107 protein-coding genes and 2 tRNA genes (2 of these 109 only partly in view) are annotated in these 115,343 nt (G+C 61.1%); 94 read left to right on the top strand and 15 right to left on the bottom strand.

The window, feature by feature from the left end:
- The 3 genes from GXM19_RS03480 to GXM19_RS03470 all read left to right on the top strand — a co-directional run.
- Positions 1 to 400: the end of a hypothetical protein gene (locus tag GXM19_RS03480; RefSeq protein ID WP_006236235.1), read on the top strand. The gene continues 575 nt to the left of window position 1, outside the view; 400 of the gene's 975 nt are visible here — the last part of the coding sequence; its start codon lies beyond the left edge, outside the window; its stop codon occupies positions 398 to 400.
- Between the two features lie 75 nt (positions 401 to 475).
- A complete protein-coding gene (gene rfbB / locus GXM19_RS03475) occupies positions 476 to 1,495 on the top strand; it encodes a dTDP-glucose 4,6-dehydratase (protein WP_006236236.1) in 1,020 nt (339 codons plus the stop codon).
- 12 nt (positions 1,496 to 1,507) lie between these two features.
- Positions 1,508 to 2,962: a sugar nucleotide-binding protein gene (locus GXM19_RS03470; protein ID WP_006236237.1), complete on the top strand. Its 1,455-nt coding sequence runs from the start codon at positions 1,508 to 1,510 to the stop codon at positions 2,960 to 2,962.
- 279 nt (positions 2,963 to 3,241) lie between these two features.
- Here the strand turns inward: GXM19_RS03470 and GXM19_RS03465 are convergent, their stop codons facing one another.
- Positions 3,242 to 4,069: an ATP-binding protein gene (locus GXM19_RS03465; protein ID WP_006234068.1), complete on the bottom strand. Its 828-nt coding sequence runs from the start codon at positions 4,067 to 4,069 to the stop codon at positions 3,242 to 3,244.
- On the bottom strand, positions 4,066 to 5,319 hold the full coding sequence (gene istA / locus GXM19_RS03460; RefSeq protein WP_006235233.1) for an IS21 family transposase: 1,254 nt from the start codon (positions 5,317 to 5,319) through the stop codon (positions 4,066 to 4,068). Before istA ends, GXM19_RS03465 begins: the two co-directional genes overlap by 4 nt.
- A 249-nt stretch (positions 5,320 to 5,568) precedes the next feature.
- Between istA and GXM19_RS03455 the strand changes: the two genes are divergently transcribed.
- The gene (locus GXM19_RS03455; RefSeq protein WP_006234240.1) at positions 5,569 to 6,849 is read left to right on the top strand and encodes an IS256 family transposase; all 1,281 of its coding nucleotides are present in this window, start codon (positions 5,569 to 5,571) and stop codon (positions 6,847 to 6,849) included.
- A 90-nt stretch (positions 6,850 to 6,939) separates the two neighbouring features.
- Here the strand turns inward: GXM19_RS03455 and GXM19_RS03450 are convergent, their stop codons facing one another.
- Entirely contained in the window at positions 6,940 to 7,908 is a 969-nt protein-coding gene (locus tag GXM19_RS03450; protein ID WP_040359934.1) for a glycosyltransferase family 2 protein, read from the bottom strand.
- A 160-nt stretch (positions 7,909 to 8,068) separates the two neighbouring features.
- Between GXM19_RS03450 and GXM19_RS03445 the strand changes: the two genes are divergently transcribed.
- The 3 genes from GXM19_RS03445 (at position 8,069) to GXM19_RS03435 (ending at position 9,824) form a co-directional block, all read left to right on the top strand.
- Positions 8,069 to 8,914, top strand: a complete 846-nt coding sequence (locus GXM19_RS03445; protein WP_239057650.1) for an ABC transporter permease — start codon at positions 8,069 to 8,071, stop codon at positions 8,912 to 8,914.
- An 11-nt stretch (positions 8,915 to 8,925) separates the two neighbouring features.
- Positions 8,926 to 9,693 (top strand): ABC transporter ATP-binding protein, encoded by a 768-nt coding sequence (locus tag GXM19_RS03440; protein ID WP_006236046.1) that lies wholly within the window; start codon positions 8,926 to 8,928, stop codon positions 9,691 to 9,693.
- A gap of 54 nt (positions 9,694 to 9,747) precedes the next feature.
- Positions 9,748 to 9,824, top strand: a tRNA-Arg gene (locus tag GXM19_RS03435).
- Positions 9,825 to 9,928: 104 nt separating this feature from the next.
- Here GXM19_RS03435 and aroQ read toward each other — a convergent pair.
- From aroQ to aroF, 8 genes are all read right to left on the bottom strand, one after another.
- Positions 9,929 to 10,366: a type II 3-dehydroquinate dehydratase gene (gene aroQ / locus GXM19_RS03430; protein ID WP_006236047.1), complete on the bottom strand. Its 438-nt coding sequence runs from the start codon at positions 10,364 to 10,366 to the stop codon at positions 9,929 to 9,931.
- Between the two features lie 64 nt (positions 10,367 to 10,430).
- Positions 10,431 to 11,681, bottom strand: coding sequence for a shikimate kinase (locus GXM19_RS03425; protein WP_006236048.1), 1,251 nt, complete (start codon positions 11,679 to 11,681; stop codon positions 10,431 to 10,433).
- Positions 11,682 to 12,827, bottom strand: coding sequence for a prephenate dehydratase (gene pheA / locus GXM19_RS03420; protein ID WP_006236049.1), 1,146 nt, complete (start codon positions 12,825 to 12,827; stop codon positions 11,682 to 11,684).
- A gap of 53 nt (positions 12,828 to 12,880) precedes the next feature.
- A complete protein-coding gene (gene aroC / locus GXM19_RS03415) occupies positions 12,881 to 13,978 on the bottom strand; it encodes a chorismate synthase (protein ID WP_006236050.1) in 1,098 nt (365 codons plus the stop codon).
- Position 13,979: 1 nt separating this feature from the next.
- The gene (gene aroA, locus GXM19_RS03410) at positions 13,980 to 15,299 is read right to left on the bottom strand and encodes a 3-phosphoshikimate 1-carboxyvinyltransferase (RefSeq protein ID WP_006236051.1); all 1,320 of its coding nucleotides are present in this window, start codon (positions 15,297 to 15,299) and stop codon (positions 13,980 to 13,982) included.
- Positions 15,293 to 16,399, bottom strand: coding sequence for a 3-dehydroquinate synthase (aroB, locus tag GXM19_RS03405; RefSeq protein ID WP_006236052.1), 1,107 nt, complete (start codon positions 16,397 to 16,399; stop codon positions 15,293 to 15,295). Before aroB ends, aroA begins: the two co-directional genes overlap by 7 nt.
- 36 nt (positions 16,400 to 16,435) lie before the next feature.
- Positions 16,436 to 17,350, bottom strand: coding sequence for a prephenate dehydrogenase (locus GXM19_RS03400; protein WP_006236053.1), 915 nt, complete (start codon positions 17,348 to 17,350; stop codon positions 16,436 to 16,438).
- A 3-nt stretch (positions 17,351 to 17,353) separates the two neighbouring features.
- Positions 17,354 to 18,379: a 3-deoxy-7-phosphoheptulonate synthase gene (gene aroF, locus GXM19_RS03395; RefSeq protein ID WP_040359938.1), complete on the bottom strand. Its 1,026-nt coding sequence runs from the start codon at positions 18,377 to 18,379 to the stop codon at positions 17,354 to 17,356.
- Between the two features lie 204 nt (positions 18,380 to 18,583).
- Here aroF and GXM19_RS03390 point away from each other — a divergent pair.
- The 20 genes from GXM19_RS03390 to GXM19_RS03295 all read left to right on the top strand — a co-directional run bounded on the left by GXM19_RS03390 (position 18,584) and on the right by GXM19_RS03295 (position 39,424).
- Positions 18,584 to 18,660: transfer RNA gene (locus GXM19_RS03390), tRNA-Arg, on the top strand.
- Positions 18,661 to 18,735: 75 nt separating this feature from the next.
- Complete coding sequence (locus GXM19_RS03385) at positions 18,736 to 21,474, top strand: HAD-IC family P-type ATPase (protein ID WP_115596197.1); 2,739 nt, start codon at positions 18,736 to 18,738, stop codon at positions 21,472 to 21,474.
- A 161-nt stretch (positions 21,475 to 21,635) separates the two neighbouring features.
- A complete protein-coding gene (locus GXM19_RS03380) occupies positions 21,636 to 22,790 on the top strand; it encodes a zinc ribbon domain-containing protein (protein WP_040359941.1) in 1,155 nt (384 codons plus the stop codon).
- Between the two features lie 107 nt (positions 22,791 to 22,897).
- Positions 22,898 to 23,440, top strand: coding sequence for a peptidylprolyl isomerase (locus GXM19_RS03375; RefSeq protein ID WP_006236059.1), 543 nt, complete (start codon positions 22,898 to 22,900; stop codon positions 23,438 to 23,440).
- Between the two features lie 11 nt (positions 23,441 to 23,451).
- Entirely contained in the window at positions 23,452 to 24,756 is a 1,305-nt protein-coding gene (locus tag GXM19_RS03370; RefSeq protein WP_050766182.1) for a tetratricopeptide repeat protein, read from the top strand.
- 127 nt (positions 24,757 to 24,883) lie between these two features.
- Positions 24,884 to 25,915 (top strand): rod shape-determining protein, encoded by a 1,032-nt coding sequence (gene mreB, locus GXM19_RS03365; protein ID WP_006236061.1) that lies wholly within the window; start codon positions 24,884 to 24,886, stop codon positions 25,913 to 25,915.
- A 78-nt stretch (positions 25,916 to 25,993) separates the two neighbouring features.
- Positions 25,994 to 26,935 (top strand): rod shape-determining protein MreC, encoded by a 942-nt coding sequence (mreC, locus tag GXM19_RS03360; RefSeq protein WP_006236063.1) that lies wholly within the window; start codon positions 25,994 to 25,996, stop codon positions 26,933 to 26,935.
- Positions 26,936 to 26,946: 11 nt separating this feature from the next.
- Positions 26,947 to 27,513: a rod shape-determining protein MreD gene (locus GXM19_RS03355; protein ID WP_040359971.1), complete on the top strand. Its 567-nt coding sequence runs from the start codon at positions 26,947 to 26,949 to the stop codon at positions 27,511 to 27,513.
- A gap of 13 nt (positions 27,514 to 27,526) precedes the next feature.
- Positions 27,527 to 29,596 (top strand): penicillin-binding protein 2, encoded by a 2,070-nt coding sequence (gene mrdA, locus GXM19_RS03350; protein ID WP_006236067.1) that lies wholly within the window; start codon positions 27,527 to 27,529, stop codon positions 29,594 to 29,596.
- A 9-nt stretch (positions 29,597 to 29,605) separates the two neighbouring features.
- Positions 29,606 to 30,832 carry an FtsW/RodA/SpoVE family cell cycle protein gene (locus GXM19_RS03345; RefSeq protein WP_006236069.1) on the top strand — a complete coding sequence of 409 codons (1,227 nt, stop codon included), beginning with the start codon at positions 29,606 to 29,608 and terminating at the stop codon, positions 30,830 to 30,832.
- A gap of 18 nt (positions 30,833 to 30,850) precedes the next feature.
- Entirely contained in the window at positions 30,851 to 31,780 is a 930-nt protein-coding gene (locus tag GXM19_RS03340; RefSeq protein ID WP_006236071.1) for a YcjF family protein, read from the top strand.
- Positions 31,781 to 31,790: 10 nt separating this feature from the next.
- Positions 31,791 to 33,668, top strand: coding sequence for a TIGR03960 family B12-binding radical SAM protein (locus tag GXM19_RS03335; RefSeq protein ID WP_040359943.1), 1,878 nt, complete (start codon positions 31,791 to 31,793; stop codon positions 33,666 to 33,668).
- The gene (locus tag GXM19_RS03330; RefSeq protein ID WP_006236073.1) at positions 33,665 to 34,477 is read left to right on the top strand and encodes a TIGR03936 family radical SAM-associated protein; all 813 of its coding nucleotides are present in this window, start codon (positions 33,665 to 33,667) and stop codon (positions 34,475 to 34,477) included. The genes GXM19_RS03335 and GXM19_RS03330 overlap by 4 nt, the downstream gene beginning before the upstream one ends.
- Positions 34,478 to 34,544: 67 nt before the next feature.
- Complete coding sequence (gene rplU, locus GXM19_RS03325; protein ID WP_035138585.1) at positions 34,545 to 34,919, top strand: 50S ribosomal protein L21; 375 nt, start codon at positions 34,545 to 34,547, stop codon at positions 34,917 to 34,919.
- A 33-nt stretch (positions 34,920 to 34,952) separates the two neighbouring features.
- Positions 34,953 to 35,210, top strand: a complete 258-nt coding sequence (gene rpmA, locus GXM19_RS03320) for a 50S ribosomal protein L27 (RefSeq protein WP_006236075.1) — start codon at positions 34,953 to 34,955, stop codon at positions 35,208 to 35,210.
- A gap of 84 nt (positions 35,211 to 35,294) precedes the next feature.
- Positions 35,295 to 36,761, top strand: a complete 1,467-nt coding sequence (gene obgE / locus GXM19_RS03315) for a GTPase ObgE (protein ID WP_172544921.1) — start codon at positions 35,295 to 35,297, stop codon at positions 36,759 to 36,761.
- Between the two features lie 3 nt (positions 36,762 to 36,764).
- On the top strand, positions 36,765 to 37,442 hold the full coding sequence (nadD, locus tag GXM19_RS03310; RefSeq protein ID WP_089573445.1) for a nicotinate-nucleotide adenylyltransferase: 678 nt from the start codon (positions 36,765 to 36,767) through the stop codon (positions 37,440 to 37,442).
- Positions 37,443 to 37,529: 87 nt separating this feature from the next.
- Positions 37,530 to 38,063 (top strand): bis(5'-nucleosyl)-tetraphosphatase (symmetrical) YqeK, encoded by a 534-nt coding sequence (yqeK, locus tag GXM19_RS03305; RefSeq protein WP_006236080.1) that lies wholly within the window; start codon positions 37,530 to 37,532, stop codon positions 38,061 to 38,063.
- A 27-nt stretch (positions 38,064 to 38,090) separates the two neighbouring features.
- Positions 38,091 to 38,546, top strand: coding sequence for a ribosome silencing factor (gene rsfS / locus GXM19_RS03300; protein ID WP_006236081.1), 456 nt, complete (start codon positions 38,091 to 38,093; stop codon positions 38,544 to 38,546).
- Positions 38,547 to 38,683: 137 nt separating this feature from the next.
- A complete protein-coding gene (locus GXM19_RS03295; protein ID WP_040359946.1) occupies positions 38,684 to 39,424 on the top strand; it encodes a transposase in 741 nt (246 codons plus the stop codon).
- Positions 39,425 to 39,499: 75 nt separating this feature from the next.
- Here the strand turns inward: GXM19_RS03295 and dinB are convergent, their stop codons facing one another.
- Positions 39,500 to 40,753 carry a DNA polymerase IV gene (gene dinB / locus GXM19_RS03290; RefSeq protein ID WP_006236083.1) on the bottom strand — a complete coding sequence of 418 codons (1,254 nt, stop codon included), beginning with the start codon at positions 40,751 to 40,753 and terminating at the stop codon, positions 39,500 to 39,502.
- Between the two features lie 201 nt (positions 40,754 to 40,954).
- Between dinB and rpsP the strand changes: the two genes are divergently transcribed.
- The 26 genes from rpsP (at position 40,955) to GXM19_RS03160 (ending at position 67,586) form a co-directional block, all read left to right on the top strand.
- Entirely contained in the window at positions 40,955 to 41,296 is a 342-nt protein-coding gene (gene rpsP, locus GXM19_RS03285) for a 30S ribosomal protein S16 (RefSeq protein WP_022094749.1), read from the top strand.
- Between the two features lie 42 nt (positions 41,297 to 41,338).
- The gene (locus GXM19_RS03280) at positions 41,339 to 41,584 is read left to right on the top strand and encodes a KH domain-containing protein (RefSeq protein ID WP_171021534.1); all 246 of its coding nucleotides are present in this window, start codon (positions 41,339 to 41,341) and stop codon (positions 41,582 to 41,584) included.
- A 4-nt stretch (positions 41,585 to 41,588) separates the two neighbouring features.
- The gene (rimM, locus tag GXM19_RS03275; RefSeq protein WP_050766183.1) at positions 41,589 to 42,110 is read left to right on the top strand and encodes a ribosome maturation factor RimM; all 522 of its coding nucleotides are present in this window, start codon (positions 41,589 to 41,591) and stop codon (positions 42,108 to 42,110) included.
- 10 nt (positions 42,111 to 42,120) lie between these two features.
- Positions 42,121 to 42,879 carry a tRNA (guanosine(37)-N1)-methyltransferase TrmD gene (gene trmD / locus GXM19_RS03270; RefSeq protein WP_006236088.1) on the top strand — a complete coding sequence of 253 codons (759 nt, stop codon included), beginning with the start codon at positions 42,121 to 42,123 and terminating at the stop codon, positions 42,877 to 42,879.
- 2 nt (positions 42,880 to 42,881) lie between these two features.
- Positions 42,882 to 43,445, top strand: a complete 564-nt coding sequence (gene lepB / locus GXM19_RS03265; protein ID WP_006236090.1) for a signal peptidase I — start codon at positions 42,882 to 42,884, stop codon at positions 43,443 to 43,445.
- Positions 43,446 to 43,504: 59 nt separating this feature from the next.
- Positions 43,505 to 44,416, top strand: coding sequence for a glycine--tRNA ligase subunit alpha (locus GXM19_RS03260; RefSeq protein WP_006236091.1), 912 nt, complete (start codon positions 43,505 to 43,507; stop codon positions 44,414 to 44,416).
- A gap of 3 nt (positions 44,417 to 44,419) precedes the next feature.
- The gene (gene glyS, locus GXM19_RS03255; RefSeq protein ID WP_006236092.1) at positions 44,420 to 46,516 is read left to right on the top strand and encodes a glycine--tRNA ligase subunit beta; all 2,097 of its coding nucleotides are present in this window, start codon (positions 44,420 to 44,422) and stop codon (positions 46,514 to 46,516) included.
- A gap of 34 nt (positions 46,517 to 46,550) precedes the next feature.
- Entirely contained in the window at positions 46,551 to 47,426 is an 876-nt protein-coding gene (locus GXM19_RS03250) for a pyruvate, water dikinase regulatory protein (protein ID WP_115596195.1), read from the top strand.
- Positions 47,427 to 47,669: 243 nt separating this feature from the next.
- Complete coding sequence (ppdK, locus tag GXM19_RS03245; RefSeq protein ID WP_040359949.1) at positions 47,670 to 50,420, top strand: pyruvate, phosphate dikinase; 2,751 nt, start codon at positions 47,670 to 47,672, stop codon at positions 50,418 to 50,420.
- A gap of 210 nt (positions 50,421 to 50,630) precedes the next feature.
- Positions 50,631 to 50,972 carry a 50S ribosomal protein L19 gene (gene rplS, locus GXM19_RS03240; RefSeq protein WP_006236098.1) on the top strand — a complete coding sequence of 114 codons (342 nt, stop codon included), beginning with the start codon at positions 50,631 to 50,633 and terminating at the stop codon, positions 50,970 to 50,972.
- A gap of 93 nt (positions 50,973 to 51,065) precedes the next feature.
- Positions 51,066 to 51,854, top strand: coding sequence for a ribonuclease HII (locus GXM19_RS03235; RefSeq protein WP_006236099.1), 789 nt, complete (start codon positions 51,066 to 51,068; stop codon positions 51,852 to 51,854).
- Between the two features lie 189 nt (positions 51,855 to 52,043).
- Complete coding sequence (locus GXM19_RS03230) at positions 52,044 to 52,529, top strand: YraN family protein (protein ID WP_006236100.1); 486 nt, start codon at positions 52,044 to 52,046, stop codon at positions 52,527 to 52,529.
- Entirely contained in the window at positions 52,529 to 54,052 is a 1,524-nt protein-coding gene (locus GXM19_RS03225) for a YifB family Mg chelatase-like AAA ATPase (protein ID WP_006236101.1), read from the top strand. Before GXM19_RS03230 ends, GXM19_RS03225 begins: the two co-directional genes overlap by 1 nt.
- On the top strand, positions 54,049 to 54,984 hold the full coding sequence (locus GXM19_RS03220) for a DNA-processing protein DprA (RefSeq protein ID WP_305954494.1): 936 nt from the start codon (positions 54,049 to 54,051) through the stop codon (positions 54,982 to 54,984). Before GXM19_RS03225 ends, GXM19_RS03220 begins: the two co-directional genes overlap by 4 nt.
- Before the next feature lie 14 nt (positions 54,985 to 54,998).
- On the top strand, positions 54,999 to 56,336 hold the full coding sequence (trmFO, locus tag GXM19_RS03215) for a methylenetetrahydrofolate--tRNA-(uracil(54)-C(5))-methyltransferase (FADH(2)-oxidizing) TrmFO (protein ID WP_006236105.1): 1,338 nt from the start codon (positions 54,999 to 55,001) through the stop codon (positions 56,334 to 56,336).
- Entirely contained in the window at positions 56,333 to 57,253 is a 921-nt protein-coding gene (locus tag GXM19_RS03210) for a tyrosine recombinase XerC (protein ID WP_040359952.1), read from the top strand. The genes trmFO and GXM19_RS03210 overlap by 4 nt, the downstream gene beginning before the upstream one ends.
- A 219-nt stretch (positions 57,254 to 57,472) precedes the next feature.
- A complete protein-coding gene (gene rpsB, locus GXM19_RS03205; protein ID WP_006236109.1) occupies positions 57,473 to 58,201 on the top strand; it encodes a 30S ribosomal protein S2 in 729 nt (242 codons plus the stop codon).
- Between the two features lie 45 nt (positions 58,202 to 58,246).
- A complete protein-coding gene (tsf, locus tag GXM19_RS03200; RefSeq protein ID WP_006236110.1) occupies positions 58,247 to 59,116 on the top strand; it encodes a translation elongation factor Ts in 870 nt (289 codons plus the stop codon).
- Positions 59,117 to 59,234: 118 nt separating this feature from the next.
- Positions 59,235 to 59,957 (top strand): UMP kinase, encoded by a 723-nt coding sequence (gene pyrH / locus GXM19_RS03195; protein ID WP_040359955.1) that lies wholly within the window; start codon positions 59,235 to 59,237, stop codon positions 59,955 to 59,957.
- 2 nt (positions 59,958 to 59,959) lie between these two features.
- On the top strand, positions 59,960 to 60,496 hold the full coding sequence (gene frr, locus GXM19_RS03190; protein ID WP_006236112.1) for a ribosome recycling factor: 537 nt from the start codon (positions 59,960 to 59,962) through the stop codon (positions 60,494 to 60,496).
- A gap of 1 nt (position 60,497) precedes the next feature.
- On the top strand, positions 60,498 to 61,292 hold the full coding sequence (locus GXM19_RS03185; protein WP_040359958.1) for an undecaprenyl pyrophosphate synthase: 795 nt from the start codon (positions 60,498 to 60,500) through the stop codon (positions 61,290 to 61,292).
- 2 nt (positions 61,293 to 61,294) lie between these two features.
- Entirely contained in the window at positions 61,295 to 62,194 is a 900-nt protein-coding gene (locus GXM19_RS03180) for a phosphatidate cytidylyltransferase (protein ID WP_227790438.1), read from the top strand.
- Positions 62,194 to 63,381, top strand: a complete 1,188-nt coding sequence (dxr, locus tag GXM19_RS03175; RefSeq protein ID WP_006236115.1) for a 1-deoxy-D-xylulose-5-phosphate reductoisomerase — start codon at positions 62,194 to 62,196, stop codon at positions 63,379 to 63,381. Before GXM19_RS03180 ends, dxr begins: the two co-directional genes overlap by 1 nt.
- Positions 63,382 to 63,406: 25 nt before the next feature.
- Positions 63,407 to 64,768 (top strand): M50 family metallopeptidase, encoded by a 1,362-nt coding sequence (locus GXM19_RS03170; RefSeq protein WP_006236116.1) that lies wholly within the window; start codon positions 63,407 to 63,409, stop codon positions 64,766 to 64,768.
- A 13-nt stretch (positions 64,769 to 64,781) separates the two neighbouring features.
- The gene (ispG, locus tag GXM19_RS03165) at positions 64,782 to 65,864 is read left to right on the top strand and encodes a flavodoxin-dependent (E)-4-hydroxy-3-methylbut-2-enyl-diphosphate synthase (RefSeq protein ID WP_229026295.1); all 1,083 of its coding nucleotides are present in this window, start codon (positions 64,782 to 64,784) and stop codon (positions 65,862 to 65,864) included.
- Positions 65,865 to 67,586: a proline--tRNA ligase gene (locus tag GXM19_RS03160; protein WP_006236118.1), complete on the top strand. Its 1,722-nt coding sequence runs from the start codon at positions 65,865 to 65,867 to the stop codon at positions 67,584 to 67,586.
- Between the two features lie 178 nt (positions 67,587 to 67,764).
- Here GXM19_RS03160 and GXM19_RS03155 read toward each other — a convergent pair whose 3' ends face one another.
- Both GXM19_RS03155 and adhE read right to left on the bottom strand, forming a co-directional pair.
- Positions 67,765 to 68,529, bottom strand: a complete 765-nt coding sequence (locus GXM19_RS03155; protein WP_006236119.1) for an aminoglycoside phosphotransferase family protein — start codon at positions 68,527 to 68,529, stop codon at positions 67,765 to 67,767.
- A gap of 89 nt (positions 68,530 to 68,618) precedes the next feature.
- Positions 68,619 to 71,267 carry a bifunctional acetaldehyde-CoA/alcohol dehydrogenase gene (gene adhE / locus GXM19_RS03150; protein WP_006236120.1) on the bottom strand — a complete coding sequence of 883 codons (2,649 nt, stop codon included), beginning with the start codon at positions 71,265 to 71,267 and terminating at the stop codon, positions 68,619 to 68,621.
- Between the two features lie 332 nt (positions 71,268 to 71,599).
- Here adhE and GXM19_RS03145 point away from each other — a divergent pair, with 332 nt between their 5' ends.
- Positions 71,600 to 72,376 (top strand): transposase, encoded by a 777-nt coding sequence (locus tag GXM19_RS03145; RefSeq protein WP_006236121.1) that lies wholly within the window; start codon positions 71,600 to 71,602, stop codon positions 72,374 to 72,376.
- Positions 72,377 to 72,561: 185 nt separating this feature from the next.
- On the opposite strand, the gene rpmB is transcribed toward GXM19_RS03145, so the two are convergent.
- Positions 72,562 to 72,750, bottom strand: coding sequence for a 50S ribosomal protein L28 (gene rpmB, locus GXM19_RS03140; RefSeq protein WP_022094725.1), 189 nt, complete (start codon positions 72,748 to 72,750; stop codon positions 72,562 to 72,564).
- A 452-nt stretch (positions 72,751 to 73,202) separates the two neighbouring features.
- Here rpmB and pyrR point away from each other — a divergent pair, with 452 nt between their 5' ends.
- The 40 genes from pyrR to miaB form a co-directional block, all read left to right on the top strand.
- Positions 73,203 to 73,787, top strand: coding sequence for a bifunctional pyr operon transcriptional regulator/uracil phosphoribosyltransferase PyrR (pyrR, locus tag GXM19_RS03135; protein ID WP_006236123.1), 585 nt, complete (start codon positions 73,203 to 73,205; stop codon positions 73,785 to 73,787).
- A gap of 4 nt (positions 73,788 to 73,791) precedes the next feature.
- On the top strand, positions 73,792 to 74,736 hold the full coding sequence (locus GXM19_RS03130; protein WP_035138537.1) for an aspartate carbamoyltransferase catalytic subunit: 945 nt from the start codon (positions 73,792 to 73,794) through the stop codon (positions 74,734 to 74,736).
- Positions 74,720 to 76,009, top strand: coding sequence for a dihydroorotase (locus GXM19_RS03125; RefSeq protein ID WP_006236125.1), 1,290 nt, complete (start codon positions 74,720 to 74,722; stop codon positions 76,007 to 76,009). The genes GXM19_RS03130 and GXM19_RS03125 overlap by 17 nt, the downstream gene beginning before the upstream one ends.
- A gap of 116 nt (positions 76,010 to 76,125) precedes the next feature.
- Positions 76,126 to 76,893 (top strand): dihydroorotate dehydrogenase electron transfer subunit, encoded by a 768-nt coding sequence (locus GXM19_RS03120; protein WP_006236127.1) that lies wholly within the window; start codon positions 76,126 to 76,128, stop codon positions 76,891 to 76,893.
- Between the two features lie 14 nt (positions 76,894 to 76,907).
- The gene (locus GXM19_RS03115; RefSeq protein ID WP_006236128.1) at positions 76,908 to 77,816 is read left to right on the top strand and encodes a dihydroorotate dehydrogenase; all 909 of its coding nucleotides are present in this window, start codon (positions 76,908 to 76,910) and stop codon (positions 77,814 to 77,816) included.
- Positions 77,810 to 78,526 (top strand): orotidine-5'-phosphate decarboxylase, encoded by a 717-nt coding sequence (gene pyrF, locus GXM19_RS03110; protein ID WP_006236129.1) that lies wholly within the window; start codon positions 77,810 to 77,812, stop codon positions 78,524 to 78,526. Before GXM19_RS03115 ends, pyrF begins: the two co-directional genes overlap by 7 nt.
- A gap of 239 nt (positions 78,527 to 78,765) precedes the next feature.
- Positions 78,766 to 79,074 carry an integration host factor, actinobacterial type gene (gene mihF / locus GXM19_RS03105; protein ID WP_006236130.1) on the top strand — a complete coding sequence of 103 codons (309 nt, stop codon included), beginning with the start codon at positions 78,766 to 78,768 and terminating at the stop codon, positions 79,072 to 79,074.
- Complete coding sequence (gene gmk / locus GXM19_RS03100; RefSeq protein WP_006236131.1) at positions 79,075 to 79,644, top strand: guanylate kinase; 570 nt, start codon at positions 79,075 to 79,077, stop codon at positions 79,642 to 79,644. It abuts the gene before it with no gap.
- Between the two features lie 5 nt (positions 79,645 to 79,649).
- Complete coding sequence (locus GXM19_RS03095) at positions 79,650 to 79,931, top strand: DNA-directed RNA polymerase subunit omega (RefSeq protein ID WP_035138532.1); 282 nt, start codon at positions 79,650 to 79,652, stop codon at positions 79,929 to 79,931.
- A complete protein-coding gene (gene thiI, locus GXM19_RS03090; RefSeq protein WP_006235944.1) occupies positions 79,932 to 81,176 on the top strand; it encodes a tRNA uracil 4-sulfurtransferase ThiI in 1,245 nt (414 codons plus the stop codon).
- A gap of 214 nt (positions 81,177 to 81,390) precedes the next feature.
- Positions 81,391 to 82,104, top strand: coding sequence for a helix-hairpin-helix domain-containing protein (locus GXM19_RS03085; protein ID WP_040359835.1), 714 nt, complete (start codon positions 81,391 to 81,393; stop codon positions 82,102 to 82,104).
- The gene (locus GXM19_RS03080) at positions 82,101 to 84,404 is read left to right on the top strand and encodes a DNA internalization-related competence protein ComEC/Rec2 (RefSeq protein WP_115596194.1); all 2,304 of its coding nucleotides are present in this window, start codon (positions 82,101 to 82,103) and stop codon (positions 84,402 to 84,404) included. Before GXM19_RS03085 ends, GXM19_RS03080 begins: the two co-directional genes overlap by 4 nt.
- 78 nt (positions 84,405 to 84,482) lie before the next feature.
- The gene (gene holA, locus GXM19_RS03075; protein ID WP_040359839.1) at positions 84,483 to 85,445 is read left to right on the top strand and encodes a DNA polymerase III subunit delta; all 963 of its coding nucleotides are present in this window, start codon (positions 84,483 to 84,485) and stop codon (positions 85,443 to 85,445) included.
- Between the two features lie 133 nt (positions 85,446 to 85,578).
- Complete coding sequence (rpsT, locus tag GXM19_RS03070; protein ID WP_022094714.1) at positions 85,579 to 85,845, top strand: 30S ribosomal protein S20; 267 nt, start codon at positions 85,579 to 85,581, stop codon at positions 85,843 to 85,845.
- Between the two features lie 96 nt (positions 85,846 to 85,941).
- Complete coding sequence (gene lepA, locus GXM19_RS03065; protein ID WP_040359843.1) at positions 85,942 to 87,753, top strand: translation elongation factor 4; 1,812 nt, start codon at positions 85,942 to 85,944, stop codon at positions 87,751 to 87,753.
- A gap of 4 nt (positions 87,754 to 87,757) precedes the next feature.
- On the top strand, positions 87,758 to 88,801 hold the full coding sequence (dusB, locus tag GXM19_RS03060) for a tRNA dihydrouridine synthase DusB (protein ID WP_006235952.1): 1,044 nt from the start codon (positions 87,758 to 87,760) through the stop codon (positions 88,799 to 88,801).
- Positions 88,802 to 88,803: 2 nt separating this feature from the next.
- On the top strand, positions 88,804 to 90,036 hold the full coding sequence (gene hemW / locus GXM19_RS03055; RefSeq protein WP_040359844.1) for a radical SAM family heme chaperone HemW: 1,233 nt from the start codon (positions 88,804 to 88,806) through the stop codon (positions 90,034 to 90,036).
- Positions 90,037 to 90,094: 58 nt separating this feature from the next.
- On the top strand, positions 90,095 to 91,198 hold the full coding sequence (locus GXM19_RS03050) for a DnaJ domain-containing protein (protein ID WP_006235956.1): 1,104 nt from the start codon (positions 90,095 to 90,097) through the stop codon (positions 91,196 to 91,198).
- A gap of 81 nt (positions 91,199 to 91,279) precedes the next feature.
- A complete protein-coding gene (gene dnaJ / locus GXM19_RS03045) occupies positions 91,280 to 92,428 on the top strand; it encodes a molecular chaperone DnaJ (protein ID WP_040359846.1) in 1,149 nt (382 codons plus the stop codon).
- 9 nt (positions 92,429 to 92,437) lie between these two features.
- The gene (locus GXM19_RS03040) at positions 92,438 to 93,730 is read left to right on the top strand and encodes a MiaB/RimO family radical SAM methylthiotransferase (protein ID WP_040359849.1); all 1,293 of its coding nucleotides are present in this window, start codon (positions 92,438 to 92,440) and stop codon (positions 93,728 to 93,730) included.
- Positions 93,711 to 94,697, top strand: coding sequence for a PhoH family protein (locus tag GXM19_RS03035; RefSeq protein ID WP_040359852.1), 987 nt, complete (start codon positions 93,711 to 93,713; stop codon positions 94,695 to 94,697). The genes GXM19_RS03040 and GXM19_RS03035 overlap by 20 nt, the downstream gene beginning before the upstream one ends.
- The gene (gene ybeY / locus GXM19_RS03030) at positions 94,694 to 95,203 is read left to right on the top strand and encodes an rRNA maturation RNase YbeY (protein ID WP_040359855.1); all 510 of its coding nucleotides are present in this window, start codon (positions 94,694 to 94,696) and stop codon (positions 95,201 to 95,203) included. The genes GXM19_RS03035 and ybeY overlap by 4 nt, the downstream gene beginning before the upstream one ends.
- Before the next feature lie 9 nt (positions 95,204 to 95,212).
- On the top strand, positions 95,213 to 95,590 hold the full coding sequence (locus tag GXM19_RS03025) for a diacylglycerol kinase family protein (protein ID WP_006235960.1): 378 nt from the start codon (positions 95,213 to 95,215) through the stop codon (positions 95,588 to 95,590).
- A gap of 12 nt (positions 95,591 to 95,602) precedes the next feature.
- On the top strand, positions 95,603 to 96,673 hold the full coding sequence (era, locus tag GXM19_RS03020) for a GTPase Era (protein ID WP_006235961.1): 1,071 nt from the start codon (positions 95,603 to 95,605) through the stop codon (positions 96,671 to 96,673).
- Positions 96,674 to 96,685: 12 nt separating this feature from the next.
- Complete coding sequence (gene recO, locus GXM19_RS03015; RefSeq protein ID WP_006235962.1) at positions 96,686 to 97,435, top strand: DNA repair protein RecO; 750 nt, start codon at positions 96,686 to 96,688, stop codon at positions 97,433 to 97,435.
- Between the two features lie 138 nt (positions 97,436 to 97,573).
- A complete protein-coding gene (gene rpsO, locus GXM19_RS03010) occupies positions 97,574 to 97,852 on the top strand; it encodes a 30S ribosomal protein S15 (protein WP_006235963.1) in 279 nt (92 codons plus the stop codon).
- 150 nt (positions 97,853 to 98,002) lie between these two features.
- A complete protein-coding gene (locus GXM19_RS03005) occupies positions 98,003 to 100,249 on the top strand; it encodes a polyribonucleotide nucleotidyltransferase (protein ID WP_006235964.1) in 2,247 nt (748 codons plus the stop codon).
- Positions 100,250 to 100,500: 251 nt separating this feature from the next.
- Complete coding sequence (locus tag GXM19_RS03000) at positions 100,501 to 102,171, top strand: ribonuclease J (RefSeq protein WP_006235967.1); 1,671 nt, start codon at positions 100,501 to 100,503, stop codon at positions 102,169 to 102,171.
- 1 nt (position 102,172) lies between these two features.
- Complete coding sequence (locus GXM19_RS02995) at positions 102,173 to 104,953, top strand: FtsK/SpoIIIE family DNA translocase (protein WP_239057647.1); 2,781 nt, start codon at positions 102,173 to 102,175, stop codon at positions 104,951 to 104,953.
- Positions 104,953 to 106,464, top strand: a complete 1,512-nt coding sequence (locus tag GXM19_RS02990; RefSeq protein WP_006235970.1) for a helix-turn-helix domain-containing protein — start codon at positions 104,953 to 104,955, stop codon at positions 106,462 to 106,464. Before GXM19_RS02995 ends, GXM19_RS02990 begins: the two co-directional genes overlap by 1 nt.
- A 26-nt stretch (positions 106,465 to 106,490) precedes the next feature.
- Entirely contained in the window at positions 106,491 to 106,988 is a 498-nt protein-coding gene (locus GXM19_RS02985) for a YajQ family cyclic di-GMP-binding protein (protein WP_006235971.1), read from the top strand.
- 27 nt (positions 106,989 to 107,015) lie between these two features.
- Complete coding sequence (rimO, locus tag GXM19_RS02980) at positions 107,016 to 108,365, top strand: 30S ribosomal protein S12 methylthiotransferase RimO (RefSeq protein WP_006235972.1); 1,350 nt, start codon at positions 107,016 to 107,018, stop codon at positions 108,363 to 108,365.
- Between the two features lie 99 nt (positions 108,366 to 108,464).
- Positions 108,465 to 109,013, top strand: coding sequence for a CDP-diacylglycerol--glycerol-3-phosphate 3-phosphatidyltransferase (gene pgsA, locus GXM19_RS02975; RefSeq protein ID WP_006235973.1), 549 nt, complete (start codon positions 108,465 to 108,467; stop codon positions 109,011 to 109,013).
- Between the two features lie 12 nt (positions 109,014 to 109,025).
- Positions 109,026 to 109,556 (top strand): CinA family protein, encoded by a 531-nt coding sequence (locus GXM19_RS02970; RefSeq protein WP_006235974.1) that lies wholly within the window; start codon positions 109,026 to 109,028, stop codon positions 109,554 to 109,556.
- A 257-nt stretch (positions 109,557 to 109,813) separates the two neighbouring features.
- Positions 109,814 to 110,962 (top strand): recombinase RecA, encoded by a 1,149-nt coding sequence (gene recA / locus GXM19_RS02965; RefSeq protein ID WP_022094695.1) that lies wholly within the window; start codon positions 109,814 to 109,816, stop codon positions 110,960 to 110,962.
- Positions 110,963 to 110,973: 11 nt separating this feature from the next.
- The gene (locus tag GXM19_RS02960; protein ID WP_006235978.1) at positions 110,974 to 111,666 is read left to right on the top strand and encodes a regulatory protein RecX; all 693 of its coding nucleotides are present in this window, start codon (positions 110,974 to 110,976) and stop codon (positions 111,664 to 111,666) included.
- A gap of 257 nt (positions 111,667 to 111,923) precedes the next feature.
- Complete coding sequence (rny, locus tag GXM19_RS02955) at positions 111,924 to 113,474, top strand: ribonuclease Y (protein WP_115596193.1); 1,551 nt, start codon at positions 111,924 to 111,926, stop codon at positions 113,472 to 113,474.
- 1 nt (position 113,475) lies between these two features.
- Positions 113,476 to 114,561, top strand: coding sequence for an ATP-binding protein (locus GXM19_RS02950; RefSeq protein ID WP_006235981.1), 1,086 nt, complete (start codon positions 113,476 to 113,478; stop codon positions 114,559 to 114,561).
- A 74-nt stretch (positions 114,562 to 114,635) separates the two neighbouring features.
- Positions 114,636 to 114,953, top strand: coding sequence for a stage V sporulation protein S (locus GXM19_RS02945; RefSeq protein ID WP_006235982.1), 318 nt, complete (start codon positions 114,636 to 114,638; stop codon positions 114,951 to 114,953).
- Between the two features lie 45 nt (positions 114,954 to 114,998).
- Positions 114,999 to 115,343, top strand: the start of a protein-coding gene (miaB, locus tag GXM19_RS02940; protein ID WP_022094691.1) for a tRNA (N6-isopentenyl adenosine(37)-C2)-methylthiotransferase MiaB. 1,026 nt of this gene lie beyond the right edge of the window; 345 of the gene's 1,371 nt are visible here — the first part of the coding sequence; its start codon is at positions 114,999 to 115,001; its stop codon lies off the right edge, out of view.

Raw genomic sequence — 115,343 nt, 5'->3', positions numbered from 1 at the left:
GAACAGCGCGATTTTGGGCTGGTTGGATCAGCATTTCGACGATCGCGTGTTTGTTGTCGCGGACGGAGCGGCATTTGGGTGCTATGCGGACCGCGTCCTTAAGCTGCAAGACATTCATCGCGATACTGTTACGGTTTGTCTTCCCGAGTCATTCGAGTGGCTTCTGCTGAGCTCTGGCGTAATTTCAGGGTTAGATGTTAAGGCGGTTTTGGAAACCCCAGAAGCCTTTGTAAACAGTGAGAAGTTTAAAAGCTGGGAAGACTTCTTCTATAAGTACTTACGCGATAAAACTGGGAATTCGGTCTTCCGGTACGACAAAGACTGCATTCCGGAGGCGTTTTGTAGGGGAAGTAATTCTGCGAAGGTTATGGCTCTTATCGCATGCCGAAATGTCCGATAGTTTTGTTGAATAGTGTCGCGGCGTCACTTCCTGCGGCATACTAAAGAAGCTGTACTTGCTTCAGATTGGATTTTTATGTCTGGGTTTTTCGAACCGAAGAATATCATCGTCACCGGCGGCTGCGGCTTCATCGGCAGCAACTTCGTGCACTACGTGGTCAACAACCACCCCGACGTGCACGTGACCGTCCTGGACAAGCTGACCTATGCCGGCAACCCCGAGAACATCGCGGGCCTGCCCGAGGATAGGGTCGAGCTCGTCGTCGGCGACATCTGCGACGCCGGGCTGCTGGACCGCATCGTCCCGGGCCACGACGCCATCGTGCACTACGCCGCAGAGAGCCACAACGACAACTCCATCGCCGACCCGGAGCCCTTCCTGCGCACCAACGTGGAGGGCACCTTCCGCCTGCTGGAGGCCGTCCGTAAGTACGGCATCCGCTACCACCACGTCTCCACCGACGAGGTCTACGGCGACCTGGCGCTCGACGACCCCGCCAAGTTCACCGAGGAGACGCCCTACAAGCCGTCCTCGCCGTACAGCTCGACCAAGGCCAGCTCCGACATGCTCGTGCGCGCCTGGACGCGCACCTACGGCCTGCGCACCACGATCTCCAACTGCTCCAACAACTACGGCCCCTACCAGCACGTGGAGAAGTTCATCCCCAGGCAGATCACGAACATCGTCGACGGCGTCCGCCCCAAGCTCTACGGCCGCGGCGAGAACGTCCGAGACTGGATCCACACCGAGGACCACTCCAGCGCCGTCTGGGACATCCTCACCAAGGGCCGCATGGGGGAGACCTACCTCATCGGTGCCGACGGCGAGAGGAACAACATCACGGTCCTGCGCATGATCCTCGAGGCGATGGGGAAGGACCCCGAGGACTTCGACTGGGTCGCCGACCGCCCCGGCCACGACCGCCGCTACGCCATCGACTCGACCAAGCTCCAGCGCGAGCTGGGATGGAGGCCGGCGCACACCGACTTCGCCGAGGGCCTGAAGGCCACCATCGACTGGTACGTGGCCAACGAGTCTTGGTGGCGCCCGGCCAAGGAGGCCACCGAGGCCCGTTACCGCGCACAGGGCCAGTAGGAGGGGAGAGACATGGCAGACATCGCATTCGAGAAGGACCTCGCCGTCGCCGAGACCGGCATCGTGGGCCTCAAGGTCGTCGACCTCGCCGTCCACGGCGACTCGCGCGGCTGGTTCAAGGAGAACTGGCAGCGCGCCAAGATGACCGCGCTGGGCATCCCGGACCTCAGGGTCGTCCAGAACAACGTCTCCTACAACGACAGCCGCGGCGTCACCCGCGGCATCCACGCGGAGCCCTGGGACAAGTTCATCTCCGTGGCCCGCGGTTCCGTCTTCGGCGCCTGGGTGGACCTGCGCGAGGGCAGCGAGACCTTCGGCAAGGTGTTCACGACCGTTTTGGATCCCAGCAAGGCCATCTACGTCCCGCGCGGCGTGGGCAACTCCTTCCAGGCCCTGGAGGACGGCACCGCCTACACCTACCTGGTGGACGCCCACTGGTCGCTCGAGCTGAAGAGGACCTACACCTTCGTGAACCTCGCCGACCCCGAGCTTAACATCCAGTGGCCGATCCCGCTCGACCAGGCCACCGTCTCCGAGGCGGACCTCAACCACCCGATGCTGAGGGACGTCGTCCCCATGGCGCCGAAGCGCACCCTCGTCACCGGCTGCAACGGCCAGCTGGGCCATGCGGTGCGCGCGCTCGCCGAGGAGCGCGGCGTCGCCAAGGACTTCGACTTCTGCGACATCGACACCTTCGACATGTCCGACCCGGACGCCTACGCGCAGTACGACTGGTCGCTCTACGGCACCGTGATCAACTGCGGTGCCTACACGGCGGTCGATAAAGCGGAGGCCCCCGAGGGCCGCGTGACCGCCTGGAAGGCCAACGCCACCGGCCCGGCCCTGCTCGCCCGCACCTGCGCCGGGCACGGGATCACCCTCGTGCACGTGTCCTCCGACTACGTCTTCGACGGCACGGCCGAGGTCCATACCGAGGACGAGCCCCTCAGCCCGCTGTCCGTCTACGGCCAGACCAAGGCCGCGGGCGACATTGCCGTGGCCGGCTGCCCCCGCCACTACATCATGCGCAGCTCCTGGGTCATCGGCGAAGGGCACAACTTCGTCAAGACGATGAAGGCGCTCTCCGACCGCGTCGCCGACCCCGAGGACGGGCTCACGCAGGTCACCGTCGTGGACGACCAGCTGGGCCGCCTGACCTTCACGCGCGACATGGCGCGGGCCATCTTCCATGTGCTGGGGACGCACGCCCCCTACGGCACCTACGACTGCACCGGCTCCGGCGCCGTGAAGTCCTGGGCCGACATCGCCCGCGCCGTCTTCGAGGCCGCCAACGGCAACGGGGACAAGGTCGTGCCGGTCAGCACCGCCGACTACTACGGCGGCGCCGAGGGACCCGTCGCCCCGCGCCCGGTCCACTCCGCGCTCGACCTTTCCAGGCTCGAGTCGGTCGGGTTCCACATGCCCGACTGGGAGGAAGAGCTTGGGGAGTACCTCAAGACGCTCTAGCCGCTATCAACTTTTCGAGAGTAAAAGCCGCCGTTCTTTAACGGCGGCTTTTCTTGTTGATGGCTATCTGCGCAGTGGTGCCAATAGTATTTTGCGGAAGATCTTGATCGCGTCGAAAATGTTGGTGTAAGGGTGACGCCCCAGCGGCCGCTTAACGAAGAGCGGCCCTCGTTGTTAGCGTCGGAATAATTTAGCCAAATATAGTCGGCCGAGATTGACCAATCCCGGCCGACCCATTTTAGCCAACACGCCCGCATCTATGACTTTCCTATCGCATTCCTACATCCCCTCGGGCTGGATCCCCCTCACCTTCACCGCCTGGGGGACGGCCTCCACCGAGTAGGTGTCAAGCCCCCTGCCGCGGTAGCTCGGGCCCCGCATCACGAACACCGACGCCTTGTCGAACAGCCTGTCGAGGGCGCAGAGGAGCGTGTCGTCGCCCGTGAAGAACTCATCCCACCCGCTCGGGGCGATGTTGCTCGTGAGGACCATCGCGTTCGGCCCCTCCTTCTCGTAGCGCCTGTCGACGACATCGAAGAACAGGTCGGTGCACGGCCTGTCGTAGACGCATCTCCCCACCTCGTCAACGATGAGGCACGACGGCTTGACGAGCGAGGAGACGACCCGCGAGGTGTTTCCCCGCTGGACGGCCTTCTGGAACCTGTCCCTGAGCTCGGTCGCCTTTATGTAGTAGGTCTTGAGCCCCCGCATGCAGCACTCGCGCCCGTAGGCCTGCGCGAGGTGCGTCTTCCCTATGCCGCCGGGCCCGACGAAGGCGACGTTGCGGTGCGCGTAGAGGTCGGCCAGCGACGGGAGCTTGCCCAGCGCGGCCGCGTCCCGGCCCTGGATCCTGGAGAAGTCGAAGCCCTCGAAGGTCTTGGGCTCGCGCCTGGGCAGCCTGCTCAGCCTCAGCAGCGTCTCGATGGAGGCGAGCCTCCTCTTCTCCGCAAGGTAGGAGAAGGTGGCTGCCACGGCGGCCATCTCCCCGTCGCCGAGGTCGAGGTCCGAGGCGAGGGTCGCGAGCTCCTCCGCCCCGACGGCGATCCCGAGCCTCGACGCGGCGTCGCTCGCGAGCTCGTAGGGGCTCGCCCCCGCGCCCGCCATCATTCGGCCCTCCCGAAGTCGAACCTCTCGAAACCGGGTTTCGTCCTGGGCGGGGCGATTTGCTCGACCACGGTCCCCACCGGCTGGGTCGGCAGCTCCTCGGGCTGCGCCGGCGATGTCTCCCACTGCCCCTCGCACCAGCTGTCGGCGCCGGTGCCGACGGCGTGGGCGACGAGCTCGCGGGAGAGGTCGTCGCTGTATATGTGCACCACGCGCCCCTCCCGGTTCACCCTGCACTCGCGGCGGACGTACCAGTAGGGCACGCCGTAGCGGTGCCCCTCGAAGCTCACGAAGCCGTCGAAGGAGATCTTCCGGCGCGGGCACAGGTACCGCTCGACCTCGGCCGTGACCTCGAGCGGCCTGGTGTTCGCCGAGCACGCCGCCTCGTGCTCGCGCATCGGGACGCATGCCGCCGCGCGCCGCCAGCGGCCTCCCTGCTCGGCGCACCAGAGGGCGGCCTCCCGGTTGAGGGCGTCAAGGTCGGTAAAGGACCTTCCCGCGAGGAAGTTCCCCTTCACGAAGCGGACGAGCCTCTCCACCTTGCCCTTCGTATAGGGGTGGCGCGGCCTGCACAGCCTGGTGCGGAAGCCGACGACGCCCATGAACTCGGCGTAGTCGGCCTGCCAGACGGGCCGGCCGTCGGCATCGCGGCGGACGACCACGCTCTTCATGTTGTCGGTGAGCACGGTCGCGGGCACGCCCAGCGCCGAGAACGCGTGCAGCATCCCGATGAGGAGGTTCTCCTGGCGCGCGTTCGGGAAGAACTCGACGTGGGCGCCCCCGCAATGGTGGCAGACCATGGCGAAGCAGGCGATCCGCGCCCGCTCCCCGCCGGGGCGCTCGACCGCGACGAAGCCCCAGTCCATCTGGTAGGCCTCTCCGGGCGCCGTCCTGAAGCGCTGGCCGCGGCAGCCCTGCGGGGCCGCCTGCCGCCTCTTCGCGGGCACGAGGTCCCGGTGCGCGGCGATATAGGTCTTCACCGTGGTGAGGCCGCCGGCGTAGCCCTGGCCGAGCAGCCGCTCGAATATCACCTGCGAGTTGGTGACGCCCTTCCGCAGGAGGTCGTCCACCAGGCCGGTGTGGCCGGCGAGCACGCCCGGCGCGGCCCTCCTCCCGCTGTTCCCGTGGGGCAGGGCCCTGAACCCGTGTGCCCTGACCGTCCTCGCGCGGGAGCGGGTGAGCCCCGTCCTCCTGCAGAACTCCGCGAGGTTGCATGCCTGCGGGTCGAACCCGTCGCCCTCCTCCGCGGCCATCTCCCGGAGCGCCGCGTCTATAATCTCCTGTAGGTCATCGTGTCTCTCGTTCACCTCAATGGTCCTCCTAACGCCGGCGTGTTGGCACCACCAGCGTAGTGGCGGCGGGGAGGCACGGTGGCCATTATTCGGTGACCGGGATTGGTCAAAATAGTTTGACTATTAGCGGCTAAAATCGCCCGGCGCTAACATCGTCCTAGAATCTGAAATCACCACAACAACAGGTTCTAGGAAAGGACGAAGACCGCTATGGAAATCTTATCAGACCCGACGCCGGACATGCTCGCCATGCCCCGTTTCGACGACGGCGCCATCGACATGCAGGAGCTGCTCAGGCGTCTCGCCGAGCAGGTCGTGAACGCCGTGATGGACGCCGAGGCCGACCAGCTCTGCGGTGGCGGGGGGAACAGCCGAAACGGCTACCGCGAGAGGTCGCTCGCCACCTGCGTCGGCACGCTGACGCTGCGCATCCCCAAGCTGCGCTCCGGCAGCTTCTTCCCCGAGGACGTGCTCGAGCGCTACCAGCGCGTCGACCGCGCCCTCGTGGCCGCCGTGGCCGAGATGTACGCCACGGGCACCAGCACCCGCAAGGTGCAGAGGGTGGCCGAGAAGATGGGCGTCTCCAGACTCTCGAAGGACCAGGTGAGCGCCATCGCCTCGAGCCTGGACGCAGACATCGAGGACCTGTGCGCAAGGCCGCTCGGCGGCTCGCCGGTGCCCTACGTCTGGCTCGACGCGACCTACGTCAAGTGCCGCCGCGAGGGGCGCGTCGCCTCCACCGCCGTGGTCACCGCCATCGGCTGCGATGCGGGCGGCTGGAGGCGCGTCCTGGGCGTCGACGTGGTCGACACCGAGTCCTACGACTCGTGGCTCGCCTTCCTGCGGGCTATCCGCTCGCGCGGGGCGGCGGGCGTGCGGCTCGTCGTCTCGGACGCCCACCCGGGGCTCGTCCGGGCGCTCGGCGAGGTCTTCCAGGGCGCCGCGTGGCAGCGCTGCGCGGTCCACCTCATGCGCGACTGCATGCGCGAGGCCGGCTCCTGGCAGCTCAGGCGCCGCGTGGGCAGGATCGTGTCGCAGGTGTTCCGCGGGCGCGACGCCGCCACCGTGACGGCCATGTACCACGCGGCGTGCGACATGCTGGAGGGGTGCTGCCCCAGGGCGGCGGCGGTGCTGGAGGAGGCCGAGCCCGACGCGCTGGCCTACCTCGACTTCCCGCCGACCCACTGGAAGCGCCTGCGCACCAACAACGTGCAGGAGAGGACCAACCGGGAGATAAAGCGCAGGTCGCGCGTCGTGCAGGTGTTCCCCTCCACGGGCTCGCTGGTGCGGCTCGCGGGCGCGGTCATGTGCGAGCAGGACGAGATATGGCAGGAGTCCAGGTACTTCTCGGAGGTGAGGATGAACGAGCTCTACGATGACGGTCGCACTCGGGGAATCGACGGTCCCGTCGATTGGGCGCGGCTTGAGGCGGAGGCCAGGAAGATGCTCGAGTCCGGCCTCGAGCTTGCGGACAGGGTCGAGGCGGCATAGGATATCAACCGTATTCCAGATTCCAGGACGCCGGGCCGACTCGCTTCGGATGGGGCTCTACACCAACTTTCTCGACACTACCAAGATCTTTCACTCGCTTGGCGTGGTGGCGGACCTGCCGGGCTGGTCATCGTAGGCGTATTTGCTGTACACGTTGACCTCCCACTGCTTTTTTTCGACCTTTGCCACGGAATCGAGGATGAAGCCGGTCGCAAGGCTCAGACCGCACAGGAACATAAACGACGCGGCGAGCATGGCGGTGGGGAAGCGCGGAACGAGGCCGGTCTGGAAATACTCGACAACGATGGGCGTGCCCAAGGCGAGGCCGATCATCGCAAACAGAAGCGCGACGAGGCTGAAGAACTTCAGAGGGCGGTAGTCCTTGAACAGCGTGCCAATCATCGCAACGACTTTAATGCCGTCGCTTACGGTATTGAGCTTGGACTCGGAACCTTCCGGACGGTCGCGGTACTCGATGGGCACATCCTTGATGCGCCAGCGGTGGTCGACGGCGTGGATCGAGAGCTCGGTTTCGATCTGGAAGCCCTCGGAAAGCACAGGGAAGGTTTTAACGAACGGGCGGCTCATGGCACGGTAGCCGGTCATGACATCATCGAAGCTGTAGCCATAGATCCACTTGATCATGGCACGGACCAGATTGTTGCCAAAGCCGTGGAAGGCACGCTTGTTCTCCTCGGCATAGGTGCCGTTGGAAAGGCGATCGCCTACGGTCATGTCGGCCGTGCCGCTGAGGATAGGCTCGCAGAGGGCTTTGGCCGCCTCGGCGGGGTAGGTGTCGTCGCCGTCGACCATCAGGTAGCAATCGGCGTCGATGTCGCGAAACATCTGGCGGCACACGTTGCCCTTTCCCTGACGGGGCTCAAAGCGGACCGTGGCGCCGTGCTCGGTGGCGATGCGTGAGGTATCGTCCGACGAGTTGTTGTCATAGACATAGACCGTCGCTTGCGGAAGCTCGCGGTGAAAGTCGTCGATGACTTTGCCGATCGTGAGCGCTTCGTTGTAGCAGGGGATGATGACGGCGATGGATTCAGAATTCACTCAATGCTCCTTATACATTCAATCCTTGAAAGTATAGCCGTTTGGTCATGGCATCCTAAGATGTGGGTTAGTTCTCCAGTTTTGTTGCGTGAATCGTTTGCATGGTCGTCGGGTCTATACTGTTCGTTTGTCAACGATTACGAGTAAAGGAGTTGCATCCGTGTCGGATCAGACAAAGCAACAAGAAACTCGCAGTCTGCCTGCGACGTTTGCTAAGAACGAATTTGAGAAGGATGCGTTTATCCTTCGTCAGCTGGTTACCAAGGATTTTAAGATCAAGTATCGCCGTAGCGTTCTGGGCGTCGCATGGTCGGTGCTCAACCCGCTGCTGATGATGATCGTCATGGCCATCGTGTTCTCGACGATTTTCGCCCAGGGCCGCAATGGCTCAATTACGCCCGAGATGTACCCGCTGTACTTGATCGTGGGTAACGTCACCTTTGCCGTCATGTCCGAGTCTACGAACCAGGCCCTGACGTCGATCGTGGGCGCGGCTCCGCTGCTCAAGAAGGTTAAAGTGCACCGCTGGGTCTTCCCGGTGCAGAAGGTGCTCTTCTCGTTGGTCAACTTTGCCTTCTCGCTGGTCGCCGTTGCCATCGTTATGCTGTGGTTCCACGTTATGCCTTCTTGGCACCTGATTCTGCTGCCGGTCTGCCTACTGCTGCTTATGTGCTTCTGCATGGGCCTGGGCATGATGCTCTCCGCTCTCACGGTCTTCTTCCGTGATGTCATGCATCTGTGGAGCGTTGTCATCACGGCGTGGACCTATATCACGCCCATCTTTTGGACGACCGATTTTGTTGCGCAGATGCCCCATATTGTCCGTATCTTGGTATATGCGAACCCCATGTACAACTATCTGCAGTTTATGCGCGATATCTTCCTGTTCCAGACCACGCCTTCGCTTATGACGTTTGGCATGTGCGTTGCTTGGGCGGTTCTTGCGCTTGCCATTGGCTATACCGTGTTCCATAAGTCCGAGCGTAAGTTCATCCTCTACATCTAAGGAGTGCTGTGATGACTGAATCTGTTGTTGATTACAGCGAGCAGCCTCTGGCTGTCGAGGTCGACGACGTCACCATGATCTTTAACATGGCGTCCGAGTCGCTGACCAACCTCAAGGAGTACTTCATTAAGCTTGCCAAGCACGAGCTGTTCTTTGAGGAGTTTCGGGCGCTTAAGCACATCTCGTTCGATATTCATCGCGGCGAAGTTGTGGGTCTGGTCGGCACCAATGGTTCCGGCAAGTCTACGATGCTCAAGATCATCGCTGGCGTGCTTGAGCCCAGTGAGGGCAGCGTTAAGGTGCACGGTAACATCGCGCCGCTGATTGAGCTTGGTGCCGGCTTTGACCCCGAGCTGACCGCCCGCGAGAACATCTATCTGAACGGTGCCCTGCTCGGCTACACCAAGGAGTTCATCGACGCCAACTTTGACGGCATTATCGAGTTCGCTGAGCTGCAGAACTTTGTCGACATGCCGCTTAAGAACTTCTCCTCGGGCATGGTGGCGCGTATTGCCTTTGCAATCGCGACGATCACCGAGCCCGATATTCTGATCGTTGACGAGACGCTGTCCGTCGGCGATGTGTTCTTCCAGCAAAAGTGCGAGGCGCGTATTCAGCACTTTATCCAGAGCGGCGACGTGACGGTTCTGTTCGTTTCGCACTCCATGGAGCAGGTTGAGCGCATCTGCCAGCGCGCCGTTTGGATTGAGAAGGGCGACCTTCGCATGGACGGCCCGGTTGATGAGGTCTGCAAGGCGTACCGCGAGCAGTTCAACTAGGTTATAATTACTAGCGCCTGGCACGCGTGCGCGTGCTTGGGCGTGCGGTTATTTGCTCCATTAGCTCAGTTGGATAGAGCAGGGGACTTCTAATCCCAAGGTCGACGGTTCGAATCCGCCATGGAGCACCATCGTTTATTAAGCCCGGACCGCTTGGTGGTCTGGGCTTTTTTCATCTTGTGTGTTGCTGGAGCCGAGCGCGAGCAAGCCGCTGCTGTTTGTTGGGGTTGGCATTTTACTTTTCGAGATGCTCTTTCAGCAGCTCCAACGCGTGGGCGTAGCCTTGGAGGCCCTCTCCGGTGATGGTGGCGAAGCAGGCCAGACGGGCGTAGCTCACCTGGCGGAAGTCTTCGCGGGTCTCGACTGCGCTAATGTGGACCTCCACGGCCGGGATGGCGACGGCTTTGAGCGCATCGAGGATCGCCACGCTCGTATGTGTGTAGGCGGCCGGGTTGATGACGATGCCGTCGACCTTGCCGTAGGCCTCCTGAATCTTGTCGACGATGTTGCCCTCGTGGTTGGACTGGAAAACCTCGACCTCGTCGAAGCCCTGTGCAGTGCCCGCTTCCTGGCAGATCTGCACTAAGCGGTCGTAGTTGTCGCTGCCATAGATGCCTGGCTCGCGAATGCCGAGCATGTTGAGGTTGGGGCCGTTAATGACGAGTGCTTTCATGGTTGCTTCCTTTGCGGTTGAAAAACCACCACAAAGGTGCCTGTCCCCTTTGTGGTGGTTTTGGTTAGAGAGCGGGTGGGAGGGTGTCGAGGAGGGCATGGGCGGTGTTGGCGGCGCAGTCGCGTGAGTCGATGATGTAGTCGGCCCAGGTGCGGTAGCGCGGCATACGCTGCTCGGCCAGCTTGTCGATGCCGTCGCGGGCGGTGATAGGGCGTCCCTTGTGGGCGAGTTCGTCGAGCTTGCGGTTGAGCAACACGATCTGGCTGTTCTGGTGCAGCAGCGGATAGTTCTCATCGCGCGTTACCACGCCGCCGCCGGTGGAGAGCACCAGGCCACTGCGCTTGGAGATGTCGGCCAGCGCTGCCGTCTCCTGCTCGCGGAAGGCCGCCTCGCCGCGCTCGACGATAAAGTCGGCGCAGGGCATGTCTAGGCGCTCTTCGAGGGCTCGGTCCAAGTCAATGTGCTCGCGGCCTGTGAGCTGGGCGATCTGCTCGCCCACGCGGGTTTTGCCCGAGCCCGGCATGCCGATGAGCGCGATGTTCTGCTCGCGGCGGGACAGGCGCTCCGTTACGTCCAGGATGCGCTCGCGCGGGGTGGCTTGGCCGGTGTAACGCTCGACAGCCTGTGCCGCCTGTGCCACAAGCATGAGCAGGCCGCCGATGTAGGGGATGCCGCGGCGCTCGGCCTCGAGCATCAGACCCGTGCGGGCGGGGTTGTAGACAATGTCGATGACGCCCTCGAGCGCATCGAGGCCTTCGAGCGTGCAGGGAGCGTCGGGGCAGTGGGGGAACATGCCGGCGGGCGTGCAGTTGACGAGCAGTGCCGCATCGGATTGCTGCGCGATGTTGCCGTAATTGATCTCGCTCGTGCGACCCACGGGTACGACGATGGCGCCCAGGTCGCCGAGCACCATGCTGGCCGTGGTACCGGCACCGCCGGTGGCACCGAGCACGAGGACTTTCTTGCCGGCAACCTCTACGCCCAACTCTTCGACCAGGCACCGAAAACCAAAGTAGTCGGTATTGTCGCCACGCAGGCGACCGTCAGGTAGGCGTGTGATGGTGTTGACGTTGCCCATGCGCTCGGCCAAGGGACTCAGCTCGTCCAGATATTCCATGACGGCGCGCTTGTAGGGGATGGTCACGTTGGTACCTTCCCACTCGTCGCCCGTCATAAAGGCTTCAAGATCCTCGGGCTCGCGTTCAAAACGCACGTATTCGAGCCCCGCGAGCTCCTTGTAGATGGTCGGGGTGTAGCTGTGGCCTAGCACACGGCCCAGGACGCCGTAGGGGCGGGTTGCGGCGGTATCGGTCATCTAGAGCGCCTCCGTGTAGCTGCCAAAGTAGGTGAAGCTCTCGCACACGTCGTCGATCGAGTCGAGCAAGTCGTCGAGGGCCTTGCTGCCAAAGGGGCAGTCCAGGTCAAAGTAGAACATAAACTCGAAGTCGCGCCCGGGGATGGGGCGGCTCTCGAGCTTGATGAGGTTGATGTTGAGCGCGTAGAAGCGCTCGAGTACGCGATAGAGCGCGCCCGGCTCGTTGGCCGTGGTGATCATGAGCGAGGTGCGGTTGGCACCGGGATAGACGCGCGGTTCGCGGCTGATGACGACAAAGCGCGTGTAGTTGTTGTCCGAGTCCTGGATGTTGGGCTCCAGCACCTCCAGACCATACAGCGCGGCACAGCTGCGCGAGGCGATAGCGGCGACGTCGGTGCGTTCGGAGTTGGCGACCATCTCGGCCGACATGGCGGTGTTGGGGTACTTGGTGGCATGCAGGCCGTGGCCCTCGATAAAGCCGGCGCACTGGGCGATGGCCTGGCCGTGGCTGTAGACCTCGCGTACGCTCTGGAGTTTGGTGCCGGGTTTGACGAGCAGGTTGTGGTCGATCTTGAGGCGCAGCGAGCGCACGATATGGAAGTCGAACTGTGCGAGCAGGTCGTAGACGGCGTTGACAGAGCCAGCGGTTGAGTTTTCGATGGGCAGCACGCCAAACTCGCAAAAGCCGTCGCGTACGGCGCGCATGACGCCCTCAAAGGTCTCAAAGAACGCGATATCGGGCACGTCGAAGAGCTTGCATGCGGCGATCTGGCTGTAGGCGCCCTCAACGCCCTGACAGGCGACGGTGGCCGTCTGGGGGAAGGGTGTGTTAAAGGCTGCGGCCGTGGCATGGGCCTTTTGCGACACCGTGATGCCTTCGAGCTCGTTGATGTAGCGCTGCTGCTCGGCCTTGCTCATGCTCATGAGGAGGCGGAACAGAGCGATGGTCTGAGCCTCGTAGCGCTCGGGTGCGCGGCCGGCGAGGTTGTTGAGTTTGGAGCGCTCACGGGCGGGGTCAAAGACGGCCTTGCCCATCTCGATCTTGGATTTGGCGACTTCGGTGGCAATGTCCATGCGCTCGACGAAGCTGTTGAGCAGGGTGGTGTCAATGCCATCGATGGCCTGGCGAATATCGGCAAGGTCCATGGAGGCCCCTTTCACGTAACGGCTGAGTTGGCAGGCAACCCAGGTGAGTCGGGTTAGCGCTGGGCGGCGTCCTCGAGGAGGGCGTCCCAAATCGCGAGGGCGGCGGCTGCTTCGGCTACGGGGACGGCGCGCGGGACGATGCAGGGATCATGGCGGCCGTGGACCGAGAGCTCGGCATTTTCCATGGCGTCCATGTCCACGGTCTGTTGCTCGCGACCGATGGAGGGCGTCGGCTTTACGGCCATACGCCACATGACGGGTGCGCCTGTGGAAATACCGCCCAGGATGCCGCCGGCGTTGTTGGACTCGACCGCAATCTCGCCGGTCTCGGCATCTACGCGGTACGGATCGTTGTTCTCGCTGCCGCGCATAGCGGCCACGGCAAAGCCCATGCCAAACTCCACACCCTTTACGGCGGGAATGCCAAACGCGATTTGTGCGATGCGGTTCTCGATGCCGTCGAACATGGGGTCGCCGATGCCCGCGGGAAGCCCGTAGATGCCGCACTCCACGATGCCACCGATGCTGTCGAGCTCGTCGCGTGCGGCCAGAATCTCCTCGCGCATGCGACCGGCAGCTGCGGCGTCAATGCAGGGCAGGTCGTTTGTAAGGGTCGCCTTGCGGTCGGCCTCGCGATAGACCATGTCGTCCATGGGCAGGTCGGAGATACCGCCGATTTGCGCGACGTGCGCCATGACCTTGATGCCACGGGCCTCGAGTGCCTGCAGCGCGATGCCGCCGGCGATGCATAGGGGGGCCGTCAGACGACCGGAGAAGTGTCCGCCGCCGGCGACGTCGTGCATGTTGTGGTACTTCACGCGCGCCGGAAAGTCTGCGTGCCCGGGGCGGGGCTTGCGGCGCAGCTCGGAATAGTCCTTGGAGCGCGTGTTGGTGTTCTCGATGATCGCTGCGATGGGTGCGCCGGTGGTGTGCCCATCGACCACACCGGCAATGATATGCGCGGCGTCGGCCTCACGGCGCTTGGTTGCGGTCTCGTCGCGACCGGGGGCGCGACGGTCCAAAAAGGCCTGCAGCTGCTCCTGGTCAACGGCGATACCAGCAGGAATGCCGTCGAGTGAGCAGCCGATAGCAGGGGAGTGCGACTGGCCAAAGATGCTCAGATGCAAAACGTTGCCAAAGGTCGAGGACATGCTATTCCTCCTCGAGCGTGACCTTGCCGCCCAGCAGGCGGTAGTGGTCAAAGAAATCGGGATAGGACTTGTTGACGGCCTCGGCGCCGTGGATCACGACATCGCCGGTAGCACGGCTCGCGGCGATGGCGGCCATCATGGCGATGCGGTGGTCGTTGTGCGAATCGACCTCGCCGCCGGTAAAGGCGTCGACACCCTTGATGATGAGGTCGTCACCGGCAATGCGTACCTGCGCCCCCAGTGCGGTGAGCTCGCGGGTGGTAGTGGCCAGACGGTCGGATTCCTTGATGCGCAGGCGGGCGCAATCGCGGATAAACGTGCGGCCCTGCGCCAACGATGCCACGGCAGAGATAACGGGCACCAAGTCGGGGATGTCGTGCGCGCTCATCTCAAAGCCGGCGAGCTTGTCGGACTGCACGGTGGCGGCGTTAGTGGAGCGCACGATGCGAGCGCCAAAGCGCGAAAGCGCGGCGAGCACGTTGCGGTCGCCCTGCGCGGAGCTGAGCGACACACCCTCGACGGTGATGGGGTCGGAGCCGATGGCGCCGGCACACAGCCAAAAGGCGGCGTTGGACCAGTCGCCTTCGACGGCCACGCTGCCAGGCGTGCGGTAGGAGCCGCTGTTCACGCGGAAGTTCGTGACCTCGGGCTGGCCGTCCTTGGCCGGAATACGCTCGACGTTGACCTCGACTCCGAAGGCCTTCATGGCCTGGATGGTCAGGTTGATATAGGGGCGGCTCTCGATAAGGCCGGTCACCTGCACGCAGGAGGGCTGGGCCAGAAGTGGGGCTGCCAGCAGCAGACCGGAGATGTACTGCGAGCTCACGTTACCCGGCAGGATAAAGGTGCCCGGGCGCATGCGGCCGCTTGTCTTGAGCGGAAAGCCGCCCAGCCCCTGCAGGTCGCAGCCGGCGGCAATGATCTCGTCGGAGAGCGGGGAGAGGGGGCGTGCGCCCAGACGACCCCGGCCCACAAAGGTGGCCTCTGCTCCCAGCGCGCAGGCGACGGGCAGCATAAAGCGGAGCGTGGAGCCGCTCTCGCCGCAGTCGAGCGTGCCGCCGGCAAGTGCCTTGAGCAGGCCGAACTCAATACTCTTCATAGTGGGATGGACTTGGAAGCCGTCCTCGACGGTCTCGATACGGGCGCCCAGGGCCGTGAGGCAGTGCACTGTGGCCTCGATATCGGCGCAGGTGGTGTTGCAAGTGACGTGCGTCTCACCGTTGGCGAGCGCAGCGCAGATGATGAGACGATGCGCCATCGACTTGGATGCGATAGCGGGAACGGTGCCCTTGAGCGGGGAGGGGGTGATGCGGGCTAGCATGCTGATGCGTCTCCCTTCTGGCCGAGGCCCTCGGCAATTAAATCATGGAAGGTTGAAAGCGGCGTGCGGTCGATGCTGCAGCGGCCAATGCCGTGCGGAATCACCAGGTCGATGGTGTCACCAGCGCGTTTTTTGTCGTGCAGCGCCTCGGCAAAGATGGCGTCGGCGGATAGCTCGCAGCGGGTCTTGAGGCCATGACGGGCGCAGAGCTCTTCGATGCGCGCGGGCAGTGCAGCGTCGCAAATGCCGTGCAGGGCCGCGGCACGCGTGATGATACCCATGCCGATCGACACGCAGTTGCCGTGTCCTAGCTCAAAGTGCTCGCAGGCCTCGACGGCATGTCCGGCGCTGTGTCCAAAGTTGAGGAGCTTGCGCTGGTTGGTCTCGCGTTCGTCGGCAACGACCACGGCGCGCTTGATGTCGATATTGCGGGCGATGATGAGCGCCACGCGGGCCACGTCCTGGTTAAGCAACTCCAGCGTGAGCGGGGTCTTCTCGAGCTCATCGAAGAGCTCCGGATCGGCAATCACGGCGTGCTTGACGACCTCGCCGCAGCCGTCGGCGAACTGCTCGGGCGTGAGGGTGGCCAGGCACCCTACGTCGGCGATAACCACGCTCGGCTGCCAAAAGGCTCCGGCGAGATTTTTGCCGGCGGCCAGGTCGATGGCCGTCTTGCCGCCCACCGACGAGTCCACCATGGCGAGCAGACTCGTGGGGATCTGCACAAACTTGCAGCCGCGCATGTAGGTGGCGGCCACAAAGCCGGCCACGTCGCCCACGACGCCGCCGCCGAGCGCCACGATCACGTCGGAGCGCGAAAGCTCATGCTCGGCAACAAACTCAAGAATGGTAACGTAGGTCTCGGCGCGCTTGTGTGCCTCGCCGGCCTCGAAGGTGCAAATGCTTACCTCATAGCCTGACGCCTCCAGACTCTGCTTGACGGGCATCTGGTAGAGCGGACCCACGTTGGTGTCTGTCACAATGACGGCGCGTGATCCGCCAGCGGTGGCGCGAACGAGCGGCCCTGCCTGCTCCAGCAAAAAGGTGCCCACGTGTACCTGGTAGGGGCGTGCGGTGTCGATATCGATGGTAATCGCCATAAGCTATGGTCCTTTCGACCTGGCGTGATAGGTGGTCTAGTGGGCGCTCTCGTCGTCGAGTGCGCGCTTGATGCGATCGCCCTCGGCTAGGAGATTTTCCAGATAGCGCTGGTCGCGATCCTTGAGCGCGTGGCTGTAGGCGCCGAGCGCATCGATCAGGTGGTCGATCTCGAAGGCAAGCGCGTCGGCGTCGTCAATCATGAGTTCGGACCACATCTGCGGGTTGAGGTGGGCCACGCGGGTGAGATCGCGGTAGCTACCGGCCGAAAAGCCGTGGTGGACCTGGGCGGTGGGGCTCTTTACGTAGGCGTTAGACACCACGTGCGCGAGCTGGCTCGTAAAGGCGATCACGCGGTCGTGCTCGGCGGCGGTGGTCACGCTGAACTTGCCAAACCCCAAGGGACGCACCATCTCGCGCACCTGGCCCAAGAGCTCCAGCTTAAGGGCATCGTCTACCGCGGGCGGAACGAGCACGAGCGGTGCGCCCTGGAACAGGTCGGCGCGGGAGTGCGCGTAGCCCGAGAACTGGGTGCCCGCCATGGGGTGGGCGCCCACAAAGTAAAAGCCGTGCTCGCGTGCGAGCTCAAAGGCCCGCTCACACACAATGCCCTTGACGCCCACGGTGTCGATCACCACGGGACCCATGATGGCCTCGGTGTCGGTAGCGTCGGCGAGCGCCTGGGCGTGCTCCTCGAGCCACTCGATGCATCCTTTAGGATAGCAGGCAAGGACGATGATGTCGCACTCACCGAGCGTCTCGTCGTTGAGCTCGCCGGCGACGGTACCCATGCTGGCGGCCGTCATCACGTCATCGTCGGGGTCCCAGGCCAGCACGCGGACGCCCGCCTGCGCATAGCCGCGGGCAAAGCTGCCGCCGATGAGGCCCAGGCCCACGATACCGGCACACTTGGGGCCGCCCTGGTTGACGCGTGCGTTTCTCACCGTACCCATGGGCTACTCCTGAACGGTCTCTTGGCAGACGACCTCGCGGATGGCACGGATGCGGTGCATGGTGTCGTCGAACTGGTCGGGCGTGAGGGCCTGGGCGCCGTCAGACCAGGCGTGGCTCGGGTCGTCGTGGACCTCGATCTCCAGGCCGTTGGCGCCACAGGCGGTCGCAGCGAGCGCCATGGGCTCGACATAGCGGGTGTAGCCGGTGGCGTGGCTGGGGTCGGCGACGACGGGCAGGTGCGACAGGTGGTGCAGCACCGGCACGGCGTTGAGGTCGAAGGTATTGCGGGTGCGGGTCTCGAAGGTGCGAATGCCGCGCTCACACAGGATGACGTTGTCGTTGCCCTCGCTCATGATGTACTCGGCAGCCATGAGCAGCTCGTCGACGGTGCCGGACATGCCGCGCTTGAGCAGGATCGGGGTCTTGGTCTTGCCGACCTCCTTGAGCAGGGGGAAGTTCTGCGCGTTGCGGGCGCCGATCTGCATGACGTCGATCTTCTTATCCAAGAAGACCTGCACGTCGCGCGGGTCCATGATCTCGGTGACGATCGGCATGTCGAGCTCGGCGGATGCCTCGCATAGCAGGTCCAGGCCGGCGGGGCCCATGCCCTGGTAGGCGTAAGGGGAGGTGCGGGGCTTGTAGGCGCCACCGCGCAGCATCGTGGCGCCGGCGGCCTTTACGCGGCGTGCGATGCGAATGAGGTTCTCGCCCTCGACGGAGCAGGGGCCTGCGATGACCTGGAACTGGTCGCCGCCGATCTTGACGCCGTGGCCGCAGTCGATGACGGAGTCCTCGGGGTGGAACTTGCGGTTGGCACGCTTAAAGGGCTCGGAGACGCGCTGCACGCGCTCGACGACATCCATGGACTCGAGCAGGAACGGGTCGATCTTGGTCGTATCGCCCACCAGGCCGATGATGGTCTCGTTCTCGCCGCGCGAGACGTCGGTCTTGAGACCCTTCTTCTCGATCCAGCTGACGATATGGCCGACGGCCTCGTCGCTGGCGCTCTGCTTTAAAATTGCAATCATGGTGTGCCTCTCACCTCGATGGATAACTTTTGCAAAAACGGCCCGCATCGCGAGCCGTGTATATATGGTGCATGTGAGTTTATACTAATTGTTTCACTTTTGCGTTCTAAAGTGAGCCTCTGCGCCGTGTCTCCCACGTAATTGCAAAGCTTTTTCTATTCTTTTGTTAGCCCGTGGCGCACTTGGGTATAATGCCAACCGTTCGCCCTATTAGCTCAGGGGATTAGAGCGTCTGCCTCCGGAGCAGAAGGCCGTTGGTTCGAATCCAACATGGGGCACCATCGAACGTAAGACCGTCCGAACCTCGCATGGTCCGGGCGGTTTTCTTATACCGACGCGACGTGATGGGACGTGGTATGGCAGCAACGGATATCGAGCGCGGGCTTTCGACCGCCGAGGTCGAGGAGCGCATCGCCGCCGGTAAGATCAACCGCAACATGGAGCTCAAGATTAAATCGGTCCGCGAGCTCATCATCGAGAACCTCTGCACACTGTTTAACTTGATCAACGCTGTCTTGGCGATTCTGGTGTTGCTGACCGGTTCGTTTAAGAACCTGACGTTCCTGTTCGTGGTGTTCCTCAATACCGCCATCGGCGTCATCCAGTCCATGCGCTCCAAGAAGATGGTCGATAAGCTCACGCTTTTGACCTCTAAGAAGGCCATCGCGGTGCGCGACGGTGCCGAGGTGGAGCTCGACTTGGACCAGATCGTGCTCGACGACATCATTCGCCTGGGGCGCGGTGATCAGATTCCTGCCGACGCCGTGGTGGTATCGGGCGAGGCGCTCGTTAACGAGAGCCTGCTGACGGGCGAGAGCGATCTCATTAAAAAGCAGCCCGGCTCCGAGCTCATGAGCGGCAGCTTTATCGACTCGGGTCTGCTGCGCGCCCGCGTGATCCATGTTGGCGCCGATAACTACGTGGCAAAGATCAACAACGAGGCCAAGTACGTCAAAAAGGTCAATTCCGAGATCATGAACGCGCTCAACGCCATCGTGCGCTTCGCGAGCCTCATTATGATTCCGCTCGGCCTGGCGCTCTTTGCCTCGAGCGTGAGCGAGCTGTGGGATGCCGCCGGTACGCCGGGCGACAGCGCACTTTCGTGGTGCTTTTCCGAGCTGCTTGCCGGTCGCGTGCCCTCGTCGGCGCTGCTGTCTACGGTGGGTGCTCTTTTAGGCATGATTCCGCAGGGCCTGGTGCTGCTGACCTCGTCGGTGCTTGCCATCGCCACGGTGCGTCTGGCGCGCCGCAAGGTACTCGCGCAGCAGCTCTACTGCATCGAGACCCTCGCGCGCGTCGACGTGCTGTGCTTGGACAAGACAGGCACCATCACGTCGGGTCGCATGGAGGTTGAGGGCACCTATCCGTTGCCTGTTGAGGGTGTTGGTTTTGGCGCGGATTCGGACGAGGCGGCTGTTCCCGTCGAGACCACAGTCCTCGATTTTGCGCTCGCCAACGTGGCGCGTGCCACCTCGGCAGACGCCAACGAGACCTGTCAAGCGCTGCTTAACTATTACGCCGACCGCCCGGTAGAGGTGTCCGAGCCGCTGGCGGTCATTCCGTTCTCGTCGTCCAAAAAGTGGAGCGGCGCCTCGTTTGCGCAGGGCTCCTATGTGATGGGCGCGGCGCAATTTGTGCTTTCGGAGCGCGCCTTTGCGCAGGTCGAGAACCGTGTGGCCGAGCTCGCCGACACCTGCCGCGTACTTGTTGTGGCGCGCGTGGACGGCTTTACGCCCGACGGCGATATGGTTGGCGAGGCCGAGCCCGTGGGCTTTGTGACTATTCGCGACGAGATCCGTACCTCGGCCGCCGAGACCATCGGCTACTTTAACGAGCAGGGCGTGACCCTCAACGTGATCAGCGGCGACGACCCGCGCACGGTGTCGTCGATCGCGCGCGTGGTGGGCGTTCCGGGGGCCGATGCCTACGTCGACGCCACGACGCTCGATACGCCGTCCAAGATTGATGCCGCGGTGGATCGCTACCACGTCTTTGGCCGCGTGACGCCGCAGCAGAAGCGCGAGCTCGTGCACGCGCTCAAGCGTCGCGACCATACCGTTGCCATGACGGGCGACGGCGTCAACGACGTGTTGGCGCTCAAGGAGGCCGACTGCTCTGTGGCCATGGCCGCCGGTTCCGATGCTGCGCGCAACGTGGCCGAGATCGTGCTGGTCGACAATGATTTTGCCTCGATGCCCGCCGTGGTGGCCGAGGGCCGTCGCTCCATCAACAACTTGCAGCGCTCTGCGGCGCTGTTTCTGACCAAGACGCTGTTCTCGATGGGCTTGGCGGCGCTGTGCATCGCGTTTCCGCCATATCCCTTCGAGCCGATTCAGATGACACTCATCAACTTCTTCTGCATCGGCGCGCCGGGCTTTGTGCTGGGTTTGGAGCCCAATAATGCCCGCGTGAAGGGGTCATTCTTGACCAACGTGCTCAAGCGTGCGCTGCCGGCGTCGCTGGCGGTCATAATGGCTGCGGCGCTCGATATCTTTGTGGCGCGCGTGTTCGGCTTTAACCGGCTCACGCTTTCGACCATGTGCCTGCTTACGTCGTGTGCGGCGAGCGTGAGTCTGATCTGGCGTATCTCGCAGCCGCTTACGCCCTTGCGTGTGGTGCTTTTTGTGTTTGTCGTCGTCGGCATCCTGGCGGGTGTTATCGGATTCCCGCAGCTGCTGTCCATCGCCAACCTGTCGACGGGTGAGGCGGTTATCTTACTGGCGATCATCGTCTTTACCTGCACGGTGTTCTTTAAGCTCGCCACGATGATGGATTCGCTTAAGCCGCGTCGTCGCCATGCTGCCACCGGCTTTGGCCGCGGCGTTCGCGTCCGTCTGGGTCGTGGCGGCGGCAAGGTGAGCTCGACGGGCTCAACTGCCCAGCGTTTTGCCAAGCGCGTCGCCGCCGATATGGCGCAGCGCCGTGAGGAGCGCACCGCTCGCGAGGCCGAGGTTCGCGCGCTCGAGGGTGTGGAAAAGGCCCAGCCCAAGAAAAAGAAGGGCACGGGCGTCACTCGCTCGCGTGTGACCAAGTCCGCCCAGGGCATTAAGGTCTCGATGCCGAGCAAGAAGAAAAAGCCCGCAAATAAAGCCTAGCTTCAGTCGCCTGGGGATGATTTTCTAATCCCCGTCCCAGAATAATCATCCCTCCACAAAGACTATCCTGGCGATGTTGAATTGGTGCCTTGCTTCTGTGGGGGCGTGGCGATGCTATGCTCTAACCTCGACTGTATGAATTGCTCCGAAAAGAGGAAGCCGTGATCTGCCCGCATTGCCTTAAGACTATAGAAGACGGCGCCTCGTTCTGCCCCTACTGCAACGCATACGTTGGTCCAGGCGACGGTCCCGAGCATACCGAGTTCGTGTTCTGCGATGGTTGCGGGGCACGCCTGTCCCCGCACGATCGCACCTGTCCCAAGTGCGGGCGCCCCGCCCCGGGCATCCTTTCTAAAGACGCGGCCGCATCCGATTTGGCGGCAGGCCGCACGGCCGGCTTCCCGCGCTTGACGCAGGAGCAGATCGATACTGAGGTGCCCCATGCGCCGGCCTCTGCCGCCGCGGTGCTCTCGGATGCCGCCGATCCCAACGAGACCTGCGTGCTGCCGGCCTTCGACAAGGATTTTGGCATCCCCAAGGTCGATATCCCCACACCGGTGTCCCTGCGCGATGATGTCCAGCCCAAAAAGCAAAAGGCCAAGCGCAAGGTCCATCCCGACGAGGATGCCTATCACAAGCACAAGCGCCATATCCCCAAACCGCTTATCGTCATCGCGGTGCTCGCCGCCGTGTGCGGTGGTGCGTATTGGTTTGTGACTGCCGATCCTATGGGCGTCATGCCCGGCTTCTACGACCAGTTTGGCCAGGCTGCGCAGACGACCTTCCCCACGCGCCAAAAGGGCGAGGCGACCGAGGACGATACCAAGCAGGACGATTCTGCCGAGGTAGTCCAGGAAGAAACCGTGCTGACCGATGATCAGCTCTATACCAGGCTCGACGGTCTGTATCAGACCATCGTGTCCTACGGTGACGAGGACCAGATTGGCGAGGTCATCGATTCCTTTAACAACGGCTATCTCCGAACGCCGCTGTCCACCCGTCAGGAGCTGTCGCAGAGTGCTTACGCCCTGCGCGACCAGATTAAAAAGACGCAAGATGAGCTCAGCAACCTTAAGTACCAGGACGATACGGTCTATGCGGACGACATTGCCCACTTAAAGCAGCTTGCCGAGTGGATGTATGAGCGCGTCGACGTGATCTGCCAGAGTTGGGACATCTCGCTGGCCATTCCCGATGGCGAGTCGATGAGTTCTCACCAAAGCGAGATCCTGGCGCCCATCGCTCAGAGTGGCAACAGCGCGCTTAATCAGTACGACGCCAACGTGGGCTCCTGGAAGCCGCAGCAGCGTTCCTAAAATTAGTTCGCCATAGTCGGCATAACCTACGTGCGCAATTGATGTAAGCGCATGCTTATTGCTACAATTCGTACAAATATGCTTTAAACGCACGAGGAAGGAACCACATGTTTGGTTTTAAGAAAGAGCTCTACACGCCCGAGTATCAGCTTGCCGGCGACGAGTGCGCCGTTATCGAGACGTCGAAGGGTACCATCAAGGTCAAGTTTGACGGCGAGGGCGCTCCCATTCATGTCGCGAACTTCTGCGAGCTTTCTACGATGGGCTTCTATGATGGCCTTAAGTTCCATCGCTATGTGCCCGGTTTTGTCATCCAGGGCGGCGACCCCAATACCCGCGATATGTCCGGCGCCGACGTCGCCGCTGGTCTTGAGGGCCCCGACGGCATGCCCGGTACCGGTGGCCCCGGCTACTGCATCAAGGGCGAGTTTGCCACTAATCCGCGCAACAGCCATGTCGATGGCGCCCTTGCCATGGCACGCTCCATGGACCCCGATTCCGCGGGTTCGCAGTTCTACTTCTGCCTGGGCGCCCAGCATAACCTCGATTCCGGTTACACCGTCTTTGGTACCACGGTCGAGGGTCTCGATGTGATTTCGCAGCTGCGTGCCGGCGACGAGATCGTCCATGTCGAGATTGTTCACGAGTAAAGGGGACTTCCTTGAATAGCCAGCTGATCCAACAGGGCCGCGCCGCTTACCGCGCGGGTGATTTTTCCGCTGCAGCCCAGATGCTTGGGGCGGCAAAGACTCCCGATGAGATTATGGGCGAGGCCGATCACCTTCGTGGCAACGCCTTGATGCACCTGGGCATGTATGCCGAGGCCGCCGAGGCTTATGCTGCCGCCCTCAACGACGGCACCTACGGCAAGCGCGGCGCGCTGCTCACCAACCGCGGCAAGGCGCTCGCCGCCGTGGGCGACTACACGACGGCCGCCCAGGCGTTCTCTGCTGCTACGCAGGATGCTTCCTATGCCACGCCGTTCAAGGCCTATCTGGGCCTGGGTAACGCGCTGTTCCAGTCGGGCGACTATGCCAACGCAGGTACTGCCTTCCGTCAGGCCGCCATCGACGGCGCCAATCCGGCTCCTGCCGCCGCACTCGGCGAGCTTGGCCGTTGCTTCATTAAGCTCGGCCGTCCGGCGGATGCCGTGGAGACCTACCGCACGGCTATCGACTTTGCCGGCCCCCGCGACGATACGCGTGCGCTCAACGCCGGCATGGGTCAGGCACTTTCTGCCGCCGGCCGTCCCTCCGACGCACTCGACGCCTTTAACGCCGCTACTGCCGATGGCATCTACCAGCTCACCTCCGAGCAGGCCGATGAGCTTGCCCGCGTGCACGATTCGCTTGCCGCGCTGTCTGCCCAGACGGCTATGGCCACGGCTCCGGCGCCCGCGATGGACGCTCCTGCCGTCGATCCGCTCGATCCTACGGGCGCGACCGGTCAGTTTATGCCCGATCCCTCGGACACCGGCTTCTTTACGCTGTCCGAGTCCGAGATGGTCCAGCAGGACCGTCAGGATCGTAAGCAGGCCAAGGTCCGTCGTCGCCATCGCCACACGGGTCTCAAAGTCTTCATCGTGCTGCTTCTGCTCATTTTGATCGCCGCGGGCGGTCTGGGCTTTGTCTACACGCGCGGCTTTGGCTTCCCGTCCCAGGAGTCTGTCGTTACCGATCTGTTCCAGGCTGCCGGCGACGGTGACACCGCAAAGGCCGAGTCTTGCCTGGCATCGAGCCTGTCCGAGGACGCTAAGTCGATGATCATCTCCTCGATTCCGCAGGGTGCCACCGTGTCCGTCGAGGGCATGGATCAGTCCATGACCGAGACGACCGCTAAGGTGAAGGCATCGCTGTCCAAGGGCGGCGAGCAGGAGTACACCGTCAAATTCGTGCGCTCCGACAACCATATCGGCTGGGCCGTTTCCTCGCTCGATATGGATTTCTCGGCTGCTGACAACCAGTAGTGACCTTATGGGATTTAGCTTTGCCCGGCGCTTCACCGCAAGTGAGGTGCCGGGCTTGCGCTAGTATGATGAGCTAGTAGTTTTCCAGCAATCATCCAACACATCAGGAGTTGCGTTGTTTTCTTTGATGGATATGTTCTTCGGTAGCTATGCGGGCGATCTTGCCATCGACCTCGGCACCGCAAATACGCTTGTCTCCGTGCGCGGCAAGGGCATCGTCATTCGCGAGCCCTCTGTAGTCGCCATCGACAAGAACGACGAGCGCATCCTGGCGGTCGGTATCGAGGCAAAGCGCATGCTCGGCCGTACGCCCGGCAACATCGTGGCTGTTCGTCCCCTGAAGGACGGCGTCATCGCCGACTTCGATGTTACCGAGGCCATGCTTCGCTACTTTATCGACAAGGCGTCCGAGAAGCGCTATCCGTGGACCCCGCGCCCGCGCGTTGTCGTCTGCGTTCCCTCCGGCGTCACGTCGGTCGAGAAGCGTGCTGTCTTTGAGGCCACGATCCAGGCTGGCGCTCGCCAGGCCTATCTGATCGAAGAGCCTATGGCCGCCGCTATCGGCGCCGACCTGCCCGTCGAGGAGCCTACCGGCTCCATGGTCATCGACATCGGTGGCGGTACCACCGAGGTTGCCGTTATCGCTATGGGCGGCATCGTCGTCTCGCAGTCCATCCGTATTGCCGGCGACGAGTTCGATCAGGCCATCCTCACGCACGTTCGCGATGCCTACAACTTGGCCATCGGCGAGCGTACGGCAGAGGACATCAAGATCAAGGTCGGCTCCGCCGTGCCGCTCAAGGACGAGCTCGACGTCGAGGTCAACGGCCGCGACGTGATCACCGGTCTGCCCAAGACCGTGCGCATCGAGAGCGAGGAGATTCGTCGCGCACTCAACAAGCCGCTCGACGAGATGGCCAAGGCCGTCAAGGACGCGCTCGACGCTACGCCTCCCGATCTTGCCTCGGACCTTATGTACTACGGCATTTTGCTGACCGGTGGCGGCGCGCTGCTGCGCGGTCTCGACGTGCGCCTGCGCGATGAGACCGGCGTTTCGGTCAACGTCAGCCCCACGGCGCTCGATAACGTTGTTAACGGCTGTGCCCGCGTGCTCGAGGCCAATGCGTTTGATGGCGGCTTCGTCCAGACCAATGCTTAATTTCCAAAAGGTGGATTTCATTTGGCACGATCTTCGGGTTTCTCCACAAATCTGAATACCAAGCGACAATCAACGGGTATGCGCCCGTTGATTGTTTTCAGCCTGATTTCGGTGTTGCTGCTCACGTTTTATATTCGTGAGGGCGAGGCTGGGCCGATTCATGCCGTGCGTTCGGGCGTAACGACGATTACCTCGCCGGTGCGCTTTGTGGGTTCGGCTGTGGCGGCTCCCTTCAATGCCATCGGCAACGTGTTCTCTAACCTTACGGCGTCGCAGGACACGCTCGACGAGCTTAAGAAGCAAAACGAGGAACTGACCTCTAAGGTTGCCGAGCTCTCCGAGTCTCAAAAGACCGCCGAGCGTCTGGAGGGGCTGGTCGGCCTGCAGTCGACCTATAACCTCAAATCGACCGCTGCTCGTATCGTTGGTGCCTCGGGCGATGCCTGGACCTCGACCGTTACCATCGACAAGGGCTCTGCCGACGGCCTTACCATCAACATGCCCGTGACGAGTTCTGCCGGTGTTATCGGCCAGATCATCGAAGTCTCGGCCAAGACGTCCACCGTGCGCCTGATTGGCGACGAGAACTCGGGTGTGTCCGCCATGGTACAGGACACGCGCGCCCAGGGCATGCTGCAGGGTCAGGCTGACGGCACGCTGCGTCTTGAGTACGTGAGCGTCGACTCCGACGTTAAGGTTGGCGACATCATCGTGACCTCGGGCATCGGCGGTGTGTTCCCCAAGGGTCTACCGCTCGGCACCGTCTCGTCGGTTGAGAAATCGGCAAACGACGTGTACTACACCATTGTGGTGCGCGCTCAGACCACGGCCGAGAACAACGAGGAAGTGCTGGTCATTACCTCGCTGACCGATGAACAGTCGTCCTCGGATGAGGACGTGAGCACGGCCAACAGCACGCCGCAGGGAACGTCGCGCGATGCTGCAACCAAGACGAAGGACGAGAGCTCGGATGACAGTTCCGACACGTCCGAGACGACCGATTCTGGCTCGAACGAATAGGGGGCATGTCCATGGATCTACACGAGCAGGGGATGAGCTCCCGCACGTTTGTGATCGCTGCCATCGTGTGCGTGCTGCTGCAGGCAGGCCTGGCACCGCAGATCTCCATTGCGGGTGGTCGCGTCAACTTCATGATTATCCTGGTGTGCCTAAGCGTGTTCTCGGGCGACCCGACCCGTGCCGTCGTGTGCGGTTTTTGCAGCGGCTTGTTTTATGACCTGTCCGCTGCCGTGCCGGTGGGCGTTATGTCGCTCCTGCTGACCGTGGGTTCTTTTGCCCTGGTGCACAGTGCCGTCGGTCAGACGGGCGGTAGCCCGAGTGCGCGCGGCGTCACCGTGGGCGCCTTCGCGCTCGTCATTAATGTGATCTACAGCATCATCTTGCTGTTTATGGGTTTGGAGACGAGCTTTGTCGTGGCGATCTTCGGCCATGCACTGCCGTCCTCGATCCTGACGGGTCTGGTTGCCATTCCGTTTTTGATGTCCGGCGTCGTGCCGCAGTCCGGCTATGGATTCTCCGCGCGTGGCGGACGCCAGACGGGTATGCGCTTTAAGCCCAAGACCCGCAAGCTCAAATAGGGGAGGCCCGTAGATGTCTTCCCAGTTGACGGTTATTATCGCCGGTATCGTGCTGGTTGTGGCCATCGTGGTCGCGCTGGTCATCATGCGTCGTGGCGATTCCCGTTTTACCTACGATACGCAGCATGGAACGGCCCCGCGCGCCACCGAGGGCGAGGGCAATACCGCGGCGACCGCCTTTAAGGGCCGCTTTTCCATCCTCACCACGGGTGTGGGCGCGATGTTTGCGGCGCTTGCCGTCAAGCTGTGGGGCATGCAGATGGTCTCGTCGGAATATTACGAGAAGCAGGCCAATAGTAATCAGACTCGCACCGTTACCACACCCGCTGTGCGCGGTCGCATCCTTGACCGCAATGGCGTGGCGCTTGTCCAGAACCGTCCCTCACTTGCTGTCGTGGCCTACCGCGACCTTGCGGAGGATGAGGTTCTGGTTCGCCATCTTGCCAACGTGCTTGGAATGCCTTACGTGGCGGTCCTTCGCAATATTCAGGACAATACAGAGGGCGCTCAGAGCCTGCATACCATCGCGACGGACGTCCGTCGCTCCACGGTTGCCTATATTCAGGAGCATGCCGGCGAGTTCCCGGGCGTCAAGATTGCCGAGCGTACCGAGCGCCAGTATCCATATGGCGAGACGGCATGCCATATCTTGGGCTATACCGGCACCATTACCTCCGAGCAGCTCGAGGCCCAGAATAAGAAAACCTCTGGCGATGATGATGCTTCTGCTGGCAAGATTACGTACCAGTCGGGCGATATCGTGGGCCAGGCGGGCGTTGAGAGCTACTACGAAAACCTGCTGCAGGGTATTCGTGGCGAGCAGACCGTCAAGGTCGATGCCTCGGGCAATGTGACCGGTCAGGCCGGCGCCGTGCCGGCGAAGGCCGGCTCCGACATTAAGCTCACGCTCGACCTTAAGATCCAACAGGCCTGCGAGACGGCACTGGCGAGCGCTATCGAGCTTGCCAAGACCACTGGCTACAGCAATGCCGGCAACGGCGCTGTGGTGTGTCTCGATCCCAACAATGGCGAGATCCTGGGCATGGCGAGCGAGCCCAAGTTCGATCCGTCCGTCTTTATCGGCGGCGTCTCAAATGACGTGTGGACCGAGCTCAATGATGACAAGGGTTCGCACCCGCTGCTCAACCGCGCCATTAGCGGACAGTACATGTCGGCTTCGACCATCAAGCCGCTCTCGGCACTGGCCGGTCTTGAGTTTGGAACCTACACGTCGGGGCAGACGACCAACTGCACGGGCTATTGGACGGGTCTGGGCAAGTCGTGGGGCAAGTACTGCTGGCTGCATTCCGGCCACGGCACCATGACGCTGCAGTCGGGTATCGCCAACTCGTGCGACCCCGTCTTCTACGACATGGGCAAGGCGTTCTTTTATGACGAGAAACATTCCGAGGGGCTGCAGGAGGTCTTTCGTCGCTGGGGCCTAGGCAAGACCTGCGGTATCGATCTGCCGAGTGAGGGCGCGGGCCGTATTCCCGATGCCGAGTGGAAAGAGTCGTACTTCACCGACGCATCTGCCGAGGACCGCAAGTGGAATGCCGGTGATATGACGAACATTGCCATCGGCCAGGGCGACATCCTGGTGACGCCCCTGCAGATGGCGTGCGCCTATATGGGTCTTGCCAACGGCGGTAAACAGTACGTGCCTCACGTGTTTTTATCTGCCGTGTCGCGCGATGGCGACGGCGATGCCTATAAGTACAACGGCAAGGGCAAGAAGAAGCGCCTGGAGGCCAAGATCAACAGCGATTCGGATTTGGCTCTTGTTCGCAACGGCATGCACGACGTGATATACACGGCATCGACGTCCCTGGCGGCGCACTTTGGTACCCTGACGCCGCAGGTATACGGCAAGTCGGGCACGGGCGAGAAAAGCGGCGAGGACGAATACGCTTGGTTCTGCGCCTATGCACCGGCCGATAATCCCAAGTATGTCATCGCTACTGTCCTGGAGCAGGGCGGCGGCGGCTCAGATACCGCGATGCATGTCGTGCGCGACGTGCTCGGTGTGATTTATGACGAGCCCGATACCTCTTCGGCCTCGGGCGATTCTTCGGTTCGATAGGAGGTTGCGATGGATTTTTCTCCGGCGGATCTGTTCCGTTCAACCAAGACCGGCTCTCGCAGCAGCCTGGACCGCGTCAACAAGCAACTTTCGGCCTCGCGCGGCACGTTTCGCCAAAAGGTCCATATCGGTGTGCTCGTGGCTACAGTGGCGCTCGTCGCCTACGGTGCCATCATTATCTGGTCGGCTTCGCAGTTTAAGGCCGATGCTTCGTTCTCACGCCATCTGCTGGGAATTGGCATCGGCACGGTGCTGGCGGTGCTGGTCTGGCGCTCCGACCTGCGCGGTATTTCCAATTTCTCGACGGCGTTGCTCGTCATCGACCTGATCGTGATCCTCTCGCCCAAGATTCCGGGTCTGTCCTATACGGGCGGTCTGGGCATGACGGGCTGGATCAAGATTCCCGGTATCGGCTTGACATTCCAGCCGGTTGAGCTTGCCAAGCTCATCACCATCTTCTTTATTGCTACGCTTGGCTCGCAGTATAACGGTCGCATCGATACCGTTCGCGACTACGTCAAGCTCTGCGGCATGTTGTCCATTCCGTTTTTGGCCGTCGTCGCCATGGGCGACCTGGGCTCGGGCCTTGTCGTGCTGGTTTCGGGCGCCATCGTCATTTGTATGAGTGGTGCACGCCGCGAATGGGTGCTGTCGACCCTGGCCCTGCTCGTGGGCCTGGTGGCCCTCGTCCTGGCGCTCGATTCGGTCTTTGATTCGTTGCTCGGCCACGATGTGCTTATCAAGCAGTATCAGATGAACCGTCTGACGGTCTTTATCGACCCCGATAATGCCGATTCGGACGATGCCTACAACCTGCAGCAGTCGCTTATCGCCGTTGGCTCGGGTGGCTTCTTTGGTAAGGGTTTGGGCCATGCGACGCAGTCGGCCGGCGGCTTTCTGCCTGAGTTCCACACCGACTTCGTCTTCGCCTTTCTGTCCGAGACCTTTGGCTTTTGCGGCTCCTTTTTGCTGCTGTGCTTGTACGTACTGCTCATCTTCTCGACGATCCGCGTTGCTTTTAAGTGCGAGTCTCTGTTCCTACGCTTATCATGCGTAGGTATCGTCGGCATGTGGGCGTTCCAGACCTTCGAAAACATCGGCATGTGCATCGGCATGATGCCGATTACCGGTATTCCGCTACCGTTTATTAGCTTCGGTTCGTCTTCGATGATGATTCAGCTGCTGACGGTGGGTATCGTACAATCCATATGGCGGCATCGTTCGGGCGCCGCGTAACCGCTGGAGGGGTTTGCTATGAAAATTCCCGTAGATAAGCTGACCCGCGCTTTTAAGATGGGCGCGTCCGTTAAGAAGGATTCCGATACGCCGGTGCGCGTCTCGGTCTATCTGGATTCGTCCGCCTCGCGCTTTCTTGCCGAGACGGTGCGTGACGCCTTTGTGCCGCAGACGACCTCGGGTATTGTGCGCGTCGAGCGTCTGGGGGAGGAGCGAATTGCTCCAAAGACCGATACCGATGTGGTGCTGGTGCTCTCGTGTGGTTCCGACCGCTTGGAGAGTGCCGTGCAGGAGCTCGTGATCGCCGGCGCGCCCGTGTGCGTGCTTGCCGAGTCTGCTGTGGAGGTGCCGTTTATCGAGGAGTCCACGCCCATGCTCGGCGTGGTAGCGGCAACCGATAAGACGTATCTGCTCGAGACGCTTGCCCGCTGGATTCTCGATCGCACCGACAAGGAAACGGCTTTTGCGGCGAACTTTGCCTTCATGCGCATCGCGGCGGCCAATCGTATCATCACCTCGTGCGCGCTCACCAATATGGCGACCGGTGCGCTGGTGTTTTTGCCGGGCGCCGATTATCCCGTTATGGCGCTGGCGCAGGTGGGCATGCTCTTTGAGCTCGCTGCCGTCTTTGGACGCGGTATTAAGCCCGAGCGCGGCTACGAGGTCGCGGGCGTGCTTGCCGGCGGTCTTGTGATCCGCGCGGTCACCCGCGCGCTCGTCAAACAGACGCCGCATATTGGGTTTGCCGTCAAGGCGCTCACTGCTGCCGCGGGCACCTACGGCATGGGCCGTGCGCTTGTTTCGCTCTACGAGCGCGATGTCGACTACAGCCGTGCCAACGAGGTGGTCACTGCCACGTTCTCCCGCGTTCGCGATCTGGTGACCACGGTCGCGGGCGCTACCCGTCCTATGGCGTCCTACCAAGACGCATCCGATCTCGCTGCTTAGGGGTTTTCCGTTGCGCGTTGCATACCAAGACTGTTTTCATTTAATTGAGCCGTTGCTCGCCAAGGTCGAGAAGCCGAGCCGCTATATCGATCACGAGTGGGGCACGCTTTCCAAGGCCGATGCCGACTACCGTTGCTGCCTGATCTATCCGGATGTGTACGAGGTCGGTCTGCCCAACCAGGGCATCGCCATCCTCTACAACATCCTTAACCAGGCCGAGGGCATCTCCTGCGAGCGCGGCTATGTGCCGTGGCCCGATATGGGCGACGCCATGCGCGAGGCGGGTATTCCGCTGCTATCGCTCGAGGGTGCAGCGCCGGTCGCTTCGTTTGATATCGTCGGTCTGCATGTGCCGCACGAGATGGCGGTGACGAACTTCCTCGAGGCTTTGGACCTCGCTGGCATTCCGCTGTTAGCGGCCGACCGAGGTGAAGACGACCCAATCATCATCGCCGGCGGTCCCTCGGTGTACAACCCCGAGCCGTACGCGGCCTTCTTCGATGCCATCCTCATCGGTGAGGGCGAGGAATCGCTGCTCGAGACCTGCCAGCTGCATCGCCGCCTGCGTGACGAAGGGGTCCCGCGCGCGCAGATTGTCGAGCAGCTTGCATCCATTGCCGGCAACTACGTGCCGTCGCTCTATGAGGTTCGTCACGACGAGCCCTGCTCGCCGCATGGCTACACCGTGCCGCGTGAAGGCAAGGATGCGCCGACCGTGGTCTACAAGCGCGTCGTTGAGGATTTCGGCGCCACGAATCCGCTGTCGCAGTCGTGCGTGCCCTATGCGCAGCTGGTTCACGACCGCCTGTCTATCGAGATCCTGCGCGGCTGCGCCCGCGGCTGTCGTTTTTGTCAGGCCGGCATGACGTATCGCCCGGTGCGCGAGCGCTCGGCCGACCAGATCGTCTCGTCGGTGATTCAGGGTCTGGAAAAGACCGGCTATGACGAGGTGTCGCTGACCTCGCTTTCCACGACCGACCACTCCTGCATTCGCGACGTGCTCGGCAGGCTCAACCGTCGCCTGGAGGATACGGGTATACGCGTGTCTATTCCGTCGCAGCGCCTGGATTCGTTTGGCGTGGATATGGCCGAGTCGGTCGCCGGCGAAAAGAAGGGCGGCCTGACGTTCGCGCCCGAGGCCGGCAGCCAGCGCATGCGCGACATCATTAACAAGAACGTGACCGAGGAGGACCTGGACCGTGCGGCCAAGGCGGCCTTCGAGGCCGGCTGGAACCGCATGAAGCTCTACTTTATGATGGGCCTTCCCGGCGAGCGCGATGAGGACATCGTGGCCATCGCCAATCTGGCCGATCACGTGCTGGAGCTCGGTCGTTCCGTGGTGCCCAAGGCTCGTCGCGGCTCGATCTCGGTGTCCATCTCGGTTTCGGTCTTTATCCCCAAGGCTGCCACGCCGTTCCAGTGGTGCCCGCAGCTCGACTACGACGACGTCAAGCGTCGCCAGAAGTTGCTTATCACGAGCGTTCGCAACCGTGCCGTCCGCGTGCATTACCACGATGCCGAGACCTCGCTCATCGAGGCCGCGCTGTCCCGCGCCGGTCGTGACATGACGCCCGTCATCATCGATGCTTGGCGCTCGGGCTCTCGCTTTGACGCCTGGGCAGAGCATTTCTCGCTCGATAACTGGAAGGAAGCTGCTGCCAAAAACGGCATCGACCTCAATGAACTCGTGCACCTGCCCTACGAGTTGGACTGGCGCCTGCCGTGGGAGCACGTGAGCCCCGGCTGCACGCGCGGCTTCCTTGAGCGCGAGTACCGTCGCTCGCTCGAGGGCGTCACGACTCCCGACTGCACCCGCACGTCGTGCACCGGCTGCGGGATCTGCCCCACGCTCCACGCCAAGAATGTATTGATGGGTGATCGCGCATGAGTGAGCGCCTGACCGACAACCCCTCGCTCTTTAGGCTTCGTGTTCGCTATGGCAAGCGCGATCGCCTTAAGTACTTGGGCCATCTCGAAGTAATCCATACCATTGAGCGCATCGTGCGCCGTGCGGGACTTCCCTATGCCGTCACGCAGGGCTTCTCTCCGCACATGCGCGTGGGCTTCTCTTCGGCGCTACCGGTTGGTACGTCGTCGACCTGCGAGTGGTATGACCTGTTTATGACCGAGTTCGTGGCGCTCGACGAGGCGTTTGGGCGCCTGGCCGCGGCGTCTCCGGCCGATCTGGCGCCCATTGAGGCGGCGTACATCGACGTGCGCACGCCGGCCTTGACGGCGCAGCTCACGCGCCTGTCGTATCGCATCGATCTGCACTTGGATCCCGAGGCGCCCGTAAGCGCCGACGAGGTGCGTCGTGCGATCGACACGCTGCGCGCGGACCATGGCATCGACTACGCACGCGGCAAAAAGAGCAAGCGCTTGGATTTGGATCACACGCTCGTGGGCTATGAACTCACGGCGGGGGAGCGCCCGGACCATTTAGTGCTCATGCTCGACACCCATGCCGACAACGAGGGCTCCATGCGTCCGGAAATTTTGCTTTCTGCTGCTGATGTTTTGTTGCAGGGCTTGACCCCGGGCGTGGATGCACCTATTGTTTCCACCGGTATGCAAGACCTCGTGACCATCTGCTCCTACGATGTCGAGCGTCAGAATCAAGCATGCGAGGACGACGAGGGCCGACTCGTCAGCCCCATACCTGTGCGAACTTGTGGATTTGCTCCACATACTCGTTGACGGGGGTATTTTCGCCTGCTACTATATTCGGCTGTTGCACTAACTGATGCATGAAGGGCAAGTAAACATGTACGCAATCGTTAACACGGGCGGCAAGCAGTACAAGGTCGCCACCGACGATGTCATCACCGTCGAGAAGATCGAGGGCAATGAGGGCGACAAGGTCACCCTGCCGGTTATCTTCCTCAACGATGGTAAGAAGATCGTCACCGATCCCGACAAGCTGGCCAAGGCCAAGGTTACCGCTCAGATCGTTGAGCAGTTCAAGGGCGAGAAGCAGCTGGTCTTCAAGTTCCACAAGCGCAAGCGCTATCGTCGTCTGAAGGGTCACCGTCAGCAGCTCACCAAGCTGAAGATCGTGAAGGTTCAGGCTACCTCCCGCGCCAAGAAGGCTGTCAAGGCAGAGGCTGAGGCTGTTGCCGAGGCTCCCGTCGCCGAGTAGATTACACTCGTAACGAAAGAGTAGGTATACACAATGGCACACAAAAAAGGACTCGGTTCCTCCCGTAATGGCCGTGACTCCCGCGGTCAGCGCCTTGGCACGAAGCGCTATGCCGGCCAGACGGTAACCACGGGCACGATTCTCGTCCGTCAGCACGGCACGCACATCCACCCGGGTGAGAACGTTGGCCGTGGTAAGGACGACACGCTGTTCGCGCTGGTCGACGGTACCGTTGAGTTCCACAAGGGTATCAAGCACAGGGTCAGCGTACGCCCGCTCGCGAACGCGTAATTCACCCTTCATAGAGCACATATGTGGGAGGCACTTGAGTTTTAGGATTCAAGGGTCTCCCTCTTTTTGTAGGAGGCGATTCTGTTGTCACAGTTCACCGATATCAGCCGCATTAACGTGTGCGGCGGCGACGGCGGAGCCGGATGCATGTCGTTTAGGCGCGAGGCATTTGTCCCCAAGGGCGGCCCCGATGGCGGCGACGGCGGTCGTGGCGGCAATGTCGTCATCCAGGCCGATGCTCAGCTGTCTTCGCTGATCGATTACCGCTTTAAGCATCACTTCCGCGCCGAGCGTGGCACGCACGGGCAGGGTGCCCGTCGTAACGGTAAGAGCGGCGAGGACCTGATTCTCAAGGTCCCTATGGGTACCGTGGTGCGCGAGCTCGATCCCGAGACGCAGACCCCGATGTTCGAGATTGCCGACCTGGTGCACGACGGCGAGCGCGTCGTCGTGGCGCCCGGCGGTGCCGGCGGTCTGGGCAACACGCACTTTGTGACGTCGGTTCGCCGCGCGCCCGCGTTCGCTCAGCTGGGCGAACCGGCCGAGGAACACTGGATCGAGCTCGAGATGAAGCTTATGGCCGATGCCGCGCTTGTGGGCTTTCCCTCGGTGGGTAAGTCATCGCTCATTGCGCGCATGAGTGCCGCCCGCCCCAAGATTGCCGACTACCCGTTTACCACGCTCGTGCCCAATCTGGGCATGGTGCGTGCCGGCGAGTACTCCTATGTCGTTGCCGACGTCCCCGGCCTCATCGAGGGTGCGAGCGAGGGCAAGGGTCTGGGCCATCAGTTCCTGCGCCACATCGAGCGTACGGCCCTAATCATGCATGTCGTCGACATGACGGGTGGTTTTGAGGATCGCGATCCGGTCGAGGACTATCGCATCATCAACCGCGAGCTCGAGCAGTATGGCGCCGAGCTTTCGGAGCGTCCGCAGATTGTCGTTGCCAACAAGTGCGACGCGCCGGGCACGGCCGATAAGATTGCCGACCTCAAGCGCGCGGCGCTCGACGATGGCCATATGTTCTTTGCCGTGTCTGCTGTTACGGGCGCCGGCCTCAACACGCTGATGCTTGCCGTGGGCGAGCAGGTGGCTAAGCTTCGCGCCGAGCTGGCGGTCTCTGATGAACCGGTCGATCTGCGCGACGAGGAGTGGGAGCGTCGCCGCCTGCAGCGCGAGAAGCGTTTCCGCATTGTCCAGGAAGAGCCCGGTGCCTTCCGCGTGGTCGGTCGTGCCATCGAGCGCATGGTCATCCAGACCGACTGGGAAAACGAGGAAGCCGTCATTTACCTGCAGCATAAGTTTGCGCGTATGGGTGTTGACGACGCGCTCGAGAAGGCCGGTTGCCGTGCGGGCGACGAGGTCCGCATTTGCCAGCGCGCCTTTGACTTTGAGGGCGCCGAGGACTTCTCGGAGTACGAAGAGCTCGAGGATGCTGGCGAGGACGTTGCCGTCGAGGCCATTGACGTGGCCGATGCTGCGGACGAGGGCGTCGAGGTTGTCGATGCGGCGGATGCCGAGGACGATGCCGAGACCTCGGAGGGCGAGTAAGCCATGTCGCTGCGCGGTGGAATCGGTCTGCCCGAGCTTCCTCTAGAGGACGGGCAGGAGTTTAGGCTCGGCATTATGGGTGGCACCTTTGATCCCATCCATTACGGGCACCTGGTGACCGCTGAGCAGGCGCGTGAGTCCCTCGACTTGGATGCCGTGCTCTTTATGCCGGCGGGCACGCCTGCCTTTAAGCTTGACAAGCCGGTGACGCCTGCCGAGGACCGTTATGCCATGACGGTCCTCGCCACCGCTGCGAACCCGGCCTTTTTGGCGAGTCGGTTCGAGATTGACCGTCCGGGTGTAACCTATACGGCCGATACGCTTCATGCCCTTCGCGACTTTTACCCGCCGCAGGTAAAGCTCTACTTTATTACGGGCGCCGACGCGATTATCGATATTGTTACCTGGCATGATGCCGAACGAATCGCTGAGCTTGCTACCTTTATTGCGGCGACACGACCGGGCTTTGATATCGATACGGCGCGTGCCCGAATCAAAGAGTCGGGGCTGCCGTTCGACGTGCGCTATATTCAGATTCCGGCGCTGGCGATCAGCTCGACGAACATTCGTAAGCGAGTTGCCCGCGGTATGAGCGTGCGCTATCTTACGAGCGAGTCCGTGCTCGGCTACATTCGCAAACGCAGGCTATATGCCGATTTGGGCCAAGAAGATTTTGAGTGATGGGGGTCTACGTTGTCGGTAGAGGATCAGTTTGAGGGCGATGAGCGCGCGCTGCTCAAGCGCATTCAAGAGCTGCTCGATGTTCGCATGAAGGATAAGCGCAAGCGCTATGTGCATTCGCTGGGTGTTGCCGAGACCGCACTTCATCTGGCCGAGGTCTACGGCGTTGACCGCTTTGATGCCGCTGCCGCCGGCCTGATCCATGACTGGGACAAAGTGCTCTCCGACGACGAGCTGGTCACGCGCGCTCTGCATTACGGCATTAAGATTGCCGGCTCTCCTTCCGCCGCGACGCCGCTTTTGCATGGCCCTGTTGCCGCCTATGAGCTTCCGCAGCTTTTTCCCGAGCTGTCGCCGGCCGTTTTCCAGGCTGTCGACCGTCACACCGTGGGTGCCTGCGACATGACGCAGCTCGATATGGTGGTCTTTGTGGCCGATGCCATCGAGCCCAACCGCCACGGCGACTATGCACATGCGCTGCGCAAGATGGTGGGGGAGTCGACGCTCGACGAGTTGTTCTTCTCCTGTTTTGCGCAGGGTTTGGTCTATGTGATTCAGTCCGGGCGCTATCTTTATCCCACGGCTATTTCGATTTACAACCATTACGCCCAGCTGCGCTAGCTCGGGCTGTCTAGAAAGAGGTATTCCATGGCCGACGAGACCATGACCGACGAGCAGATTCTTGAAGGTGTGGAGCACAAGAGCTTCGTCGCCACGTCCGACCGCACTGCCGCCTCGCTGTCTGCGAGCGGTGTCGCCGCCGAGGATGTCGCCCGCGCCGCCGCGCAGGCCGCCTACGACAAGAAGGGCGAGGACGTTCAGGTGCTCGACCTGACCGAGCTTTCCGACGTATGCGACTACTTTGTGCTTGCCACCGGTACCAACAACCGCCAGGTCGATTCTATCGTCGACGAGATCGAGGAGAAGGTCGCCGAGGCTTGCGGCGAGCACCCGTTCTCCATCGAGGGTCGCGAGCAGAAGACCTGGATGCTCATGGACTATGGTTCGGTTGTCGTCCACGTCTTCACTCCCGAAGCCCGCGACTTCTACCGCCTCGAGAAACTCTGGGGAGACGCCCCCCAGCTTCCCCTCGACCTCCTCTAAATGATTTTTCTGGGACGGGGATAAAATAATCATTGCTACCGTTTGCCGAACCGCTCACCTTTGTCGGGCGGTTCGGCCTTTTTCTTCCTTTCCTTTTGTATGCTGTGACTACTGCATCCTTGGAAGGGAGGGTTTCGATGACTCGTGTTGCCCGTGCGTTGTCCGAACTCGGCCATTATCACGTCATGCTCAAGGGCTGTGCTGGCCAGCTGATCTTCGAAGACGATGACGATCGCCTTTATTTTCTCAATCTATTGAACAGACGATTTACGTCCGCTCATATTCGCCTTCTTGCCTGGTGCCTCATGGACAATCATGTTCACCTGCTATTTGATGATCTCGATAATCAGATGAGCGTTGCTATGCATGCGATTGATACGGCATATGCGAAACACTTCAATCAAAAAACCGGCCGCCGCGGACCGGTGTTCCAGGAACGATTCAAGAGTGTGATCATTTCTGACGACAAACAGCTGCTCCGTTGCGTCCGATACATACACGACAATCCTGCAAAAGCAGGTATTTCTTCTGCTCCTCTGTATCGCTGGAGCAGCTTCCATGAGTATTTCTCTCATCCCGAAATTTGTGATTGTGAAGGTATTCTCAATCTGTTTGGGGGTACGGAAGCGTTTTATCTTTCGAGTACCGACGGCAAGCCTAATCCCTATTTTATGCCCGAAGGTAAGCATATCTCCGATATGGATGCGCTGGAAGTTGCCCGGGCTCTTTTGGCTCCGCATGAGCCTTATCAGCTTAAAACTTTGCCGAAATCAGAGCGAAATCGTCTTCTGGCAGTGTTGAGGCATCGGGGGTTTACGATTGACCAGATTTCGCGTCTGACGGGAATTGGGACCAATATCATTCAAAGGGCGAAATGACGCTCCAAATGATTAAAAAATCCCCGTCCTAGAATAATCATTCGCAGCTGCCCGGCTTTCTTTTTGCCTAAGGGACTAATCGTTGAAGCGGGATTGACGGCCGAAGGATAGGGCGGTGTCGCCGAACTTGTCTCGGACGGCGTCGATGGCGACCGAGAGGTCGCGACGGTCGCTGGATTGGGCTCCGCGGCCGTCGATTTCGCAGAACAGGTCGGTCTGGATGCCGCCCTGATGGTCGAAGTCGCTCATGCCGACGCCCGCCAAGCGCACGTGCATACCTTTCTGCCAGATCTTGTCGAGCAGCTCGAGCGCCACGGCCACAAAGATATTCTCGTCATCGGTGGGGTGGGGAAGTCGGCGCTGTGCCGTGCGTCCGCTGCCGTAAGAATACTTAAGCTTAAGCGTTACCGTGGCACCCGTTAGTCCCTGACGGCGCAGGCGGCGTCCCACTGACTCTCCCAGCAGCGCAATCGCCGCTTCGATGTCCCCGCGCTCAGTCAAATCTTTCGCAAAGGTGCGTTCATTGCTGACCGACTTGACCTCGCGCTCTTCATCGAGACTCGTAACTTCGGAGATTTCGAGTCCCAGCGCACGCTGGCGCATGCGTTCGCCATTGACGCCAAAAATAGAGGCCAAGGTTGATTCCGGTGCGCGTGATAGCTCGCCGAGCGTGTAGATGCGCATACGACGCAGTCGCTCCTCGGCCGAGCGTCCGATGCCGCTCATGGCAGATACCGGCAGCGCGGCCAAAAAGCGCTGCTCGGTTCCGGGGCGCACGATGGTCAGCCCAAACGGCTTGTCCCGCTCGCTTGCGATCTTTGCGACCGTCTTGTTGCAGCCCACGCCAATGGAGCAGGTCACTCCCAGCGCTGCCACGCGGTCGCTTATGCGCCGTGCAACCTGCAACGGGTCTTCGGGTGCAAAACGACCCGGTGTGATATCGATAAAAGCTTCGTCGATGGATACACGCTCAACGCGCGGGGTCTCGTCGGCGAGGATCGCCATGACCTGCGCGCTGACCTCGCGGTAGCGATCGAAATGCCCATGCGTCCAAATGGCTTGCGGACAGAGGCGCCGTGCCTCGGCCGAGGGCATGGCTGAGTGCACGCCAAAGCGACGTGCCTCGTATGAGCAGGTGGACACGACGCCGCGGGAATCGGCATCGCCGCCCACGATGAGCGGCTTGCCGCGCCACTCGGGATGATCGAGCATCTCCACGCTCGCAAAAAACGCATCGAGATCCATGAGGCCCACCGCCGGACCCGTCCAGGGCGGCGGCGTGACGCCCGCAGCATCCTTATAACCGTATGTATGTTCGCGTCTTTTCATGGCATGAGTATACCGCGCAGCTCATGTGGGGTGCGTGGATGTGCTTGCAAATCGCAAATTCTTGTCTAAGATATGGATTTGCCTTCGACTACACCGAAGAAGTTGGTCTCACGGACTTCACCTGCCCGCGTCGATGGCGTATTATGTTCAACTGTTTGTTTGTAGTTGCAGCCTAAAGCTGCTTGGTTGGAGGAGTTTCCTTTGGCAGTCAAGATTCGCCTTGCTCGTCACGGCGCTAAGAAGCGTCCGTACTACCGTGTCGTCGTCGCCGATTCCCGCGCCCCGCGTGACGGTCGTATCATCGAGGAGGTTGGCCGCTACAACCCGATGACCGCCCCCAAGACCATCAATCTCGATCTCGAGAAGATCGCTGACTGGCAGTCCAAGGGCGCTCAGCTCACCGACGCTGTCGCTGCTCTGGTCAAGGCCGCCAACGAGGGCGAGAAGACCGAGACCGTCGTCAAGAAGTCCAAGAAGCAGCTCGCCAAAGAGGCCGAGGCCGCTAAGGCTGCCGCTGAGGCCGCTGAGGGCGCCGAGGAGTAAATCGTGCCTGAGGTTGACGCTGCACAGCTCGAGGGTGAGGCAATGCTCTCAGATCGCATCGCCGATCTCGTCGAATATCTCGTTGTTCAGATCGTCGACGACCCGGATTCCGTGAGCCTTGAGGTCATCGATGGTGACGACGCCTCCACGATTGAGGTTTCGGTTGCCGAGGATGACGTCGCTAAGGTCATCGGCCGTCGTGGCCGTACCATCAAGGCCATTCGCACGCTCGCCCGTGCACTGGCCGCTCGCCTCGACACTGCAGTCGAGGTAGAGGTTCTGGGCTAGGACCTTGAGGTCCCAGTACAAAAACATCGCCCGTGTGGTCAAGCCGCACGGAAGGAAGGGGGAGGTCCTCGCGCAGCCGCTGCGGGGGCTTCCTTCTGTATTGACGCCGGGTATGCGCGTCGCCTTGACGCCGCCGGCGCTCAAGCGTGACCGTTTTTGCACGGTCACATCCGTCACCGATACGGGCGATGGCGATCTGGTCTCGTTTGAGGGCATTGATGACTTGACGGCCGCCGAGGGCATCACCGGATGCTACGTGCTGGCAAATCGTGACGACTTTGAGCTCGATTCGCTCGACGCCGCCTATACCGATCTGATGGGTCGCGAGGTGGTCGACGAGCGTTTCGGTTCGCTCGGCACGATTGTCGAGATCATGTCGACGCCCGCCAACGATGTTTGGGTTGTCGAGGGCGATCGGTACGGCGAGGTGCTGATTCCCGTGATCGAGCAGGTTGTGCTCGATCTTCCCGATCAGGGGACAATTTCCGTCCACGTTATGGACGGGTTGATTGATATGGACAAGTAGGGAGGACAACATGCTGATTGAGACCCTTTCGGTCTTTCCCGAGATGTTTGAGCCCGTCATGTCCACATCGATCTTGGGCCGCGCCCGCAAGGCCGGCCTTTTTGATTTTAAGGCCTATAACCTGCGCGACTGGACTCACGACCGCCATCGTACCGTCGATGACGAGCCGTACGGCGGCGGGCAGGGCATGCTCATGAAGGTCGAGCCCATCGCCGAGGCCATCGAGGCTATTAGCTCCGAGGGTCCCAAGCCCACCGTGGTGTTCTTTACGCCCTGCGGCGAACCCTTTACGCAGCATGTGGCCGAGCGCCTGCTCAAAAGCGAGCGCCTGCTGTTTGTTTGCAGCCGCTACGAGGGCGTCGACGAGCGCGCTTATGCGTATGCCGACGAGCGCCTGTCGATCGGCGACTACGTGCTTACGGGCGGCGAGCTTCCCGCTATGGTCGTTGCCGATGCCGTCGTACGTTTGATTCCCGGCGCCCTTGGTGACGAGATGAGCAATGTCGATGAGTCGTTCTCGACTGCCGAGGACGGTGGCCTGCTCGAGTACGCGCAGTACACCCGTCCCGCCGAGTTCAACGGCGAGGGCGTGCCGCCGGTGCTCGTGAGCGGTGACCATGCCAAGGTTGACGCCTGGCGCCGTAAGAATGCCATCGAGCGCACCTGCCGCTGGCGTCCCGACCTGATCGAGACGGCGCGGCTTACGCCCGAGGAGCGCGCATACGCGCAGGACATCCTGGACGCATCGTATTCGCAGAGCAAGGAGTGAGAATGGTTCCATCGCAGCATTCCGTGCTAAAGGGTGCGTTTGAGTGGATCGTGGTCGTCGCGATCGCACTGGTCGCCACCTTCCTGATTCGCTCGTTTGTGGCCGAACCCTTTGTGGTGCCCACTGGCTCCATGGAGTCCACGATCGAGATCGGCGACCAGATCCTGGCGCAAAAGGTGAGCCTTGAGCTCGGCCAGCCTGTCAGCCAAGGCGATATCGTGGTGTTCCACAACCCCGATGGCACCTCCGAGCACGATGTTCTCGTCAAGCGTGTTATTGCCACGGCCGGCCAGACGGTCGACCTTCAGGACGGCAAGGTGGTCGTTGACGGCCAGGCGCTCGACGAGGACTACACGACCGGCATGAGCTGGCCGCTTTCGGTCCAGGCTCCCGGCGCTCAGGTAAGCTATCCCTACACCGTTCCCGACGGGTGCGTGTGGGTGATGGGCGACAACCGCGAAAACTCTGCCGACTCACGTTACTTTGGTCCCGTCGATCGCTCTGATTTGATCGCCGTGGCGCTTGTGCGCTACTGGCCGCTCAACCGCATCGGCGCTATCGACTAAAAACCGCTATAGTACAGTACCTAACCGTGTAATCGTTTCGACGAGGGGATATTAGAGGCATGAACGCTTCATCGCTTTCCTTCCAAGACATCATCCTGCGCCTCCAGCAGTACTGGGGCGAGCAGGGCTGCGTCATTATGCAGCCCTATGACTCCGAGGTCGGTGCCGGTACCTTCCACACCGCGACCACGCTGCGCTCGCTCGGTCCCGCCGAGTGGCGCACCTGCTACGCTCAGCCTTGCCGCCGTCCCGCCGACGGCCGCTACGGCGAGAACCCCAACCGCATGCAGCACTACTATCAGTTCCAGGTGCTCATCAAGCCGTCGCCGGTCAACGCCCAGGAGCTCTACCTGGGTTCGCTGGCTGCCATTGGCCTGGACCCCAACGACCATGACGTCCGTTTTGTCGAGGACGACTGGGAGAGCCCGACCCTGGGCGCCTGGGGCCTTGGCTGGGAGGTCTGGCTCAACGGCATGGAGGTCACGCAGTTCACGTACTTCCAGCAGGTGGGCGGCATCGAGGTCGACCCCGTGCCCGTCGAGATCACCTACGGCCTGGAGCGCATCGCCATGTACGCCCAGGGCGTCAACTCCGTCTACGACCTGGTGTGGAGCTATCTGCCCGACGGCACGCCTATGACTTATGGCGACGTGTTCCTGGAGAACGAGCGTGAGTTTAGCGCCTACAACTTTGAGGTCGCCAACGTCGAGATGATGCGTCAGAAGTTTGACGACTACGAGGCCGAGTGTCATTCCTGCCTTGAGCGCAAGCTGCCGCTGCCCGCATACGACTGCGTCATGAAGTGCAGCCATGCCTTCAACCTGCTCGATGCCCGCGGCGCACTATCCGCGGTCGAGCGTGCCAACTACATCCTGCGCGTCCGCGCCGTCGCCAAGGCGTGCTGCGAGGCCTATATGGCCGAGGTCGCCGGAGTCAACGAGAATGCCGACCAGGAAGGCGAGGTGGCGTAAGCCATGGCAGACGCTAAGGATTTCCTGTTTGAGATCGGTACGGAGGAAATGCCCTCCGCACCGCTGAACAATGCCGTCAAGCAGCTTGGCACCATGATTGCCAAGGGTCTCGACGAGGCCGGTCTGGCCCATGGCGAGGTCCGCGTGATTTCGAGCCCGCGTCGTTTGGCTGCGCTCGTGGCCAACGTCGCCACTGCGACCGATGAGGTCCATGAGGTCAAGCGCGGCCCCGCGGCAAACATTGCCTTTGATGCCGACGGTAACGCCACCAAGGCCGCCCAGGGCTTTGCCCGCAAGTGCGGTGTGGCTGCCGAGGACCTGGTCCGTCGCGAGGACACCGACGGCCGCGAGTACGTGTTCGCCGAGAAGAACATTCCCTCCGCTCCGGCTACGCCGATCCTGACGTCTCTGTGCGAGAAGACTATCGCCGGCCTGCAGTGGCCCAACTACCGCAGCCAGCGCTGGGGCCACGAGCACGCTACGTTTGTTCGTCCGGTCCGTTGGATCTGCTGCCTTTTGGGCGAGGACGTCGTGCCCGTGTCGTTTGCCGATGTGACGAGTGGCAATACCACGCGCGGACATCGCGTTCTGGGCCCCGGTGACCATGTGGTCGCCAGCCCCGCCGTCTACGAGCAGGTGCTCGAGGACGCCGGCGTGCTCTCTGCCGAGCGTCGCCGTGAGGCTATCCTTGCCGGTATCGCCGAAGTCGAGGCCGCTCGCCCCGGCTGCCATGTCGACACGCCCAAGAAGGTCTTCGAGGAGGTCATCAACCTCTGCGAGTGGCCGACGGTGCTCGTCGGTACCTTTGACGAGGAGTTCCTCAAGGTCCCGCACGAGATCATCTGCGAGTCCATGCTCACCAACCAGCGCTACTTCCCGATTTATGACGGCGAGGGCAAGCTCACGCGTGAGTTCGTAGTCGTTTCCAACAGCAAGCCCGAGAATGCCGAGCGCGTGATCGACGGCAACGAGCGCGTCGTGCGCGCCCGTCTGGACGACGCCAAGTTCTTCTATGAGGAGGACCTGAAGATCTCCCTTGACGAGTTCCGCGAGCGTCTGGCCAAGGTCGCCTTCCAGGAGAAGCTCGGTAGCGTGCTCGCCAAGTCCGAGCGTATTGAGCAGCTCGCGCTCGCCATCGCCCGCGAGGCTCACCTGGGTGCCCATCTGGCCGCCGATGCGGCTCGCGCCGCTCACCTGTGTAAGGCCGACCTGGTGTCTAACGCCGTCGTCGAGTTCACGAGCCAGCAGGGCGTGATGGGCGGTTACTACGCCATCGCGATGGGGGAGAACGACGGGGTCGCCCATGCCATTCGCGATCATTATCGTCCCCGCTTTGCCGGTGACGAGCTGCCCGAGGGCACCGCTGGCTGCATCGTGGCCTGTGCTGACAAGCTCGATACCATTGCCGGTATTTTTGCCATCGGCGAGCCCCCGACCGGCTCTTCCGACCCGTACGCGCTGCGTCGCGCCGCCATCGGCATCATCAACATCCTGCGCGATCGTCTGCCGATTGACCCCACGTCGCTGATCGACTTCGCCCTTGAGCTCTACAGTGAGCAGGGCATTGAGTTCGACGCCGCCGAGGTCGCCCAGCAGGTTCGTGACTTCTTCCATGGCCGCCTGGTGAGCATGGCCCGCGACGAAAAGGTCCCGGCCGATACCGTTGCCGCCGTCTCCGCGGTGCACATCATCGCTCCGTCCGTCTTCTTCGCCCGCTGCGCCGCCCTCGACGAGGCCCGCAAGAACGACGCTGAGACGTTCGACAACCTTGCGACCGCCTATGCTCGCGCCGCGCATATCTCCAAGCCCGAGCTGGGCGTGGAGTACGACCGCAGCCTGATGGGCGAGGTCGAGCTCGAGCTTGCCGATGCCTCCGAGGCTGCTCAGACCGCTGTAGATGCCGCCCTCGCTGCCGAGGATTACCCGGCCGCATTTGCTGCCCTCGCCGCCCTGCGCGCGCCCATCGACCGTTTCTTCGACGAGGTTATGGTCATGGACAAGGACGAGCAGCTCCGCGATAATCGCCTTAAGCTGCTCAACCGCTTCGAGGCCGTTTTCTCCGGCATCGCCAACATCGGTGAGCTTGCCCGCAAAAAGTAAGCCAGCCTGCGCATAAGCGCAAAAGGAGCCCCGCATGGATTGCCCGGTCACCGCTCGTCCCACCGTTATCGTTATCTCCGACTCGCTCGGTGATACCGCTTGTGAGGTGGTGCTTGCGGCGTCCGGGCAATTTGATGAAGGGGCTTTTCGTGTTTTGCGCCTGCCTAAGGTGACTTCTGTGGAGCAGGTCAAGTCATTTGTGGGGCCGCGCGTCGATGCCGACCATCGCGATATCGCCGTGTTCCATACCATCGTCGACCCGGCGCTACGTGCCCGCGTGCTCGATTACTTGGGTATGTTGCATATCCGTTCGGTCGACTTGATCGGCCCCACGCTCGCCGTGCTGTCGTCGCTCATCGGTGTACCGCCCAAGGGCGTTGCGGGCGTGATTCACAGGACCGATGACCGCTATTTCCATCGTATCGAGGCCATGGAGTATTTCGTTGAGCACGATGACGGGCGCGGTTGCGACGATCTGTCGGGTGCCGATATCGTGCTGCTGGGCGTATCGCGCACGTCCAAGACGCCGCTGTCGATGTATCTGGCCTATCAAGGTTACAAGGTTGCCAATGTTCCTTTGGCCCATGGCATGGAGCCGCCCAAGTCGATTTACGAGGTCGACCCGATGCGCCTGTTCGGCCTGATTTCGACCGTCGATGTGATTTCCGAAATTCGTGATAGCCGCTTGGGCGATGACTACGCTCGTGCCGTTGCCGGCTCCTATGCCGAGCCCGAGAGCGTGCGCAGCGAGCTTGAGGAAGCCCGTGCCCTCATGAAGCGCCTGGGCTGCTTTGTGGTGCGTACCGACGGCAAGGCCATCGAGGAAAGCGCTGCCGAGATCATTAGCCACTTGGAGGAAATCCAAGAAGCCCGTGCCCGCCGAGCCGCCCGTCGAACTCAACAAAAGTAGCTACTTATGGTAAAGCGATTTAGCAAAAACATTGCATCTGACCTGTTTTTTTCTTGTAGTGGTATCTTCATAAGGTAACCACCTTTACCTACCGTTTACCGCCATATTTACCACGTTTACCAACCCCCGCGTCCTCTGCGCAAGCCCGCTCAATGCCCGCCGTATAGTACCCTCACGGCTCGCATCCGGCGGGTCGATTCGTTACCACGGTCGTGCGCGTAAGTGCATGGAAGGGGAAGTATCGTGAGCGATTGCAAGAGGGTTTACCGTTTTGGAACCGACGCCCAGGGCACCCGTGTCACTGAGGGCGACAAGTCCATGAACTTCGTGCTTGGCGGCAAGGGCGCAAACCTTGCCGAGATGAGCCGTATCGGCCTGCCGGTTCCCGGTGGCTTTACCATTACCTGCCAGACCTGTGTCGAGTACTCCGGTGCCGGCAACGTGTGGCCCGAGGGCGCACTCGATGAGATCGTTGCTGCCGAGGCAGACCTCGAGGCCCGTTGCGGCAAAAAGCTCGGCGACGCCTCCGATCCGCTGCTCGTGTCGGTTCGCTCGGGCGCTCCGTTCTCCATGCCCGGTATGATGGACACGGTCCTCAACTTGGGTCTCAACGACGACTCCGTTCAGGGTCTCATTGCCCAGACGCAAAACCCGCGTTTTGCCTGGGATAGCTACCGCCGCTTTATCCAGATGTTCTCAAACGTCGTCATGGGTGTCGATGCCGACCTGTTCGAGAACGCCCTGACCCAGGCCCGCCTGGTCGCCGGCGTTCGCGTCGACTCCGAGCTTTCGGCCGAGGACCTGCAGGAACTCGTCGAGACCTTTAAGGGCATCTTCTCCGAGAACGTCGATGCCGCCCTGTATCCCGAGCTCGAGGTCGCTGACGGCAAGCCCGTCTTCCCGCACGACCCGGAGCTTCAGCTACGCCTTGCCATCCAGGCCGTCTTTGGCAGCTGGATGAACGAGCGTGCCTGCATCTACCGCAAGCAGCATGGCATTTCCGACGACCTCGGCACCGCCGTCAACGTGCAGGCCATGGCCTTTGGCAACAAGGGCGAGACCTCTGCGACCGGCGTCGCCTTTACGCGCAACCCGGCCGACGGCACCAAGGAGTTCTACGGCGATTTTCTGGTTAACGCCCAGGGCGAGGACGTCGTCGCCGGCATCCGCAACACCGAGCCCATTGCCGACCTCAAGACCACCCCGGGCCTCGAGTCCGCAGGTGAGGAGCTCGAGCGCGTGTTCCTGACGCTCGAGGATCATTATCGCGATATGTGCGATATCGAGTTCACCATCGAGCAGGGCAAGCTCTGGATGCTCCAGACCCGCGTGGGCAAGCGCACCGCCACCGCCGCCCTGCGCATCGCTATCGAAATGGTCGAGGAGGGCCTGATCACCCGCGAGGAGGCCGTGAGCCGCATCGATCCCGCGCAGCTCGACCAACTCCTGCACCCGCAGTTTGACGCCTCCAAGAAGTACGAGGCGCTGGCCAGCGGTCTGAACGCCAGCCCCGGTGCCGCCGTGGGCGAGGTCGTGTTCTCGAGCGATGACGCCGTCGCGCGCGCCAACGAGGGCCACAAGGTCATTCTGGTTCGTTGGGAGACCAACCCCGACGACCTGAAGGGCATGGTCGCCGCCGAGGGCATCCTGACCAGCCACGGTGGCAAGACGAGCCATGCCGCCGTTATCGCCCGCGGCATGGGTACGCCCTGCGTCTGCGGCGTTGAGCGCTTCCATATTGACGCCGCCGAGAAGGTCGTGCGCATCGAGGGCAGCGAACGCGTACTGCACGAGGGCGATGTCATCTCCATCGACGGCACCCAGGGCATCGTCGTCGACGGCGCCGTCGACCTGGCCTCCGCCGAGCTTACCGGCGACCTGGACACCATCCTGTCCTGGGCCGACGAGATTCGCCTGGACGAGACCTGTGGCCATGCCAACCATGTGCGCGTCAACGCCGACAATCCCGAGGATGCCGAGCTCGCCCTCGAGTTTGGCGCCGAGGCTATTGGCCTGTGCCGCACCGAGCACATGTTCCTGGGCGATCGCAAGAACATCATCCAGAGCTTTATCCTGTCTGACGATGAGACCGTGAAGCAGCAGGCCCTGGCCGACCTGCTCAAGGTTCAGACCGAGGACTTCCTGGCGATGTTCAAGACCATGTCCGGTCGCGATGTGGTCGTCCGCCTGCTCGATCCGCCGCTTCATGAGTTCCTGGATGATCCTCGCGAGCTCGAGGTCGCCATCACCAAGAAGGAAGCCGCTGGCGCCAACGAGGAAGAGCTTGCCGCCCTGCGCACCCGTCTGCGTCGTATTGACGGTATGGTCGAGTCCAACCCGATGCTCGGCCTGCGCGGTGTGCGCCTGTCCGTCGTCTTTAGCGATCTGCCGCTCATGCAGGTTCGCGCCGTCGCTACGGCTGCTGCCCGTCTTATCAAGGAAGGCGTCGATCCGCGCCCTGAGATCATGGTTCCGCTCGTTTCCATCACGGCCGAGCATGTCCAGATCCGCGAGGTTATCGAGCGCGTAATCGCCGAGGTTTCCGACGAAGAGGGCGTCGAGCTCAATATTCCCGTGGGCACGATGCTCGAGCTGCCGCGCGCCTGCATGGTCGCTGACGAGATCGCCCATTATGCAGACTTCTTCTGTTTTGGCACCAACGACCTCACCCAGACGACCTTCGGTTTCTCGCGTGACGACGCCGAGGCTAAGTTCATCCCGCTGTACATGCATAAGAAGATCCTGAAGGACAATCCCTTCGAGACCATCGATACCGCGGTGCTCGAGCTGGTGCGCATGGCCGTCGAGAAGGGCCGCGCCACCAACCCCGACATGCACTTTGGCGTGTGCGGCGAGCACGGCGGCGACCCCAAATCCATTAAGGGCCTGTTCAACGTGGCCGACGTGGACTACGTGTCCTGCTCGCCCTACCGCGTGCCCCTCGCACGCCTGGCTGCCGCCCAGGCCAAGCTCGAGGCGAAGCGCTCCGCGTAACGTTTTGGGTTCAGACGCCTAACGTAGCCCCCCTTCATGCCGTCCGTCTCATTCGTGAGGCGGACGGTTATCATGTGCGGGTTTTGTCTTTTTGTCTGCGTAAAAAATTGTTCTTGCAGCAGAAACCCGCGCGTGTATACTCGAATACGTTTGTTCAACTACGTGCCGGCCAAGGTGGTACGGCACCTCTAGAAGAGTAAGGAATTGCACATGGATTACATCCGCGCAATCGAGCGTCAGCAGATCCGCGAGGACATTCCTCAGGTTCGCGTCGCCGACAACGTCAAGGTTCACTACCGCATTAAGGAAGGCGACCGCGAGCGCATCCAGGTCTTCCAGGGCGACGTCATCCGCATGGCCGGCGCCGGTGCCCGCGAGACCTTCACCGTCCGCAAGATGTCCTTCGGTGTCGGTGTTGAGCGTACCTTCCCGCTTCACAGCCCCAAGATCGCCAAGCTCGAGGTCGTTCGTCATGGTCGCGTCCGTCGCGCCAAGCTGTACTACCTCCGCGACAAGGTGGGCAAGGCTGCTCGCATCCCCGAGAAGCGCTAAGAAGATCGCAGCGTCTGTCCACTCGTTTGGACACAAGGGCCACCTTCGGGTGGCCCTTCTTTTTATCTGATTTGCATGCAAGGAGGGCCTGGTATGGCCAATATGACGAGCTCGGTTTCGGCATCGCAAGTTGCCGGCGAGCTGGCGAGCGCTACGTTTGAGGAGATTCCCGCCCTCGTGGAGCATTATCGCGAGGACCCGCGCCAGCAGGTGATCAAGGCTTGTGAACGCGCCCTCAAACGCCATGCCAAGGAACTTGCCGAGCGCGAGCGCGTCAATGGCATGTACGAGCTTATGCATGAGCTTGGCGGCGATGGGGTGGTCGTTGGTGTCGACGAGGTGGGTCGCGGATCGGTGGCCGGTCCTTTGACGGTATGCGCCGTCTGCCTTCCTATGGAGCCGCGCGTCTGGGGCATCAACGATTCCAAAAAGCTCACGCCTGCGCGCCGCGAGTTGCTCTCAGTGAAGATTGCCGAGGTGGCGACGGCGATCGGTTTTTGCCATATTGCGCCTAAGGATATCGATGAGATGGGCATGGCCCGTGCTATCCGTACCGCCGTTGCGGGCGCCGTGGCCGATACGGGACTTGAACCCGACTGCGTCCTCATGGATGGCAACCCCTTGGGCGCCGTTCCTAACGAACGCGATGTGGTGAAGGGCGATGCCAAGATCGCCTGCATCGCCGCGGCGTCCATCATGGCCAAGGTCACGCGTGACGAGATGATGGTCGAGTACGACGCCGAGTACCCCGAGTACCATCTGGCCGAGTCGAAGGGCTATGCAAGCCCCGAGCATATCGAGGCCATTCGCAAACATGGACTTTGTCCGCTGCACCGCGTGAGCTTTTGCGGAAACTTTCTGCAGACTGAGCGCCTTTTCTAGGTCAATTGTGGAGACAGGGACCTCTGGGGTTTTATAAACCTGCTGGTAGCGGGCCGTATGCAACACCATTGTTGCGTACGGCCCGTTTTTTGACGGCATTTGGTCAGCTTTTGGTTTGCTTCCGGTACTTACCCGCATGAAAGGTGCCCTCATCATCGGGGCAATGCAGTGTGCGGGAAAGGAGGCCCCATGAGTGCCGCAAGCAAAAAGAGCAAGACGCAGCAGCTCAAGGAGCGTTGGGAAAACGGCGAGCTCGACTGCGGGGCGATGACGCCCGAGTTTATCAAGGGACTCAGTCCCCGCGAGCTGGGCATGCTGGGCGAGCTGATCACCATCGACTACTTTAACGAGCGCGGCTACACCTTGCTGGAGCAGGGTTATCGTTGCACCGAGGGCGAGGCCGATCTGGTGCTGCTCGATGAGCTCGACGATGTCGTGGTGATGGCCGAGGTCAAGACCAGACGTGTCGCACTGGATTGCAACACGCGGGTCTTTCCCGAGGAGGCCGTGGACGCCCAAAAGCAACGCCGCTACCGCCGCATCGCAAGTTGCTATCTCATGGAGCATTATCCTCTCAAGGCGATTCGCTTCGATGCCGTGGGTGTCACCATTCGCGGCGGGCATATCGCCGAGATCGAGCACCAGTACAACGCGTTCGATTGGCAGGTGTCGTGATGGCGTTCGAGACGTTTGCCGTTCACGCGGCCTGCATCCGCGGCGTCGAGGCGATTCCCGTCACGGTCGAGGTCTCGCTTGCTGGTGGCGTTCCGGGCATCCAGATGCTCGGCATTCCGAGTATGGAGGTGATGGAGTCACGCGGTCGTATTCGCTGCGCGATGCGCTCCGCCGGGTTCGAGATCCCACGCTCGGGCATTACCGTTAACCTGGCACCCGGCGATATCCGCAAGACCGGTAGCGGCTTTGACCTGCCCATTGCCATCGCGGTTCTAGCGGCCGATGGGCAGATTCCCCGTGACAACCTCGATCGCTGCCTTATCGCAGGTGAGCTTGGTCTGGACGGTACGGTGCTTCCCGTCAAGGGCGAGGTTGCGTTTCAGCTGCTGGCTCGCGACATGGGGCTGTCTTTTATCGCCGGCAGGTCCGACCAGCATGTGCCGCTTGCTGGCGTTGACTGCGGATTTATCGATCATCTGTCTCAGCTTGCTCATGGTATGGGCGATGCCGCGCGGCACTACCTGGATTCTGAGGGCGTCGAGGCGACCTTTGAGCCTGAGCTCGACTATGCCGACGTACTGGGGCAGGAAGTCGCCAAGCGCGGCATGGCGCTTGCGGCGGCAGGAGAACTCGGCTTGCTCATGATCGGGTCCCCGGGATCGGGCAAGACGATGCTCGCGCGTCGTATGACCGGCATCCTGCCCGAGCTTTCCGTTGAGGATCAACAGGAGGCGCTGTGCATCCATTCGGTTTTGGGTGAGAACATTGATGGCTTGTTGGCGGGGCACCGGCCCTTCCGCAGTCCCCATCACAGTATTTCAACGGCGGGCCTCATTGGCGGAGGACGCCCGGTGCACCCAGGTGAGATCAGCCTTGCTCATGGCGGCGTGCTCTTTTTGGACGAGCTTGCCGAGTTTCCCACGGGCGTACTGCAGACGCTGCGTCAGCCTATCGAGCGCGGCTACGTGAGGATCGTACGCGTCGATGGGGCTTTTACCTTCCCGTCGCGCTTTCAGCTGCTGGCTGCGAGCAATCCCTGCCCCTGCGGCTTTTTGGGCGATCGCGAGGTACCGTGTCGCTGCTCGGCGGCGATGGTCGAGCGCTATCGGTCTAAACTGCGCGGTCCTTTGGCCGACCGTATCGACATGATGATCGATGTGACCCGTCCCGACCCTCAAGTGATTATCGAGGGCGCAGAGGGTATGTCGTCGGCCGAGTTACGTGACTACGTTGTGCGCGGTCGCGCTTTTCGCGCTTGGCGCGAATCCCGTATGGACGATGCAGATGCCGAGGCCGAGGATGACGAGACGCGGTCCATTGACGGCGTCGTTTCGACCTTTGAGCTTGATGATGCTGCCGAGAAATGCGTACTCGGCCTATCCAAACGCACGCATCTCACAGGGCGTGGCATCGTGCGCCTGGTTCGCATTGCGCGTACGATCGCAGATGTCGCCGAGAGCGAGCAAGTGACGCAGGACCACGTGCTCGAGGCGGCGATGTACCAGGGAAGGAGGGACCAATGATGGCCGAGGGGACCTTCGAGCTGCATCCAGGTGATGCGTTGTATCCCGAGACCGTTTTGGAGCTTTCTGATGTACCCCAGACGCTTTATGTGCGCGGCAACCCCGAGGTGCTTTCGACGCCCGCGCTCTCCATCATCGGCGCGCGAAAGGCCTCGCCGTATGGTCTTGCCGTGGCAGAGCTTGCGGCAAAGGTTGCGGTCGAGGCGGGAGTGACGGTAGTTTCGGGCGGCGCGGTCGGTTGTGACCAAGCCTCGGGTTGGGCTGCGGTCAACGCCGGCGGCAAACACGTCGTGGTGCTGGGGACGGGCACCGACGTGGTCTACCCGCGTTCGAGCGCGGGGCTTATTACACGCACGCTCGATACGGGTGGCGCGGTCGTGTCGATCTCTCCGTGGGGCATGGGGCCGCGCAAGTTTGCCTTTCCGCGCCGCAATCGCGTGATCGCGGCCCTGTCGCAAGCCCTCTTTGTATCCGAGGCGGGTATGCCTTCCGGGACGTTTTCTACAGCCGAGGCTGCTATGGATTTGGGGCGCGAACTTCTTGCCGTGCCGGGGTCGATCCTATCGCCCGAGTCGCGTGGCACGAATTACCTCATTGCGAACGGTGCCTGCTGCATTGTCGACGAGGAGTCCATCGAGATGGCTATCTCTCGCATATACGGCACCCTGCGCTACTCGCGCCCCGATGCTCCCGGCATTGCCGACCTGGATCCAACGCAGCAGACCGTGATACATGCGCTCATCGCCTCTCCGCTCAAGGTCGACGACATCGCTGCGCTCGTCTCGCTCGATGCTGTCGGCGTACTCAAACTCTTGGGTTCGCTTGAACTCGAGGGTCTTATCGAGCGCATGATGGATGGAAGGTATGCGCCCTCCAAGTTTGCCCTTCACGCCCAGACACCCTTCGGTCACAATGGAAAACGTGTCAATTAGAAAGGTGTTTGCAGATGCAGTTCGATCAGGTGACAGTTATCGGTGGCGGTCTGGCGGGTTCGGAGTGCGCGATCCAGCTGGCAGATCGCGGTTTTGCCGTAAAGCTGTGCGAGATGCGCCCCCAGGTGAGCTCCCCGGCTCACCATACCGATCACCTGGCAGAGCTCGTCTGCTCGAATTCGTTTAAGTCGACCCGTCCGGATTCCGCGGCTGGTTTGCTGAAGGCCGAGCTTGAGCGCATGGGTTCAGTCCTGCTCGATTGCGCCCATCGCGCGGCTGTTCCCGCCGGTGGCGCCTTGGCGGTCGACCGCGTCAAGTTTTCCGAGCTTGTCGAGGCCGAGGTTGCCGCTCGTCCCAATATCGAGGTCGTGCACGGTGAGGTCACACAGATTCCCGAGGGTCACGTGGTCATTGCCGCGGGCCCGCTGTGTTCACCGGCGCTGAGCGAAGAGGTTATGAAGCTCGTCGGTGGCGATGCCCTGGCATTCTTTGATGCGGCGGCGCCGATCGTCGATGCCTCCACGCTCGATATGGACGTGCTGTTCTCGCAGTCGCGCTACGAGGAGCAGGGGAGCGGCGACTATCTCAACGCTCCGCTCAACAAGGAGGAGTACGAGGCCTTTATCGAGGCGCTTACCACGGCCGACCGCGTGGTGCTCAAAGACTTTGAGGGCGGCGATCTGTTCCAGGCCTGCCAGCCTGCCGAGGAAGTTGCGCGCACCGGCAAGGACGCCATTCGCTTTGGCGCCATGAAGCCCGTCGGCCTCACCGACCCGCGTACCGGACGTCGCCCCTGGGCGGCGATTCAGCTGCGTGCCGAGAACAAGGAGAAGACCGCCTATAACCTGGTGGGCTTCCAGACCAACTTGACCTTTGGCGAGCAGAAGCGCGTCTTCCATATGGTGCCGGGCCTGGAGAACGCTGAGTTCTTCCGCTACGGTGTCATGCACCGCAATACCTTTGTCGACGCCCCTCACGTGCTCGATAGCACCTTTGCCGTGCCCGGTACCGGCGTGCGCCTGGCCGGTCAGATCACCGGCACCGAGGGGTACATGGAAGCCGTGGCGACAGGTCTGCTCGCGGCGCTCAACACCTATGCCGAGGCTATCGGTGCCGCGGGCGTCGAGTTGCCGCGTGTGGGCGCCCTGGGTGCGCTCGTGGGCTATGCGACCGATCCTGCCACCGTGGGCTATCAGCCTATGCATGTCAACTTTGGCCTGGTGCCGCCACTCGAGGATGGTAAGCGCCGCAGCAAACGCGACCGCTATCAGGCTTATGCGGATCGCGCCCTCGAGGCCCTTGATGCCTACTTGGCCACGCGCTCCGACTTGTTTGGAGGCGACCGGTCATAGCCTTTGACCTGTACGACACCGTCGACTCGTTTATCGCCTATATCGCACGTGTTGAGGGACTTTCTCCCAACACGGTGACGGCCTATGGCTCGAGGCTAGAGCGCTTTGCTGTCTGGTGCGAGCGCGAGAATATTGATGCTTTCGCTGCCGACGTGCGCACCATTCGTCGCTATCTTGCCGAGCTTTCGCGTGAGCAGGTGGCTCCCCGAACGCTTGCGGCGCACCTGTCGGCTATTCGATCTCTCTATCGCTGGATGGCTGCCGAGGGGATTGTCGAGGGCGATGCGGTCTCGGCGATCGCATCGCCCAAGCTGCCACGTGACCTGCCGGGCGTCCTTACGACCCAGCAGGTTGAGGCGCTGCTCAAGACGCCTGATACCTCGACGCCCGCGGGACTGCGCGATGCGGCGATGCTTGAGTTGCTCTATGCCTCCGGCGCGCGAATCTCGGAGCTCGCGGCGCTCAACGTGGAGTCTATTGGTTGGTCCGAGCGAACGCTGCGACTTTGGGGCAAGGGGAGCAAGGAGCGTATCGTCCCTCTGTATCGTCGCGCACTCGAGGCGACGCGTCTCTATATTGAGGAGGGGAGGCCGGAGTTGCTCGCTCAGGCAAAGCGCCGTGACCCCGCTACCGGGCCGCATCCGCTGCTTATATCGGCGCGCGGCAATCGCATGAGTGCCGCCATGCTCAGGCGGCGGTTCCATACGCTGGCGACGCTCGCCGGCATTCCGGCCGACATTGCCCCGCATGCGATGCGCCATACCTTTGCGACCGATTTGCTCGAGGGCGGTGCGGACCTGCGCTCGGTTCAAGAGCTGCTAGGTCATGCGAGCCTGTCCACGACGCAGATCTACACGCATCTCACACCCGATCGGCTTAAGCGGGCTGTGGCTCAAGCCCATCCCCGCGGCGAATAGTGGCTGGGACGTCCCGCGCCGCACTCAGGTGTGTGGTTTTGATTGCGGGTTGGCAGGAAGAGGCATTCCTGCTATCATTCATCGGGTTGCTTCACGGCAACATGTTTTTATCACGCACGCGCGGCTACTTCATACCGTGGTGCCCGGGCTTTGGTAGCACATGTCCGGGTTGGTTTTGGAGGATGACCCCGCGCGGAGGCAAACCACAGGAGGTTTAACATGGCTACCAAGATTAATATCCGCACCCTGCTCGAGGCCGGCTGCCACTTCGGTCACCAGACCCGTCGCTGGAACCCCAAGATGAAGCCGTTCATCTTCGGTGAGCGCAACGGCATCTACATCCTCGACCTCAAGCAGACCATCCTCGACGCTGACCAGGCCTACACCTTCGTCAAGAACGTCGCCAAGGGTGGCAACGTGCTGTTCGTCGGCACCAAGAAGCAGGCTCAGGAGGCCGTCAAGAACGCTGCTGAGCGCGCCAACATGCCTTACATCAACCAGCGTTGGCTCGGCGGTATGCTGACCAACTTCGTCACCATCCGCTCCCGCATCAACCGCATGGAGGAGCTCGAGGCCATGGTCGAGGACGGCCGCATGGCTGTTCTGCCCAAGAAGGAGCAGGCTGTGCTCGGCAAGGAGCTCACCAAGCTCCAGACCAACCTCGGTGGCGCCCGCGACATGAAGGGTCTGCCTCAGGCTCTCTTCGTCATCGACACCAAGCGCGAGGAGAACGCCATTAAGGAGGCCCAGCGCCTGAACATCCCCGTCGTCGCCCTGATCGACACCAACTCCGATCCCGATGAGGTCGAGTACGGCATCCCCTGCAACGATGACGCTATCTCCGCTGTCACCCTTATGTGCGAGCTCATGGCTGACGCCTGCCTCGCTGGCTCCGGCAAGGAGCAGGTCTCCGAGGCCGAGATGGCCGCTGAGCCCAAGGCCGAGTAAATCAGTCTTAGTTAATTCTTTTTCATCTCTTTGAAAGGAACCACAATGGCCCAGATTACCGCCGCTATGGTCAAGCAGCTCCGCGAGATGACCGACTCCCCGATGATGGAGTGCAAGAAGGCTCTCGTCGAGGCTGACGGCGACATGGACGCCGCTGTCGACGTCCTGCGTAAGAACGGCCTTGCCAAGGCTGCCAAGAAGGCTGGCCGTGAGACCAACGAGGGCGCTGTCGCCGCGTTCGTCTCCGAGGATGGCAAGACCGGCGCTCTGCTCGAGCTCTCCTGCGAGACCGACTTCGTTGGCTCTAACGCCAAGTTCACCGGCTTTGCTTCCAAGGTCGCTGAGGTTGTCGCTACCACCGAGCCTGCTGACGTCGACGCTCTGCTCGAGAAGCCGATGGGCGAGGAGACCGTTTCCTCCGAGCTCACCGAGATGATTCACATCATGGGCGAGAACATGAAGATCTCCCGCTTCGCTGCCCGCAAGGCTGAGAACGGCGCGCTCGCTTCTTACATCCACATGGGTGGTAAGATCGGCGTCCTCGTCGAGTTCGTCTTCGAGAAGGCTGAGACCGCTCAGGCTGAATCCTTCAAGACCTTCGCTCACGACGTTGCCCTTCAGGTTGCCGCCGTCGCCCCGATCTGCGCTACCCGCGATCAGGTTCCGGCCGAGACCGTCGAGCACGAGAAGCAGATCTACATGGCTCAGGCTGCCGAGTCCGGTAAGCCCGAGGCTATCCAGGAGAAGATGGCTGTCGGCCGTCTGGAGAAGTTCTACAAGCAGTCCGTGCTCACCGAGCAGGAGTTCATCAAGGACAGCTCCCTCACCATCAAGAAGTACGCTGAGCAGGTCTCCAAGGAGCTCGGCGACACCATTACCGTCGTTGCCTTTGACCGTCTGGTCCGTGGCGAGTAAATAAGCTCTTGTAGCTGGTAATGAGCAGGCTGTGGGTTTTACTCACAGCCTGCTTTTTCATGGCTCTTCTTAGAGCCTTTGATAGAATGTTGAGAGTTCAATCTAAAGGAGGATCGCTTTGTCCGACATCCGATATAAACGCGTGCTTCTTAAGCTTTCCGGCGAAGCACTGATGGGCGACGGCCAATATGGCATCGACCCCAAGGTTACCGACCATCTTGCCAAGCAGGTCAAGGAGCTACTCGCCGTTGGCCATGAGGTCGGCGTCGTTGTCGGCGGCGGCAATATTTTCCGCGGCATGGCCGGCGCTGCCGGTGGCATGGAGCGTGCTCAGGCCGACTACATGGGCATGCTGGCAACCGTTATGAACGCGCTCGCCCTGCAGGATGCCTTCGAACATAACGATGTTCCCTGCCGCGTGATGAGCGCTATCCAGATGAACGAGATCTGCGAGCCCTATATTCGCCGTCGCGCCATCAACCACCTTTCCAAGGGCAACGTCGTTATTTTTGCTGCCGGTTCGGGCAATCCGTACTTTACGACCGACACCGCCGCGGCTCTTCGTGCGTGCGAGATCGGCGCCGAGATTCTGATCAAGGCCACCAAGGTCGACGGCATCTATGACAAGGATCCCGTCAAGTGCGCCGATGCCGTCCGCTTTGACAAGATCACCTACCATGAGGTGCTCGTCCGCGGTCTGCAGGTTATGGATTCCACGGCTACGGCACTGTGCCAGGACAACCGTATGCCGATTTTGGTCCTCAACATCGATGGCGAGGACACCGTCAAGCGCGCGCTCGCGGGTGAGCCCGTCGGCACGCTCGTCTATCAGGAGGATTAAGCATGGCAGAGAACATCACCGCCCACATGGACAAGTCGCTCGAGTCCCTCAAGCATAACTTCTCCAAGGTCCGTACCGGCCGCGCCAATGCCAACATTCTGTCCGACATCACCGTCGATTATTACGGTGTTCCCACGCCGGTCACGCAGGTTGCCGCCGTCAAGACCCCGGAGGCCCACATGCTGCTCATCGAGCCGTGGGACAAGGCGCTTATCAACGCCATCGTCAAGGCCATCGGCGCTTCCGATTTGGGTATTACCCCCAACTCCGATGGCACCGTCGTTCGTCTGCCGTTCCCGGCTCCCACCGAGGAGCGCCGTCGCGAGCTCGTCAAGGAGTGCCGCGAGTACGCCGAGCAGGCCAAGGTGTCTATCCGTAACATCCGTCGCGACTTCAACAACAAGCTCGAGCGCGATGAGGAGCTCACCGAGGACGATGTCCGTCGCGAGCAGGCTAAGGTCCAGAAGCACACTGATGAGTATGTCGCCAAGGTCGAGGAGCTTCTGAAGGAAAAAGAAGCCGAGGTCATGGAGATCTAAGGTGCAATACGACGAGCATAAACTGGTCGAGTACTTTGCCGACGCCCCCGCGGGCGTCGGTTTTTCCGACCTTGACCTCAATAACATTCCGCACCATATCTCGTGCATCATGGACGGCAACGGTCGTTGGGCCACATCGCGCGGTCTTGCACGCACCGAGGGCCACAAGGCGGGTATCGTCTCCCTTCGTGAGATTATTACCGCCTGCGTGCGTCTGGGCGTCGACGTGCTTTCGGCCTATGCGTTTTCTACCGAAAACTGGAACCGCCCGCAGCATGAGGTCAACGTCTTGATGCACCTGTTTGCCAAGACGTTCATCGACGAGCTGCCGCTTCTGAAGCGCGAAAACGTGCGCGTTGTCTTTTTGGGTGACATTTCCGCGCTGCCCAAGAAAACCCGTGACGTTTTTGAACGCGGTCTTGCCGAGTGCGCCGATCACACCGGCATGACGCTGGCGCTTGCCGTCAACTACGGCGCGCGTGCCGAGATTACCCGCGCTGTCCGTCAAATCGCACTCGACGCTGCCGCCGGTAAGATCGATCCTGGCGCAATTGATGACGACATGGTGGCTTCCCACCTCTATACCGCCGGTCTTCCCGATCCTGAGCTTGTGATTCGCACCTCTGGTGAGCTGCGCCTTTCGAACTATCTGCTGTGGCAGGTGGCTTATTCAGAGTTCTACGTCACCGATACCTATTGGCCCGACTTTGATCGTTGGGGCCTTGTCGACGCCATTTTGGCCTATCAGGGCCGTGACCGTAGGTTTGGTGGACTGAGCAAGACCGAGGAGGCTTAATCGTGTCCGATCGTCCCAAGGCATCTGCTCCCAAGACGCCTGCGCGTAAAGCTGCCACTGCGGGAGCGCCTGCAGCGAAGAGCGGCAGCGGTTCGTGGCTGGCGGGCTTTATTACCCGTGCCGCCGCCGGTATCGTCTACGCCGTTGTCTTTATCCTGTGCCTGGTTTTGGGTATCGTGCCCACTGCCATCTTTGTTTCCGTCATGAGCGGTCTGTGCTGTTATGAGTTTTTCCGTATGACGAGGCTCGATGGCAAGATGGCTAACGAGCGCATGGGTATCGCTGCCGCCGTACTCTTTCCGCTGTCGGCGTTGGGCGATTCGATGTTGCTGAATGCCCTGCTTTTTGCCCTGATGCTCGCTGTGGGCATTTGGTATGTCTGGTCGCCGCGTACCCGCATCTCTGATGTGGCCGTGACGCTCATGGGTCCCATCTACACTGGCTTTATGCTGTCGGCTATCGTGCTGCTGCGCGATGCCGTGCCCGGTTTTGCCGGCGCCCTGCTTTCAGTGGGCGTTTGCGCGTCCCTTTGGGTCTCCGATTCGTTTGCCTACATTGTGGGCAGCCGTATCGGCAAGCACAAGATGGTTCCCAAGATCTCTCCCAAAAAGAGCTGGGAGGGGTTTGTCGGCGGCATCCTGGGCTCGGTTTTGATTTGGCTCATTCTGTGGGCGACGCACTTCTACAAGCTCAGCCTGCCCTATGCGCTGCTGTGCGGCGTGGTCGTGTCCATTTTGGGCGTTATCGGCGACCTTATCGAGTCGCGCATCAAGCGTGGCGTGGGCGTCAAGGATTCCGGCAACCTTATCCCGGGCCATGGCGGCATGCTCGACCGTAGCGACTCGCTTATCTTTGGCTGCATTACCGCTCAGCTGCTTTTGATGATCGGAGGCGTGCTGTAATGTCATTCCAGACGACGTATGGCTCCGATGGACGTCTCCGTGTTGCCATCCTGGGCTGTACGGGCTCTATCGGCACCCAGGCGCTCGATGTGTGCCGTCAGCATGCCGATCGCCTGCAGGTGACGGCGCTATCCGTTAACTCCAGTACCTCCGAGCTCGTTGCCGCTGCCCGCGAGTTCTCGGTTCCGGCGGTTGCCGTGGCCGATGTCGCTCATGGCGATGACGCCGTGCTGCAGGAGTTGCCCGAGGGAACGAAGCTCGGCGTTGGCGCGCAGGCGGTTTGCGAGCTCGCGCGTCGCGACGATGTCGACTGCGTGCTTGTCGCTATTGTGGGTGCCGCCGGTCTCGAGGCGAGCCATGCGGCCTTGACCTCGAATAAGCGTCTTGCCCTTGCCAACAAGGAGTCCCTCGTCGTCGGTGGCGACTTGCTTATGCCGTTGGCGCAACCGGGCCAGCTTATTCCAGTCGACTCTGAGCACTCCGCCATCTACCAGTGCTATCTGGGGGAGAACCCGCGCGAGGCTCATTGTATTTGGCTCACCTGCTCGGGCGGTCCGTTCTTTGGCCGCGCGCGCGACGAGCTCAATCGCGTGACGCGTGCCGATGCCCTCGCACATCCCACGTGGGCCATGGGTGCTAAGATCACCATCGACTCCGCCACCCTCATGAATAAGGGCCTGGAGCGCATTGAGGCCATGCATCTGTTTAACTGCGACCTCGATTTCATTAACGTGGTCGTGCAGCGTCAGTCCAAGATTCACTCTATGGTCGAGTTTGCCGACGGCTCCGTGATGGCGCATCTCGGTGCTTCCGACATGCGTATTCCCATCCAGTTCGCGTTCTCGTATCCCGAGCGTTGGGATACCCCGGCGCCTCGTATCGATTTCCGCGAGCTGGGGCAGCTCACGTTTGATGCTGCCGACATGGATACCTTCCGCTGTCTGGCACTGGCCGAGCGTGCCGGCAAGACGGGTGGCACCATGCCGTGCGTGCTCAATGCCGCCAACGAGGTCGCCGTCGATGCCTTCCTGCACGATGGCTGCAGCTTTACCGATATCGATCGCATTGTGGAATCCTGCATGGATGCCCACGATATGCAGGCGGTCGATTCGTTTGAGCAGCTTCGCGACATCGATGCGTGGGCGCGTGAAAAGGCTGCGCAGGTACTCGCCGCAACCCGTTCCTAACCCATAAGGATTGCTTTTTCGTTTTATGGATACTGTTCTGAGCGTTCTCTCATCGGTCTTTTGGGGCCTGCTGATGCTTTCCGTCCTCGTGTTTTTGCACGAGGGCGGCCACTTTTTGGCGGCGCGTGCCTGCGGCGTCCGTGTGACCGAGTTCTTTTTGGGCCTGCCGTGCCGCTTTGACATCCATTACACGTCGCGTCGCATTGGAACCAAGTTTGGCGTGACCCCGCTGCTGCTGGGTGGCTACGCTGCCATCTGCGGTATGGATCCGACCGATGTCTCCTGCGCCGATCGCGTGCTCGCGGCTATCTATCGTCATGGTCGCGTGACCGTGGCCGACCTTGCTGTCGAGCTCGAGCTATCCGAGGAGGTTGTGCTCGAGGCATGCGCCTTGCTCTTGGGTTGGGGCTCTATCGCGCCTTGGTATGAGGAAGGGGAGAAGCCCTCGCCGAGCTACTATCCCACCAAGTATCAGACGCTGCCGCGAGACGCGGCGGGTTACACCACCTTTGACGGCCGTCGTTTCGATCGAGAGCATGCGACTACCGAGGGCGATGTGTGGGAGCTGCCGTGCGGCGAGGCTGATTTCTTGGCGCAAGAGCGCTCGCACACTTATCTGGGCCAGGGTTTTCTCAAGCGCGCCTTTATGCTGCTCGCGGGCATTCTCGTCAATATCCTGACGGGCTTTTTGCTGCTTATGAGCATCTACTCTATTGCGGGTGTCACCGTGCCGATGGATACCAACGTGATTGGTCAGGTTGACGAGGGGTCTATTGCCGCCAAGGCGGGTATCGAGGGCGGCGACGCGATCCTTTCGGTTGACGGAGTATCGTGCTCTACCTGGATGGACGTTTACGATGCCATCGGCAAGGCCGCCGGTAAGGACGATATCGCCATTGAGTATGAGCGCGACGGCAAGCAGCATTCGACCTCGGTTGCGCTCAAAGAGGACGAGCGCCTAGGTGTGTATGCCTCTACGCAGGTGGTCCGTTTAGACCCCATCACGTCGGCTCGCCTTTCGTTCTCCTATGTCGTGCAGACAGCGGAGGGCGTGATGCGCCTGCTCCAGCCGCAGCATACGATGGAGATTCTCGATCAGTCTTCTTCGATCGTGGGTATTAGCGTTATGTCCTCACAGGCTGCTGCTGCCGGCCCTGCCACGTTCCTTTCGTTTGCCGCCCTCATTTCGTTCTCGCTTGGCTTTATGAACCTGCTGCCCATCCCACCACTCGATGGCGGCAAGCTGGTCATCGAGATCATTCAAAAGATTGCCGGCCGCGAGCTTCCGCTCAAGGTCCAGACGATTGTGAGCTATGTGGGCATCGCGCTCTTTGCGCTGCTGTTTGTCTATATGCTTCGTTCCGACATCCTTCGATTTATTCTGTAGGGGAGTGTTTGGATTGTCTTTATCCCATCCTTTGCCTCGCGATTTGACGCGCCCCGTGCATGTGGGCGGTGTGCAGATCGGTGGCGGTGCGCCGGTGGTGGTCCAATCCATGACCTGCACCGATACCGCTGATGCCCAGGCAACGCTTGCGCAAGTGTGCGCGTTGGCGCAGGCTGGCTGCGATATCGTGCGTGTGAGCGTGCCCACCGAGGCCGCGCTTGAGGGTTTCCGCACCATCTGTGCCGAGTCTCCGGTGCCAATCGTTGCCGATATCCACTTTAACCACAAGCTGGCCATCGGCGCCGTCGAGGCTGGTGCCGCCAAGCTTCGCATCAATCCCGGCAATATCGGCGATTGGGCTAAGGTCGATGCCGTCATCGACGCCGCCGGCGCTGCTGGGTGCGCGATTCGCATTGGCGTGAACGCGGGCTCGCTTGAGCAGGATATCGCCGAGCGCGAAGACCTCACGCAGCCCGAGAAGCTCGTGATGTCGAGCGAGCGTTTCGTCAAGCACTTTGAGGACCGCGGCTTTACGAACATTGTGCTTTCGGCCAAGGCCCATAGCGTGCAAACGACGCTTGATACCTATCGAGCCCTGTCGCGTGAGATTCCCCACGTTCCGCTTCACCTGGGCGTGACGGAGGCGGGGACCAAGCTCCAGGGCACCATCAAGAGCTCTGTAGGCTTGGGTATCTTGCTTTCCGAAGGCATTGGCGACACCATGCGTGTGTCGCTCACAGCCGATCCGGTTGAGGAGCCGCCGGTTGCCTGGGGTATTCTGCAGTCGTTGGGCCTGCGTCGCCGTGGCCCCGAGATTGTCTCGTGCCCCACGTGCGCCCGCTGCCAGGTTAACCTCATTCCCATCGCCGAGGAGGTCACCGAGCGGCTTAAGAACTACTCCGCGCCGCTTTCTATCGCTGTGATGGGATGTGCCGTTAATGGCCCCGGTGAGGCTTCTGATGCCGACCTGGGCGTTGCTTGCGGACGTGGTCAGGCCTTGCTCTTTTCGCATGGCCAGATCATTGGTAAAGTAGCTGAGGACCAAATTGTCGACGCGCTTATGGCAGAGGTCGACAAACTTATTGAGGAGAAATAAATGACCCGAGCAATGTATATGTCTAAGCTCTATGCGCCGACGCTTAAAGAGGATCCGGCGGACGCTGAGCTCGCCAGCCACCGCCTGCTGCTCCGTGCCGGCATGATCCGCAAGGAGGCCGCCGGTCTGTATTCCTACCTGCCGCTCGCATGGCGCTCGATTCGCAAGATCGAGAACATCGTGCGCGACGAGATGGATGCCGCCGGTGCCCAGGAGCTCATGATGCCCATTATGGTCGACGCTGAGCTATGGCGCGAGTCCGGCCGCATCGACGCCTATGGCAAGGAACTCGTGCGCTTCGATGACCGCCACGGCCGCGAGTTCGTGCTGGGCCCCACGCACGAGGAGACCGTGACCGCCCTGGTTCGCAATGAGCTGCGTTCCTACAAGCAACTGCCCGTTAACCTCTACCACATCCAGGACAAGTTCCGCGACGAGTTCCGTCCCCGCTTTGGCCTGATGCGCGGTCGCGAGTTCATCATGAAGGACGCCTACAGCTTCTCTGCCACGCAGGAGAGTCTGCAGGAGGAGTACGACAAGATGAAGCAGGCCTACGCCAACATCTGCGAGCGCTGCTACATCAAGGCTCTGCCCGTTGTCGCCGACTCCGGCGAGATCGGTGGCGACACCTCCGTCGAGTACATGGCTTTGGCCGACGCCGGTGAGGCCTCGCTCGTCTACTGCGACGAGTGCGGCTTTGCTGCCGATGACGAGGCCGCAAGTACCAAGGTCGTTGTGACCGAGGGTCCTGGCGACGGTACGCTTACCAAGGTCGAGACTCCGGGTATGGGCACCATCGAGGCCGTTGCAAAGTTCTTCGGCTTCCCCGAGAACGGCACGCGCAAGTCGCTGGCACTCATCGACGCTGAGGGCAAGCCTGTCGTGGCCATCGTTCCGGGCGATCATGAACTCAACGACTGCAAGGCCGAGCATGTCTTTGGCAAGGGCTATCGCATGATGACCGATGAGGAGCTTCAGGCGAACGGCCTGCACAAGGGCTTTATCGGACCGGTCAACCTGCCCGAGGGCATCCGTCTGGTGTGCGACGAGAGCCTGCGCGAGTCCAAGCAGTGGGCCTGCGGTGCCAACGAGGTCGATTATCACTTTACCGGTGCCTGCCCCGAGTGCGACTTTACCGTCGACGAGTGGGCCGACCTGGTCACCGTCGTTGCCGGCGATCCTTGCCCGCACTGCGGCAAGCCGCTCTCTGCTGCTCGCGGCATCGAGGTTTCCCAGGTCTTCCAGCTGGGCACCAAGTACTCCGAGGCCATGGGTGCCACCTTTATGGATGAGGACGGCAAGGAGAAGCCGCTCATCATGGGTTGCTACGGCGTGGGCGTGTCCCGCTCGCTTGCTGCCGTCGTGGAGCAGCACAACGACGAGCACGGTATCGTCTGGCCGGTCTCCGTTGCCCCGTACGAGGTCGCGGTGATTCCGCTTGATCCCAAGAAGGAAGAGTGCGCTACCGTCTGCGAGCAGATTGTTGATGGCCTGTGTGCCGAGGGTATCGAGGTCGTCGTCGACGATCGCGATGAGCGTCCGGGCTTTAAGTTTGCCGATAACGACCTCATGGGCTTCCCGTATCAGGTGGTTCTGGGCAAGCGCGGCCTTAAGAATGGCACCGTTGAGCTCAAGGACCGTGCTACGGGCGAGCGCGAGGACGTGGCGATCGACGAGGTCGTTGCCAAGGTTGCCGAGCTTGTTAAGGCAGCCCGCCGTTAATCGACGATTTCGCTTGTAGTTCGATATGTGGGACGGCCCCGCATTTCTCCAATCGGGGAGATGCGGGGCCGTCCTATTATCTTGTAGCATCCTCGATATCTAAAAGGAAAACCCCACAGCCCATGCGAGCTGCGGGGTTTTCCATTATGCCTCCGATGCGAAATAAATCGCTCAGATATTACTGATAATCGACGACGTCGATCCAGTTCTTCAGGAACTCATCGTTCACGTTGCGCTTACGAGCGAGCTCGGAAGCGGCGACGATGCTCGTCCACTGACGCACGACCTGCATGGGCATGTCGGCACGGTCGCAGTAGAGCTCCAGGTAGGCCTCGGCCTGGTCCTTGCTGTTGAGGGCAAAGAGCAGGTAGGTGGTGGCAACGTCGGCAGCAGGGGAGCCCTGGGTGGCGTGTGCCCAGTCGCACACATAGAGCTGGCCGTCGTCGCCGACGATGACGTTGGAGGGGTTGAAGTCGCCGTGGCAGACCTTGAACTCCTTGGTCATGCCGTCCAGACGCTCCTGAAGGTTGTAGCGCGTGGTGGCATTGAGCTGATCAAGGCTGTCGATCATACGGGCGAACTTGTCGCGCTGACGGTTGAGCAGCGGGGAGGTGTAGCCGTGGATCTCGATCTGGAGGTCGACGAACATCTCGAGGTACTCACCAAAGCGCTGGGGCTCGGCAGTCATCTTCTCGGCAAGGGTGGTGCCCGGAACCTTCTCGGTCACGAGCGCCCAGCCGTTGGCGTTCTCGAGCTGGGAAACCTCGAGAGCCTTGGGGCTGCGGATGCCGCACTCATTGATGCGGGCAAGATTCAAAGCCTCGTTGAACACGTCGGAGACAGGCTTGGTCTCGTTAAAGACCTTGACGATCTTGTCGCCCAGGTCGTAAACGACCTTGTTGCCACGGCGGACGAGCTCGGTCTTGGAATCGGGTAGCAGCATGGTTGCATCCTTTCAACGATGCGATAGAAGCGACGGCGGGGGTGTGTGAAACACCCGTGCACCCCCGCCGCAAAAAACCGTGCTAAAAACTAGCAGACGGCGTAGTCCTGGGGCTCGCGGCCGTAGTAGGCGTCCAGGTAGAGCTCCTTGATCTCGCTCATGAGCGGGTAGCGCGGGTTAGCGCCGGTGCACTGGTCGTTGAATGCCTGCTCGGTCATCTCGTCGAGGGTGTCGAGGAAGTACTGCTCGTCAACACCGTAGTCGGCGATGGTCTTCTTGACACCGATGAAGTCCTTGAGCTCCTCGAGCTTCGTGATGAAGTTCTCGAAGACCTCCTTGTCGTCCTTGCCCTCGATGCCGCAGTACTTGGCCATCTCGGCGTAGTTGTGCAGCGCGTTGGGGTAAGGATACTGGGAGAAGGTACCCATCTTGACGGGAGCCTCGGCGGCGTTGTAGCGCATGACGCGGGTCAGGATGACGGCGTTAGCGATGCCGTGGGGCAGGTGATGGAAAGCGCCGAGCTTGTGAGCCATGGAGTGGTTGAGGCCCAGGAAGGCGTTGGCGAAGGCCATACCGGCCATGCAGGAGGCGTTGTGCATCTCCTCGCGGGCGTGCGGGTCCTTGGCGCCGTTCGTGAAGCTGGAGGGCAGGTTCTCAAAGACGAGCTTGGCAGCGCGCTCGGAGAGGCCCTTGGTGTAGTCGGAAGCCATGATGGAGACGTAGGACTCGATGGCGTGGGTCATGACGTCGATGCCGGAGGCAGCGGTCAGGCCGCGCGGGGCGGTCATGCAGTTGTCGGCGTCGACGATAGCCATGTTGGGGAGCAGCGCGTAGTCGGCGAGCGGCCACTTGATGCCGGTCTCCTTGTCGGTGATGATGGCGAACGGCGTGCACTCGGAGCCGGTACCCGAGGAGGTCGGGACGGCGACGAAGTAGGCCTTCTTGCCCATCTCGGGGAAGGTGAAGATACGCTTGCGGATGTCCATGAAGTCCATGGCCATGTCCTCAAACTTGCACTCGGGGTGCTCGTACATCATCCACATGATCTTGCCGGCGTCCATAGCGGAGCCACCGCCGACGGCGATGATGACGTCCGGCTCAAAGAGAGCCATCTGCTTGGCGCCGCGACGTGCGCACTGCAGCGACGGATCGGGCTCGACGTCGTAGAAGCAGTCGTGGGCGATGCCCATCTCGTCGAGCTTGGCCTCGATGGCGCGGGTGTTGCCATTCTTGAAGAGGAACTGGTCGGTAACGATGAAGGCGCGCTTCTTGCCCATGACGTTGCCAAGCTCGTCGAGGGCGACGGGCGTGGAACCCTTCTTGAAGTAGACCTTCTCGGGAGCGCGGAACCACAGCATATTCTCACGGCGCTCGGCCACAGTCTTAACGTTGATCAAGTGCTTCACCCCAACGTTCTCGGAGACGGAGTTGCCGCCCCAGGAGCCGCAGCCCAGGGTCAGAGACGGCTTCATGCCAAAGTTGTACAGGTCACCGATGCCGCCGTGCGAGGACGGGGTGTTGATGACGATACGGCAGGCCTTCATGACGTGCTCGAACAGGCTGATCTTCTCGGCCTGGGCGGGGTGCACGTACAGAGAGGCGGTGTGGCCCGGGCCACCGGCGAGCACCAGGTGCTCGGCCTTGTCGACGGCCTCCTGGAAGTCCTTGGCGTGGTACATGGCCAGGACCGGGGAGAGCTTCTCGTGGGAGAACTCCTCCTTGGCGGGGTCGGTGGAGGTGACCTCGGCGATCAGGATCTTGGTCTTGGCGGGAACCTTGATGCCGGCGAGCTCGGCGATCTTGGCGGCAGCCATGCCGGGGATGCGGTGATCGAGGGCGCCGTTCTTGAACATGGCGGCACGCAGGGCCTCCATCTCGGCACCCTGCTTGACGAAGTAGCAGCCGCGCTTCTGGAACTCGGCCTTGACCTGGTCATAGATGCTGTCGATGACAGTCACGGACTGCTCGGAAGCGCAGATCATGCCGTTGTCGAAGGTCTTGGAGTGGATGATGGAGTTGACGGCGAGCAGCACGTCGGCGGTGTCGTCGATGACGACCGGGGTGTTACCGGCGCCAACGCCCAGGGCGGGCTTGCCCGAGGAGTAAGCGGCCTTGACCATGCCCGGGCCACCGGTGGCGAGGATGATGTCGACGTCGCGCATGACCATGTTGGTCAGCTCGATGGAGGGGACATCGACCCAGCCGATGATGCCCTCGGGGGCGCCGGCCTTGACGGCGGCGTCAAGCACGAGCTTGGCGGCGGCGATGGTGCACTTGGCGGCAGCCGGGTGCGGGGAGATGATGATGGCGTTGCGGGTCTTCAGGCAGATCAGCGTCTTGAAGATCGCGGTGGAGGTGGGGTTGGTCGTCGGGATGACGGCGCCCACGATGCCGATGGGCTCGGCGATCTTGGTGATGCCGTAAGCCTCGTCGCGCTCCAGGACACCACAGGTCTTGGTGTTCTTGTAAGCGTTGTAGATGTACTCTGCGGCGTAGTGGTTCTTGATGACCTTGTCCTCAAGAACGCCGCGGCCGGTCTCCTCGATGGCCATCTTCGCCAACGGGATACGAGCCTTGTTGGCGGCCATGGCGGCCTCATAGAAGATCTTGTCGACCTGCTCCTGCGTGTACGTAGCAAAAAGCGCCTGGGCCTCTCGCATCTGAGCGAGCTTAGCCTCAAGCGCCTCTACGTTGTCCACAATTGCGGGAGTAGTGTTTTCCGGTGACTTTTTCACCATTTGTGTCTCCTTGCGATCGGAGATTTACCCTACGCCTTGCATGATAGCAAGAAATTATTCGGTGAACGGTAAGATTCCCGTAAAAGGCACACTAAACCGCTTCAATAAAATGAAGCGTTTTAACTAAAACTATCTGCCTGCTCCATCTCCCCGCTCATTGGGGACAGACTTACATGAGTGCTTTCACTCATTTGGGACAGACATCGTTTTGCCATTTTGCCGTTCTGAACCTGTTTTTGCCGATCATTGGATATAAATAGGTCACAGGCTCAGCATTTCGCGTTCCTTCTCTCCTTTTAGGTGTTGCCTGTTCAGTTTTGAAAGGAGAGATTATGCCCCGATGTGCCCGCGCCGTTTCGCTCACCGGCTATTACCACGTCTTTGACCGTGGCAACTCCAAACAGATTATTTTTGAAGATGACTCTGACCGATATCGTTTCTTATCGGACATCTCGGACAGGTTTGCACGCCATAAAGTGGCAGTGTTGGCTTGGTGCCTTATGGACAACCACTTCCATTTGATGGTTGATGACCCATATGACAACCTTTCAAAGGCAATGCAGTGCGCACTGACGGCGTATGCTAAGTATTTCAATGGGAAAACGGGAAGAACGGGCCATCTGTTTGACAATCGCTATTCGCGTGTTGCGGTTGAGTCGGACACACAGGCGGTGCAGCTACTCGATTATATCCATCTCAATCCTGTGAAAGGTGCGATCGACTCTCTCGAAGCATACCGCTGGTCAAGCTTTAGGGCATACCAGCTGGGCTACGATCCCTTTGACATCTGCGATGCGGCCCCTATGCTCGATATTGTCGGGGGGTCTCGTCACTATTGTGAGCATCTTAAGGAAGTTGCCGGGCGGATCTGGTCAGTTGAGATTCTTCCACGCCGACGGATCCTCGATGAGGATGCTCTTTCCGTTGCGCGCGAAGTCCTTCCGAGCATAGATCCTGCGCTGCTCAAGGCCCTGCCACGCCCCGATCGTGATGCGTGTCTGCTGAGGCTCAGGCGGGCACATCTCACGGTCAAGCAAATTGCCCGTATCACCGGCATCGGCGCTACAAGCGTGACCAAGGCCACCGTAGGCTGGAGGGAGGCTGCGTGAGGCAGGGGCCGAACCGCTGCCGGCATGCGTAATGTCTGTCCCAAATGCGTGAAAACACTCATGTAAGTCTGTCCCCAATGAGTGCAAAAAGGCGCCTTCATTGGGGAGGGCGCCTTTGGTAAGTTCTATATGAACGCGAGGTCTTTGACCCGGAGAGTCCGAGGTACTTGTTGGTAAGACCTTATTTAGGAGCGCGCAACCTTGCCAGACTTGAGGCAGGTGGAGCAAACGTTCATCTTGCGACGGTGACCATCGACGACGACGTAGACGCGCTGGATGTTGGGGCGGAACTTACGGTTGGTGACGCGGTGAGAGTGGCTGATGGAGCGACCGGCAACGGGGTGCTTACCGCAAACTTCGCAAACTTTGGACATAACTGACCCTCCTTGGGCGACAAACGAACATGTCGCGTTAACAAACAAGCCTGAACTATAGCACAGAAGTCGCTCCCTGTGCGCAATCTACACAGAGATATTCCTCTTTTGGCGATAGTGCCCACGCCACGGCCCTGGACGTAGATCCGATTTGCGTGCAGCAGAGGGGATTATGCCAGCTCGTGCGTGCGTTTTCAAGCTCGTCCCACAAATATATATAGGTTTATGGAGCATTGGGCTCCGTTTACGGATTGCTCTGTATTTATGCTCGCAATTAAGCCCGAGGTTGGCTACACTATCCCTTGACCATTAAAGGGGTACGAGATACCCACATGGAATTACATAGCTGCCAAAGAGCAGCCTTTCCTGTGGGTGTCTGGTCCGTTTTAAGCGGTCGGGCATCTATTTTTTTTGACTGTGTCAGCAGTCAAGACATGTGAGGAAGGAGATCGATGGGCACGACTTCCCCCAAGGCGGTCATCATGGACGAGACCGCCGTCAATCGAGCGATGACCCGCATCGCGCACGAGATTCTCGAGCGCAACGAGGGCTGTGAAGACCTCGCTCTGGTCGGCATCGTCACGCGCGGCGACCTTCTGGCAAAGAAGCTCGCCGAGGAGATCAAGGAGATCGAGGGCGTCGACGTTCCGCTCGGCAGCCTCGATATCAGCTTCTACCGCGATGACTACGCTACCAATTTCGCTCCCGCGATCCACGCCACCAACATTCCCTTCAGCGTCGATGGCAAACGCGTCGTTTTGGTGGACGACATCCTGTACACGGGTCGTACCATCCGCGCCGCTCTAGACGCCGTCATGGACCTGGGCCGTCCGAGCCGCATTGAGCTGGCAGTCCTCGTTGACCGCGGCCACCGCGAGCTCCCCATCTCGCCGGACTTTGTCGGCAAGAACGTTCCCTCGTCGCATGAGGAGAACGTGCACCTATATATGAAGGAAGTCGACGGCCACACCGCTGTCGAGATTAACGACGTCGCGCCGGGTTCCCACGTGGGCTCCGCGCCGCTGGGAGGTGAGTAGTACCGTGGCGTTCAACCATAAGCACCTGATCGACATTACCGAGTACTCCGAAGAGGACATCAAGCTCATCCTCGAGACCGCCAAGGCGTTCTCCGAGGTCAACGAGCGTGCCATCAAGAAGGTCCCCACGCTCAAGGGCAAGACCATCGTCAACATGTTCAACGAGCCCTCGACGCGCACCCGCAGCTCCTTCGAGCTCGCCGAGAAGCGTCTTTCGGCCGACAGCCTCAACTTTGGCGGCTCCTCGACCTCCACGGTCAAGGGCGAGAGCCTCGTCGACACCGTCGAGACCCTCAACGCCTACAAGATCGACTGCATCGTCGTGCGCGATAAGCACGCCGGTGCTCCCTACATCGTCACGCAGAACTCGCCCGCGAGCGTCATCTGCGCCGGTGACGGCAAGCACAACCATCCCACGCAGGCCCTGCTCGACCTGTACACCATCTGGGAGCACAAGGGTGACTTCCACGGTCTGAAGGTCGCCGTCGTCGGCGATATCGCGCACTCCCGCGTCTGCGGCTCGCTGATTCCCGCCCTTAAGATCATGGGCTGCGAGACCTACGCCGTCGCCCCCGGCACGCTGCTGCCGCCGGCGCCCGAGGTCCTGGGCTGCGACCACGTGACGAGCGACCTCGATTCCGTCCTGCCCGAGCTGGACGTCGTTTACATGCTGCGCGTGCAGCAGGAGCGTCTCGAGGGTGCCCCGTTCCCGACCATTCGTGAGTACCACAAGCTCTTCGGTCTGACCAAGGACCGCGAGAAGCTCATGAAGCCCGACGCGATTATCTGCCACCCGGGCCCCATCAACCGCGGCGTCGAGTTCGATTCCTATATGGCCGACCACCCGCAACGCTCCGTCATCCTGGAGCAGGTCTACGCCGGTATCTGCGTGCGTATGGCTATCCTGTATCTGCTGCTTGGAGGTGCCGATAATGGCCTTGCTTCTTAAGAATGCCCACGTCGTCGACCCGTCCGTCGAGCTTGACGGTGTCGTTGACGTCCTGATTGACAGCGACAAGATCGCCGAGGTCGGCGAGAATCTCGCCGTCGAGGGAGCCGAGGTCCGCGACCTTTCCGGCAAGTACCTCGTCCCCGGCCTGGTGGACATGCACGTCCACCTGCGCGAGCCCGGCTACGAGGTCAAAGAGGACATTGAGAGCGGCACCCGCGCAGCTGCCAAGGGCGGCTTTACCGGCGTGTGCGCCATGCCCAACACCGACCCCGTTACCGACAACGGTACCGTCGTTGAGTTTGTCAAGTCCCGCGCTGCCGAGGTCGGCCACTGCCGCGTCTATCCGTCGGGCGCCATGACCCGCGGTCTTAAGGGCGAGGCCATGTCCGAGATGGGCGATATGGTCGCCCACGGCGCCGTCGCCTTCACCGACGACGGTCGCGGCGTGCAGGGCGCAGGCATGCTCCGTCGCTGCATGGACTACGGCAAGATGTTCGGCAAGGTCTTTATGAGCCACTGCCAGGACGAGGACCTGGTCGGCCACGGCCAGATCAATGAGGGCAAGGTCTCGACCCGCCTGGCTCTCGAGGGCTGGCCGGCTGCCGGCGAGGAGCTCCAGATCGCCCGCGACATCGAGATCGCCAAGCTGACCGGTGCCAAGCTGCACATCCAGCACATCTCCACCGCCCATGGCCTGGAGATCGTGCGTGCCGGTAAGGCCGCTGGCGTTCAGGTTACCTGCGAGGCCACCCCGCATCACATGTTCCTGACCGAGAACGACCTGGACGAGACCTACAACACCTCGCTCAAGGTCAATCCGCCGCTGCGTACCGAGGAGGATGCCGAGGCCATCCGTCAGGGCGTCATCGACGGCACCGTCGACGCTATCGTCACCGATCACGCTCCCCACACCCCGTGGGAGAAGGCCCGCGAGTTCGAGCTTGCGCCCTTTGGCATGATCGGCCTCGAGACCTCGCTGTCGCTCGTACTCACCGAGCTGGTCAACACGGGCAAGATGAGCATGGGCCGTATGGTCGAGCTCATGGCCATCAAGCCGCGTGAGATCCTGGGCCTCGACCAGGTTCAGGTCAAGGCGGGCTCCGTTGCCGACCTGACCGTGTTCGACCCCTCTGCCACCTGGACGGTCGGCGAGGACGGTTACGAGTCGCGCGCCGAGAACTCCGGTTTTGCCGGCCGCACGCTTACCGGTCGTGCTACCGATGTGTTTGTCGGCGGTAAGCAGACGCTCGCCGACGGCTGCATCTGCTAGCATAGCCTTATCGCTTTTGTGCGCGGCGCCCTTGCGGTGCCGCGCTTTCTATTCGTTTGGACCATGCAACCGCATGGGGGATTGGAGCGTTTATGCCCACACCTTCCACTGCACGCATGCATGACTTCGAGGTCGTCTCGAACCGGGAGATTGCCGACGGCGTCTTCTCGCTCGTCATCTCGGCCCCCAAGCTTGCAAGTGCGCTCAAGCCCGGTCAGTTTGTGAACATCGCCGTACCCGGTGATGCGTCCTCGCTGCTTCGCGTGCCCCTGAGCTACTACCGCGCCGACGCCGAGGCCGGCACCGTCGAGCTGTGGTACGCCGTCGTGGGCGACGATACCCGTCGTTTGTCCCAGATGGGCCCTGGCTCCTCCTCTAACCTGCTGGGCCCCGGTGGCCGTGGCTGGATGGTACCCGAGGGCACCAGGAAGGCCCTGCTCGTCGCCGGTGGCATCGGCGTTCCGCCTGTGCTGTGTCTTGCCGGTATGCTTGCCGAGCAGAGTGTTGATGTGGACGTGTGCCTGGGCTTTGGCACCGCTTCCAAGGCCGTGGGCATCGACGAGTTCCGCGCGCTGGGCGCCACGGTTAACGTGTGCACCGACGATGGCACGCTGGGCACGCACGGTTTTTGCACCGACCCGGCAGCCGAGCTGCTCGGCGAGGGCGGCTACGACTACGTCGCCAGCTGCGGTCCCGCCGTCATGATGAAGAAAGTCGCCGCCGCTGCCGCCGAGGCCGGTGCGTACTGCGAGGTGTCGCTCGAGCGCATGATGAGCTGTGGCTTTGGCGCCTGCAACACCTGCAATGTCGAGACGGTCGACGGTATGAAGGGTGCTTGCATGTGCGGCCCCGTGTTCGATGCTTCCAAGGTGGTGGTCTTCTAGTGGGTACCGTGAACATGGCCGTCGATTTCGGCGGCGTCAAGATGCAGAACCCCATCAACACCGCAGCCGGTACCTTTGGCTACGGTTGGCAGTTCCAGAACTTCTTTGATGTTTCCCAGCTGGGCGCCATCACCACCAAGGGTTGCGCTGCCGAGCCCTGGCCCGGCAACCCCGCGCCCCGCATGGCCGAGATCCCCGGCGGTATGATCAACTCCGTGGGCCTTCAGAACCCCGGCGTGGCCGCCTTTGCTCGCGAGTCCGGTCCGTGGCTCGAACAGCTGTCCAAGGACGGCTGCCAGGTCATCTGTCAGGTTGCCGGCCACTCCGTTGACGAGTTTGTCCGCGCACTCGAGATGTATGTCGAGCTGTGCCCCTGGGCTGCAGGCTACGAGATCAACGTGAGCTGCCCCAATATCGCCGCCGGTGGTGCCGCCATGGGCTCCACGCCCGAGGGCGCCTCATCCGTTATGGCTGCCTGCCGCAAGGTGACCGATAAGCCGCTGTTCGTGAAGATGGCGCCGGTCAACGTCGCCGAGATTGCCAAGGCCCTCGAGGCTGCCGGCGCCGACGGCCTTTCGGTCATCAACTCCATTCAGGGCATGGCCATCGACGTCCATACCCGCAAGTCCCGCGTGGCCAAGCCCAAGGGCGGCCTTTCGGGCCCGCTGTGCCACCACATCGCCGTGCGCATGGTCTGGGAGGTTGCCCAGGCCGTCGATATCCCCATCAACGGCGTCGGCGGTGTCATGACCGGCGAGGATGCGGCCGAGTTTATCCTGGCCGGCGCCACCTGCGTGTCGGTCGGCATGGCCAACTTCGTCGATCCGTGCGCTTCGCTCAAGATCGCGCACGAGCTCGAGGCCTGGGCTGAGTCCCAAGGCGTGAAGGACATCAACGAACTGGTAGGTGCTTTCGAATGCTAGAGACCGATGCCCGCGACCGCGTAATCGTCGCTCTCGACTGCGACCGCGAGCGTGCGCTCGAGCTCGCCCACGAGCTTTCGGGCCATGCCGCCTGGCTTAAAGTTGGTATGACGCTCTATTACGCTGAGGGCCCCGAGATCGTCAAGACCTTTAAGGACCTGGGCTTTAAGGTTTTCCTTGACCTTAAGTTCCATGACATTCCGCATCAGGTTCGCGGTGCCGCCCGCTCGGCCTCGCTTGCCGGTGCCGACCTGCTCTCGGTTCACGGCTTGGGTTCGGGCGCCATGCTCGCTGCCTGCCGCGAGGGTGCCGAGGAAGCACGCGAGGACCGCGCCAAGCTCGTCGCCATCACCGTGCTCACGAGCATGAATCAGGATGCCTTGAGCGAGATTGGCGTCGAGTCGCCGGTGGCCGAGGAGGCCGCCCGCCTGGCAAAGCTCGCTCAGGCCAGTGGCATCGATGGCATCGTGTGCTCGCCGATGGAGGCTCACGACATGCGTGAGCTGCTGGGTCCTGATGCCCTGATCGTGACTCCGGGTGTGCGTCCGGTGGGCGCCGCCTTAGGCGACCAGTCCCGCGTGGCGACGCCTTCCCAGGCTATCGAGCGCGGCGCAAGCCACATTGTGGTGGGCCGTCCCATCACCGGCGCCGACGATCCGGTTGCCGCCTTTGACGCCATCGTCGCCGAGCTGGTCGAAAACGTCGCGTAAAAGATTCCCCTAAGTCACCACTTTTGGGTCTCATTAGCACAAAATAGCCCCTGTGCCTGCGTAAACTTTCCCATCCTTTGTGTGGAATCGCAGGTCAGGGGCTTAACTTTGGGCGCAGTATATTGCACTTTTTGCGGGTATCGTCTAACCTATGGAGCCGCGATTGGGCATTTTGCACGTTCTACGTGCTAAAATGCCAATTATTGAATCAGATATAACCCAACTATTTGGAGGTACGAATGGCACTCCCTCAGCTTACCGATGAGCAGCGCAAGCAGGCTCTTGAGAAGGCTGCTGCCGCACGTCACGCCCGCGCTGAGCTTCGCGAGCAGATCAAGAAGGGCGAGAAGTCCCTTGAGTCCGTGCTCAACTCCGATGACCCCATCGCTTCCCGCATGAAGGTTTCCACCCTCATCGAGTCTCTCCCTGGTTATGGCAAGGCCAAGGCCGCCAAGATCATGGAGGAGCTCGGTATCTCCGCTACCCGTCGCGTCCAGGGCCTCGGCGTCCGTCAGCGCGAGCAGCTCCTCGAGCAGCTGACCAAATAAGTGAGCGCTCAGGATTCCAAGCTCTTTGTGATTTCTGGACCGTCAGGCGCAGGGAAGGGTACGCTCGTCACTCGTGTGCGCGAGCGCCGCTCGAACCTGGGCCTGACGGTTTCGGCTACCACGCGAGCACCACGCAAAGGTGAGGTCGACGGCGTCAACTACTTTTTTCTGACGCGCGAGGAGTTCGACCGCCGCGTGGCAAACGGTGAGTTTGTTGAGTGGGCCGAGGTCCACGGTAACTGCTACGGCACGTTGGTGAGCGAGGTCACATCCAAGCTCGCCTCTGGCGCATCTCTGATTTTGGAGATCGATGTCCAGGGTGCCCTGCAGGTGAAGGAGCGTTTCCCCGAGGCCGTGCTGATCTTTATCAAGCCGCCTTCGCTTGAGGTGCTCCGCGAGCGTCTAGTCGGTCGCGGTACCGAGACGCCCGAGACGATTGAGCTGCGTATGGCAAACGCCGCCGATGAGCTTGCCCTTGCCGACCGCTACGACGACGTCGTGGTTAATGACGATCTCGACCGCGCGACCGATGAGCTCGTTCGCGTTCTCGATATGCATGAAAGGATCTGAGGTCCGTGTCCGTTGTAAAGCCTTGCATTGACGATCTTCTGGAGAAGACCGATCACAACCGCTTCCTGCTCGCTTCGCTTGCCTCCAAGCGCGCCTGCGATATCAATAGCATGCTGCGTGGCCAGCACAACCGCGTGCTTGCCGTCCAGGATGTCGATGACATCACCATCGGGCTTTCCGGTGCCGACACCATCTCGATGGCTATGGACGAGATTGTCGACGGCGACATCTCTTACGACGAGGCCCGTTACGAGAAGGCGCTCGGCCACAAGGTTGCTGAAGCCTAAATGGCAGCTCGCGTCTGTCTGGTCCACTATCACGAGGTTGGACTGAAGGGCAAGAACCGCGCACATTTTGAGCATATCCTCATGGATAACATCAAGGCGGCCTTGGCCGCCTTTTCCGTGAATGCCGTGTCTCGAATTTCCGGTTATATCCTCGTGACCTTTAACGAGCATCAGGCCGATGAGGCGGCGCGTGTCATTCGCACCGTTCCCGGCGTTGCTCGTGTGTCTTTGGCGTATCACACTAACCGCGACCCGCAGGAGTACTGCGCCGCCGCCGTGAAGGCGCTGCGCGAGTTTGGTTCCTTCGATTCGTTTAAGGTGCACGCCAAGCGCTCCAATACTGACTATGAGCTCACCTCGATTGACATCAATCGTCAGGTGGGCGAGGTGCTGTGCGAGGCGTTTCCTGATAAAAAGGTTCAGATGCACGACCCCGATGCGATGGTGCACGTACTGGTGGTCCAGGGTAGCGTTTATGTGTACGCGCGCTCCGAGCGCGGCGTGGGCGGTCTGCCGGTGGGTTCTGCCGGCAAGGTCGTGACGCTGCTTTCCTCGGGTATCGATTCTCCGGTGGCGACCTGGATGCTCGCGCGTCGCGGCGCGGTGTGCGTGCCGGTACATTTCTCAGGTCGTCCGCAGACGCCCGACACGAGCGAGTATTTGGTGCAGGACATCATCCGTGCGCTTGAGCCGGGTGTCCAGATCGGCCGCCTGTACGTGGTGCCGTTTGGCGACTGCCAGCGTGAGATTTCGGTCACCTGTCCCAGCAACCTGCGCGTGATCATGTATCGCCGCATTATGTATTCGGTTGCCGAGCGCATTGCACACATCGAGGGCGCCAAGGCCATCGTGACGGGCGAATCGCTTGGACAGGTTGCCTCCCAAACGCTTGAGAATATCATGGCCGTTAACGAGGCCGTGAAGATTCCCGTGTTCCGTCCTCTCATCGGTTCGGACAAGCAGGAGATCATCGCGCGCGCCGAGGAGATTGGTACGTTCGATATCTCGACTGAGGCCGCTCCCGACTGCTGCACGCTGTTTATGCCGCGTCGTCCCGAGACGCACGCTAAACTCGATGCCGTGCATGAGGCCTGGGAGTTGTTCGATCACGAGGAGATGATCGAGCGCCTACTCAAGCAGACTGAGTACATCGACTTCGAAAGCAACACGTATAAGGCCCCCAAGACCTTAAAACGCAAACATTCGGAGCTTGCTCCGCGTGAGATTTACCAAGATCACGAGTAAATTTGTGCATAGACCGACGATGCGCCTGCATCGTCGGTCTTTTGCTATCTGGGCTTTTTGCGGCTAAGTGTTCATTTGCTGACGTGTGCCTGAATAAATGGACAGATTTGTGCAAGGTTTTGGTCGGTATTTGGTTTGACCGCTAAAACCGGTTTTGGAGCGTGGCTGTTGCAGGGCTTTTTTTCCTGACACGATGGTGTTGGGAGGTTTTGCTATGGCGCAGCGCGAACAACACGAACGGGTCAAAAAGATGGACCGCTGGGCGGACAAGCTGCTCGGTCACAAGGCAGTGGTGATGGCGATACTGGTCGTCATTGCGATGGCGAGCGGCTTGGCGATGGCGAACCTTGGCGGCGGTACTGGCGGCGTGTCGTTTGAGCGCACTGATGGTTCGGGCTCGTTAGTGGAGCCGGGATCCGGCGATGCCTCGAGCGGAAAGACATCCGAAGGCTCTTCGTCTAAGGCGTCTGCCGCGGCAGAGGTTTATGTCGATGTTGATGGTGCCGTTGTGTCGCCCGGTGTATATCGCGTCAAGGACGGCGCGCGGGTGGCTCAGGCGATAGATGCCGCCGGCGGGCTGGCGCCCGAGGCAGACGTTACGGGGCTCAATCGGGCATCCAAGGTCGTCGATGGGCAGAAGATTCACGTTCCAACGGTGGGGGAGCAGCAGGCGTCCATTGCGGAAGCCGGTGTTGATGGTGGGGCTTCCGCATCATTGGGCGTGAGTGGCGCAACGGGCCTAGTCAACATCAATACGGCAAGCGCGGCAGAGCTGCAGACGCTCTCGGGCATCGGTCCCTCCATGGCACAGTCGATTATCGATGAGCGTACAAAGAACGGTGCTTTTGCCTCGGTTGACGATCTGATGCGTGTGTCGGGAATCGGCGAGAAGAAGCTTGCCAAAATCAAAGATTGCATCTGCGTATGAGTGCGACCGAGCGCGAACATGTGATGCCTCCGCGGCCCCTGATGCCGTGGACGATGGCCCTGTGTGCCGGCATGTGTATGAGCTGCGCCTTGGTGCTCAACGTGGCCGCTGATGCGCTGCTGAGGGAGCAGGCGCCGGCGGTCGGGCTGCTATGGGCCATTCCCGTTGCGGCGGCGGTATTCGTTGTGCTGGCTCAATCTTGTGCGCGGCTTGCCCCTTGGAAGCGGTGGCTGTATGCCGCGTCCGTCGGTCTCGTGGCGGGAGCGGTCGTCTCGGCGTGGTGGGCTGCGGGCGCGCTCAACGCCTCGAAGGCGCTCGACGGTCGAGCGGCAAGCAGCCTCGAGTTTGTCGTGCAGGGTGATCCATCCATAAACGACGACGTGTATTCCTATACCTGCGAGGTACGCGCGGACGGTAAGAACTTGGCAACGGTTCGCCTATCGTGCGACCGCGAGCTCAAGGTCGGGGCGCACGTGCGTGTTATCGGTCGCGTTTCACGTTTTGAGAACGATGCGTATGGACGATCGCGCGTGCTCCGAGGCGAGGTGCGCAAGGTTAAAGCCGTTCGGATTGTGTCGGTCGATGAGGGCTCTCCGGGGCCGCTGCTTCGGCTGCGAAATTGGCTGCTTGCGTCCATCGCGCCTGCGACCGACCCGGCACGTGCGCTCATAGCTGGTGTCGTCTGTGGTCGTTCGGCCGAGCTGCGCGCCCAGCCGGCGGGCGACTGGTTTTCGGTGACGGGAACGGCGCATCTTATCGCCGTCTCGGGCAGCCATCTGGCTATCGTGGGGTTTGTGATCGAGGGCGTATTGCAAAAGACTCGGTGCTCACGTGGTTTTCAGCGGGTGATATTGGCGATAACGCTTGTGGGCTACGCTGCCTTTACGGGCGCGTCTCCCTCGGCCGTGCGCGCGTGCTGCATGGTGTTCGCGACGCTTGTCGTAAACGGAGCGGGTCGTCGTCGGCACGGCGCATCGGCACTCTTCGTAACCATGTCCATCTTTGTGCTACTGAGGCCGACGGTGCTGTTCGAGATGGGCTTTCAGCTTTCATGTGCCAGCGTCTTTGCCATCCTGTGCTTTTGCCCCTATGCTACCTACGCTTTGGGTGAGCTGAGCGTGCCGTCGGGCATTGCCAGCATGCTCTCCGTCACACTGTGCTCGCAGTTGGCGACGCTCCCCATCACCATTCCTGCCTTTGGTACGTTCTCGCTCATTGCTCCGTTGGCAAATGCGGTCATCGGTCCGGTGGTGAGCGTACTGCTTGCTGTGTCGATCGTGCTGGTTCCCTTTTCGCTCGTGGCGCCGTTGCGGACTTGGGCGCTCGTTGTGCCCATGATTGCCGCCCGTTGCGCGCTGTTCTTCGAGCGGCTGTTTGCCGCCGTGCCGGGTGCATCCGTGAGCGTGCCGCCCGATAGCATGTGGATTTACCTAGTGCCGTGTTTGCTGGCGGTTCTGCTTGTCCGGTGGCCGCGTCCCCGTGCACGTCCTATGGCGGTGGGGCTTGCATGCCTGGTGCTCTTGGCTGCGATTCCGTACGTCTACTGGGATCGATTCGCTCCGCCTTCGGTGACGGTGCTCGATGTGGGCCAGGCCGATGCGATTCTTATCCGCCAGGGCGGCGCAGTAGCACTCGTCGACTGCGGGCTCGACGAGCGCGTGGTGGCGGCGTTGGTCCGCAATAACGTGCACCATATCGATGCCGTCTTTGTGACGCATTGGGATGAGGACCACTGGGGTGGTCTGCCTGCCGTGCTCGAACAGTTTTCGGTCGGAACGATTGCCGTGGCGGCTGATGCGCTGGAGGATGCTCCTGCCGAGGTGTTGAACCGACCTGGCGTGGAGTATCGGCAGGTGCGCCGTGGGGATACAGTCGACATCGGCTCATTTTGCGCCCGCGTGATGTGGCCATTCGAGTCCGTGGATGGCGAGGGAAATGAGGACTCGCTTGTCCTGCTGCTCTCTTATATTCAGGAAGGCAAGGGCCTGCGTATGCTCCTCACCGGCGATGCCGAGCTCGACCAAGAACGGGAATTCGTGCAGGAGGTGGGGGATATCGATGTCCTTAAACTTGGGCATCACGGCTCTAAGGTTTCAGTCGATGGTGAGTTGCTGGACGTCCTGAAGCCCGAGCTTTCCCTCGCGAGCGCGGGCGAGGGGAATCGATACGGCCATCCGTCCGACGCCTGCATCGATGCCGTTAAGGAAGCGGGCGGCGTGTTCGCGTGCACTATCGAACACGGCGACATTACCGTCACGCCGACTGCGAATGGCTTTGCGATGCGATGCCAGCGACCGTGACGACGTCGTTGGCGTGTGGTGGGCCCCTGGGCTAGAATGGCACGGAGCGAATACGAAGGCCTGCGGGAGGGGAGCGCAATGTCCGAAACCGGTCTGCTGCCGGCATATCTGATCGTTGGTACCGACGGAGTCAAGCGCGATCACGCCGTCTCGCGTATGAAAGCGCGTCTGGAAAAGTCGGGTATGGTCGAGTTCAACCTCGACGAGCGCGACATGACCAAGGACCCCGATATCGAGTCGATTATCGGATCGCTTAACACCTTTCCGATGGGCAGCGAGTTTCGCCTGGTAATCCTTGATGGCTGCTCAAAGCTCGCCAAGGCGGTCTCGGAGCCGCTCGTCGAGTATCTGGCGAGTCCCAGCCCCACAACGGTTTGCCTCATAATCGCCGATTCGCTTGCCAAGAACACGCGCCTGTACAAGGCAATCGCCAAGATTGACAAGAAGGCCGTGATCGATTGCTCCGGCACCAAGCGCTGGGAGCTTCCGCGCCGCGTGCAGCAGATGGCGACGCAGCATGGCAAGTCGATCTCGACGGCGGCCGCCGAGGAACTTGTCTCGCGTTCGGGTGAAAACACTCGCATGCTCGATAACGACTTGGCTAAGCTTGCCCAAATGGTTGAGGCGCCTCAGATTGAGCTTGCCGATGTGGAACGCTGGATCGTGCGCACGGCCGAAGTCCAGCCCTGGGACTTTCTCAATGCGGTCTCGGCACGTGACATGCGCCGCTCACTCGAGCTTTTCAATCTACTGCCCTCCAAGAGCTACGTGTGGACCTACACATTGCTGTGCGGCCGCATTCGCGAGCTTATCGTTGCCAAGGCGCTCGATGCGCGCGGACAGGGTCGTGAGCTGGCCGCAACGCTCAAGCTCCAGTCCTGGCAGGTCAAGAATCACCTGACCTGGGCACGTCGCTTTTCGATGGCAGAGCTCGTCGCAGCGCTCGAGGGTGCGGTCGATGTGGAGCTCGCGCTCAAGGGTTCGGCCGATTCTCGGACCGCGCTTTTGCTCTGGATTACGAACATCTTGAGAAAATCGTGATGATACCTGCCTATTTGACAAATTCGTTCTATCCCTTTGAGGGGGAGCGTGCTATAGTAAGCGCTTGCATGACCTCACCGTGTCTCAGAGGTGTCATACATTTTTTGCAAGGAACTCGAAAGGAACTCCAGAAGTGGCAAACATCAAGTCTCAGAAGAAGCGTATCCGCACCAATGAGGCAGCTCGCATGCGTAACAAGGCTGTCAAGTCCGAGCTCAAGACGCTGACCAAGCACGTCCAGTCCGCCGTCGCCGAGGGCGACGCCGAGAAGGCCCAGGCTGCACTCAAGACCGTCACCAAGCGTCTCGACATGGCTGCCGCCAAGCATGTTATCCACAAGAACCAGGCTTCCAACCGCAAGTCCGGTCTTGCCAAGCTCGTGAACAGCATCAACGCCTAAGTTGTAAATTTCACATCACACAGATTACGCGCATAAATGGAGCCTGTTTTATGGAACAGGCTCCATTTTTTGTATCGCTCGGGTAAGATAGTCCGCATGAATACTTCAATTGACATTTCCCACATCCGCAACTTCTCGATTGTTGCGCACATCGACCATGGCAAGTCCACGATCAGTGACCGCATTCTCGAGCTCACCCATACCGTTGACGAGCGCGATATGGAGTCGCAGCTGCTCGACACTATGGATATCGAGCGCGAGCGCGGCATCACGATCAAGTCCAATGCCGTTCGCGTGTCCTATGACGCCGACGATGGCGAGACGTATCAGTTCAATCTGATCGATACGCCGGGCCACGTGGACTTTACCTACGAGGTCTCGCGCTCGCTGGCAGCCTGTGAGGGCGCGGTGCTCGTTGTCGACGCCACGCAGGGCGTCGAGGCGCAGACCGTCTCCAACGCGACGCTCGCCATGAACGCCAATCTGGACATTGTGCCGGCCATCAACAAGATTGACCTGCCCTCGGCCCATCCCGATGAGGTTAAGACCGAGATCGAGGATGACCTGGCGATTCCTGCCGATGATGCCGTGTGTGTCTCGGGCAAGACCGGCGAGGGCATCCACGATCTGCTAGAGTCTATTGTCTTTTTGATCTCTCCGCCCAAGGGCGATGCGAACGCGCCGCTCAAGGCACTCATTCTGGATTCGTACTTCGACGAGTATCGTGGCGTCGTCGCCACGGTGCGCGTCTTTGACGGATCCATCAAAAAAGGCGATACCCTGCGCATGATGCAGGCAAAGGGCGACTTTTTGGTCGATGGCGTGGGCGTCAAGCGTCCCGCCGAGACCCCGGTCGACGCGCTCACGGTCGGCGAGGTCGGATACGTGGTCACGGGCCTGAAGGACCCCGAGGCCGTTCGCGTGGGCGATACCCTCACGTGGGCGTCGAATCCCTGCCCCGAGCCGCTTCCCGGCTACCGCGAGGCCAAGCCCATGGTCTATACGGGCCTGTTCCCGATCGATAACAAGGACTACGAGAACCTGCGTGACGCGCTCGATAAGCTGCACGTCAACGACCCGTCGTTGGTGTGGGAGCCCGAGACCTCGGTGGCGCTCGGCTTTGGCTTCCGCGTGGGCTTCTTGGGCCTGCTGCATATGGAGGTCGTCAAGGAGCGCCTGGAGCGCGAGTTCAATCTTGACCTCATTGCCACGAGCCCCTCGGTGGACTATCACGTGTACAAGACCGATGGCGAGATGATCGATGTCCGCAGCCCGCAGGATCTGCCCGAGGCTACGCGCATCGAGCGCATTGAGGAGCCCTACCTCAAGGCAAAGATCATCTGCCCGCCTGAGTACACGGGTGCCGTCATGCAGCTCGCCATCGAGCACCGCGGCGTTACGACCGACATGATCCACCTGACGAGCAAATCGGTCGAGATGCGCTTCGATATGCCGCTCGCCGAGCTCATCTTGGACTTCTTTGACCAGCTCAAGAGCCGTACCAAGGGCTATGCCTCGCTCGACTACGAGTTCAACGAGTACCGTCCCTCCGAGCTCGTTAAGCTCGATATCTTGCTTTCGGGCGACGAGGTGGACGCGCTTTCGTTTATCGTTCACAAGGACAAGGCCTATGGCCTGGCCCGCGGTCTATGCGACAAGCTCAAGGAAATCATTCCGCGCCAGCTGTTCGAGGTGCCTATTCAGGGTGCCATCGGCAACAAGATTATCGCCCGCTCCACCGTCAAGGCGCGCCGCAAGGACGTTTTGGCCAAGTGCTATGGCGGCGATATCTCGCGTAAGCGCAAACTGCTCGAGAAGCAGAAAGAGGGCAAGAAGCGCATGAAGGCCATCGGTTCGGTCGAGGTCCCGCAGGAGGCCTTTATGGCGATCCTCAAGGTGGACGAGTAGGTCCATGGCGCTTTGTGAATACAGTACGCGGTTGCTGGGTGCCTATGCCGAGCAGCCGTTCCTTATGGCTCCCATGGCCGGCGTGACCGACCCTGCCTACCGCATCATGTGCCGCCGCCGCGGTGCCAACCTTGCCTATAGCGAGATGGTGAGCGTGGCGGGCCTTGCCTATGCCAGCAACAAGACCTGGCGCCTGGTGCTACCGGCCGACGAGGAGCAGCAGATTTGCGTGCAGCTCTTTGGCTCCAAGCCCGAGCAGTTTGCGAGTGCCGTCGCTGCTGTCGAGGAACGCGTGGGCGATCGCCTGTCATTGATTGATATCAACATGGCTTGTCCGGCGCGCAAGGTCGTTACCAAGGGCGAGGGCTCGGCGCTTATGCGCACGCCCGATCTGGCCGAGAAGATCGTCGAGGCGGCGGTGGGCGCGGCACATGTGCCCGTGACTGTAAAGATCCGCAAGGGCTTTTATGCCGAGGACCGTAATGCCGCGACGTTTGCCCAGATGCTCGAAGGCGCCGGTGCCGCCGCAGTCGCCGTGCACGGTCGTTGTGCCACGCAGCTCTATACGGGCCAGGCCGATTGGTCTGTCGTCGATGAGGTTGCCGACGCTGTCGAGATTCCCGTGATTGGTTCGGGTGATGTGTTCTCGGCCGAGGACGCTGCTGAGCATCTGCAAGGCTCGGGTGCCAGCGCGGTGTTTATCGCGCGCGGCATCTACGGCAATCCGTGGGTGTTCGGTGATGCTCGCGCCCTTGCGCTCGATGGCACGCCGGTTCCTTCTCGCTCCTCGGTCGAGCGCCTGGAGGCTCTGCGTGAGCACCTGACGTTGACGCACGAGCTTCTGCCGCTTATGTCGCGCGCCCGTACGTACGCGAGCTGGTATCTAAAGGGCATGCCCCATGCCGCCGCCTGGCGCGCTCAGGTGGTGCGCTGCTCCACGTACGAGGAGTTTATGGCACTGGTCGATGATATCGAGCGCGATGTGGTGGCCTGCGAGGCTGCCCTTGCCGCCGGCGAATCGGTGCCCCCTCATCCGCTGGAGGCTTAAGGGTGGCCGTTACCGCGCTGTACGTGCACGTGCCGTTTTGCGCCCAAAAGTGCCGGTACTGCGACTTTGACTCGCGCAGTTTTTCTCCGTGCGACCTGAGTGCTGCGCTCGATGTCTATTTTGAGCAGTTGTTCGCGCGCCTCGATGCTTTTGGCAAGGCCGGGGCCCTTGACCATATCCGCACCGTCTATGTTGGCGGCGGTACGCCGTCGCTGGCGGGGGAGCGCCTGGTGGAGCTGGCGCGGCGTATTCGTGCGTGGTGCGCCCCCGTTGAGTTTACCTGCGAGGCCAATCCCGAGTCGCTGACCGCCGAGCTTGCCACTGCGCTTGCCAAGGCTGGTGTCACACGCGTCTCTCTGGGCGTGCAAACGCTCGATAACACCGAACTTACCGCCATCGGCCGTATTCACGATGCCGATCGGGCGTTTGCCGCCATCGCGACGGTCAAGAACTCTGGGCTTGACGTGTCGTGCGACCTTATGTGCGGACTTCCCGGGCAGACCGCAGCGAGTTGGAAGCGCACGCTCGATGGCGTGCTGGCGGCGGCTCCGCATCATGTGTCGGTCTACCCGCTCACGCTTGAGGAGGGGACTCCCCTTTATCGCATGGCGTGCCGCGACGAGTCGGTCGAGCCCGACGAGGATTTTCAAGCTTCGTGCATGGATGTGGCGCGTGAGCGTCTGGGTGCGGCCGGCTATCACCCGTATGAGGTGGCAAGCTATGCGCTCGACGGACATGAGTGCGCCCATAACATTGCCTACTGGACCGGCCAGGGCTATTTGGGCCTGGGTCGTTCCGCCGCGGGCATGCTCGACGCCGAGGATTTCGACCGTCTTGCAGGTTTGTTCCCCGGCGTGTCTTCTCGAGGCGATTCGTACCGCGTGCGTCTGGTGCAACGTGACGATGACGCGACGGCGTTTGAGGCCGAATATCTGTCGCAGCGTGAGGCTGCGGCTGAAGACCTGATGCTGTCTTGTCGCATGACGGGCGGTGTCGCGTCCGACCTGTTGGTTCGCGCGGCTCGTGTCATTCCTGCTGATGAACTGACTGCGGCTTGTGACCGTGCTCTTGAGCTTGGGCTTGCCGCTTGGGTGCCCGAGCACGGCGATACCCATGCGGGGCCTATCGCCTCTGACGATGTCATCGCCGGCCTCACCTGTGCCCGCCTGGCGCCGACCCACCTGGGTTGGCTCGATGGAAATGTTCTGTTCGAGCTGTTTTGGGGTCTATCTTAGGCCGCTCGGGTAGAATTACCGCAATATATACGCTGCTGTGAGCAGGAGGTTGCCGCGCATGGCGACGATGAACGAAAAAGATTACTACGAGATCTTGGGTGTCTCCAAGGACGCCACCTCGCGTGATATTCAAAAGGCTTTCCAGCAAAAGGCCCGCAAGCTCCATCCGGACGTCAATAAAGAGCCGGATGCCGAGGAGAAGTTTAAAGAGGTTTCCGAGGCCTACGCCGTGCTTTCGGACGAGCAGAAGCGTGCACGTTACGACGCCATGCGTTCGGGCAATCCCTTTGCCGGTGCACCGACGGCATCTCCCTATGGCGGTGGCTATGCCGGCAGCGCCGGTTACGGCAATCCCTTTGACGGCGGTTTCCCCTTCGGGGGCGCCTGGGGCCAGCCTCGTCGCGGCCAGGCGGCCTACAACCCCGAGAGTGGCGCCAACGTGGTCGTCGATATCAAGCTCGACGCCAAGGAGGCTAAGAGCGGTGCCCACAAGACCGTTCGCTATACCCGCTTTGACACCTGTGGACATTGTGGTGGATCGGGCTCCGTTTCGTCAGAGCATGCCCACACCTGTCCGAGTTGCGGTGGTCGCGGCCATATCGATGTCGACCTGTCCTTCCTGTTTGGTGCGGGCACGTTCCAGACGGTTTGTCCCGAGTGCGGCGGTTCCGGCAAGGTCGTTGCCGACCCGTGCCCCGATTGCGGTGGCAGCGGCCGTATCCGTGTGACCTCCGAGCAGACGATTGAGTTTCCCGCCGGCACGCATGATGGCGACGAGGTGCGCATCCCCAACATGGGTCACGCCGGCACAAACGGCGCTTCAGGCGGTGACCTGGTCGGTCGTGCGCACGTTGAGGCCGAGCGCCTGGAGGGTAAGGCTCGCACCGGCTTCTACCTCATGGGTATCATCGCACCGTTTTTGGTGCTGTCGGCCATCTCGGGCGTGTTCTCGGCCTTTGCCATGATGTGCTTTATCCCGTTTGCCATGGGACTATTCATGGTACTTTCGGATGGTGTGCTTCATCGCAGCCTGCTGTGGTGGAAGCGCGGCGCGATGCAGTTTGCCAATGGTTTTGCCAACGGCTTTATGTTTGCGCTCGTGTCGGTCTGGTTTGCGAGCTGCTCGCAGCAGGCCATGCTTTCGCCCTACGGGATGCAATAACATCAAACCCTCTGTTTGCGGCCGGCCCAGCTTGGGTATAGGACGCACTGTGACAATAATGAAAGTTGGAAGGATTCGGTCGTGTCGGAAAATAGGGATTACTACGAGGTACTTGGCGTTGACAAGGATGCCGACGCGCGGACGATTAAGCGCGCGTTTCTAAAGAAAGCCCGTACGGTACACCCGGATGTTTCGGACGACCCCGAGGCCGAGGCCAAGTTCAAAGAGCTTAACGAGGCCTATTCCGTTCTTTCCGACGAGCAGAAGCGTGCTAACTACGACCGTTACGGCACCGCGGATGGCCCCGGTGGCTCTGGCTATGTCGACATCAACGATATCTTTGGTGGCATGGGCATGGACGACCTGTTCTCGTCGTTCTTTGGCGGTGGCGCCGGTGGTGGCGCTCGCAGCCGTCGCGAGCGCCGTCGCGGTCGCGATATGGCCATCTCCCTTTCGGTGACGCTTGAGGAGGCGGCGCTCGGCTGCAAAAAGACGATCAGCTACGACCGTCTTGCCCCTTGCGAGGACTGCAATGGTACCGGTAAGGCCGAGGGCGCGACCGAAAAGCAGTGCAGCCGCTGTCACGGCACAGGCTATGTGACGACGGTCCAGCGTTCTTTCCTGGGCCAGGTTCAGTCCTCTTCGCCCTGTCCCGACTGCCACGGCGAAGGCACGGTCATCGATCATCCCTGCGAGACCTGTGATGGCCAGGGCCGCACGCCTTCTCACGAAAAGATCGACATCGATATTCCCGCCGGTGTTTCGACCGGTCGCCAGCTGCGCGTGAGTGGTTTTGGCGAGGCCGGCCTTCGTGGCGAGCCGTCGGGCGACCTGATCGTCAACGTGCGTGTCGCCGACCACGAGCGTTTTAAGCGTAATGGCGATGACCTGTATCTGGTGAGCGATGTCTCGATTGCGCAGGCCGCGCTCGGTTGCGAGATTGAGGTCGAGGGCATTATGCCTGACGAGGTCGTCAAGGTGTGCGTCCCCGCCGGCACGCAGTACGGTGACACCGTGAGCGTCAACAATTACGGCATGCCGCGTATCGGCGGTGGCGGTTCGCGCGGTCGTCTGATCGTGCAGCTGCGCGTGGTCGTCCCCACCAATCTCTCCTACAAGCAGCGCGAGCTGCTTCGCGCCTTTGCCGACGAGATGGGCGATGACGTCGCATCCGGTAAGAAGTCGGTGACCGACCGTATCAAGAGTGCCCTCGACGACATCCTCGATTAAGGAGCCCGTGTGCTCGCACCCCATATTTCCGTCGTCAACCTCGGTTGTCGTGTCAACCGGGTTGAGTCCGACCGTATCACTGCCGATCTTATGCGCCTGGGCTTTGCGATGGTGGAGCCCCAGGACGCCGATTTGATCGTTATCAATACCTGTGCCGTGACGGGGGAGGCCGAGGCTAAGACCCGCAAGGCCGTCCGTCACGCCCTGGCCTATCCGGGCGAGCCTTACGTGGTCGTAACCGGCTGTGTCGTCAGCCTGCATCCCGAGGAGCTGCTGGAGCTCTCCGATCGCGTGATTGCCGAACCGTCCAAGATAGACGTCGCCGAGCGCGTCTGCGAGGTGCTGGGTGTCGAATCCGATAGCGTGCCCGCCTGCAGCGATGGCGACGTGGTCGATGCGCTCGGTCGTTCGCGGCTGGGCGTGAAGATCCAGGATGGCTGCAACCACCGCTGCACCTATTGCATCGTGTGGAAGGCCCGCGGCCCCGAGCGCTCCGTGCCCGTCGAGTCCGTGCTCGAACAGGTGCGTGAAGCCCAGGAGGCCGGTGTGCCCGAGGTCGTGCTGACCGGCGTGAACCTGGGCGCCTATGACGGCAAGAGTGCGACCGACGAACATGTCGAGATCGATGAGCTGCTCCAGGCCATCATGGAGCGCACCGAGATTGCTCACGTGCGCATCTCCTCGGTGGAACCCATGGATATTTCCGAGCGCTTGCTCAAGGTTATGGCTCGCTACCCGAAGCGTATCGCCCCGTTTTTGCACCTGCCCGTGCAGTCTGGCTGCACGGCGACGCTGCATCGCATGGGTCGTCCCTATAGTGCCGAGGCCTTTGAGGATACGGTGCGCATGATTCGCGCTAACCTGCCACAGGCTGCACTTTCGTGCGATGTCATCGTCGGTTTTCCTGGCGAGACGGACGAGGAGTTCGAGGAGTCGCTGGCGCTGTGCCGTCGCGTGGGCTTTTCGCGCATGCACGTGTTCCGCTATAGCAAGCGCCCCGGCACCCTCGCCGCCGACATGCCCGACCAGGTACCCCCTGAGGTCATGGCCGAACGCAGCCGTCGCATGCGTGCCGCCGCACAGGAGCTTTCGATCGCCGATGCCCGCCGCCGCGTGGGCACGGTCGAGCGTGCGGTGCTCGAGTATGGCGACAATTTGACGCTCGGCTCGTTCCATCATGCCCGTCTCGATGATACCTGTGGACTCACAGCCCCGTGCCTGCTCGATGTTGCTATCATCGGAGTCGATGATTCCGGCTTGGTCCATGCACGCAGGGAGGTTCATGGAAGCCTCGAAGATTAGACTTACCGTTCCCGAGGGTATCGACCCCTCGCGCGTTTTGGGCGCCGGCGACTGCGTCCTTCGTGCACTCGAGAACCTGGTGCGCGCCCATGTGGTTGCCCGCGGTGACAGTGTTGCCGTGAGCGGCGATCCGGATGAGGTCGAGCTGGTCGCGCGTTTTTTCGAACATGCCTTTCGTGAGGCTGCTGCCGGGCGTACGCTTTCTGCCGATGATGTCTCGCGCTGTCTGGCCGTTCTGCGCGACGGCGAGCATGATGCCTCGTCGCTGCGCGACGACGTGCTGCTGTCGTATCGCGGTCGCGTCATCCGCCCCAAGACGCTCGGTCAAAAGCGCTATGTGGATGCCATCCGCTCTTCTACCATCACGTTTGGCCTCGGTCCCGCCGGTACCGGTAAAACCTATCTGGCCATGGCGCTCGCCGTCGCCGCGCTCAAGCGTCATGAGGTAGGCCGCCTGATCCTGACGCGCCCGGTTGTCGAGGCGGGGGAGAACCTGGGCTTTTTGCCCGGCACTCTCGAGGAAAAGATCGACCCGTATATGCGACCGCTCTACGATGCCCTCTTTGACATGATGGATCGCGAACGCACCGATGAGCTTATGGAGCGTGGCGTAATCGAGATCGCCCCGCTCGCCTACATGCGCGGTCGAACGCTGAGCGATGCCTTTGTGGTGCTCGATGAGGCACAGAACACGACGCCCGAGCAGATGAAGATGTTCCTGACACGTCTGGGTCTTAATTCCAAGTTCGTGATTACCGGCGACCTGAGCCAGCGTGACCTGGTGGGTCGTCGCGGCGGTCTTGCCGACGTTGAGAAGATTTTGGGCCGTGTCGACGATGTGACGTTTTCTCACCTGGAGCGCGCCGACGTGGTGCGCCATGCCTTGGTGGGGCGCATCGTCGAGGCCTATGATGCATACGACGATGCGCGCGAGCAGCGCGCACACGATCGAAAGGAGTCCCGTTGAGTGTATTGATCAGCAACGATGCCGAGCTCGATACGCTGCTCGATGCCCAGGAGGTGGAGCACATCTGCGGATTTGTGCTTGCCGCCGAGGGCGTTGAGCGTGAGATCGAGATTTCCCTTTCGTATGTCGATGAGGACGAGATGCACGAGCTCAACCACGAGTGGCGCGGTATCGACCGCACCACCGATGTCCTCTCGTTTGAATGCGACTCGGCCTTTGACGAGGACATTCCCGCCGACGAGACGCTCGAGCTCGGTGATATTATCCTGGCCCCGCAGGTTATTGCCCGCCAGGCCCCCGGCTTTGGCAACAGTCCCGCCGACGAGTGTCGGCTGATGCTCGTGCATGGCATGCTGCACCTGCTGGGGTATGACCATATCGAGGACGACGAGGCCGAGGTCATGGAGGCGCGCGAGGATGCCATCCTGCGCGACCTGGCGCTTGAGCGCGGCGAGGACCCCAAACTCGTCCACGTCGGCCCCATAACCAATCATGCCCACGACTAGGAGCCGTCTATGATTCCCGGATCGAACAAGGACCATCCGTCTTTTTTAAAGTCGTTCTCATACGCCATGGAGGGCTTCGTTACCGCCGTCAAGACCGAGCGCAATATCAAGGTCATGCTCGTGGCGGGCGTGTGCACCGTCATTGCCGGCTGCATCGTGGAGCTCGATATTGCCGAGTGGGCTACGGTCATCATCTGCTGCGGCCTGGTGATTCACGGCGAGCTGTGTAATACCGCCATGGAGGCGATTGTCGACCTGGCGACCCAGGAGCTGCATCCGCTGGCCAAGCGCGCGAAGGATATTGCTGCTGCCTCTGTATACGTTCTTTCCATTACCGCCGCGATTGTGGGCCTGCTTGTCTTTGCTCACGCGCTCGACTTTATTTAGAAAGGGATTCCCATGTCCGACAATATGCAGCCTACTGATGAAGTTTTGGATGACGAGGTCCTGGACGAGGCTGAAGGTGCCGATTCGTTTGACGAGGTCGAGGAGTTCGACCCGTTTGAGGGTATGAGCGACGAGGAGCTCGATGCCCTGTGCGACGAGGATGAGAGCCTCGCGGGCTTTGGCGACGTGGAACCCGGTTTCCGCAGCGGCTTTGTGGCCCTGGTCGGTCGCCCCAACGCCGGCAAGTCCACGCTGCTCAACGCCTGTTACGGCAAGAAAGTCGCCATCACCTCTCCGGTGGCCCAGACGACCCGCCGCCGCATGCGCGCCGTCGTCAACCGCCCCGGCTACCAGCTGGTCTTCGTTGACACGCCGGGTATCCACAAGCCCAAGGACGGCCTGGGCTCCGAGCTTAACAAGAGTGCCCTTTTTGAGCTCAATGACGTAGACGTCGTCGCGTTTCTGATTGACGCCACCAAACCCATCGGCAGGGGAGACGCCTGGGTTGCCGAGCGCGTCAAAAACGCCCGCTCCAAAAAGGTCCTGGTGCTCACGAAGGCCGACGAGGCCGACCCCGCACAGGTCATGGAGCAGCTCAAGGCCGCTCACGAGCTTATGGAATACGACGATGAGATCGTGACGTCGTCGGTCAAGAACTTCAACGTCGATGCGTTTATCGAGACCGTCGCTCACTTTTTGCCCGAGGGCCCGCGCTGGTTCCCCGAGGACATGGGCACCGACGCGTCCGACGAGACCCTTGTGGCCGAGTTTGTGCGCGAGAAGGTCCTGCGTCGCACTCGCGACGAGATCCCTCACTCCGTGGGCGTCATCTGTGACGCGCTCGAGCAGACTAAGAAGGTCCTGCGCGTGCACGCCACGATTTACGTCGAGCGCGAGGGGCAGAAGGGCATCATCATCGGCAAGGGCGGCGAGATGATCAAGCATATCGGCATCGATGCCCGTCGTGACCTTGAGCGTATCTTTGGCACTCAGGTCTTTTTGGAGCTCGACGTGAAGGTCAAGGCCGGCTGGCGCGATGACGAGGCACAGATTCGCCGCTTTGGCTATAACGCCGAAGATTAAGCCTCGGCGTTCATGGCAGGCTCTCGCACATATCGCACAAAGGTGCTCGTCCTCGACAAGACGAAGCTCAAGGAAACCGATCTGATCTTGACGATGCTCGACGAACGGGGGCGGCAGGTGCGTGCCGTGGCAAAGGGCGCCCGCAAGCCCGGTGGGCGCCTTGCTGCCCGCTGCGAGCTTTTCTGTACCGTCGATATGCTGCTCGCGCATGGTCGCTCGCTCGACGTGGTTTCCCAGGCCGAGCTTATGGAGGCGCCGCTCGGTGCTGCTCCTGACTACGAGACGACCTGTGCCGCTAGCGCGATTGCCGAGGTTGCGCGTGTGTGCTCGTTCGAGGATGCCGAGGATCCATTTACCTTTGCCATCACGCAGCGGGCACTCACGCTTGTCGGCAGCGGGCTCGACTCGGCACATATGGACCTGCTCGTGGCGGCCTTTGTCTTTAAACTGCTGTCGCACGTTGGTTACCGACCCGATTTCTCGGCATGCGTGCTGTGCGGAGACCCCATGCTGTCGTATTTTTCGCCCCAGGCGGGCGGCCTCATGTGCGGCTCATGCGCGTCGAGCGTACCGGGTGCCGAGTTGGTCTCAACCGGCGAGGTCGCATGGCTGCGCGCCCTGATGTCCATGACGTTCGATACCCTTATGGACGAGCGGATCGATCCGCATACGGCTGCGTTTTTGCTGGGGCTTTCGCATGTTTGGGCCGCCACGCACACCGATCAGCGGCTCCGAGCGATGGAATTCATGTTGGGTCGGTGATGATGCGCAGGCGCGCGCCGCTTGTGGTAACATACCGACCTGTTGGTACCTCGACCTTGGATGCTCGCTCCACCGGCGGCTTCCCAGTCCGAGGCGAATAGAGTCGCCCGCGGGCGACGCGAAACGAAAGGTGAAACAATGACTGTTTCCAAAGAGCGCAAGGCGGAGCTGACCGCCCAGTTCGGTAACTCCCCGGTCGATACCGGTAACCCCAAGGTTCAGGTCGCCATCCTGTCCGAGCGCATCAAGGAGCTGACCGAGCACATGAAGTCCCACCAGAAGGACTTCCACACCCGTCGTGGCCTGCTCATGCTCGTTGGCCGTCGTCGTCGTCTTCTCTCCTACATCAAGAAGAACGACATCGTCGAGTACCGTGAGCTCATCAAGGCTCTGGGCATCCGCGACAACATCCAGTAAGGATTTGTACATGCTAAGAGCGTCCTGCGCAGCGGGGCGCTCTTTTTGTGTAAGGGCGTGAACAATCACGCTCTGAAGCGTGGCGGGGGCAGGGGGCCCGCGTCACATGAGAAGCCCGCAGGCAAGGGGCCTGTGGGGTAAAGGAGAACAATGACACTCGTATCCAAGACCTTTGAGCTGTACGGCAAGACCTACACCTTTGAGTCCGGCGAGCTTGCCAAGCAGGCCACCGGCGCTTGTCTGGTCAAGCAGGGCGACACCACGATGCTCGACACCGTGGTCGTCTCCAAGGAGCGCAAGAATTACGACTTCTTCCCGCTGACCGTCGACTTCAACGAGAAGATGTACGCTGCCGGCCGTATCCCGGGTGGCTACCTCAAGCGTGAGGGCCGTCCCAGCGAGAAGGCCACGCTCACGGCCCGTATGATCGACCGCCCGATCCGCCCGAGCTTCCCGGAGGGCTTCCGCAACGAGGTGCACATCGTCGCCACCTCGCTCGTCGCAGATCAGGTCAACCCCTTCGACGTCATCAACGTCATGGGTGCCTCTCTGGCTATGACGCTCGGCGGCGTGCCCTTCGAGGGTCCGCTTGCCTGCGTGCGCATCGGCCGCAACGTGGAGACCGGCGAGTTTATCGTCAACCCCACCTATGAGGAGCGCGAGAACTCCGACCTGGACCTGGAGCTGGGCGGCTCTGCCGACTTCATCTCGATGGTCGAGGCCGGCGCCGAGGAGATCTCCGAGGACGACATGCTCGCCGCTATGAAGTTTGGTCAGGAGGCCCTCGCTGCCTTCTGCCAGGCCCAAGTCGAGTTCGTCGCCGAGTGGGAGCAGGTCAACGGCGCTATCGTCAAGAAGGAGTATCCGCTCGACCAGCCCGTCGAGGAGGTCCAGGAGCGCATCTTCGCCCACTACGACGAGATGGCCGCTGCCCTGCGTGACGCCGACAAGCTTTCCCGCATCGGTAAGGTCGAGGCTCTGAAGGAGTCCATCCGCGCCGAGTTCACCGACGAGGAGCAGGCCGCTTGGGAGCGCGAGATCCCCGTGGCACTCAAGAAGCTCGAGAAGAAGGCCATGCGCACCATGGTCGTCGAGACCGGCGAGCGCGTCGACGGTCGTGCCGCCGACGAGATTCGTCCCATCATGGTGAAGGACAACTACCTGCCGCTCGTTCACGGCTCTGGCCTGTTCCAGCGTGGTCAGACCCAGGTGCTCTCCGTCCTGTCGCTCGGTATGCTCAACGAGGGCCAGCGTCTGGATACCATCGAGCCCACCGAGGGCAAGCGCTATATGCACCACTACAACTTCCCGCCGTTCTGCACCGGCGAGACTGGTCGCATGGGCAGCCCCAAGCGCCGCGAGATCGGCCACGGCAACCTGGCCGAGCGCGCTCTGCTCCCGGTGCTTCCCGACGAGAACGAGTTCCCCTACGCCATCCGCGTGGTCTCCGAGGTCATGGAGTCCAACGGCTCCTCTTCGATGGCTTCGACCTGCGGCTCCACGCTCGCCCTTATGGACGGTGGCGTGCCCATTAAGCGCCCGGTCTCCGGTATCGCCATGGGCCTGATCCAGGAGGAGGGCAAGACCGTGGTCCTGTCCGACATCCAGGGTCTCGAGGACTTCCTGGGCGACATGGACTTTAAGGTCACCGGCACCACCGAGGGGATCACCGCTCTGCAGATGGACAACAAGGCCACCGGCCTCACCTTCGACATCTTGGCCCGCGCCCTGCAGCAGGCCAAGGAGGGTCGTGCCTTCATCCTGCAGAAGATGCTCGATGTGATCCCCGAGCCGCGCCACACCACGCGCAGCACCGCCCCGCGCATCGTCTCCATCCAGGTTCCGACCGATAAGATCCGCGACGTCATCGGTTCCGGCGGCAAGGTCATCCGCGGCATCCAGGACGAGACCGGCGCTTCGGTCGACATCCAGGAGGACGGCACCGTCTTTGTCGGCGGCACCGGCGAGTCCGTCGATCAGGCAGTCGAGCGCATCAAGCTCATCATCAAGGTTCCCGAGCCGGGCGAGGAGTACACCGGTCGCGTGGTCTCCATCCAGCCGTTCGGCGCCTTCGTCAACCTGCTGCCTGGTAAGGACGGCCTGCTGCACATCTCCCGCGTCGCCAAGGGTCGCGTGGAGAAGGTCGAGGACGTCCTCAACGTGGGCGACGAGGTCAAGGTCGTCGTCATCGAGGTCGACGATCGCGGCAAGATTTCGCTCGATCGTCTCGACAAGCCCGAGGCCCCGGCTCGCGCTGAGGGTGCTTCCGAGGGCGACGGCGAGCACTTCCAGCGTCGTGAGCGTCCGCGTCGCGAGCGCTCCGAGCGCAACGACCGTCCGCGCCGTCCCGGCGACAACGGAGGCCGCAAGCCCCGCCGTCACCACGACGCCGAGTAACAGCTACACATAAGCAGCTCAACAAGGGCGACTCCGGACAGGGGCCGCCCTTTTGCTATTCCCGGCGGGATAGACGGGTTCAGATGGGGCTTTGATGCATGGGTGGTCTGTTGTTGTGCAAATGGGTATCATACTGTGGTTATTGCATCGACTCCGCGATGCATGTTTGTACGTTCCCGGCGGTCGGTTTGCCAGAAGCGCCCCGTCGGTTGTTTCAGACCCGTTTCGAAGAAAGGAAACAACACTCACCTATGGCAGCTAAAAAATCATCTCCCTTGAAGATCATTCCGCTCGGCGGTCTTGACGGCATCGGCAAGAACATGACGGTCTTCGAGTGCGGCGACGACATGGTGCTCGTCGACGCCGGTCTCATGTTCCCGGATGACTCCCAGCCCGGTATCGATCTGGTGCTTCCCGACTACACCTACGTTCTTGAGAACGAGGAGAAGCTCCGCGGTATCGTCGTCACCCACGGCCACGAGGACCACACCGGTTCGCTTCCGTATCTGCTGCAGGACCTCAACAACAAGGTGCCCATCTTCTCGAGCAAGCTGACGCTTGGCTTTATCGAGGGCAAGCTTTCTGAGTTCCGCATCCGCGCACCCAAGTTCCGCGAGGTCAAGGGCGGCAGCCATGTCAACCTCGGCGGCATCTCGCTCGACTTCTTCTCGATGACGCACTCCATCCCCGGCGCTCTGGGCGTGTTCATCCGCACCAATCAGGGCACCGTTATGCACACCGGCGACTTTAAGCTCGACCAGACGCCCATCGACGGCGTCACGCCCGACTATGCCGCTATCAGCCGCTTTGCCAAGCAGGGCATCGACCTGCTGCTGTCCGACTCCACCAACGCCACTGTTCCCGGCTTTACCAAGTCCGAGGCCGAGGTCGGTCCCAACTTGCTGCACGCCATCAAGAACGCCCCGGGTCGCGTGTTCGTCGCGTCGTTCTCGAGCCACATTCATCGTTTGCAGCAGATCTGCGATGCTGCCCGCAAGTGCGGCCGTAAGGTCGTTGTGACCGGTCGCTCCATGCTCACGAACACCCGCGTGGCGCGCGAGCTGGGCTACCTCAACATCGACGATGCCGATATCATCGATGCCTTCGATATCGATAACCTGCCCGACGACAAGATCGTTGTCATGTGCACCGGTTCGCAGGGCGAGCCGCTGTCGGCCTTGTCCCGCATGGCCAACGGCGAGCACAAGACGCTCTCCATCCATGAGGGCGATACCGTCATCCTCTCGGCAACTCCCGTTCCTGGCAACGAGAAGGCCGTCCAGCAGGTCGTCAACAGCCTGGCCAAGCTCGGCTGCGACGTGTGGGATAAGAACCGCGCTCTCGTTCACGTCTCCGGTCACGGTAGCCAGGAGGAACTCAAGCTCCTGATGGCCATGGCCAAGCCCACGTACTTTATGCCGGTTCACGGTGAGGCCGTGCATCTGCGCGCCCATGCCCAGCTGGCCCGCAAGATGGGCATCAAGGATGATCACATCTTTATCCTCGATAACGGCGATACGCTCGAGATGCGCGGCGGTATCGTCAAGCGCGGTACGCCCGTCGAGTCCGGCGTCGTCTACGTCGACGGCCTGCGTATCGGCGATACCGACCCCATCGTCTTGCGCGATCGTCAGAAGCTCGCTAATGACGGTATGGTTACCGCTGTTGCCATCGTCTCGCTCAAGCACAAGAAGATCGAGGCCATCGAGTTCTCGGGCCGCGGCGTCTCGTTTGCCATCGACGACCAGTTCTCCGAGGATGCATCCGCGTCCATTATGAAGACGATCGAGAAGGGCAAGTTCAGCTTTACGAGCAGCGGTTCCGATGCCATTCGCAAGGCCGTGCGCGACTCGCTCTCCAACTTTATCTGGAGCCGTACGCGCACTCGTCCGATGATCATCCCGGTCGTCATGGAGGTTTAGTTTGGCGCGCGGATCTGCACAAAACGCCAAAGGCAATAAAGCCAACAACCAACCGGCATCTGCTAAGGGTGCCGGTTCCCATCTGCGTGCCAATAAGGGCCACGAGGCCGACTTCGACGATTTTGAGCCCCTGGTTGAGCCCTCGGCCAACCGCGATATTGCCGGCGTGGTCATCGCCGTTTTGGCGATTGCGTCCTTCATTGCCGTGATTTCGCCGGCGACTGCGCCCGTTACGGCTGCGGTTGCCGGCTTCTACCACCTGGGCTTTGGTCTGGGCGCCTACGTGCTGCCGATCGTCATTTTGCTGTTTGCTGCCACGCTCTTTTTAGGCGAGGACTCGCCGCTCAACGTGCGCTCGGTCGCGGGCGGAGCCGTGGTCTTTATCGCCGTTGTCTCCATTCTTTCGCTGATGGTGCCGGGTACGAGCGACTCGTGTGACCTTATGTTCACGCCGCAAAATCTGTCCGCCTCGGGTGGCTACATCGGTGCGTTTATTGCGAGTGCGCTGCAGAATGCCCTGGGTAAGCCTATCGCTATGGTGGTCCTGTTGGGTCTGGCCGTCGTCGGTTTTGTCATCATTGGCTTTTCGGTGGGTGGCGTGCTGCGCTCTGCTCGCGACCGTGCGGCCGATTTTGCCGAGCGCCGTCGTTCCGACGTCAACGCAAGCCCGTGGGGTGACGATGAGGCCCTGTCGGTTCCCGGCGTTGCCCGTCCGCACCTGAGCATTCTTCGTCAAAAGGGCTCCGATGCTGCCGTGACCACGGTCATGGGCAACGATGTGGACCCGGTTTTGGACGATGACGATGAGGACGAGGATCCGTTTGTCGACGTGTCCGATGCCGTGGAGGCCGAGCGCGCTAAGACGACGCTGCTGCCACGCCGTCATGTTAAGAAGGGCAAGGCCACGCCCAAGTTGAATACAAGCGAGCCCGACCCGTCTTGGTCCGATAGCGAGATTGAGCTTACCGAGGGCGATGACGAGGACGACGAGGCTCCGATTGAGACCGCAAAGACAACTTTGCTGCCGCGTCGCCATGCAAAGCGCGACCAGGTAACCGGTCAACTTTCGATGGAAGACGACCCCGATAAGATCGACGAGTCCGAGCCGCCGTTTGCCGTGAATCCTGTCTCGGCAGCACCTCAGATTCCTGACTTCTTGAAGCATCCCAAGGTTGCTGCTGCGCCTGCCTCGAGTGCCGTCGAATCGGCTGCGGCTAGCGATGGGGGAGCGGACGGCCGCGCCGCAGATAACGAGGGCGAAGAAGAGGATGGCCTCAAGCTTCCGCCGCTCGAAATCCTGCATGCCAACCCGCAGTCGGCTTCCTCCGCGTCTTCTGACAAGGAGCTGGAACAGACTGCCGAGTCGTTGCAGTCCACCTTGCTTGAGTTTGGCCGTAGTGCCCGCGTGGTCGGCTGGATCGCCGGCCCTACGGTGACGACCTTTAAGCTGCAACCTGGCGAGGGCGAGCGCGTGAGCAAGATCTCAAGCCTTGAGGACGACATCGCACTTTCGCTTGCTGCCCAGTCGGTGCGCATCTTTGCCCCGATCCCCGGCACCTCGCTCGTGGGTATCGAGATTCCCAATCGCAAGCGCCAAAACGTCAATCTGGGCGACGTGCTGCCCTATGTGAAGGGCGGCCCGCTCGAGCTGGCCATCGGTCGCGATGCCGAGGGCACTCCGGTTGTCGCCGACCTCGCTAAGATGCCCCACTTGCTGATTGCCGGTACCACCGGTTCCGGTAAGTCGGTCATGATCAACTCCATCATCACGACCTTGCTCATGCGCGCTCTTCCCGAGGACGTTCGCCTGATCATGGTCGACCCCAAGCGCGTCGAGCTTGCAGGCTATAACGGCCTGCCGCATCTCTACGTGCCCGTGGTGACCGAGCCCAAGCAGGCTGCCAGTGCACTTCAGTGGGCCGTGTCCGAGATGGAGCGTCGCCTGAAGGTCTTCGAGCGTCTTAACGTGCGTAAGATCTCGACGTATAACGAAAAGCAGGCCGCCGGCGAGTTTGAGCATTACGATAACCCACCGCAAAAGATGCCCTATCTGGTCATTATCATCGACGAGCTCTCGGACCTGATGATGGTCGCCGGTAAGGATGTCGAGGCCTCGATCGTGCGTATTGCGCAGCTGGGCCGTGCCGCCGGCATTCATCTTATCGTGGCCACGCAGCGCCCCAGTTCCAACGTAGTGACGGGCCTTATCAAGGCCAACATCACCAACCGCATCGCCTTTAACGTCGCCACAGGCATCGACTCGCGCGTCATCATCGACCAGATGGGTGCCGAAAAGCTTACCGGTTTGGGCGACATGCTGTTCTCCAAGGTCGACTGGGGCAAGCCTCGCCGTATCCAGGGCTGCTTTGTCTCGGACGACGAAATCAACGAGATTGTCGAGTTCGTCAAGTCGCAGAGCGAGCCCGACTACCACGAGGAGATCCTGTCTGCCGTGGCGCCTGCTTCCATGTCCATGGCGGGTGGCGGCGGCATTGTCCGCACCGGAGTCGCCGAGCCGCAAGACGATGATCCGCTCATCTGGGAAGCCGCCCATATTGTGGTGGATTCGCAGCTTGGCTCCACATCTGGCCTTCAACGTCGTCTGAAGGTTGGCTATGCGCGTGCCGGGCGTATTATGGACATGCTGGAAGAAAAGGGTGTCGTCGGCCCGCCCGACGGTTCCAAGCCGCGCGAGGTCCTGTTGGACGAGGAGGGGCTTGCCGCGCTGGAATCTGTCGACGCCGAGATGGCACGTGAAGATCGTGAGTTTGGAGGATTCTGATGGCTGCACGCTTTGGTGACATGCTGCTCGAGCAGCGTCGCCGAATGGGCCTTTCCATTCAGCAGGTCGCCAACACCATCAAAATCAGGCCGCAGATCATCGAGTTTTTCGAGACCGGTAACTTTGCTTCGATGCCGCCGCGCGGCTATGCGCAGGGCATGATTTCGAGCTATGCTCGCTTTTTGGGCCTCAATCCGCGCGAGGTCGTCAATGCCTACTTTGACGACCTGATGGCATACGAACGCGAGACGTCGCAGCAGGGCGGTCGTTTTCAGGACGCCGCCGGCTACGTCAATTCGCGTTCCTCGGTCGATAACGGGCGCTTCCTGATGGTTCAGGGCGGTCGTTCGACCCGCTATGGACAGCGTCCTCAGCAGGCCGGTTACATTACCGAGACGGGTTCGGGCGAGGAGATTCGCTCACAGCGTGACCGGTTCCGCAGTACGCCGATGCCCGAGGACCGTGCACTTCCCGCTGCCCGCGGCGTGGCGCGTGACCCTCGTGCCGGCTACGGCGACGGCGGCTATTCCGATCGCGGTTACCGTGGTGTCTCCACCGGACGCTCTCGCGGTGGCTATGCGGACGCCGATACCACGCAGGTGACGCCGCGTCTTCGCTCTCAGTCGCAGCCGTATGGCCAGCGCTCTTCGGCTTCGCGTTCGGGCCAGCGTGGCTTTCAAGGCCGCGGTGAACTTGCGCCCCGCTCGGGTCAGCGCAACCTTCAGGGCCAGGGTGGCTATCGCGTCCGTTCCGATAGCAATCGTGGTCGTATGCCTCAGGGAGGCGGCCGCAGCAGTTCCAGTCGTGGACGCGGCGGATCACGTACTCCTCAAAACAACGGGCTCGATCCGCGTATCGTCTACGCCGGCATCGGCGCCGTTGCGCTGCTGTTGATTGTGCTCATCGTGGTGCTTCTGCGCGGCTGCGTATCTTCGGCGCCCGAGAACACGCCCGAGACGCCCACTGCTACCAAGACGACGAACAAGAAGTCTTCTAAGAAGACCGAAACGGTCGACGAGGACGAAGACACCGATGAGCCGACGGATGAGTCGACTGATTCGGACGCTACCAAGACGACGGCCAAGAAGGAAGAGAACGAGGTCACGAAGGTCAAAGTTTCCGTTGCCAAGGGAAAGACCGCGTGGATTGAGGTCAAGGTTGACGGCAAGTCGGTCTATGGCGCCCAGGCGACTGGCCCCTTTGAGCAGGAGTACACGCCCGAGTCTTCGATCGAGATCACCACGTCCAAGCCTTCCGATGTCACCGTTACCAAGAACGGTGAAAAGGTTCGTTACGATACTAAGACCTCGGGCGTGGCGCGTGTGACGATCACCGTTCCCAAGAAGGAGACGTCTGATTCCGAGAATGGTGAAAGTTCTGATGGTACCGACACCACCGATGGTACCGATACCACCGACGGTACCGATGCCCAGTCCACGGATGGCGCCGATACCGCAACTGACGGTCAGACACCCACCGATTCTACCGACAATTCGTACGATAGCTACTAGGCCGCTCGTACGCGAAAGGAAACATCATGGCTAAAGATTCCAGCTTCGACGTCGTGTCCGAGGTCAATATGCAGGAGGTCGACAATGCCTTCCAGCAGACCACGCGCGAGATTTCCCAGCGCTATGACCTTAAGGATTCCGGCGCCACGATCGAGCTTTCGAAGGGCGACAAGCTCTTTACGATCAACGCCCCGGCCGACTTTGTCTCCAAACAGATTGTCGACGTGCTGAGCTCCAAGCTCATCAAGCGCGGCATCGACCTCAAGGCTGTCTCGTGGGATGCTCCGCAGGCGGCATCGGGCGGTACCGTGCGCGTGCTCGGCCATATCGTCGAGGGTATCGACCAGGCGACCGCCAAGAAGATCAACAAGGACATCAAGGATCAAAAGCTCAAGGTCAAGGTGACCATCGAGGCCGACAAGCTGCGTGTTTCCTCTGCTTCGAAGGACGCGTTGCAGACCGTGATCCAGTTCCTGCGCGACCAGGACTACGGCCAGCCGCTGCAGTTCACCAACTACCGCTAATTTCAATCGAAAGGACTGCTCTCCAACATGGATACACCGTTGGGCTCCGTGCTCTACATCACCCTCGGGTGCGCTAAGAACGAGGTTGACACCGACCGCATGCGTTCTCTTTTGACCGCCGCGGGCTACGAGGAGGCATTCGACCCGCAGGATGCCGATATCGCCATCGTCAATACTTGCTCGTTCCTCGCCTCCGCAACGTCCGAGAGCATCGAGACCACGCTCGAGCTCGCCAACGAGGTTCAGGACGGCGTTCGTTCTTGCCCCATCGTCATGTGCGGCTGCGTGCCGTCGCGCTATGGCGATGACCTGCCTGACGAGCTGCCCGAGGTCGCTGCCTTTGTGAAGGCCGACGAGGAAGACGGCATCGTGGCGGTCATCGATGGCGTGCTGGGTGTCGAGCGTGAGATTGCAGCCTATATCCCGCAGGTCAAACGTACCGTCGAGGGTGCTGTCGCCTACGTCAAGATTTCCGATGGCTGCAACCGCTTCTGCAGCTTCTGCATGATTCCCTACATCCGCGGCCGCTATCATTCGCGCAATTCCGAGAGCATCATCTCCGAGGTGCGCGACCTGGTTGCCGGCGGTGTGCGCGAGATCGTGCTGATCGGCCAGGACACGGGCATCTGGGGTACCGACTTTGCCGACGAGGACGTCGCCGATGGCTCGCCGCGCAATCTGGCGCAGCTGCTGCGTGCCGTCGCCGAGGCCGTGCGCCCGCACAACGTCTGGGTCCGCGTGCTCTATCTGCAGCCCGAGGGCATGACCGACGAGCTTATCGATACGATTCGCGATACGCCCGAGGTGCTGCCCTATATCGATATCCCCGTGCAGCACTGCGACGCGCGCATCCTCAAGGCCATGCGTCGCTCCGGTTCGCGCCAGGAGCTCGAGGATCTGTTCCGCGACCTTCGCGAGCGCATCCCCGGCATCGTGATTCGTTCCACGGCCATGGTCGGCTTCCCGACCGAGACCGACGACGAGTTCCGCGACCTTATCGACTTTATGGACACCGTCGGCTTTGACTACACGAGTGTCTTTGCCTACTCGCGTGAGGAAGGCAGCCTGGCCGCCAAGATGGAGGGCCAGGTCGATGAGGAGGTTAAGCTCGAGCGCGCCCAGGAGGCCATGGACCTGGCCGAGTCGCTCGGTTTTGCCGCCACCGCCGCCCATGTGGGCGAGCGAGCCCAGGTAATCGTCGACGGTATCGAAGAGACCGAGGATGGCGCTGAGCTGATCGGCCATGCCTGGTTCCAGGCGCCCGATTCCGATGGCGCGGTGCATCTGGACGCCAGCGAGGCGTCCGTGGGCGATATTCTGACCGTCGAGTTTACCGATAGCTTCTGCTATGAGCTTATCGGTCATGTTGTGGAGTAGGAGAGCGTCGTGGCTAACGAGAGCAATAAGGAACTGACGAGTGTCTGGACGCCCGCCAACATCGTGACGTGCGTGCGCATCGTCTTTATCCCGGTGTTCATGATCGTCTCGGCCCTGTCTCACACGAGTGTTGCCGGTACGGATTGGAGCACCTTCGACGGCCCGCTCGCCGCCGCTGCCTTCATTCTGTATGTGATCCTGTCGTGCACCGATAAGGTCGACGGTTATCTGGCGCGCTCCCGCAACGAGATCACTGATTTCGGTAAGTTCTTGGACCCCATCGCCGATAAGCTGCTGGTGTTCTCGGCCCTGCTGCTGTTCTTGGATTTTGGCGCGGTGACCGTGTGGTCCGTGTTCATTATCCTGTTCCGCGAGCTGCTGGTGAGCGCCCTACGCATGGTTGCGAGTGCGGCCGGCGTGGTCGTTGCGGCCGATAAGCTCGGCAAGTACAAGACGGCAACCACGATGGTCTCCATCTGCGGTTACCTGTGCGTTTTTGCTATGGCCGGCTTGCACCTTGGCCCGGTGGCGCTGACGCTCGGCATCTACTCGGTGTCGCGCTTCCTGTACGCCGTTGCCGTTGTCCTGACCGTTATCTCGGGCGCCCAGTACTTCTGGAACTGCCGCAAGATCGTCTTTTCGGTCTAGGTCCTGGTGGGTATGACGGACTCTTTTGAGCAGATTTCCGCACATAACGAGGAGCTGGCGCGTGATATTGTCGAGCGCGCGAGCGCTCGGGGCGTGACGGTTTCGACGGCTGAGTCGCTGACGGCGGGTATGATCGCATCGACGATTGCCGATATCCCAGGCGCCTCGGCGGTGCTGCGTGGCGGTGCGGTGACCTATTGCGATGAGATTAAGCATCGCGTTCTTGGTGTTGAGCGGGAGACGCTCGACCGCTATACCGCGGTGTCGCATCAGACCGCGCGCGAGATGGCGGTGGGTTCGCTGGAGCTGTACCAGAGCGATATTGCAGTGAGCGCAACGGGTTATGCCGGCCCCGGCGGTGGCACTGAGGACGATCCGGCGGGCACTTTCTATATTGGCTGGGCGCATCGTTCCGCCGATGGGGGCGTGCCGGTCGTGGACTCTGTGCGCTGCCACTATGAGGGCGACCGTTCGTGTGTTCGTGCCCATGCGGTCACGGAGGCATTGGGTCGCATTGCCCTTGTGCTCAACTCTATGGAATAGACGTGTTTTAAGGGGCCTCCGAGCCCCTTAATTGTGGAGATAGGGACCTTAGGCTCATTTGGCGTTTGTGCTGGTTGTTGATGTATTTTTGCCTGCCTTGTTCATATTTGGTCCTTTGTGGTCAAGCATTTGGTCAGTGTTTGGTCGGCGTTTGGTTGGGTTTTGGAAAGACCGCCTGCATATGATTGGCCTGAACGGTTGACCACGAACAGCCGTTCGTTTATTATCGATGCAGGTTGTTAAGAGGAGGGCTATTCATGGCCAAGAATTCAGGTCCCGTACGTACCGTTCATGCTCGCACGACGGGTAAAGAGCGCGATGAGATGATCGCCACCACCAAGGCCGAGATCGAGAAGAAATTCGGCCAGGGTTCCATCATGAGGTACGGCGACGGTGGTCCCGAGCTCGAGGTCGAGGCCATTCCCACGGGCGCCCTGGCCCTCGATGCCGCGCTGGGTATCGGCGGCGTGCCGCGCGGCCGTATCGTCGAGATTTACGGTCCTGAGTCCTCCGGTAAGACGACGCTTTCGCTCGAGATCCTGGCCGAGGCCCAGGCAATGGGTGGCGTTGTGGCATTTATCGATGCCGAGCACGCGCTTGATCCCACGTATGCCGCGCGCATCGGCGTGGATATCGACGAGGTGCTCATTTCCCAGCCCGATACGGGCGAGCAGGCGCTCGAGATTGTTGACATGCTCGTGCGTTCCGGCGCCATCGATGCCATCGTCGTCGACTCCGTCGCCGCGCTGACCCCGCGTGCCGAGATCGAGGGAGAAATCGGCGATACTACGGTCGGTCTTCAGGCTCGCCTGATGAGCCAGGCGCTCCGCAAGCTCGCCGGCTCGCTGTCCAAGTCCAACACGACGTGCATCTTCATTAACCAGCTGCGTGAGAAGATCGGCGTCATGTTCGGCAACCCCGAGACTACGACGGGCGGCCGCGCCCTTAAGTTCTTCTCTTCGGTGCGTATCGACATTCGCCGTATCGACAGCATTAAGCTTAAGGACGAGGTTATCGGTAACCGCGTGCGCGCCAAGGTCGTTAAGAACAAGGTGGCAGCTCCGTTCCGTTCTGCTGAGTTCGACATCATGTACGGTACGGGCATCTCTAAGGAGGGCTCGATTCTGGACATGGCTGTCGAGTGCGGCATCTGCAAGAAGATGGGCTCCTGGTTTGCCTATGGCGAGGACAAGCTCGGCAACGGTCGCGAGGCCGCCAAGGCGTTCCTGCGCGAACACCCCGATTGCGCTGACGAGATTGAGCATAAGGTCCGCCTTGCCTGCGGACTTGAGTTTGATGACGATGCTCCGTCCGAGGTCGAGCTGACCGATCAGCCTGCGCCTGAGGAGTTTGACGAGCTTTACGCCATCGATGGTTCCGCCATGCTCGATGATGACGACGAGTAGCGGTTACGCTCATGTCGTATACGGTGACCGAGGCCACGGTCGTCTTTCCCGATAAGAAGGCGGCCTCCTCGTTCTCGAGCGGGTATGCGTCCAAAAAGCCTTGCGCACATATCGATTGTGAGCTTGAGGGCGGTTTTGAGCGGTCCATTTGGATTCCCGTGCGGGTCGCGCGCCTGTATGTCAAAAATCGCCCCGATCTGCCCTGTGATTGGGACAACTTTCGTGAGGCGGTGCAGCTCATCGAGCGTCAATGTGCACTTACCATGGTGACCGAGATGTTATCGCGCCGCGACCATGCGACGGGTGAGGTCTGTGACAAGCTGGCTCGCTACGGCTTTCACCAGCCCGCGATCGATTTCGCCGTCGAGCGCGCCACCGAGTATCACTTTTTAGACGAGAACCGCTTTTGCTCGTACTTTATCGAGGAGCGCAAGCGGCGCGGTTGGGGACAGCGCAAAATCGAGACCGAGCTCAAGCGCCGTCATGTCGTGCTCGATGACATTCCCGGTTATCCCGAGGATTATTTTGCCGTCGAAGACGATTTGGCGCGTGCGTCAGCCCTGCTCGCCAAGCGGCGTGTTCCAGAGACGCGCGGATTCGAAAAACTGGTTCGGTTTTTGATGGGCAAGGGCTTCTCGTATCACATCGCCGCCGATGCCGTTAAGGCACGTCTCGATGCCGAACGCGAGGAATGTGCGGTTTAGGCGTATGCGCTTTGTGGCCCTGCCGTTCACCGCGTTTTAGCCGCCGTGCCGGGGCCATTTATTTGACAGTTGTTGTGGTTCAACGTACGATAAACACTGTCATTTGCTTTGTGATATGTGCTCATCTGTGATGAGTTTGTTTATATGTTTATCTGTATCCGACCCGCATAAGCTGCGCCCATATTACTCAAATGTCGCGAGCCGTTCGTAAGGACGGTTCGCTTTGTTGTGTAACGAATCCATAAAAAGGAGTGAGCATGCCTATCATCGCAGCGCTCGTTGGCATCGTTTTGGGTGCCATCGCCGCCATTGCCTACATGCGCACCGCCAAGCAGGGTAGTCTTCACGAGGCCGACGAAAAGATCCAGTCGGCACACGCACAGGCTGAGTCCCTGATCGGTGATGCTAAGCGTCAGGCCGAGACCCTCAAAAAAGAGGCTCTGCTCGAGGCTAAAGAGGAGATCATCAAGAACAAGCAGGCCGCCGAGGCCGAGGACAAGCAGCGTAAGAGCGAGATTCGTACGCTCGAGAACCGTGTGATGCAGCGCGAGGAGTCCCTTGATCGCCGAAACGACGCTCTCGACAAGCGTGAGCACCAGCTGTCCAGCCAGGCCGGTCAGGTCGAGAAGCGCTCCCGCGAGCTTGAGGAGCTCTGCGCCAAGCAGACCTCCGAGCTCGAGCGTATCGCCGACCTGACCCGCGAGGACGCCCACAAGGAGCTCCTCGATAAGGTTCGCGGCGAGGTCACCCACGAGGCTGCCACGATCATTCGCGAGTCCGAGCAGCAGGTTCGCGCCGAGTGCCACAAGACCGCCCAGGAGATTCTGTCCCTGGCGATTCAGCGCTGCGCTGCCGACCACACTGCCGAGGTCACCGTTACCTCCGTGCACATTCCCTCTGATGACCTCAAGGGCCGTATCATCGGTCGCGAGGGTCGCAACATCCGGACCTTCGAGCAGGTTTCCGGCGTCAACCTCGTGATCGACGATACGCCCGAGACCGTCGTTCTTTCGAGCTTCGACCCGGTCCGTCGTGAGACCGCTCGTGTTGCCCTCGAGAACCTCATCGCCGACGGCCGCATTCACCCCGCCCGCATCGAGGAGATGTATCACAAGGCTGCCGACCTGGTTCAGCAGCGCGTGCGCGAGGCTGGCGAGCAGGCTGCCTTCGATACCGGCATCCACGACCTGCATCCCGAGATCGTCAAGACCCTTGGTGCCCTGCGCTACCGTACCTCGTTTGGTCAGAACGTGCTTCAGCACTCCCTCGAAGTCTCTGACCTGTGCGGCGTGATGGCTTCCGAGCTTGGCCTGGACGTTGTGACCGCCAAGCGCGCCGGCCTGCTGCACGACCTGGGCAAGGCAATCGACCATGACGTCGAGGGCCCGCATGCCGTCATCGGCGCCGAGCTTGCCCGCCGTTATGGCGAGAAGCCCGTTATCGTCCACGCTATCGAGGCTCACCATGCCGACGTCGACCCCAACACGGTGCTCGATGTCCTGGTACAGGCCGCCGATGCTGTCTCTGCCTCTCGCCCCGGTGCCCGTCGCGAGTCTGCCGAGAACTACATCAAGCGTCTTGAGAAGCTCGAGGAGATCGCCAACTCCCATGATGGCGTCGAGCGTACCTATGCCATGCAGGCTGGTCGCGAGGTCCACGTCATGGTTCAGCCGGACAAGATCTCTGATGCCCAGTCCACGGTCCTGGCTCACGATATCGCCCATCAGATCGAGGAAGAGATGGAGTATCCCGGTCAGGTGCGCGTCGTCGTGATTCGCGAGAGCCGCGCTGTCGATATCGCTAAATAACATGAGCGACGCGAACGAGCTCATCTCATTTATCGCGTCGATGTCGGGGGAGGGCAACCTTCGCGTCGAGGAGAACCTTGGCGAGGGGTATGTCCGCCTCCGCGTTTCGGAGGCCGAGCGGCGCCAGGCAAAGCACGACATTCAGCATGTCGAGGATATCGTCATCGAAATGCTCCGTAATGCTCGCGATGCCGGCGCCGACAAAGTCTATCTCGCTACGACCAAGGAAGATGGCGTTCGCACGCTTGTCTTTCTGGATAACGGTTCGGGCGTTCCGCAGGATATGCAAGAGCGAATCTTCGATGCCCGCGTTACCTCCAAGCTTGAGAGCATGAAGATGGACCGTTGGGGCGTTCACGGTCGTGGCATGGCATTGTTTTCGATCAAGCAGAACACCGACGAGGCCCGTGTGGTCACGTCCGGCGTCGATCTTGGTTCAGCCTTTAAGGTGAGCGTTGCAGCCGACCGCCTCAGCGAGCGTGCCGATCAGTCCAGCTGGCCCCAGGCCGTCAAGGATGAGGACGGACGTTATGTCTGTGCTCGCGGTCCGCATAATATTATTCGCGCTGCTTGTGAGTTTGCGCTCGAGGAGTTGCGTGGTTGCGATGTCTATCTTGGTTCTCCGTCTGAGATTGCCGCGACCCTTTATGCTCAGGCGTCAAGTCGGCTCGATACGTCTCGTCTCCTGTTCATTGACGACGAGAGCGAGCTTCCGGTTGTCGATCGTTTAGGCCTTGCCTCCGATGCCGAGGACTTTATCCGTATCTGCTCGGGTTTGGGTCTTGAGATGTCCGAGCGCACGGCACATCGCATTTTGGCAGGGCAGATTAAGCCCGTTCGCGGTGTGACTGCGCGTCTGCTGCGCGAGCGTGATTCTTCCTCGCATGCGCCGGCTCCTGTCGATCTCGCGAAGGATCGTCGCGGGCTACGTATTGCCAAGGATGACATGGCACAGTTTTCGCGTGCTGTGGAGCGGGACTTTAATGACCTTGCCGCCCGGTACTATCTCAACCTTTGCGGCGACCCAAAGATTCGTGTTTCGCGTGATCGAATCACTGTGACCTTCGATCTTGCCAAAGAGGAATAGTGCCTTTACCGAGTCCACTCGGTACGATACAGTTATTGCAGTTAAAACGTACTTTTAAACGCAGGAGTTTCTTCATGGATTGCCTGAAGGTATCAAGCAAATCATCGCCCGCGTCCGTTGCCGGCGCCATCGCCGGCATGGTCAAGGATGGTGTACCCGTCAACATCCAGTGTGTCGGCGCCGGTGCGGTCAACCAGGCCATTAAGGCCGTGGCTATCGCGCGCGGTTTTTTGATTCCAACCGGTTTTGATATTTCCTGCGCGCCCGTGTTCTCCGACATCCTCATTAACGGGGAGTCGCGCACGGCCATCCGCCTTTCTATCTACGTTCACCAGATCAATCGAGCTGCTATGGATAACGTCGTCATGGATGATGTTAAGCCTGTGGCATAGCTTCTGCTTGCCTTGTTTCGCTCCCCATCGTTAGGACTTATGCACATGGACCAGCGTTCCGTACGCGATATTCTTGCCGGTAAAACCTACTTTATCCGCACCTTTGGCTGCCAGATGAATCAGCACGACTCCGAGCGTGTGAGCGGTCTGCTTGATTCGTATGGCTGCCTCATGGCGCTCGATCCCGCGCATGCCGATATCGTTGTCTTCATGACATGCTGCGTGCGCGAGGCCGCCGATACTCGCCTGTACGGTCAGTGCAATTCCTGCAAAAGCCTGCCGCCTTCGCCTTCGGGCAAGCGCGTGGTTGCCGTTGGTGGTTGCATCGCGCAGCGCGATGGCGAGGGCCTGCTCACCAACGTCGATAACGTCAATGTCATCTTTGGCACG

The organism is Collinsella aerofaciens ATCC 25986, assembly GCF_010509075.1.
In the GTDB taxonomy this organism is placed as follows: domain Bacteria; phylum Actinomycetota; class Coriobacteriia; order Coriobacteriales; family Coriobacteriaceae; genus Collinsella; species Collinsella aerofaciens.
This window is presented reverse-complemented; position numbering and strand designations above follow the sequence as displayed.

Bases quoted from the DNA above. Each gene is read 5' to 3' on its own strand.
- rfbB (WP_006236236.1), top strand. From the start codon at position 476: ATGTCTGGGTTTTTCGAACCGAAGAATATCATCGTCACCGGCGGCTGC.
- GXM19_RS03470 (WP_006236237.1), top strand. From the start codon at position 1,508: ATGGCAGACATCGCATTCGAGAAGGACCTCGCCGTCGCCGAGACCGGC.
- GXM19_RS03465 (WP_006234068.1), bottom strand. From the start codon at position 4,069: ATGATGGCGGGCGCGGGGGCGAGCCCCTACGAGCTCGCGAGCGACGCC.
- istA (WP_006235233.1), bottom strand. From the start codon at position 5,319: ATGGCCGCGGAGGAGGGCGACGGGTTCGACCCGCAGGCATGCAACCTC.
- GXM19_RS03455 (WP_006234240.1), top strand. From the start codon at position 5,569: ATGGAAATCTTATCAGACCCGACGCCGGACATGCTCGCCATGCCCCGT.
- GXM19_RS03440 (WP_006236046.1), top strand. From the start codon at position 8,926: ATGACTGAATCTGTTGTTGATTACAGCGAGCAGCCTCTGGCTGTCGAG.
- aroQ (WP_006236047.1), bottom strand. From the start codon at position 10,366: ATGAAAGCACTCGTCATTAACGGCCCCAACCTCAACATGCTCGGCATT.
- GXM19_RS03425 (WP_006236048.1), bottom strand. From the start codon at position 11,681: ATGACCGATACCGCCGCAACCCGCCCCTACGGCGTCCTGGGCCGTGTG.
- pheA (WP_006236049.1), bottom strand. From the start codon at position 12,827: ATGGACCTTGCCGATATTCGCCAGGCCATCGATGGCATTGACACCACC.
- aroC (WP_006236050.1), bottom strand. From the start codon at position 13,978: ATGTCCTCGACCTTTGGCAACGTTTTGCATCTGAGCATCTTTGGCCAG.
- aroA (WP_006236051.1), bottom strand. From the start codon at position 15,299: ATGCTAGCCCGCATCACCCCCTCCCCGCTCAAGGGCACCGTTCCCGCT.
- aroB (WP_006236052.1), bottom strand. From the start codon at position 16,399: ATGGCGATTACCATCGATATCGACACCGCACGCCCCTACCAGGTACAC.
- GXM19_RS03400 (WP_006236053.1), bottom strand. From the start codon at position 17,350: ATGGGTACGGTGAGAAACGCACGCGTCAACCAGGGCGGCCCCAAGTGT.
- aroF (WP_040359938.1), bottom strand. From the start codon at position 18,379: ATGATTGCAATTTTAAAGCAGAGCGCCAGCGACGAGGCCGTCGGCCAT.
- GXM19_RS03385 (WP_115596197.1), top strand. From the start codon at position 18,736: ATGGCAGCAACGGATATCGAGCGCGGGCTTTCGACCGCCGAGGTCGAG.
- GXM19_RS03375 (WP_006236059.1), top strand. From the start codon at position 22,898: ATGTTTGGTTTTAAGAAAGAGCTCTACACGCCCGAGTATCAGCTTGCC.
- mreB (WP_006236061.1), top strand. From the start codon at position 24,884: ATGGATATGTTCTTCGGTAGCTATGCGGGCGATCTTGCCATCGACCTC.
- mreC (WP_006236063.1), top strand. From the start codon at position 25,994: ATGCGCCCGTTGATTGTTTTCAGCCTGATTTCGGTGTTGCTGCTCACG.
- GXM19_RS03355 (WP_040359971.1), top strand. From the start codon at position 26,947: ATGGATCTACACGAGCAGGGGATGAGCTCCCGCACGTTTGTGATCGCT.
- mrdA (WP_006236067.1), top strand. From the start codon at position 27,527: ATGTCTTCCCAGTTGACGGTTATTATCGCCGGTATCGTGCTGGTTGTG.
- GXM19_RS03345 (WP_006236069.1), top strand. From the start codon at position 29,606: ATGGATTTTTCTCCGGCGGATCTGTTCCGTTCAACCAAGACCGGCTCT.
- GXM19_RS03340 (WP_006236071.1), top strand. From the start codon at position 30,851: ATGAAAATTCCCGTAGATAAGCTGACCCGCGCTTTTAAGATGGGCGCG.
- GXM19_RS03330 (WP_006236073.1), top strand. From the start codon at position 33,665: ATGAGTGAGCGCCTGACCGACAACCCCTCGCTCTTTAGGCTTCGTGTT.
- rplU (WP_035138585.1), top strand. From the start codon at position 34,545: ATGTACGCAATCGTTAACACGGGCGGCAAGCAGTACAAGGTCGCCACC.
- rpmA (WP_006236075.1), top strand. From the start codon at position 34,953: ATGGCACACAAAAAAGGACTCGGTTCCTCCCGTAATGGCCGTGACTCC.
- nadD (WP_089573445.1), top strand. From the start codon at position 36,765: ATGTCGCTGCGCGGTGGAATCGGTCTGCCCGAGCTTCCTCTAGAGGAC.
- yqeK (WP_006236080.1), top strand. From the start codon at position 37,530: ATGAAGGATAAGCGCAAGCGCTATGTGCATTCGCTGGGTGTTGCCGAG.
- rsfS (WP_006236081.1), top strand. From the start codon at position 38,091: ATGGCCGACGAGACCATGACCGACGAGCAGATTCTTGAAGGTGTGGAG.
- GXM19_RS03295 (WP_040359946.1), top strand. From the start codon at position 38,684: ATGACTCGTGTTGCCCGTGCGTTGTCCGAACTCGGCCATTATCACGTC.
- dinB (WP_006236083.1), bottom strand. From the start codon at position 40,753: ATGAAAAGACGCGAACATACATACGGTTATAAGGATGCTGCGGGCGTC.
- GXM19_RS03280 (WP_171021534.1), top strand. From the start codon at position 41,339: ATGCTCTCAGATCGCATCGCCGATCTCGTCGAATATCTCGTTGTTCAG.
- trmD (WP_006236088.1), top strand. From the start codon at position 42,121: ATGCTGATTGAGACCCTTTCGGTCTTTCCCGAGATGTTTGAGCCCGTC.
- lepB (WP_006236090.1), top strand. From the start codon at position 42,882: ATGGTTCCATCGCAGCATTCCGTGCTAAAGGGTGCGTTTGAGTGGATC.
- GXM19_RS03260 (WP_006236091.1), top strand. From the start codon at position 43,505: ATGAACGCTTCATCGCTTTCCTTCCAAGACATCATCCTGCGCCTCCAG.
- glyS (WP_006236092.1), top strand. From the start codon at position 44,420: ATGGCAGACGCTAAGGATTTCCTGTTTGAGATCGGTACGGAGGAAATG.
- GXM19_RS03250 (WP_115596195.1), top strand. From the start codon at position 46,551: ATGGATTGCCCGGTCACCGCTCGTCCCACCGTTATCGTTATCTCCGAC.
- rplS (WP_006236098.1), top strand. From the start codon at position 50,631: ATGGATTACATCCGCGCAATCGAGCGTCAGCAGATCCGCGAGGACATT.
- GXM19_RS03235 (WP_006236099.1), top strand. From the start codon at position 51,066: ATGGCCAATATGACGAGCTCGGTTTCGGCATCGCAAGTTGCCGGCGAG.
- GXM19_RS03230 (WP_006236100.1), top strand. From the start codon at position 52,044: ATGAGTGCCGCAAGCAAAAAGAGCAAGACGCAGCAGCTCAAGGAGCGT.
- GXM19_RS03225 (WP_006236101.1), top strand. From the start codon at position 52,529: ATGGCGTTCGAGACGTTTGCCGTTCACGCGGCCTGCATCCGCGGCGTC.
- GXM19_RS03220 (WP_305954494.1), top strand. From the start codon at position 54,049: ATGATGGCCGAGGGGACCTTCGAGCTGCATCCAGGTGATGCGTTGTAT.
- trmFO (WP_006236105.1), top strand. From the start codon at position 54,999: ATGCAGTTCGATCAGGTGACAGTTATCGGTGGCGGTCTGGCGGGTTCG.
- rpsB (WP_006236109.1), top strand. From the start codon at position 57,473: ATGGCTACCAAGATTAATATCCGCACCCTGCTCGAGGCCGGCTGCCAC.
- tsf (WP_006236110.1), top strand. From the start codon at position 58,247: ATGGCCCAGATTACCGCCGCTATGGTCAAGCAGCTCCGCGAGATGACC.
- frr (WP_006236112.1), top strand. From the start codon at position 59,960: ATGGCAGAGAACATCACCGCCCACATGGACAAGTCGCTCGAGTCCCTC.
- dxr (WP_006236115.1), top strand. From the start codon at position 62,194: ATGTCATTCCAGACGACGTATGGCTCCGATGGACGTCTCCGTGTTGCC.
- GXM19_RS03170 (WP_006236116.1), top strand. From the start codon at position 63,407: ATGGATACTGTTCTGAGCGTTCTCTCATCGGTCTTTTGGGGCCTGCTG.
- GXM19_RS03160 (WP_006236118.1), top strand. From the start codon at position 65,865: ATGACCCGAGCAATGTATATGTCTAAGCTCTATGCGCCGACGCTTAAA.
- GXM19_RS03155 (WP_006236119.1), bottom strand. From the start codon at position 68,529: ATGCTGCTACCCGATTCCAAGACCGAGCTCGTCCGCCGTGGCAACAAG.
- adhE (WP_006236120.1), bottom strand. From the start codon at position 71,267: ATGGTGAAAAAGTCACCGGAAAACACTACTCCCGCAATTGTGGACAAC.
- GXM19_RS03145 (WP_006236121.1), top strand. From the start codon at position 71,600: ATGCCCCGATGTGCCCGCGCCGTTTCGCTCACCGGCTATTACCACGTC.
- rpmB (WP_022094725.1), bottom strand. From the start codon at position 72,750: ATGTCCAAAGTTTGCGAAGTTTGCGGTAAGCACCCCGTTGCCGGTCGC.
- pyrR (WP_006236123.1), top strand. From the start codon at position 73,203: ATGGGCACGACTTCCCCCAAGGCGGTCATCATGGACGAGACCGCCGTC.
- GXM19_RS03125 (WP_006236125.1), top strand. From the start codon at position 74,720: ATGGCCTTGCTTCTTAAGAATGCCCACGTCGTCGACCCGTCCGTCGAG.
- GXM19_RS03120 (WP_006236127.1), top strand. From the start codon at position 76,126: ATGCATGACTTCGAGGTCGTCTCGAACCGGGAGATTGCCGACGGCGTC.
- GXM19_RS03115 (WP_006236128.1), top strand. From the start codon at position 76,908: ATGGCCGTCGATTTCGGCGGCGTCAAGATGCAGAACCCCATCAACACC.
- pyrF (WP_006236129.1), top strand. From the start codon at position 77,810: ATGCTAGAGACCGATGCCCGCGACCGCGTAATCGTCGCTCTCGACTGC.
- mihF (WP_006236130.1), top strand. From the start codon at position 78,766: ATGGCACTCCCTCAGCTTACCGATGAGCAGCGCAAGCAGGCTCTTGAG.
- thiI (WP_006235944.1), top strand. From the start codon at position 79,932: ATGGCAGCTCGCGTCTGTCTGGTCCACTATCACGAGGTTGGACTGAAG.
- GXM19_RS03085 (WP_040359835.1), top strand. From the start codon at position 81,391: ATGGCGCAGCGCGAACAACACGAACGGGTCAAAAAGATGGACCGCTGG.
- GXM19_RS03080 (WP_115596194.1), top strand. From the start codon at position 82,101: ATGAGTGCGACCGAGCGCGAACATGTGATGCCTCCGCGGCCCCTGATG.
- holA (WP_040359839.1), top strand. From the start codon at position 84,483: ATGTCCGAAACCGGTCTGCTGCCGGCATATCTGATCGTTGGTACCGAC.
- lepA (WP_040359843.1), top strand. From the start codon at position 85,942: ATGAATACTTCAATTGACATTTCCCACATCCGCAACTTCTCGATTGTT.
- dusB (WP_006235952.1), top strand. From the start codon at position 87,758: ATGGCGCTTTGTGAATACAGTACGCGGTTGCTGGGTGCCTATGCCGAG.
- GXM19_RS03050 (WP_006235956.1), top strand. From the start codon at position 90,095: ATGGCGACGATGAACGAAAAAGATTACTACGAGATCTTGGGTGTCTCC.
- GXM19_RS03035 (WP_040359852.1), top strand. From the start codon at position 93,711: ATGGAAGCCTCGAAGATTAGACTTACCGTTCCCGAGGGTATCGACCCC.
- GXM19_RS03025 (WP_006235960.1), top strand. From the start codon at position 95,213: ATGATTCCCGGATCGAACAAGGACCATCCGTCTTTTTTAAAGTCGTTC.
- era (WP_006235961.1), top strand. From the start codon at position 95,603: ATGTCCGACAATATGCAGCCTACTGATGAAGTTTTGGATGACGAGGTC.
- recO (WP_006235962.1), top strand. From the start codon at position 96,686: ATGGCAGGCTCTCGCACATATCGCACAAAGGTGCTCGTCCTCGACAAG.
- rpsO (WP_006235963.1), top strand. From the start codon at position 97,574: ATGACTGTTTCCAAAGAGCGCAAGGCGGAGCTGACCGCCCAGTTCGGT.
- GXM19_RS03005 (WP_006235964.1), top strand. From the start codon at position 98,003: ATGACACTCGTATCCAAGACCTTTGAGCTGTACGGCAAGACCTACACC.
- GXM19_RS03000 (WP_006235967.1), top strand. From the start codon at position 100,501: ATGGCAGCTAAAAAATCATCTCCCTTGAAGATCATTCCGCTCGGCGGT.
- GXM19_RS02990 (WP_006235970.1), top strand. From the start codon at position 104,953: ATGGCTGCACGCTTTGGTGACATGCTGCTCGAGCAGCGTCGCCGAATG.
- GXM19_RS02985 (WP_006235971.1), top strand. From the start codon at position 106,491: ATGGCTAAAGATTCCAGCTTCGACGTCGTGTCCGAGGTCAATATGCAG.
- rimO (WP_006235972.1), top strand. From the start codon at position 107,016: ATGGATACACCGTTGGGCTCCGTGCTCTACATCACCCTCGGGTGCGCT.
- pgsA (WP_006235973.1), top strand. From the start codon at position 108,465: ATGATCGTCTCGGCCCTGTCTCACACGAGTGTTGCCGGTACGGATTGG.
- GXM19_RS02970 (WP_006235974.1), top strand. From the start codon at position 109,026: ATGACGGACTCTTTTGAGCAGATTTCCGCACATAACGAGGAGCTGGCG.
- recA (WP_022094695.1), top strand. From the start codon at position 109,814: ATGGCCAAGAATTCAGGTCCCGTACGTACCGTTCATGCTCGCACGACG.
- GXM19_RS02960 (WP_006235978.1), top strand. From the start codon at position 110,974: ATGTCGTATACGGTGACCGAGGCCACGGTCGTCTTTCCCGATAAGAAG.
- rny (WP_115596193.1), top strand. From the start codon at position 111,924: ATGCCTATCATCGCAGCGCTCGTTGGCATCGTTTTGGGTGCCATCGCC.
- GXM19_RS02950 (WP_006235981.1), top strand. From the start codon at position 113,476: ATGAGCGACGCGAACGAGCTCATCTCATTTATCGCGTCGATGTCGGGG.
- GXM19_RS02945 (WP_006235982.1), top strand. From the start codon at position 114,636: ATGGATTGCCTGAAGGTATCAAGCAAATCATCGCCCGCGTCCGTTGCC.